Origin of the sequence: Marivivens marinus, assembly GCF_035969385.1 — a bacterium.
Classification (GTDB): domain Bacteria; phylum Pseudomonadota; class Alphaproteobacteria; order Rhodobacterales; family Rhodobacteraceae; genus SELP01.
On the sequence record NZ_JAYKKJ010000007.1, the window covers coordinates 112,143 to 194,529 of the forward strand.

82 protein-coding genes and 2 tRNA genes (1 of these 84 running past the window's edge) are annotated in these 82,387 nt (G+C 64.2%); 49 read left to right on the top strand and 35 right to left on the bottom strand.

Going from position 1 to position 82,387, the window contains the following annotated elements; all coding sequences use genetic code 11:
* The 6 genes from speB (U3648_RS12180) to U3648_RS12205 form a co-directional block, all read left to right on the top strand.
* Nucleotides 1–761 carry the 3' portion of an agmatinase gene (gene speB, locus U3648_RS12180; RefSeq protein ID WP_420859504.1) on the top strand. 205 nt of this gene lie to the left of the window's left edge, so 761 of the gene's 966 nt are visible here — the last part of the coding sequence; its start codon lies off the left edge, out of view; it ends in the stop codon at nt 759–761.
* A complete protein-coding gene (gene speB / locus U3648_RS12185) occupies nt 761–1,702 on the top strand; it encodes an agmatinase (protein ID WP_420859505.1) in 942 nt (313 codons plus the stop codon). Before speB (U3648_RS12180) ends, speB (U3648_RS12185) begins: the two co-directional genes overlap by 1 nt.
* 168 nt (nt 1,703–1,870) lie before the next feature.
* The gene (locus tag U3648_RS12190) at nt 1,871–2,281 is read left to right on the top strand and encodes a DUF1499 domain-containing protein (RefSeq protein ID WP_420859506.1); all 411 of its coding nucleotides are present in this window, start codon (nt 1,871–1,873) and stop codon (nt 2,279–2,281) included.
* Nucleotides 2,282–2,332: 51 nt separating this feature from the next.
* Entirely contained in the window at nt 2,333–3,388 is a 1,056-nt protein-coding gene (prfA, locus tag U3648_RS12195; RefSeq protein ID WP_420859507.1) for a peptide chain release factor 1, read from the top strand.
* A 2-nt stretch (nt 3,389–3,390) separates the two neighbouring features.
* Nucleotides 3,391–4,221, top strand: coding sequence for a peptide chain release factor N(5)-glutamine methyltransferase (gene prmC, locus U3648_RS12200; RefSeq protein ID WP_420859583.1), 831 nt, complete (start codon nt 3,391–3,393; stop codon nt 4,219–4,221).
* Between the two features lie 233 nt (nt 4,222–4,454).
* Nucleotides 4,455–4,985, top strand: coding sequence for a DUF4167 domain-containing protein (locus tag U3648_RS12205; RefSeq protein WP_420859508.1), 531 nt, complete (start codon nt 4,455–4,457; stop codon nt 4,983–4,985).
* 54 nt (nt 4,986–5,039) lie between these two features.
* Here the strand turns inward: U3648_RS12205 and U3648_RS12210 are convergent, their stop codons facing one another.
* The 4 genes from U3648_RS12210 to U3648_RS12225 are packed head-to-tail and all read right to left on the bottom strand — an operon-like array spanning nt 5,040 to nt 11,762.
* Complete coding sequence (locus U3648_RS12210) at nt 5,040–7,118, bottom strand: hypothetical protein (RefSeq protein ID WP_420859509.1); 2,079 nt, start codon at nt 7,116–7,118, stop codon at nt 5,040–5,042.
* Nucleotides 7,115–9,886, bottom strand: coding sequence for a DUF4159 domain-containing protein (locus U3648_RS12215; protein ID WP_420859584.1), 2,772 nt, complete (start codon nt 9,884–9,886; stop codon nt 7,115–7,117). Before U3648_RS12215 ends, U3648_RS12210 begins: the two co-directional genes overlap by 4 nt.
* Nucleotides 9,886–10,761 carry a DUF58 domain-containing protein gene (locus U3648_RS12220; RefSeq protein ID WP_420859510.1) on the bottom strand — a complete coding sequence of 292 codons (876 nt, stop codon included), beginning with the start codon at nt 10,759–10,761 and terminating at the stop codon, nt 9,886–9,888. Before U3648_RS12220 ends, U3648_RS12215 begins: the two co-directional genes overlap by 1 nt.
* Nucleotides 10,758–11,762, bottom strand: coding sequence for an AAA family ATPase (locus U3648_RS12225; RefSeq protein WP_420859511.1), 1,005 nt, complete (start codon nt 11,760–11,762; stop codon nt 10,758–10,760). The genes U3648_RS12220 and U3648_RS12225 overlap by 4 nt, the downstream gene beginning before the upstream one ends.
* Nucleotides 11,763–11,822: 60 nt before the next feature.
* Here U3648_RS12225 and U3648_RS12230 point away from each other — a divergent pair, with 60 nt between their 5' ends.
* The 10 genes from U3648_RS12230 (at nt 11,823) to U3648_RS12275 (ending at nt 21,222) form a co-directional block, all read left to right on the top strand.
* Nucleotides 11,823–12,410: a DUF1285 domain-containing protein gene (locus tag U3648_RS12230; protein WP_420859512.1), complete on the top strand. Its 588-nt coding sequence runs from the start codon at nt 11,823–11,825 to the stop codon at nt 12,408–12,410.
* 249 nt (nt 12,411–12,659) lie between these two features.
* Nucleotides 12,660–13,823: an isovaleryl-CoA dehydrogenase gene (locus tag U3648_RS12235; protein ID WP_420859513.1), complete on the top strand. Its 1,164-nt coding sequence runs from the start codon at nt 12,660–12,662 to the stop codon at nt 13,821–13,823.
* Complete coding sequence (locus U3648_RS12240) at nt 13,820–14,356, top strand: hypothetical protein (RefSeq protein WP_420859514.1); 537 nt, start codon at nt 13,820–13,822, stop codon at nt 14,354–14,356. The genes U3648_RS12235 and U3648_RS12240 overlap by 4 nt, the downstream gene beginning before the upstream one ends.
* A 69-nt stretch (nt 14,357–14,425) precedes the next feature.
* Entirely contained in the window at nt 14,426–16,003 is a 1,578-nt protein-coding gene (locus U3648_RS12245) for a carboxyl transferase domain-containing protein (protein ID WP_420859515.1), read from the top strand.
* A 7-nt stretch (nt 16,004–16,010) separates the two neighbouring features.
* Complete coding sequence (locus U3648_RS12250; protein ID WP_420859516.1) at nt 16,011–16,469, top strand: hypothetical protein; 459 nt, start codon at nt 16,011–16,013, stop codon at nt 16,467–16,469.
* The gene (locus tag U3648_RS12255) at nt 16,470–16,961 is read left to right on the top strand and encodes a thermonuclease family protein (RefSeq protein ID WP_420859517.1); all 492 of its coding nucleotides are present in this window, start codon (nt 16,470–16,472) and stop codon (nt 16,959–16,961) included. It begins immediately after the preceding gene.
* A complete protein-coding gene (locus U3648_RS12260; protein WP_420859518.1) occupies nt 16,961–18,895 on the top strand; it encodes an acetyl/propionyl/methylcrotonyl-CoA carboxylase subunit alpha in 1,935 nt (644 codons plus the stop codon). The genes U3648_RS12255 and U3648_RS12260 overlap by 1 nt, the downstream gene beginning before the upstream one ends.
* Entirely contained in the window at nt 18,892–19,569 is a 678-nt protein-coding gene (locus U3648_RS12265; protein ID WP_420859519.1) for a glutathione S-transferase family protein, read from the top strand. Before U3648_RS12260 ends, U3648_RS12265 begins: the two co-directional genes overlap by 4 nt.
* The gene (locus U3648_RS12270; RefSeq protein WP_420859520.1) at nt 19,562–20,437 is read left to right on the top strand and encodes a hydroxymethylglutaryl-CoA lyase; all 876 of its coding nucleotides are present in this window, start codon (nt 19,562–19,564) and stop codon (nt 20,435–20,437) included. The genes U3648_RS12265 and U3648_RS12270 overlap by 8 nt, the downstream gene beginning before the upstream one ends.
* Nucleotides 20,434–21,222: a crotonase/enoyl-CoA hydratase family protein gene (locus U3648_RS12275; protein ID WP_420859521.1), complete on the top strand. Its 789-nt coding sequence runs from the start codon at nt 20,434–20,436 to the stop codon at nt 21,220–21,222. Before U3648_RS12270 ends, U3648_RS12275 begins: the two co-directional genes overlap by 4 nt.
* 264 nt (nt 21,223–21,486) lie before the next feature.
* Here U3648_RS12275 and U3648_RS12280 read toward each other — a convergent pair whose 3' ends face one another.
* Nucleotides 21,487–22,224 (bottom strand): GGDEF domain-containing protein, encoded by a 738-nt coding sequence (locus U3648_RS12280; protein ID WP_420859522.1) that lies wholly within the window; start codon nt 22,222–22,224, stop codon nt 21,487–21,489.
* Nucleotides 22,225–22,489: 265 nt separating this feature from the next.
* Between U3648_RS12280 and U3648_RS12285 the strand changes: the two genes are divergently transcribed.
* The 10 genes from U3648_RS12285 (at nt 22,490) to U3648_RS12330 (ending at nt 31,110) form a co-directional block, all read left to right on the top strand.
* Nucleotides 22,490–22,855, top strand: coding sequence for an NADH-quinone oxidoreductase subunit A (locus tag U3648_RS12285; protein ID WP_129679853.1), 366 nt, complete (start codon nt 22,490–22,492; stop codon nt 22,853–22,855).
* Nucleotides 22,855–23,379, top strand: a complete 525-nt coding sequence (locus U3648_RS12290) for a NuoB/complex I 20 kDa subunit family protein (RefSeq protein WP_129679855.1) — start codon at nt 22,855–22,857, stop codon at nt 23,377–23,379. The genes U3648_RS12285 and U3648_RS12290 overlap by 1 nt, the downstream gene beginning before the upstream one ends.
* A gap of 10 nt (nt 23,380–23,389) precedes the next feature.
* On the top strand, nt 23,390–24,001 hold the full coding sequence (locus U3648_RS12295; RefSeq protein ID WP_420859523.1) for an NADH-quinone oxidoreductase subunit C: 612 nt from the start codon (nt 23,390–23,392) through the stop codon (nt 23,999–24,001).
* A gap of 2 nt (nt 24,002–24,003) precedes the next feature.
* Nucleotides 24,004–24,924 (top strand): sulfotransferase, encoded by a 921-nt coding sequence (locus U3648_RS12300; RefSeq protein ID WP_420859524.1) that lies wholly within the window; start codon nt 24,004–24,006, stop codon nt 24,922–24,924.
* 2 nt (nt 24,925–24,926) lie between these two features.
* Nucleotides 24,927–26,150, top strand: coding sequence for an NADH-quinone oxidoreductase subunit D (locus U3648_RS12305; protein ID WP_420859525.1), 1,224 nt, complete (start codon nt 24,927–24,929; stop codon nt 26,148–26,150).
* A complete protein-coding gene (locus tag U3648_RS12310) occupies nt 26,150–27,241 on the top strand; it encodes an NADH-quinone oxidoreductase subunit E (RefSeq protein WP_420859526.1) in 1,092 nt (363 codons plus the stop codon). Before U3648_RS12305 ends, U3648_RS12310 begins: the two co-directional genes overlap by 1 nt.
* A gap of 199 nt (nt 27,242–27,440) precedes the next feature.
* Nucleotides 27,441–28,244 (top strand): NADH-quinone oxidoreductase subunit E, encoded by an 804-nt coding sequence (locus U3648_RS12315; RefSeq protein WP_420859527.1) that lies wholly within the window; start codon nt 27,441–27,443, stop codon nt 28,242–28,244.
* Nucleotides 28,245–28,262: 18 nt separating this feature from the next.
* Nucleotides 28,263–28,487 carry a DUF5337 domain-containing protein gene (locus U3648_RS12320; protein ID WP_420859528.1) on the top strand — a complete coding sequence of 75 codons (225 nt, stop codon included), beginning with the start codon at nt 28,263–28,265 and terminating at the stop codon, nt 28,485–28,487.
* Between the two features lie 4 nt (nt 28,488–28,491).
* A complete protein-coding gene (gene nuoF / locus U3648_RS12325; RefSeq protein WP_420859529.1) occupies nt 28,492–29,772 on the top strand; it encodes an NADH-quinone oxidoreductase subunit NuoF in 1,281 nt (426 codons plus the stop codon).
* Between the two features lie 246 nt (nt 29,773–30,018).
* Nucleotides 30,019–31,110 (top strand): THUMP domain-containing class I SAM-dependent RNA methyltransferase, encoded by a 1,092-nt coding sequence (locus tag U3648_RS12330; RefSeq protein ID WP_420859530.1) that lies wholly within the window; start codon nt 30,019–30,021, stop codon nt 31,108–31,110.
* Here U3648_RS12330 and U3648_RS12335 read toward each other — a convergent pair.
* Nucleotides 31,079–31,906 carry an IclR family transcriptional regulator gene (locus tag U3648_RS12335; RefSeq protein WP_420859531.1) on the bottom strand — a complete coding sequence of 276 codons (828 nt, stop codon included), beginning with the start codon at nt 31,904–31,906 and terminating at the stop codon, nt 31,079–31,081. The genes U3648_RS12330 and U3648_RS12335 overlap by 32 nt on opposite strands.
* A gap of 201 nt (nt 31,907–32,107) precedes the next feature.
* Here U3648_RS12335 and bhcA point away from each other — a divergent pair, with 201 nt between their 5' ends.
* From bhcA to ade, 5 genes are all read left to right on the top strand, one after another.
* Entirely contained in the window at nt 32,108–33,295 is a 1,188-nt protein-coding gene (gene bhcA, locus U3648_RS12340) for an L-aspartate--glyoxylate aminotransferase BhcA (protein WP_420859532.1), read from the top strand.
* Between the two features lie 7 nt (nt 33,296–33,302).
* Entirely contained in the window at nt 33,303–34,253 is a 951-nt protein-coding gene (bhcB, locus tag U3648_RS12345; RefSeq protein ID WP_420859533.1) for a beta-hydroxyaspartate dehydratase BhcB, read from the top strand.
* Between the two features lie 11 nt (nt 34,254–34,264).
* Entirely contained in the window at nt 34,265–35,428 is a 1,164-nt protein-coding gene (gene bhcC / locus U3648_RS12350) for a 3-hydroxy-D-aspartate aldolase BhcC (RefSeq protein ID WP_420859534.1), read from the top strand.
* Nucleotides 35,428–36,405: an iminosuccinate reductase BhcD gene (gene bhcD / locus U3648_RS12355; RefSeq protein WP_420859535.1), complete on the top strand. Its 978-nt coding sequence runs from the start codon at nt 35,428–35,430 to the stop codon at nt 36,403–36,405. Before bhcC ends, bhcD begins: the two co-directional genes overlap by 1 nt.
* Before the next feature lie 183 nt (nt 36,406–36,588).
* Complete coding sequence (gene ade / locus U3648_RS12360; RefSeq protein ID WP_420859536.1) at nt 36,589–38,283, top strand: adenine deaminase; 1,695 nt, start codon at nt 36,589–36,591, stop codon at nt 38,281–38,283.
* A gap of 68 nt (nt 38,284–38,351) precedes the next feature.
* On the opposite strand, the gene U3648_RS12365 is transcribed toward ade, so the two are convergent.
* Nucleotides 38,352–39,899 carry an alanine/glycine:cation symporter family protein gene (locus U3648_RS12365; protein ID WP_420859537.1) on the bottom strand — a complete coding sequence of 516 codons (1,548 nt, stop codon included), beginning with the start codon at nt 39,897–39,899 and terminating at the stop codon, nt 38,352–38,354.
* A gap of 18 nt (nt 39,900–39,917) precedes the next feature.
* Nucleotides 39,918–40,352, bottom strand: a complete 435-nt coding sequence (locus U3648_RS12370; RefSeq protein WP_420859538.1) for a universal stress protein — start codon at nt 40,350–40,352, stop codon at nt 39,918–39,920.
* A gap of 146 nt (nt 40,353–40,498) precedes the next feature.
* Between U3648_RS12370 and U3648_RS12375 the strand changes: the two genes are divergently transcribed.
* Nucleotides 40,499–40,957 (top strand): Lrp/AsnC family transcriptional regulator, encoded by a 459-nt coding sequence (locus tag U3648_RS12375; RefSeq protein ID WP_420859539.1) that lies wholly within the window; start codon nt 40,499–40,501, stop codon nt 40,955–40,957.
* A 28-nt stretch (nt 40,958–40,985) separates the two neighbouring features.
* Here U3648_RS12375 and U3648_RS12380 read toward each other — a convergent pair whose 3' ends face one another.
* From U3648_RS12380 to U3648_RS12395, 4 genes are all read right to left on the bottom strand, one after another.
* Complete coding sequence (locus U3648_RS12380) at nt 40,986–42,719, bottom strand: SulP family inorganic anion transporter (protein ID WP_420859540.1); 1,734 nt, start codon at nt 42,717–42,719, stop codon at nt 40,986–40,988.
* A 93-nt stretch (nt 42,720–42,812) separates the two neighbouring features.
* Nucleotides 42,813–44,489, bottom strand: coding sequence for a bifunctional protein tyrosine phosphatase family protein/NAD(P)/FAD-dependent oxidoreductase (locus U3648_RS12385; RefSeq protein ID WP_420859541.1), 1,677 nt, complete (start codon nt 44,487–44,489; stop codon nt 42,813–42,815).
* A 73-nt stretch (nt 44,490–44,562) separates the two neighbouring features.
* Nucleotides 44,563–45,447: an MBL fold metallo-hydrolase gene (locus U3648_RS12390; RefSeq protein ID WP_420859542.1), complete on the bottom strand. Its 885-nt coding sequence runs from the start codon at nt 45,445–45,447 to the stop codon at nt 44,563–44,565.
* A gap of 102 nt (nt 45,448–45,549) precedes the next feature.
* Nucleotides 45,550–46,176, bottom strand: a complete 627-nt coding sequence (locus U3648_RS12395) for a Crp/Fnr family transcriptional regulator (RefSeq protein WP_420859543.1) — start codon at nt 46,174–46,176, stop codon at nt 45,550–45,552.
* Between the two features lie 111 nt (nt 46,177–46,287).
* On the opposite strand from U3648_RS12395, the gene U3648_RS12400 reads away from it, so the two are divergent.
* The 5 genes from U3648_RS12400 to U3648_RS12420 all read left to right on the top strand — a co-directional run bounded on the left by U3648_RS12400 (nt 46,288) and on the right by U3648_RS12420 (nt 51,622).
* Nucleotides 46,288–46,983: an HAD family hydrolase gene (locus U3648_RS12400; protein WP_420859544.1), complete on the top strand. Its 696-nt coding sequence runs from the start codon at nt 46,288–46,290 to the stop codon at nt 46,981–46,983.
* Nucleotides 46,984–47,068: 85 nt separating this feature from the next.
* Entirely contained in the window at nt 47,069–48,628 is a 1,560-nt protein-coding gene (locus tag U3648_RS12405; protein ID WP_420859545.1) for a trimethylamine methyltransferase family protein, read from the top strand.
* Between the two features lie 167 nt (nt 48,629–48,795).
* Entirely contained in the window at nt 48,796–49,836 is a 1,041-nt protein-coding gene (locus tag U3648_RS12410) for an LLM class flavin-dependent oxidoreductase (RefSeq protein ID WP_420859546.1), read from the top strand.
* 60 nt (nt 49,837–49,896) lie between these two features.
* On the top strand, nt 49,897–51,033 hold the full coding sequence (locus U3648_RS12415; RefSeq protein ID WP_420859547.1) for a hypothetical protein: 1,137 nt from the start codon (nt 49,897–49,899) through the stop codon (nt 51,031–51,033).
* Between the two features lie 100 nt (nt 51,034–51,133).
* Nucleotides 51,134–51,622, top strand: a complete 489-nt coding sequence (locus tag U3648_RS12420; RefSeq protein ID WP_420859548.1) for a CAP domain-containing protein — start codon at nt 51,134–51,136, stop codon at nt 51,620–51,622.
* 76 nt (nt 51,623–51,698) lie between these two features.
* Here the strand turns inward: U3648_RS12420 and dtd are convergent, their stop codons facing one another.
* The 9 genes from dtd to U3648_RS12465 form a co-directional block, all read right to left on the bottom strand.
* Nucleotides 51,699–52,136, bottom strand: a complete 438-nt coding sequence (gene dtd, locus U3648_RS12425; RefSeq protein ID WP_420859549.1) for a D-aminoacyl-tRNA deacylase — start codon at nt 52,134–52,136, stop codon at nt 51,699–51,701.
* A complete protein-coding gene (locus U3648_RS12430) occupies nt 52,133–53,038 on the bottom strand; it encodes a carbohydrate kinase family protein (protein WP_420859550.1) in 906 nt (301 codons plus the stop codon). The genes dtd and U3648_RS12430 overlap by 4 nt, the downstream gene beginning before the upstream one ends.
* Before the next feature lie 73 nt (nt 53,039–53,111).
* On the bottom strand, nt 53,112–54,233 hold the full coding sequence (locus tag U3648_RS12435; protein WP_420859551.1) for a TFIIB-type zinc ribbon-containing protein: 1,122 nt from the start codon (nt 54,231–54,233) through the stop codon (nt 53,112–53,114).
* Nucleotides 54,234–54,291: 58 nt separating this feature from the next.
* On the bottom strand, nt 54,292–55,410 hold the full coding sequence (locus U3648_RS12440) for an SPFH domain-containing protein (RefSeq protein ID WP_420859552.1): 1,119 nt from the start codon (nt 55,408–55,410) through the stop codon (nt 54,292–54,294).
* A gap of 19 nt (nt 55,411–55,429) precedes the next feature.
* Nucleotides 55,430–56,389 carry a DUF2927 domain-containing protein gene (locus U3648_RS12445; RefSeq protein WP_420859553.1) on the bottom strand — a complete coding sequence of 320 codons (960 nt, stop codon included), beginning with the start codon at nt 56,387–56,389 and terminating at the stop codon, nt 55,430–55,432.
* Nucleotides 56,390–56,396: 7 nt separating this feature from the next.
* A complete protein-coding gene (locus U3648_RS12450; protein WP_420859554.1) occupies nt 56,397–57,584 on the bottom strand; it encodes a toxic anion resistance protein in 1,188 nt (395 codons plus the stop codon).
* Nucleotides 57,585–57,602: 18 nt separating this feature from the next.
* Nucleotides 57,603–58,481 (bottom strand): 5-bromo-4-chloroindolyl phosphate hydrolysis family protein, encoded by an 879-nt coding sequence (locus U3648_RS12455; protein WP_420859555.1) that lies wholly within the window; start codon nt 58,479–58,481, stop codon nt 57,603–57,605.
* A complete protein-coding gene (locus tag U3648_RS12460) occupies nt 58,481–58,702 on the bottom strand; it encodes a hypothetical protein (RefSeq protein ID WP_420859556.1) in 222 nt (73 codons plus the stop codon). The genes U3648_RS12455 and U3648_RS12460 overlap by 1 nt, the downstream gene beginning before the upstream one ends.
* A gap of 172 nt (nt 58,703–58,874) precedes the next feature.
* A complete protein-coding gene (locus U3648_RS12465) occupies nt 58,875–59,687 on the bottom strand; it encodes a pseudouridine synthase (RefSeq protein ID WP_420859557.1) in 813 nt (270 codons plus the stop codon).
* A gap of 269 nt (nt 59,688–59,956) precedes the next feature.
* Here U3648_RS12465 and U3648_RS12470 point away from each other — a divergent pair, with 269 nt between their 5' ends.
* The 3 genes from U3648_RS12470 (at nt 59,957) to U3648_RS12480 (ending at nt 61,528) form a co-directional block, all read left to right on the top strand.
* Complete coding sequence (locus tag U3648_RS12470; RefSeq protein WP_420859558.1) at nt 59,957–60,409, top strand: nucleoside deaminase; 453 nt, start codon at nt 59,957–59,959, stop codon at nt 60,407–60,409.
* Nucleotides 60,410–60,497: 88 nt separating this feature from the next.
* Complete coding sequence (locus tag U3648_RS12475) at nt 60,498–61,124, top strand: DUF5671 domain-containing protein (RefSeq protein WP_420859559.1); 627 nt, start codon at nt 60,498–60,500, stop codon at nt 61,122–61,124.
* Nucleotides 61,121–61,528: a hypothetical protein gene (locus U3648_RS12480; protein ID WP_420859560.1), complete on the top strand. Its 408-nt coding sequence runs from the start codon at nt 61,121–61,123 to the stop codon at nt 61,526–61,528. The genes U3648_RS12475 and U3648_RS12480 overlap by 4 nt, the downstream gene beginning before the upstream one ends.
* 3 nt (nt 61,529–61,531) lie before the next feature.
* Here the strand turns inward: U3648_RS12480 and U3648_RS12485 are convergent, their stop codons facing one another.
* The gene (locus U3648_RS12485) at nt 61,532–62,227 is read right to left on the bottom strand and encodes a metal-dependent hydrolase (protein ID WP_420859561.1); all 696 of its coding nucleotides are present in this window, start codon (nt 62,225–62,227) and stop codon (nt 61,532–61,534) included.
* A 65-nt stretch (nt 62,228–62,292) separates the two neighbouring features.
* Here U3648_RS12485 and U3648_RS12490 point away from each other — a divergent pair, with 65 nt between their 5' ends.
* Entirely contained in the window at nt 62,293–62,919 is a 627-nt protein-coding gene (locus U3648_RS12490; RefSeq protein ID WP_420859562.1) for a ceramidase domain-containing protein, read from the top strand.
* Here the strand turns inward: U3648_RS12490 and U3648_RS12495 are convergent.
* Together U3648_RS12495 and ctaD are read right to left on the bottom strand one after the other, a co-directional pair.
* Nucleotides 62,912–63,406, bottom strand: coding sequence for a DUF2244 domain-containing protein (locus tag U3648_RS12495; RefSeq protein ID WP_420859563.1), 495 nt, complete (start codon nt 63,404–63,406; stop codon nt 62,912–62,914). The genes U3648_RS12490 and U3648_RS12495 overlap by 8 nt on opposite strands.
* Before the next feature lie 228 nt (nt 63,407–63,634).
* Nucleotides 63,635–65,308: a cytochrome c oxidase subunit I gene (gene ctaD / locus U3648_RS12500; RefSeq protein ID WP_420859564.1), complete on the bottom strand. Its 1,674-nt coding sequence runs from the start codon at nt 65,306–65,308 to the stop codon at nt 63,635–63,637.
* Nucleotides 65,309–65,695: 387 nt separating this feature from the next.
* On the opposite strand from ctaD, the gene U3648_RS12505 reads away from it, so the two are divergent.
* Entirely contained in the window at nt 65,696–66,913 is a 1,218-nt protein-coding gene (locus U3648_RS12505) for an aminotransferase-like domain-containing protein (RefSeq protein WP_420859565.1), read from the top strand.
* Here U3648_RS12505 and U3648_RS12510 read toward each other — a convergent pair.
* The 3 genes from U3648_RS12510 to U3648_RS12520 form a co-directional block, all read right to left on the bottom strand.
* The gene (locus tag U3648_RS12510; RefSeq protein ID WP_420859566.1) at nt 66,910–67,239 is read right to left on the bottom strand and encodes a hypothetical protein; all 330 of its coding nucleotides are present in this window, start codon (nt 67,237–67,239) and stop codon (nt 66,910–66,912) included. The two genes, U3648_RS12505 and U3648_RS12510, sit on opposite strands and share 4 nt — an antisense overlap.
* 124 nt (nt 67,240–67,363) lie before the next feature.
* Nucleotides 67,364–68,026, bottom strand: coding sequence for a lipoyl(octanoyl) transferase LipB (gene lipB, locus U3648_RS12515; RefSeq protein ID WP_420859567.1), 663 nt, complete (start codon nt 68,024–68,026; stop codon nt 67,364–67,366).
* A 4-nt stretch (nt 68,027–68,030) separates the two neighbouring features.
* Nucleotides 68,031–68,813 carry a LytTR family DNA-binding domain-containing protein gene (locus U3648_RS12520; protein ID WP_420859568.1) on the bottom strand — a complete coding sequence of 261 codons (783 nt, stop codon included), beginning with the start codon at nt 68,811–68,813 and terminating at the stop codon, nt 68,031–68,033.
* Nucleotides 68,814–68,913: 100 nt separating this feature from the next.
* Here U3648_RS12520 and U3648_RS12525 point away from each other — a divergent pair, with 100 nt between their 5' ends.
* From U3648_RS12525 to U3648_RS12550, 6 genes are all read left to right on the top strand, one after another.
* The gene (locus U3648_RS12525; protein WP_420859569.1) at nt 68,914–69,405 is read left to right on the top strand and encodes a DUF2306 domain-containing protein; all 492 of its coding nucleotides are present in this window, start codon (nt 68,914–68,916) and stop codon (nt 69,403–69,405) included.
* A 68-nt stretch (nt 69,406–69,473) separates the two neighbouring features.
* Nucleotides 69,474–69,560: transfer RNA gene (locus U3648_RS12530), tRNA-Leu, on the top strand.
* 328 nt (nt 69,561–69,888) lie between these two features.
* Complete coding sequence (locus U3648_RS12535; RefSeq protein WP_420859570.1) at nt 69,889–70,989, top strand: ABC transporter ATP-binding protein; 1,101 nt, start codon at nt 69,889–69,891, stop codon at nt 70,987–70,989.
* Nucleotides 70,990–71,083: 94 nt separating this feature from the next.
* On the top strand, nt 71,084–72,196 hold the full coding sequence (locus tag U3648_RS12540) for an extracellular solute-binding protein (protein ID WP_420859571.1): 1,113 nt from the start codon (nt 71,084–71,086) through the stop codon (nt 72,194–72,196).
* 105 nt (nt 72,197–72,301) lie between these two features.
* Nucleotides 72,302–73,969 (top strand): ABC transporter permease, encoded by a 1,668-nt coding sequence (locus tag U3648_RS12545; protein ID WP_420859572.1) that lies wholly within the window; start codon nt 72,302–72,304, stop codon nt 73,967–73,969.
* Between the two features lie 3 nt (nt 73,970–73,972).
* Nucleotides 73,973–75,358, top strand: a complete 1,386-nt coding sequence (locus U3648_RS12550) for an ABC transporter permease (protein ID WP_420859573.1) — start codon at nt 73,973–73,975, stop codon at nt 75,356–75,358.
* Between the two features lie 51 nt (nt 75,359–75,409).
* Here U3648_RS12550 and U3648_RS12555 read toward each other — a convergent pair whose 3' ends face one another.
* Genes U3648_RS12555 through U3648_RS12585 form a run of 7 tightly spaced genes read right to left on the bottom strand, consistent with a single transcriptional unit; the run spans nt 75,410 to nt 81,841 of the window.
* A complete protein-coding gene (locus U3648_RS12555; RefSeq protein ID WP_420859574.1) occupies nt 75,410–76,339 on the bottom strand; it encodes an AEC family transporter in 930 nt (309 codons plus the stop codon).
* Nucleotides 76,340–76,371: 32 nt separating this feature from the next.
* Nucleotides 76,372–77,169, bottom strand: a complete 798-nt coding sequence (locus U3648_RS12560) for an MBL fold metallo-hydrolase (RefSeq protein WP_420859575.1) — start codon at nt 77,167–77,169, stop codon at nt 76,372–76,374.
* Nucleotides 77,166–77,969, bottom strand: coding sequence for a TatD family hydrolase (locus tag U3648_RS12565; RefSeq protein WP_420859576.1), 804 nt, complete (start codon nt 77,967–77,969; stop codon nt 77,166–77,168). The genes U3648_RS12560 and U3648_RS12565 overlap by 4 nt, the downstream gene beginning before the upstream one ends.
* 9 nt (nt 77,970–77,978) lie before the next feature.
* Complete coding sequence (locus tag U3648_RS12570) at nt 77,979–79,112, bottom strand: DNA polymerase III subunit delta' (RefSeq protein ID WP_420859577.1); 1,134 nt, start codon at nt 79,110–79,112, stop codon at nt 77,979–77,981.
* A complete protein-coding gene (tmk, locus tag U3648_RS12575; RefSeq protein WP_420859578.1) occupies nt 79,109–79,744 on the bottom strand; it encodes a dTMP kinase in 636 nt (211 codons plus the stop codon). Before tmk ends, U3648_RS12570 begins: the two co-directional genes overlap by 4 nt.
* Complete coding sequence (locus U3648_RS12580; protein WP_420859579.1) at nt 79,741–80,934, bottom strand: D-alanyl-D-alanine carboxypeptidase family protein; 1,194 nt, start codon at nt 80,932–80,934, stop codon at nt 79,741–79,743. The genes tmk and U3648_RS12580 overlap by 4 nt, the downstream gene beginning before the upstream one ends.
* A 37-nt stretch (nt 80,935–80,971) precedes the next feature.
* The gene (locus U3648_RS12585) at nt 80,972–81,841 is read right to left on the bottom strand and encodes an SPOR domain-containing protein (RefSeq protein ID WP_420859580.1); all 870 of its coding nucleotides are present in this window, start codon (nt 81,839–81,841) and stop codon (nt 80,972–80,974) included.
* Between the two features lie 220 nt (nt 81,842–82,061).
* On the opposite strand from U3648_RS12585, the gene U3648_RS12590 reads away from it, so the two are divergent.
* Nucleotides 82,062–82,151 (top strand) — tRNA-Ser (locus tag U3648_RS12590).
* 9 nt (nt 82,152–82,160) lie between these two features.
* On the opposite strand, the gene U3648_RS12595 is transcribed toward U3648_RS12590, so the two are convergent.
* Nucleotides 82,161–82,387, bottom strand: a 227-nt coding sequence (locus U3648_RS12595; protein ID WP_420859581.1) for a hypothetical protein, incomplete at its 5' end; no start/stop codon positions are given.

The window sequence follows — 82,387 nt, forward strand, 5'->3', positions numbered from 1 at the left end:
CCCGCGCCATCCGCGAGGCATCGACCCTGCAACCCTATGATCCGCCTTTCGCGCTGGGCGCCAGCCCGCTGGAAGAGCTGAACATCGTGGACTACGGCGATGTGGCCTTTGACTACGCCCATACGCCCAGCTTTCCGGGGCTGGTCGAGGCGCATTTCAACACCATCCTTGCCGCCGGGGCGGGCAGCGTCACCCTTGGCGGCGACCATTTCATCACCCTGCCGATCCTGCGGGCCTATGCCGCCAAATACGGCCCGATGTCGGTGATCCAGTTCGACGCCCATTCGGACCTTTGGGCGGATGACAACATGGAACGGATCGACCACGGTACTTTCATGTACAAGGCGGTAAAGCTCGGGCTGGTGGATCCGGCCCGGTCGCTGCAAATCGGCATCCGCACGGAATGCGACGATTATCTGGGGATGGAATATGTCTCTGCCCGCGAGGTGCACGAAAAGGGCGTGGGATATGTGGTCGACAAGGCCAAGGCCAAGGTCGGCGCGCATCCCACCTATGTGACCTTCGACATCGACGCGCTGGACCCCGCCTTTGCCCCCGGCACCGGCACCCCGGTCTGGGGTGGGCTGCACAGCTGGCAGGCCGAGGCGATCCTGCGTGACCTCTCTGGCATCGCCCTTGTCGGCGGCGACGTGGTCGAGGTCTCGCCGCCCTACGACACCACCGGGGCCACGGCGATTGCCGGGGCGCATGTGGCGATGGAGCTGGTGAACCTTTTCGCGGCGACAAAACGGGGGGCATGATGCCGAACCAACCTCTTGGCGGCAACGAGATGCCCCGCTTTGGCGGCCCGAACACCTTCATGCGGCTGCCTGCCGCCGAAACGGCCCAGGGGCTGGACGTGGCCTTTGTCGGCGTGCCGATGGATATCGGCGCGTCCTGGCGGGCGGGCACACGGTTCGGGCCCAAATCCATCCGTGCCGAAAGCGCGATGATCCGCCCCTACAACATGGGCACCGGGGCCGCGCCCTTTGACAGCCTGAACTGCGCCGATATCGGCGACGTGCCAATCAACACGTTTGATCTGAAGGACAGCGTGCGCCGGATCGCGGATTTCTATCGCGGGGTTCTGGGGCAGGGCGCGATCCCGATGACCATGGGCGGCGACCACACGCTGACCTACCCGATCCTTCAGGCGATTGCGGAAAAGCACGGGCCGGTGGCCCTGATCCACGTCGATGCCCATGCCGATATCAACGACCATATGTTCGGCGAATCCATCGCCCATGGCACCCCGTTCCGCCGCGCCCATGAAGAGGGGCTGCTGATCGACAGCAAGGTCTGGCAGATCGGGCTGCGCGGCACGGGCTATGCGGCGGGTGATTTTGACGAGGCGCGGGGCTGGGGCTTCAACGTGCGGCAGGCGGAAACGCTCTGGCACAAGTCCCTCGCGCCCCTCGCGGAGGAAGTGAAGGCGCAGATCGGCGACGCGCCCGTTTATATCACCTATGACATCGACAGCCTTGATCCCGCCTATGCGCCCGGCACCGGCACGCCGGAAATCGGCGGGCTGACCACGCCGCAGGCGCTGGAGCTGATCTGGGGGCTGCGCGGGCTGAACATCGTCGGCTGCGATCTGGTCGAGGTCTCGCCGCCCTACGACCCCAGCGGCAACACCGCGCTGACCGGGGCGAACCTGCTCTATGAAATGCTCTGCATCCTGCCGGGTGTGGACTACCGGTAGACAGTTCACAGCACCAGCCAATCGCCAGATTGGCCACGCGCCGACCGCCCCCATGGGCGGCGCGTTTCGCGCCACCCGCGATCGGCTGAATGCATAATCCTGCCCGGCCAACATCTTGTCTGTCCCGAGGTAGGGCCTACCTAGTCCATACCAAACACCGGACCGCCCATGAAAACCCTCGCCCTTCTCCTCGTCCTGATCCTCGGCTTTGCCGCCTATGTCCGGCTGGCCCCGTCCGACCCGGCCCGCTGGCACCGGCCCGTGCCCGACCTCGCGCTTGGCGACCACCCGCGCGAGGGCAGCTTTGCCGCGGTCCGGGGCGGGGCGAACCCCGACACTTTGGCCCGGATCGACGCCATCGCCCGCGCCACGCCCCGCACGACCGTGTTGGCCGGGTCTGTGGCCGAGGGGCGGATCACGTATATCACCCGCTCGCGCCTCTGGGGGTTCCCCGACTACACCACCGTCGAACGTTCCGGCGACCGGATCACGCTTTTCGGGCGGCTGCGGTTCGGGCGCGGCGACATGGGGGTGAACAAGGCCCGGATCGAAGGCTGGCTGGCGCAGGTGGGGCTTTGATCCCCGCTCTGATCCCTTGACGGCTCGCGCGGGATAGGGGAATGCAGGCGCATGATACCTGCTGACCGTCTCCGCCAGATCACCGAACGCTTCGAATACCTCGAGGCCCGCATGTCCGCCGGGCTGTCGGGCGATGAGTTCGTCTCCGTGTCCCGCGAATATGCCGAACTGCGGCCCGTGGTCGACACCGTGCGCGGCTACCAATCCCTGATTGAGGAGATCGACGGGGCCGAGGCCATGCTCTCCGACCCCGAGATGAAAGAACTGGCCGAGGCTGAACTGCCCGACCTCCGCGCCCGCCTGCCCGAGGCAGAACAGGCGGTCAAACTGGCGCTGCTGCCCAAGGATTCCGCAGATGCCCGCCCCGCGATGATCGAGATCCGCCCCGGCACCGGCGGGGAAGAGGCGGCACTGTTCGCGGGTGACCTGCTGCGCATGTATCAGCGCTATGCCGATGCGCGCGGTTGGAAATTCGAAATCATCGAAGAAGCCCAGACCGAACTTGGCGGCATCAAAGAGGTCGTGGCCCGCGTCGCCGGGGACGGGGTCTTTGCCCGGCTGAAATACGAATCCGGCGTGCACCGGGTGCAGCGCGTCCCGGAAACCGAAAGCGGCGGGCGCATCCATACCTCTGCCGCCACCGTCGCCGTCTTGCCCGAGGCCGAGGACGTGGACATCAAGATCGACGCCAACGACATCCGCATCGACACCATGCGGTCCTCCGGCGCGGGCGGGCAGCACGTGAACACCACCGACTCCGCCGTGCGGATCACCCACCTGCCCACCGGAATCGTCGTGACCAGTTCGGAAAAGTCGCAGCACCGGAACCGCGAGATCGCGATGCAGGTTCTGAAAACCCGGCTCTATGACATGGAACGGCAGCGGGTGGACAGCGAACGCTCTGCCAACCGCAAAAGCCAGGTCGGTTCGGGCGACCGGTCCGAACGCATCCGCACCTACAACTTCCCGCAAGGAAGGATGACCGACCACCGGATCAACCTGACGCTCTATAAGCTGGATCAGGTGATGCAGGGCGATCTGGACGAGGTGATCGACGCGCTGATTCAGGACGCGCAGGCCACCCTTCTGGCCGAGATGGACGGATGAGCCTGACGGTTCAGGACGGGCTGACCGCGCTGACCGCAAGACTGTCCGAGGGGGGCATCGATGGCGCCGGACGCGAGGCGCGGCTGATCCTGTCCCATGTTCTGGACACCACGCCCGACCGCATGTCGCTCATCGCGCGTGACTCGCTGACCCCCGACCGTCTGGACCGGGCGCTTGGTCTGGCCGCGCGCCGGGCGGGCGGCACCCCGATGAGCCATATTCTGGGGCACCGCGACTTCTGGGGCCGCCGGTTCGAAGTGACGGCGGATGTGCTCGACCCACGGCCCGAAACCGAAACCCTGATCGCGGCCGCGCTGGAACGGCCTTTCGCCTCGGTGCTGGATCTTGGCACGGGGTCCGGGTGTATTCTGCTCACGTTGCTGGCTGAACGGCCCGCCGCGCGGGGCATAGGCGCTGACCTTTCTGACGCGGCCCTTGCCGTGGCCCGGCGCAATGCCGCCGCGCTGGGCGTCGCGGACAGGGCCACGCTGATCCGCTCCGACTGGTTCGCCGCGATCTCCGGCCGCTTCGACCTGATCGTATCGAACCCGCCCTACATCGCCGCCGATGAAATGCCTGATCTGGCCCCCGAACTTTCCTATGAACCCCGAATAGCCCTGACGGACGAAGGGGACGGGCTGACCGCCTACCGCGTCATCACGGCCGGGGCAGGGGCGCATCTGACCCCCGGCGGGCGGCTGATGGTCGAAATCGGCTGGCAGCAGGGGGCTGCGGTGGCCGATCTGTTCCAACGGGCGGGGCTGACCGGGGTGCAGATTCTCCCCGACCTCGACGGGCGAGACCGGGTCGTTTGCGGGCAACACCCGGGCTGATTCCCGCTGATTTTTGGGAAATGCAGCGCACACCCGCGTGAAAAACGCGATTTCGGGGCTGAATCCCCTTGCCGGGCCGGGGTTTAGGTGTTTAATCGGGGCTATCGGCAGGGACGCGGGCCTTTCGGCCTCCCCCCGATATTACGCCAGACAAAAGATGGGCACATCAGCGGCGCCACGGGGCGCCAGCGGCTCGAAGCGCAAATTTCACGCAGCTGAACGAAAGCACGTTCATGAGATCTTCCAAATCACGGTCGCGGAACAAGAACCGCAACAATCGGCCTTCGGGCGGCAATATCATCAACCGGGTCTTCGACAGCTCGGGCCCCGATGGCAAGGTGCGCGGCACGCCGCAGCAGATCATCGACAAGTACAACCAGCTGCACCGCGACGCCCAGCTTTCGGGCGACCGGGTCGCGGCGGAAAACTTCGCCCAGCACGCCGAACATTACACCCGGATGCTGGCCGAGGCGCAGCGCGAGGTCGACAAGGCCCGCGAGGAACAGGAAGAAGCCAACCGCCAGCGGCAGGCCGAACGGGACCGGGAACGGGCCGAACGGCTGAAGGCGCAGGAAGAGGCGGCGAACGGTCCCGCGTCGGACGATGCAGCCGCCCCGGCCGAGGCTGACAACGGTCTGGTCGAGACCCCGGAAAACCGCGCGGAAGAGGCCCCCAAGCCCAAGAAACCGCGCCGCCCCCGCAAGCCCAAGGCGGCAGAGGGCGATGGGTCTGCGGACAACACGCCCAGCGAAGCGGCAGAATAACGCGACTGGAAATGAAGCAAAGGCCCGGAGATGTCCGGGCCTTTTTCGTTGCCGCTACGACCGGCCGCGCCCACCTTCGCGCAGCCATGCCCCGACGATCAGCAGCCCGGCCAGACACAGGAACAGCCAGGCGGGGACCAGCGGCGTGATCCGTACCTCGGCGGTCTGATAGGCCCCGCGCGGGGTGATCCCGATCCAGCCGCGGCCAGCGGCCGGTCGGCCGGGGCGCACGCTGCGCAGGTCCGGTGCGCCGTCTTCCATGCGCAGAACGCCGCCATTCGTTGCCTCGACCATTGGGGTCAGCAGGGTCGCGTCGGCGATGGTTTCCTCGAATTCCCGCGGCGCGGCGGGGCCAAGGGCGATCACCGCCTCCCGGTCGCCCTCGCGCAGCCGATACAGGCCCACCTCGGGCGCCTCCCACAGGGTTTCGAACCGGCCCGGCGAAACCTGGTCCAGCGGCACGAGCGTTTCCGTCCCGTCGGGGTGGGTCACAGTGACATCGCCCGCCCTGTCGCCCAACGTGCGCCGGATGATCCGCATGGTCTGCCCGGCGGGTTCCGCCCACAGCGCCTCTTCCTCCAGCTCCGGTTCCTTCATCATCCAATGGGCCAGCCGCCGCAGCAGTTCCAATTGCGGGCCGCCGCCTTCGAACCCCCGGTCCCACAGCCACGAATGGTCCGAGGTTAGCAGCGCGACCCGGCCCTCACCCACCCTGTTCAAGAGCAACAGCGGGCGGCCATCGGGGCCCTGCATGACCACATCGGCCTCGGGCGCGGGGAAAACATCGATCAGGCGGAACCAGCGGCCCCAGCCGGGCAGCCCGTTCGCCCCGGGCGCAGGGCCGAAATCCTCCAGCCCTTCGGTCACCGGGTGGCGCTGGCCAAGGTCGGTCAGGTCGGGCGTGAACCCTTCCTCGAACAGCCGCGCCGTGGGCGCGCCGGGCAGCACCGCGCCAAGGGGCGAGCGATAGATGCTTTCCGCCCCGCCATATTCCGGCCCGGAGGAGATCAGCACCGCGCCGCCGGTCTCTACATAATTGCGGATGTTTTCCAGATAGCTGGACGGCAGGATGCCGCGCCGCCGGTAGCGGTCAAAGATGATCAGGTCGAACTCGTCGATCTTTTCCAGAAACAGCTCGCGCGTGGGGAAGGCGATCAGCGACAGCTCGTTCACCGGCACCCCGTCCTGTTTCTCGGGCGGGCGCAGGATGGTGAAATGCACCAGATCGACCGAGGCATCGGATTTCAGCAGATTGCGCCATGTGCGTTCGCCCGGATGCGGTTCGCCCGACACCAGAAGCACGCGCAGCCGGTCGCGCACCCCGTTGATCTGGACCACGGCGGCGTTGTTGCGGTCGGTCAATTCGCCCGCGACAACCGGCGTGTTGAATTGCAGCACGTTCATCCCGCCGTGGGGCAGGGTCAGGGGCAATTCCACATCCTGCCCGGTGGGGATCTCAAATTCCATCGGCAGGCCGCCGTCGATGGCGATAGTAAGGGGGGCCAGCGCAGCGCCCGGGGCCGCGCCCTGATCCTCGATCCGCAGGGTCAGGGTGATCTGTTCGCCCAGCACGGCAAAGGCCGGGGCGTTCTTGACGATCAGCCGCCGGTCCCAGTCGCCCGCCTGCCCGGACAGAAGCAGGTGCACCGGCGCGGGCACGCCCGGCGCCTGTTCGATGTCATGCACCCGCCCATCCGACAGGATCACCACGCCCGCGATCCGGCCCTGCGGTTCTTCGGTCAGGGCCTCGGTCAGGGCAGACAGCAGGCGGGTGCCTTCGTCGCCTTCACCATCGCCCAGCCGGATCACCCGCAGTTCGGTATTCTCGCGCGCGGCAACCTCGGCCCGCAGGGTCTCCAGCGCGGCGGCGGTCTGATCGGCGCGGGTGCCGATCCGCTGGCTCGCGCTTTCGTCGACCACGGCGATGACGATATCGGACAGGGGTTGCCGGTCTTCCTGTTGCAGCGACGGGTTGGCGATGGCGACCAGCAGCGCAATCGCCGCCAACCCGCGCAGCCACCAGCCCGGCAGCCGCCGCCAGATCGCCAGCGTGGTCCCGGCAAAGGACAGCCCGGCCGCCACGTAAAGCAGCCACAGGGGCAAAAGCGGATCAAGAACCACGGTCCCGGTCATTGGCCCAGCCTGTCCAGCAGGTCAGGCACATGCACCTGATCGGATTTATAGTTCCCGGTCAGCACATGCATGATCAGGTTCACCCCGAACCGCATGGCAAACTCCCGCTGCCGCTCGCCCGCACTGCCGCGCCCCACGGGGTAAAGTGGCACGCCGGTTTCATCCGTCGCCCAGGCCGAGGCCCAGTCGTTGCCGCCGATGACAACCGGCGTCACCCCATCGTTCAGATCGCGGAACGGCATGCCTTCGGCCGCTTCCGCGTCGGGCGGGGCGGCCTCGACCCACAATTCGCGGCCCGCGTAACGGCCGGGGAAATCCTGTAGCAGATAGAAGGTCCGGGTCAGCACATGGTCCGAGGGGATCGGCTCCAGCGCCGGCACATCCAGCCCCAGCGCAATGGCCTGCAGCTTGCGCCCCTCTGGCGTGCCGCTGCCAAAGCCAGCGCGGTCGGCATCGCGGGTGTCGAACAGGATCATCCCGCCGGACCGCAGATAACGGTTCAGCTTGTCATAGGCCGCGCGCGACGGCATCGGCTGGTCCGCCGTGACGGGCCAGTAGAGGAAGGGAAAGAAGGCCAGTTCGTCCCGTTCGATATCCACGCCGATCGGCATCGCCGGTTCGATCGAGGTGCGCTGGTACAGCGTGCTCGACAGCCCATAAAGACCCGCCGCGGCCCGGTCGTCCACCGACCTGTCGCCGGTCAGAACATGGGCCAGAACCACGTCGCGGGTGGCGGCGATGGCAAAGGCGTCCAACTCGGCGTCCTGCGCACGGGGCGCGTCCGGCTGGACCATCAGCAGCCCCGCCAGCAGGGCCGCCACCACATTGCCGCGCGGCCCGCGCAGTTTGCCCGACAGCCACAGCGCGGCAAGGACATCGGCCAGCAAGAGCGCCAGCGCCGCGCCCAACAGCCAGCCTTTCAGCGCCAATTCACGCGCCACGGTCAGCCCCTCGACCGGGATACGGGCGGGCCATGCGGCGGGCGACAGGGTGCTGTCGGCCCCCATGACATTCACCGCGATGCGCCGGTCCTCGCCCGCATAAAGGCCCGGCGGCAGGTCCGCCCCGGGGGTCGCTTCGGCCAGCCGCGTGCCGGGGACGCCGGGCAATGTGTCGACCTCCTCCAACCGGCCCTCGGCTGTCAGCAGCACCTCGGGCAACCATGTGGTTCCTTCCAGTTCCGCCGCGTCCGGCCGGGCCGGACGGGTCGAGACCGCCAGCCGTTCCAGCATCTGCACAAACAGGCCCGAGAGCGGCAGCGACGACCATTCGGCATTGGCGGTGACGTGATACAAAACGATCTGCCCTTCGCCCAATGCCTTGCGGGTCACCAGCGGCGTGCCATCGGCCAGCTGTGCGATCACCCGATCGGCAAGGGTCGGGTCGGGCTGAGCCATAACCTGCGTTGACACGGTAACGTCCGCCGGAACCGCCAGTCCGAAAAAGGGCGATGTCTCGGCAAAGGGGGCCAGCGCCTTGGGGTCGCCCCAACTCATCGCGCCGCCGATACTGCGGCCGCCGGCGCGCAGCCGCACCGGCATCAGCGGGTCTTCCTCGGCGCGGCTCACATCGCTGGCGGCAAGGCGCGGCCCGGCAAAGCGCAGCAGTAGCCCGCCATCGTCCACCCAATCCGACAGGTCCTCGGTCTCCGTCGGCGACAGGGCGGCCACATCGGCAAGGATGATCACATCCGGGTTCGCGGGCAGAATATCGGCCAAGGGCCCTTCCAGCAGGTCGGCAGTGGGGGCCAGCGCCTCGCGCAGGTAGTGCAGCGGCGACAGAAGGTCGAGCGTTTCATCCGCCCCGCCGCCCGCGATCATCGCCACCTCGCGGCGGCGCAGGCTGTCGTCGGTCAGGGTCACGGCCCCGGCCGACCGCAGGCCGGTCAGTTCAAAGCGGGTGACGCGGTTGCGCAATTCGGGCGGCAGCGACAGGGCCAGATCGGCCACCGGTTCGCCCGCCTCGAAGGTGAATGTCGCCGTGGCCAACTGCCGTTCGACACCCGCCGGGTCCAGCCCGACGGCGGCCACGCTGACCTCGCGGGCGTCGCCGACCGGGCTGCGGACGGCCTGCAAGGTCACCGCCCCGTCGGCATAGCTGGCAGGGCGCAGGGCGATGGTCTGGCGCGGGCTTTGGAACACGGTGACCGGCCCACGATCTTCCAGCGCCTGCAACAGCGGCGCGCGGCCCGCACGGTCCAGCCCGTCGGACAGCCAATAGGTTTCGAACCCGGCCGACAGGGTGCCCGCGAATGTGGCCAGATCGGCCTCGGACGGCTCCCAAGGGTGCGGCGACAGGTTCGGCAGCCGGGCAATGGCCGCATCGGCGGATTGGAACAGCGGGCCATCGGGCGGCAGATCGGTCAGCGTGGTCAGGGCCACCGCGCGGCCCGCCGCGCCCGCCTCGGTCAACAGCGCCTCTATTCGGTCCACCCGTGCGGTCCAGTCGCGGGCATCGGCCCATGTGCCGTCCGCCACGATCAGCAGCGGTCCGGACCCGGCCCGGTCCGCTTGCGGGTTCAGCACCGGCCCGGCAAAGCCAAGGATCACCGCCGCCACCGCCAGAATACGCAGCAACAACAACCACCACGGCGTCCGGTCGGTCTGCGCCTCGTCATCGGACAGTCCCAGCAACAGCGCGACACCGGGAAACCGGCGGCGGATCGGGGCCGGGGGCACGGCCCGCAGCAAAAGCCACAGGATCGGCAGCACGATCAGCCCCAGCAAAAGCCAGGGCGCGGAAAACGCTATCGGGCCAAGGGTCCACATCAGCCGCGCCGCTCCAGCCCGCGATAAAGCCATTGCAGCGCGCCCGCCGCCGGATCGCCCGTGTGATGGGTGGAATAGAGCCAGCCGGTGGTGCGGGCCAGCCCCGCCAGCCGGTCCTTGCGTTCCGCCAGCCGGTCAAGATAGCGGGCGCGCAACTCGCCCGCCTTCAGGGTCTCATGGGTCACGCCGCCGCCCATGCTTTCGAAAATCGTGCGCCCGTCGTAGGGAAACGCCTCTTCCGCCGGGTCGAGTACCTGCAGGATCACCCCGTGCACGTCCCGGTCGGCGGCCCGCAGCAGCGCCTCTTCGGCAGCATCCATATTGCCCATGAAATCGGACATGAACACCGCGCGGCTATGCGCCAGCATCCCGTCGGTTTCCGGTTGGCCATAATCGGCGGGGGCGTCTTCCGCCAGACGGTCGGCCATGCGGGCGATCTGCGCCGTGCCCCGGCGCGGCGGCAGGCGCAGCCCGGTCAGGCCGACGCGTTCACCGCCCCGGATCAGCAGGATCGTCGCCGCCAGCGCCAACAGGCGGGCGCGGTCGGCCTTGGTCGGGCCGCCCTTGACCGATCCGAAGGACATCGACGCCGCCAGATCGACCCAGAAGACGACGCTTTGCGCGACCTGCCATTCCTTGTCCTGCACGAAGGCCGCGTCGGACCGGGCCGACCGGCGCCAGTCGATGGACCTTGCATCGTCAAAGGGCATCGCCGGGCGATATTGCCAGAAATCATCGCCCAACCCCGCACGCCTGCGTCCGTGATCGCCAAGGATCACGGTCGTCGCCAGATGTTCAGCGGCGGCCAGAAGCGGCGGCAGCGGGGCAGCAAGCGCCTCGGCCCCGGCCCGCAGGGTGGCTGGGGCGTCGGTCACGCGGCGGCCTCGACCTTCGTGATCCGGGCCGCGACCTCGGCGATGACATCGGGCAGGGTGACGCCCCGGGCGCGGGCGGCAAAGGACAGGGCCATCCGGTGTGACAGGACCGGCGCGGCAAGGCGGTGAACATCCTCGGGCGAGGGGGCAAGGCGGCCATCCAGAAGCGCCTCGGCCCGGACGGTCAGCATCAGCGCCTGCGCCGCGCGGGGGCCGGGGCCCCAGCTGACATTCTGGCGGACAACCTCGGGCGCGTCGGCATCGGGGCGGCAGGCGCGGACCAGATCAAGGATCATCTCGACGATGCTGTCACCCACCGGCATCCGGCGCAGCAGGGTCTGCGCGGCGATCAGTTCGGCGGCGGTAAAGACAGGCTCGGCCGCGGCCTCCTCGACCCCTGTGGTGGCCAGCAGGATATCGCGTTCCGTGGCCCGGTCGGGGTAGGGCACGTCGATCTGGACAAGGAAACGGTCCAGCTGCGCCTCGGGCAGGGGATAGGTGCCTTCCTGTTCAATCGGGTTCTGGGTGGCCAGTACATGGAACGGCGCGCCAAGGGGGCGGTGTTCCCCGGCAATGGTCACCTCGCGTTCCTGCATCGCCTGCAACAGGGCCGACTGGGTGCGCGGGCTGGCGCGGTTGATCTCGTCGGCCATCAGAAGCTGGCAGAAGATCGGCCCTTCGATGAACCGAAACGCGCGGCTGCCATCCTTGCCGGTCTCCAGCACCTCGGACCCTAGGATATCGGCGGGCATCAGGTCCGGCGTGAACTGGATGCGGTTGCCGTCAAGGCCCATCACGGTCGACAGCGTGTCCACCAGTCGGGTTTTTCCCAGCCCCGGCAGGCCGATCAGCAGGGCATGACCCCCCGATACCAGCGCCGACAGGGTCAGGTCCACCACCCGGTCCTGCCCGATAAAACGCCGCCCGATCGAGGCCCGCGCCGCACCCAGTTTTTCGCCAAGCGCTTCGATCCCGGCCACCAGATCGTCGGTCCCTGCCATGACAACACCTCCTGCAAATACTATCTTCGGGTCAGACTACAGATATTGCAGCGGACCCCAATGGCAAAAACAACAGGAAGTGAACGAAACTCCGCTTCGGCGGAAAGCCTCGCATCGGCGGCGAAACGGGCGTCGAAAAAAGGGCCGCCGCCGGTGCACCTGTGGAACCCCGAGTTCTGCGGCGATCTGGACATGCGGATCGCGCGGGACGGGACGTGGTTCTACCTTGGAACGCCCATCGGGCGGCACGAGCTGGTCAAGCTGTTTTCGTCGATCATCCGCAAGGATGGCGAGGATTATTTCCTTGTCACCCCGGTTGAAAAGGTCGGAATCACCGTGGATGACGCCCCCTTTGTCGCGGTGGATTTCAACCGGGTCGGCAACGGGCTGGAGTTTGAAACCAACGTGCAGGACCGCGTCATTGCCGGGCCAGACCACCCGATCCGCGTGGCGCGCGACCCGGACACCGGGGAACCTTCGCCCTATGTGCTGATCCGCCGGAATCTTGAGGCGCTGATCGACCGCAAATCCTTCTACCGGCTGGTCGATCTGGGCGAGGTGGCCGAACAGGACGGCGAAGACTGGTTCGGGGTGCGGTCGCAGGGGGTGTTCTTTCCGATCATCCCGGCGGCAGAATTGCAGGGCTGAGGGAAACGAGGGCGCGGGAACAAGGCCGCAGGCCGCCCGCGCATCGCCTGCCCGTCCCGGCGGGCTGGCGATCTGGTGGAACCTCCGCCCAAGCCAGCCCTTTTACGGTATTGCACGATAGAGCGCCTGGGCCTGCCCGTTTCATCGCCATCCCACGGGCAGGCAATCCGCGATCGGAGGCAGGATTGACTGCATCTGCGACTCCGGCTATTTATTGAACAACTGTTCATTTAACGCCTGGAGGCCCCGATGTTCACCGCAACCATGCGATTTGACCTTGGCGAAGATGTGAACGCCCTGCGCGATATGGTGCACGGCTGGGCGCAAGAGCGGGTCAAGCCGCTGGCCGCCGAGATCGACCGGACCAACGACTTCCCCGCGCATCTGTGGACGGAAATGGGCGATCTTGGGCTTCTGGGGATCACCACGCCCGAGGAATACGGCGGGGCCGGAATGTCCTACCTTGCCCATGTGGTCGCGGTCGAGGAAATCGCCCGCGCCTCTGCCTCGGTCAGCCTGTCCTACGGGGCGCATTCCAATCTTTGCGTCAACCAGATCAAGCTGAACGGCACCGAAGATCAGAAACACAAATACCTGCCCGGCCTGATTTCCGGCCAGCATGTCGGCGCGCTGGCCATGTCCGAGGCCGGGGCCGGGTCCGACGTGGTGTCGATGAAGCTGCGGGCGGAAAAGAAGAACGACCGCTTCGTGCTGAACGGCACGAAATTCTGGATCACCAACGGGCCGGACGCCGACACGCTGGTGGTCTATGCCAAGACCGACCCCGACGCCGGGTCCAAGGGGATCACCGCCTTCATCGTGGAAAAGTCGATGAAGGGATTCTCGACCTCCAAGCATTTCGACAAGCTGGGGATGCGCGGATCGAACACTGCCGAACTGGTGTTCGAAGATGTCGAGGTGCCGTTCGAAAACATCCTTGGCGAAGAGGGCAAGGGCGTGCGCGTCCTGATGTCCGGGCTGGACTATGAACGGGTGGTTTTGTCGGGGATCGGCACCGGTATCATGGCCGCCTGTCTGGACGAGGTGATGCCCTACCTGGCGCAGCGCAAGCAGTTCGGCCAGCCGATCGGAAGCTTCCAGCTGATGCAGGGCAAGATCGCGGACATGTATACCAAGATGAATTCGGCCCGCGCCTATGTCTACGAAGTGGCCAAGGCCTGCGACCGGGGCGAGGTCACCCGTGCCGACGCGGCGGCCTGCGTGCTCTATGCCTCGGAAGAGGCGATGACCGTCGCGCATCAGGCCGTGCAGGCCATGGGCGGCATGGGCTTCATGAACGAAACCCCCGTCGCCCGCATCTTCCGCGACGCCAAGCTGATGGAAATCGGCGCGGGCACCTCCGAGATCCGGCGGATGCTGATCGGGCGCGAGATGATGGGGGCGATGGGATGACGCCGCGCGCCGCTCGACCCCGGCCTTGCCGGGATCATCGCCCCGCCCGCCGTCCCGTAGCGTGGCTGTTGACGTGGGTTGTTGGCGTGAGTTCGCCATTTTGGGCGCCATTCGAGGCCACGGCACAACAACCCAAAGCTATTGATGAGGTCTTTGAGTGCCTCGCGCGACCGATTGCCGACAACACTGGCTTTGTTGCCTGTCTGATGCCACTTGATTTGGAAGTCTTCGACGAAGCCGTCCAAAATGATGTTGAGTCTCTCAAGTCCCTTACCACAGAAACGAACGTTCATACGCGTGAATTACTGCACAGAGTTGGTGGCGCCCTTTCCACGTCGGATGCCGCAGGGATGACTGCCCGTTTGAATCGGGATGGTTTCGAGTTCTTCTCCAGTTGTCTTGAATATGAGCTGGCGGTGGAAGGCGTCCCGGAGGACCTTGCTCTTGCGCGATGCAACATGAACGCCGAGTTCTTTATCCTGCATTTCCTCTTTGACAATTATGCCGCCTACTGGGTGGTGCCTGCCCAATGAGTCCCTGTTCGGTTGAAGCCATGACCGCTGGATCGGCGCCGGGCACCAGCAATGAGTTCGGAGGAACCCATGACTGAAACGATCACATCGGATCGCGCTGGCCACGAGGCAGCCCTTACCCAAGTGGCCGAGGCCGCCCGTCTGGCCGCGCTGGGCGGCGGCGAGAAGTCCCGCGCCCGCCATGTGGCCCGGGGCAAGATGCTGCCCCGCGAAAGGGTCGCCAACCTGCTCGATCCCGGTTCGCCCTTCCTTGAGGTCGGGGCGACGGCGGCGCATGGCATGTATGGCGGCGCGGCCCCCTGCGCCGGGGTCATCGCCGGGATTGGTCTGGTCGAGGGGCGGCAGGTCATGGTCGTGGCCAATGATGCCACCGTGAAAGGCGGCACCTACTACCCGATGACCGTCAAGAAACATCTGCGGGCGCAGGAGATCGCCCAGCAGAACCGGCTGCCGTGCGTCTACCTTGTCGACAGCGGCGGTGCCAACCTGCCCAATCAGGACGAGGTCTTTCCCGACCGCGATCACTTTGGCCGCATCTTCTATAATCAGGCGCAGATGAGCGCCGCGGGCATCCCGCAAATCGCCGTGGTCATGGGGTCCTGCACCGCCGGGGGGGCCTATGTCCCGGCGATGGCCGATGTGTCGATCATCGTGAAGGAACAGGGGACGATCTTTCTTGCCGGTCCGCCCCTGGTGAAGGCCGCGACGGGCGAGGTCGTCAGCGCCGAAGATCTGGGCGGGGGCGACGTGCACACCCGGCTGTCGGGGGTCGCCGACTACCTGGCCGAAGACGACGCGCACGCGCTGGCGCTTGCCCGGCGGGCTGTACAAAACGCGCAACCCGCCCCGTCGGAATTGTATAAACCGGACAATTTCGACGCCCCGGCGGCCGGCATTGACGACCTGTTCGATGTGATCCCCTCGGACCTGCGAACCCCCTATGACATCCGGGAACTGATCACCCGGATCGTCGACGGATCGCGATTTGACGAGTTCAAGGCGCGGTTCGGGGAAACGCTTGTCACCGGCTTTGCCGAAATCGAGGGCATGGCCTGTGGCATCGTCGCCAACAATGGCGTGCTGTTTTCCGAGGCCGCCCAGAAGGGCGCGCATTTCGTAGAGCTGTGCAGTCAGCGCCGTATCCCTTTGATTTTCCTTCAGAACATCACCGGATTCATGGTCGGACGGAAGTATGAAAACGAAGGCATCGCCCGGCACGGGGCCAAGATGGTAACCGCCGTCGCAACCACCGCCGTCCCCAAGATCACCATGATCGTCGGCGGATCGTTCGGTGCCGGGAATTATGGAATGTCTGGAAGGGCTTACAGTCCGAATTTTATCTGGTCTTGGCCCACGTCGCGGACCGCCGTGATGGGTGGGGAACAGGCGGCAGGCGTGCTGGCAACCGTTCAGGCCGACGCGGCAGAGCGGGCTGGAACACCGCTTTCCCACGATCAGATCGACGCGATAAAATCACCGATTATCAAACAGTTCGAAGAACAATCTCATCCGCTCTATGCCTCGGCCCGGCTGTGGGATGACGGGGTGATCGACCCGCGCGACAGCCGCAAGGTGCTGGCCCTGTCCTTGCGAGCGGCACTGAATGCGCCGATCCCGGAAACCCGGTTCGGCGTGTTCCGGATGTGAGGGTAGAATGACCGAATTTCCCGAAGAAGGACGTTTCGAACGCGGCAAGATGGACCGGCTGACCGGTGCGCAATGGGTGCATGTCACGCCGGCTATGGCGCGGGCGCACCCGCAGGGACACCTGTCACTAATGCTTTGGTTTATAGTGATAATTTTCGTCGGTGCGGCAGGATTCCAGCTTTGGGAAACCCTTGGCGGCGCGGGTCAGCTCGGCTGGGTCGGCGTGCTGCTGAAACTCGCCACAGCAATCCTTCTCGTGCTCCGCGCGCCCTATGCGCTGGTGCTGGCGATGGTGCAGTTGATCTTTTCCGTCTTCACACTGGCGACTTTTCTTGCGGACGGGATCAGCCCCTTTGCAATCGTCGAGCTGATTTTTGTAATATTGGCAGTATCTTACCTGATGGAAGGCGACCGGCCGAACCTGATCTACCGGCACCGGTTCCGCAGCTACCCGAAGGGAGAGTGAATGCGCCCGTCGCCCATCCTGCGCCGCCCCCATGTGCGGGGTCGTGGCACGGTTCGCCGGTTTCGAATGGCGGCGCTGGCCCTTGTCGTGCTTGTCGGGGCCGGGCCGATGGTTCTGGACGCGGCGATCCTGGCGACAAAGGAGCAGTCCGGCTGCACCATTCGCGGGGTGGTGGATGGCGATACCGTGCGGCTGACCTGCCCGGATCAGGGCCGTGTGAATGGTCGCGTCACCGGGATCGACACGCCGGAACTGCGCGGGAGGTGCCTGTCGGAACGACTTCAGGCCCTGCATGCAAAGGCTTGGCTTCATTGGACATTCTGGTCCGCCCGCAACCTTGAGGCCGAACCGGGGGTACCCGATCTGTATAACCGCCCGCTGACGACAGTTACGGTCGATGGCCGCCCGCTGACAGAGATGATCATCGCCGCCGGTCTGGCTCGCCCCTATGACGGGGGCCGCCGGGCAAGCTGGTGTGAAGAGGAACGCTGATGTTTGACAAAATCCTGATCGCCAACCGGGGCGAGATTGCCTGCCGCGTCATCAGAACCGCCCGCGCGATGGGCGTTCGAACCGTGGCGGTCTATTCCGACGCGGACGCCACCGCGCTGCATGTCGAATTGGCGGATGAGGCGATCCACCTCGGCCCGTCGCCGGTGTCGGAAAGCTACCTGAAGGGCGATGCGATCATCGCCGCCGCGCTGGCGACGGGGGCAGAGGCGATCCACCCCGGCTATGGCTTCCTGTCGGAAAACCCGGATTTCGTCGAAGCGGTCGAGGCGGCGGGGCTGGTCTTTATCGGCCCGTCGGCCAAGGCAATCCGGGCGATGGGCCTGAAAGACGCCGCCAAGGCGCTGATGGAACAGGCCGGCGTGCCGGTCGTGCCCGGTTATCACGGCGCGGACCAGTCCGATGACCTGCTTGCGGCAGAGGCCGGGCGGATCGGCTATCCGGTGCTGATCAAGGCCGTGGCGGGCGGCGGCGGCAAGGGGATGCGGCTGGTCGAAGACCCCGCCGATTTCGTCGAGGCGCTGGCCAGCGCCCGGGCCGAGGCAAAGACCGCCTTTGGCAACCCCGATGTGCTGATCGAGAAATTCGTGACCCACCCCCGCCATATCGAGGTGCAGGTTTTCGGCGATGGCACCCGCGCGGTGCATCTGTTCGAGCGGGATTGTTCGCTGCAACGCCGCCACCAGAAGGTGATCGAGGAGGCCCCAGCGCCGGGCATGACCGAGAAGGTCCGCGCCGCAATGGGCGCCGCCGCCGTCCGCGCGGCAGAGGCGATCGGTTATTCCGGGGCCGGGACGGTGGAATTCATCGTGGACGGGTCCGGCCCGCTGCACGCCGATGGCTTCTGGTTCATGGAGATGAACACCCGCTTGCAGGTCGAACATCCGGTGACCGAGGCCATCACGGGCGTCGATCTGGTCGAGTGGCAGTTGCGCGTCGCCGCCGGAGAGCCGCTTCCCGCCCGTCAAGAAGATCTGGAAATCAACGGCCATGCGTTCGAGGCGCGGCTCTATGCCGAGGACGTGCCTGCCGGGTTCCTACCCGCGACGGGTCGGCTTGCGCATCTGGCTTTCCCCGCGCAGGTCCGGGCGGACAGCGGCGTGCGGGCAGGGGATGACATCTCTCCCTTCTACGATCCGATGATCGCCAAGGTCATCGTGCATGGCCCGGACCGGGACAGCGCCCTGCGCCGCCTGTCGCGCGGGTTGGCGGAGACGCAGGTGGCGGGCACCGTCACCAACCTGTCCTTCCTCAAGGCCCTGACCGATCATACGGGATTCGCGGCGGGGCAGGTGGATACCGGGCTGATCGCCCGCGACCTTGCCGACCTGACGCAGGTGCCGGAAGTCACCCCGCAGGTCGTGGCGCAGGCGGCGTTGATCCTGTCGGACCTGTGGGACGGCGGCGCGCCGACCCGTGGCTTTGCGCTTTGGGCACCCTTGGCCCGGACCGTCGAAACCACCGCAGGGCCGGTCGTTCTTCAGGTCCGGGGGCCAGACAGCGTGTTGGTCTCGGTCGATGGGCTGGTGGTCGAGGCCCTGCGCGACCGGCTGGGTTGGACCTTTGACGGGGACCGGGCGGTGCCCTTCGCCCGCCACCCGTGCGGTGTGACCCTGTTTGACGGGGTGGGCCGCGAGATCGGGTTGGTGGACCTATTGGACCGGGGCAGCGCCACAGGTGCGGGCGGCGATGCGGTTCTGGCCCCGATGCCGGGGCTGGTCACGGCCCTGTTCACCACCGTGGGCGCAGAGGTGAAGGAAGGCGACCGTCTGGCCACGCTGGAGGCGATGAAGATGGAACACACCCTGCGCGCGCCCCGCGACGGTACCGTGGCCCGCATCGGGGCCGAACCCGGCGGGCAGGTGGAAGCCGGGGCGCCGATCGTGGTATTGGACCCCGAAGGAGAGGTTACATGATCCGTCTGCACCATTGTCATCAGACCCGGTCGATGCGGGTTCTTTGGCTGCTGAATGAACTGGAGGCGGACTTTGAACTGATGGTCTATCCCTTCGACAAGACCTTGCGCTCTGACGCCTATCTGAGCCTCAGCCCGGCGGGCCGTGTCCCGGCGGTCGAGGTGGACGGCGAGGTGATGTTCGAAAGCCTTGCCATCCTTGAATACCTGACCGAACGGTTCCCCGATGCGGGCCTTGGTCGCGACACCGGCGACCTTGACCGCGCCGACTTCCTGAACTGGTTGCATTTCGCGGAAACCATCAGCCAGCATTGCGCCGCCCTGACCCAGCAGCACATCATGCTGTACGAGGATTACATGCGGTCTCCGCTGATCATGAAGCTGGAATCGAAACGCCTTGCCAACTGCCTGAAGGCGCTTGAGGGGCGGTTGTCGACCCCGGTCGAGAACCGGGACTACGTGTTGACCAGCGGGTTTTCGGTTGCGGATATTGCGCTGGGGCAGGCCGTTTATATGGCGCGGCACTTCGTCCGGCTGGACCCGTTCCCCGAGGTGGCGAAATGGTATGACCGGATCACCGACCGGCCTGCTTTCCGGGCCTCGATCCCCGATGGCAACGTGCCGCTGCTTTATGAGCAGGACTTTTACCCGCCATGGGAGGTGACAGGTGGCTGACCGTATCCGGATCTACGAGGTCGGGCCGCGTGATGGCTTGCAGAACGAACCGGGCGTGATCCCCCTGGCCCGGCGGCTGGAGTTGATCCGGGCGCTGGTCGCGGCGGGCCTGCGCGATATCGAGGTGGGCAGTTTCGTCTCGCCCCGCTGGGTGCCGCAGATGGCGGGTAGCGCCGAGATTCTGGCGGGGGTCGATTATGCCAACGAGGTCAACTTCGCGGCCCTGATTCCGAACATGAAGGGGTGGGAGTCCTATTCCGAGGCCATCGCACCCCTGCCACGGATTCCGGGCGAGGTGGCGGTGTTCATCTCGGCCTCGGAAGGGTTCAGCCGGGCCAATCTGAACTGTTCTGTCGCCGAAAGCCTTGACCGGATCGCGCCGGTTGTGGATGCGGCGCGCGCGGCGGGGGTCACGGTGCGGGGCTATGTATCTTGCGTGACGGACTGCCCCTTTGACGGGCCGACCGACCCGGCGCTGGTGGCCCGCGCGGTGGCGGGCCTGCGGGCGTTGGCACCGATGCAGGTCTCGCTGGGTGATACCATCGGCCGGGGCACGCCGGACAGCGTCAGCGCCATGCTGGACGCGGTTCTGGCGGTATGTGGGCCGGATGATCTGGCGGGGCATTTCCATGACACGACCGGGCTGGCGCTGGCCAATGTCGAGGTCGCGATCACGGCTGGCCTGCGCACCTTTGACAGTTCGGTGGCGGGGTTGGGCGGTTGCCCCTATGCGCCGGGCGCGCCGGGCAATCTGGACACCGGGGCACTGGTGGACCGCTGCGCGGCGCTGGGGTTTGAGACGGGCGTGGACCGGGCGGCACTGGACCGCGCCGCGGATATCGCACGGGGGCTAAGGGCGGCAGCATGACGGAACAAACGATTTCGGTGTCGGTGGACGATCGGGGGGTGGCCCGGCTGACCTTGACGCGGGCGGTCAAGCACAACGCCATGTCGGCGCAGATGATCGAAGAGCTGACGCAGGCCGCCAAACGGCTGGGCGCGGACCCGGCGGTGCGGGTGGTGGTTCTGGCCGCCGAGGGCGCCAGTTTTTGCGCCGGGGGCGATCTGGGCTGGATGCGCGACCAGATGCAGGCCGACGGGCCAACACGGGCGCGCGAGGCGACAAAGCTCGCGATGATGCTGAAGGCGATCAACGATTGCCCGAAACCTGTAATCGCACGGGTCCAGGGCAATGCCTTTGGCGGCGGGGTCGGCTTGATGTCGGTGGCCGATGTGGCGGTGACGGTCGAGGGGGCGAAATTCGGGCTGACGGAAACCCGTTTGGGGCTGATTCCCGCGACCATCGGCCCCTATGTCGTTGCCCGCATGGGCGAGGCGATGGCCCGGCGGGTGTTCATGTCCGCCCGGATTTTCAACGCGGCCGAAGCGGTGACGCTTGGGTTGGCGGCACGCGCGGTCCCGGCCGAGGCGCTGGATGACGCGGTCGAGGCAGAGGTCGCGCCCTATCTGTCCTGCGCCCCCGGTGCGGTGGCCGAAGCCAAGCGGCTGGCGCTGTCGCTTGGCGGCGCCCCGGACGAGGCCACCATCGCCCGCAGCATCGACGCGCTGGTGACCCGCTGGGAAAGCGCCGAGGCCGAGGCGGGAATCGCGGCGTTCTTCGCCAAGACACCGGCGCCTTGGGTGCAGGGCTAGGGCCTGTTGACATTCCCCACCTGCCGCCAGTTTCTGTCCAAAATTGCTCATCGCAAGGCATTTGAGTGCAGTCGTAGTGATCTACTTCAAGCTCAAATAACGCAGCGAGGGGCAATTTTGGCGAACCCCCGAAGGGGCGCGGCCCATTTTGCCCCTGCCATCGTTGATTTGCCCTGACGATCAACCAGATCGCTGCGGTCTAATCGCCTTGTCAGCGGCAAAATGGGTCTCGCGCTGGCGGCTCGTGGGGAGTGTCCACAGGCCCTAGAACACCGCCCGGCCTTCGATGCTGGCGAATTCGATCCGCGCCCGGCCCATTTCCTTGGCCCGGTATAGCGCGGCATCGGCAAGGGTCAGCATCTTTTCAATACTGTCGGCGGCCCGCACGGGCGTTGCCCCGACGGATAGGGTGATCTGCACCTCTGTCCCCTCCTTGGGAACCGCAATCCTGACCCCTTCGCAAATGCGTTCACCCACCGCGCGGGCCATGTCCGGGGTTGCCTTGGGCAGGAAGACGGCGAATTCCTCGCCGCCAAAGCGGCCCACGATATCGCCGGACCGGACCAGTTTGCGCATACGTTCGGCAATTGCCTGCAAGCACAGGTCGCCGACAGCGTGGCCGTAGGTATCGTTGATCCGCTTGAAATGATCCGCATCAACCAGAAGAAGCGCGCCACCCTGCCCGTTGACCGATGCCAGAGAAGCCTTTTCAAGAAAGTCGCCGCGGTTCGACAGTCCCGTCAAAATGTCCGTCGCGGCCATATCTGCGAGTCGGCGTTGCAACTGGTATTGGTGGGACATGACAGACAGGGCGAAAACCACGAATGGCGCCGACACGATCACAGTAACTAAAACCTGGCTGTAGGGGTCAAACCCTGCCTCGGGTCGGACCGTGCGTTCCACTGTGACATTGACGAGGTTGATCGCCACTTCGAACATCAGCCACTTCAAAAGGAAATCGCCCCGTGACTTGGGCGCGACGCGGGTGACAATTCGATGCATCAGGCCAGACGAAGACATTGGTTCGGCTCGTATACCCGGTGGTGATCAGTTGCTTCAGAGTTCGGCCAAAACCCTTCACGAATTCCAAATTTCGCGGCCATGATGGTTTGCATTGGATTCAAACTGGCACGAAGAACCGAAAAAGCGGGCGCCAGCCCATCGCCTTCGGTTGACCCTCTACCGCCCGAAGGGTAAAGCCTGACCAAGCCAACATGCGCCGGGCCGGTCTTGCGGCCCCGGGCGCGATGCGTGAAAGGACCCGGCCTTGGAAGATCTCCTGCGCGAATACCTTCCCATCATCATTTTTCTGGGACTTGCCATCGTTCTTGGCGTGATCCTGATCCTTGCCGCGGTCGTGCTGGCCGTGCGCAACCCGGACCCGGAAAAAGTGTCCGCCTATGAATGCGGGTTCAACGCCTTTGATGACGCCCGGATGAAGTTCGACGTGCGCTTCTACCTCGTGTCGATCCTGTTCATCATCTTCGACCTTGAAGTGGCCTTCCTGTTCCCATGGGCGGTGGCCTTCCAGGATATTTCGATGGTGGGCTTCTGGTCGATGATGGTGTTCCTGGCCGTGCTGACCATCGGCTTTGCCTATGAATGGAAGAAAGGGGCTCTCGAATGGGAGTGATGACCGGATCCAATACCGCGGGCGTCGACAAGGAAGTCGTCACCAGCGCGATCAATGCCGAGCTTCAGGACAAGGGGTTCATCGTCACCTCGACCGCCGACATCATCAACTGGGCGCGGACCGGGTCGCTGCACTGGATGACCTTCGGCCTTGCCTGCTGCGCGGTCGAGATGATGCATACCTCGATGCCGCGCTACGACCTTGAGCGTTACGGCACCGCGCCGCGTGCGTCCCCGCGCCAGTCGGACCTGATGATCGTTGCGGGCACCCTGACGAACAAGATGGCCCCGGCGCTGCGCAAGGTTTACGACCAGATGCCGGAACCGCGTTACGTGATCTCGATGGGGTCCTGCGCCAATGGCGGCGGCTATTATCACTACAGCTATTCCGTGGTGCGCGGCTGTGACCGGATCGTGCCGGTTGACGTCTACGTGCCCGGCTGCCCGCCGACGGCAGAGGCGCTGATGTATGGCATCCTGCAGCTGCAGCGGAAGATCCGCCGCACCGGCACCATCGTTCGCTAAGGGGGCGCATATGTCTGATGCACTGAATGAACTGGGCGCCCTGCTTGAGCTGAAGCGCAAGGATTGCGTGCTGGGCTGGGAGGTCGCCTTTGGCGAACTGACCGTCGATGTGGCCCCGTCCAACCTTGTGGCCTTTGTCGACTACATCAAGTCCGACAGCGCCTGCCAGTTTTCGTCGTTGGTGGATATCACGGCGGTGGACTACCCCGGCCGGGCCAAGCGGTTCGACGTGGTCTATCACTTCCTGTCGATGTACCAGAACCACCGGATCCGCCTGCGGGTGTCGATCGGGGAAGAGGAGATGGTCCCCTCGATCATCGAGGTGCACCCCAGCGCCAACTGGTTCGAACGTGAAGTCTTCGACATGTTCGGGATCATCTTCTCGGGCCACCCGGACCTGCGCCGCATCCTGACCGACTATGGCTTCCGTGGCCATCCGCTGCGCAAGGATTTCCCGACCACCGGCTATACCGAGGTCCGCTATGACGAGGTGCAAAAGCGCGTCGTCTATGAACCGGTGAAACTGGTGCAGGAATATCGCCAGTTTGATTTCATGAGCCCGTGGGAAGGGGCGGAATACATCCTTCCGGGCGACGAAAAGACGGAAAAGGCCGGGAGCTGAGGGTGAGCGACCGGGCGGCCATAAACGCGGGCCCCGAGGGTGGGGCAGGGCAGGCGACGCTCCTTTTCGGTGTGGGCGCGACCAAGGCCGGCACCAGCTGGCTTTACCGCTTTCTGGCGTCCCATCCCGAATGCCACCTGCGCACGATCAAGGAATTGCATTTCTACGATACGCTGGATCGCGATAACCTCGATTTCCAGTCCAGGCAGTTCCTGACCAAGCACGCGGCCCTTCTGGCCCGCCGCGAGCAGGTGCCCGCTGGCGATCCGCGCCGCCGCTACCTGCGCCGCCAGATTGCCGATCTTGAGGCCTATCTTCCGATTCTCGAAGCCGGGGATGAAGGCGGCTACCTGTCCTACCTGTCCGACGGGCGAGGGCAAAAGGGGCTGGTCGCGGATGTGACCCCCGCCTATTCGCTTCTGTCGGTCGAGCGTCTGAAATCCATGGCGTCGCTGGCACCGGTCACGCGCTTTGTCTACCTGATGCGCGATCCGGTTTCCCGGTTGTGGAGCCACGTGCGCATGATGGCCCACCGTGCCGCCAAGGCGGGGCAGAACCTGGCCAGTCACGCCGCGCGGATATTCGACAATGCGATGTCCGGAAAGGCGCAGCATGTGACGGACCGGGGCGACTACGCGGGCGCGCTGGACCGGCTGGATGCGGCGCTGGACCCCAGGGCGCTGTTCCTTGGGTTCTACGAAGAACTGTTTTCCGAACAGGCCATCGCGCGTCTTTGCGCCTTTCTTGGCCTTGCCCCGGTGGAGGCCCGTTTCGACAAGCGGGTCCACGAAGGGGTGAAGATTGAAATGACCGCTGACCAGCGGACCCGCGCAGCCGCCTATCTGCGGCCGCAATATGATTACGTCTTGGCCCGGATGGGCCGGCTTCCCGCCAAATGGGAAGCCAACTACGCAGGAGTATGACGATGATGGACGGCTCCAAGGGATTTGAAGACGCCGAAACCGGCGAACAGAAGATCCGCAACTTCAACATCAACTTCGGACCGCAGCACCCTGCGGCCCACGGGGTGTTGCGCCTTGTGCTGGAACTGGATGGCGAGATCGTGGAACGCTGCGACCCGCATATCGGGCTTCTGCATCGCGGCACCGAAAAGCTGATGGAAAGCCGGACCTACCTGCAGAACCTGCCCTATTTTGACCGGCTGGATTACGTGGCCCCGATGAACCAGGAGCACGCCTGGTGTCTGGCCATCGAAAAGCTGACCGGGACCGAGGTGCCGCGCCGCGCGTCGCTGATCCGGGTGCTCTATTCGGAAATCGGCCGGGTGCTGAACCACCTGCTGAACGTCACCACGCAGGCCATGGACGTCGGCGCGCTGACTCCGCCGCTGTGGGGCTTTGAAGAGCGTGAAAAGCTGATGATCTTCTACGAACGGGCCTGTGGCGCGCGCCTGCACGCGGCCTATTTCCGGCCCGGCGGCGTGCATCAGGACCTGCCCGATGCGCTGCTGAACGACATCGAGGAATGGGCCCACGCCTTCCCCGCCGTTCTGGACGATATCGACGGGCTGCTGACCGAGAACCGCATCTTCAAACAGCGCAACGTCGATATCGGCGTCGTCACCGAACAGGAGATCCTCGATTGGGGGTTCTCGGGCGTGATGGTGCGCGGTTCGGGCCTTGCCTGGGACCTGCGCCGCGCCCAGCCCTATGAATGCTACGACGAATTCGACTTCAAAGTGCCGGTGGGCAAGAACGGCGACTGCTATGACCGTTACCTCGTCCGTATGGAAGAGATGCGCCAGTCGACCAGCATAATCCTGCAAGCCATCGAAAAGCTGCGCGCCCCCGAAGGGCAGGGCGACGTCATGGCCCGCGGCAAGATCACCCCGCCGAAACGGGGCGACATGAAGACCTCGATGGAAGCGCTGATCCATCACTTCAAACTGTACACCGAAGGGTTCCACGTCCCCGCGGGCGAGGTCTATGCCGCTGTCGAGGCCCCCAAGGGCGAATTCGGCGTCTACCTTGTCGCCGACGGGACCAACAAACCCTACCGCGCCAAACTGCGTGCCCCCGGATACCTGCACCTTCAGGCCATGGACCACGTCGCCTCTGGCCACCAACTTGCCGACGTCGCCGCCATCATCGGCACAATGGACGTCGTTTTTGGAGAGATTGACCGCTAATGCTCCGCCGTCTTCATCCCGAACAGCCCGAAAGCTTTGCTTTCTCCCCCGCCAACCAGAAATGGGCCGAGGCGCAGATCACCAAGTATCCCGAGGGTCGTCAGGCCAGCGCGGTGATCCCGCTGTTGTGGCGCGCGCAGGAACAGGAAGGCTGGCTGACCCGGCCCGCGATCGAAGAGGTCGCCAAGATGCTGAACATGGCACCGATCCGGGTGATGGAGGTGGCCAGCTTCTACTTCATGTTCCAGTTGCAGCCGGTCGGCTCTGTCGCCCACATCCAGATTTGCGGCACCCTGTCCTGCATGATCTGCGGCGCCGAAGACCTGATCGCGGTCTGCCGCGAAAAGATCGCGGACAAGCCCCATGCGCTGTCGGCGGATGGCAAGTTTTCCTGGGAAGAGGTGGAATGCCTTGGCGCCTGCGCCAACGCCCCCATGGCCCAGATCGGCAAGGACTATTACGAAGACCTGACCGCCGACCGCCTGCGCGACATTCTGGACGAACTGGCCGCTGGCAAGGTGCCCACGCCGGGCCCGCAGAATGGCCGCTATGCGGCCGAGCCGCTGTCGGGGCTGACCTCGCTGACCGATCACGAAAGTGGCCGGACCCAGTATAACGCCAGCGCCCAGCTGGCCGTGGATATCGGCGATACCGTCAAACGGATCGACGGCACCGAAGTGCCGCTGCTGACGCCCTGGTTGGGCAAAGGTGGAGCAAAGCCCGCGAAACCGGCAGCCAAGCCCGCCGCGAAGCCCGCAGCCAAGAAGGCCGCCCCGAAAGCCGCCGCCAAGGTCGAAAAGCCCACTGCCCCCGTCGCGGCCCCGGCCGCCGTGACTGCCCCCGCACGGGAAAAGAAGCCGCGCACCATGGCCGCCCCGCGCAAGGCCGGTGCCGACGATCTGAAGCGGATTTCCGGGGTCGGCCCCAAGCTGGAAGGCGTGTTGAACGAATTGGGCTTCTGGCACTTCGACCAGATCGCCAAATGGACACCCGATGAGATCGCCTGGGTCGACAGCCGGCTGAAGTTCAAGGGCCGGATCGAACGGGATGACTGGATCGGGCAGGCCACGAAACTCGCGGCCGAGGGCTGACGGATCGCTTTGAAGTCACGCACATGATGCCGAAACCGCGCAATCTGTTGACTGAAGGCCGCAAGCGGGGCGGGAAACGCCCCGACCGGCCCGGTTTTCTTTGCCCGATCCACGCGGTTGGCTTTACAAATTCCCTGTCTGCCAAGCCGCACGCCATGACGCGGCGGGCCAAACAGGGAAGTTGAAGGAGTTAAGCGTCATGTCGCAATCAAACGAAGCCACCAGCTGCCGCAATCTGTCGTGGCTTGTCGCCCTGCTGGCCGGGCTGGTTGTCACCCTTTTGATGCGCGGTGCGGATCAGGGGTGGGTTCTGTCGATCATTGTCGGGCTGGTCGTCTTGTTCGCGCTTGGGTTTGTATTGACCCGGTTCTTCTGCGCCGATGCTGGGGTGACGACGACCGCGGCGACGCAGACCGTTGCACCGGTTGCTGCCGCCGCAACCCCCGCGCCACGCCCCGCCGCCGCGCCGGCCGCTGCCGCGACACCGGTCGCGACCTCGGCCTCGGTGGCCGCAGAGCCCGCGCCCGAACCGGTCCCGGTGGCCGAACCCAAGGCCGAACCGAAGCCCAAGGCAGCCGCCAAGCCGAAAGCGGCGGCAAAGCCCAAGGCCGCAGCAAAACCGAAGGCTGCCGCAAAGCCCAAAGCTGCCGCTGCCAAGGCAGAGGCCAAGCCTGCCGATTCAAAACCGGCCCGCCCGCCCGTGGCCAAAGATGGCACCCCCGCCGATCTGCTGACAAAACCGCGTGGCGGCAAGGCCGACGATCTGAAGATGATCAAGGGCGTCGGGCCGGGCATCGAAAAGACCCTCAACGAAATGGGGATCTGGCACTACGATCAGATCGCCGGTCTGCGGGGCAAGGAAATCACGTGGGTTGATGACCGGCTGAAGTTCAAGGGCCGGATCACGCGCGACGAATGGATCAAGCAGGCCCGGGTTCTGGCCCGGGGCGGCACGACCGAATTCGCGGCCCGCGCCAAGAAGGACGGCACCTACAAGAAGTAGGGCCATTGAAGGAACAGGATGGGAGACGATCCAGACCGCAAACGGGCCGAGGCCGGCAAACGCACCGCAAAGGTGATGGTTGCCACGGGGCTGTTCTGGATCGTCACCACCTATCTTGGGTCGCACCTGGGCTGGCCGCAACGCACGCGGGCCCTGTTCGACCTGATCGCCCTTGCCGGTTTCGGCTGGGCATTGTGGATGACTTATGGCATCTGGCGGTCACGCCAGAACGACAAGGGGTGAGCCGATGCTCAAAGACCAGGACCGGATCTTTACCAATATCTACGGCATGCATGACCGGACGCTGAAAGGCGCTCAGTCCCGTGGGCATTGGGATGGCACTGCCGCGATCATCAAGAAGGGCCGCGACTGGATCATCGACGAGATGAAGGCCAGCGGCCTGCGGGGCCGGGGCGGCGCAGGTTTCCCCACGGGCCTGAAGTGGTCGTTCATGCCCAAGGAATCGGATGGCCGCCCGTCCTACCTTGTGATCAACGCCGACGAATCCGAACCGGGCACCTGCAAGGACCGGGAAATCATGCGCCACGATCCGCATACGCTGATCGAAGGGGCGCTGATTGCCAGCTTCGCGATGCAGGCGCATACCTGCTACATCTACCTGCGCGGCGAATACATCCGCGAACGTGAAGCCCTGCAAAACGCCATCGACGAGGCCTATGCCGCCGGGCTTCTGGGCAAGAATGCCGCCAAGTCGGGCTGGGACTTCGACCTCTATCTGCACCACGGCGCGGGGGCCTATATCTGTGGCGAGGAAACAGCCCTTCTGGAAAGCCTTGAAGGCAAGAAGGGGATGCCGCGGATGAAGCCGCCGTTCCCGGCGGGCGCGGGCCTTTATGGCTGCCCGACCACGGTGAACAACGTCGAATCCATCGCCGTCGTGCCGACCATTCTGCGCCGGGGCGCATCGTGGTTCGCGGGCTTTGGCCGCCAAAACAACGCGGGCACCAAGCTGTTCGCGATCTCGGGCCATGTGAACAACCCCTGCGTCGTCGAAGAGGAAATGTCGATCACCTTTGAAGAGCTGATCGAAAAGCACTGCGGCGGTATCCGGGGCGGCTGGGAAAACCTCAAGGCCGTGATCCCCGGTGGGTCGTCCGTGCCCTGCGTCCGTGGCGAGAAGATGAAAGACGCCATCATGGACTTCGACTACCTGCGCGGAGAGCTGGGCTCGGGCCTTGGCACCGCTGCGGTGATCGTGATGGACAACTCTGTCGATATCATCAAGGCGATCTGGCGCCTGTCGAAGTTCTACAAGCACGAAAGCTGTGGCCAGTGCACTCCCTGCCGCGAAGGCACCGGCTGGATGATGCGGGTGATGGAACGGCTGGTGCAGGGCAATGCGAGCGTCGAGGAAATCGACATGCTGTTCGACGTGACCAAGCAGGTCGAAGGCCACACGATCTGCGCCCTTGGGGACGCGGCGGCCTGGCCGATCCAGGGTCTGATCCGCAACTTCCGCGACGAGATCGAGGATCGGATCAAGAGCAAGCGGATCGCGGCTGAATAACCGGAGCGATGCAATACAATCAGTTCCACCCCAACAGTTGCCCCAGTTGCGGAACGCGCCCCTATCCTTGGGGCAAGGCCTGCGAAACCTGCGGACTGGTTGGGGAGGAACGGGTTGGCCCGGCATGGATGCCGCGCCTTGCGCCTGTCGCGGCATCGCTGTTTGTCATTCTGGTGATCATGGCCGTGATCGGAGCGATTTTTTCGGCTGGGTAGCCATGGCATCCCGCCCCGATAGGCGAATTTGATGACGATGGAACTTTTCCTTGCCTGCCCGCCGGGCTTTGAACCGACCCTTGCCGCCGAGGCGCGCGAGGCCGGGTTAAAGAGCGTGGCGGAAACGCCGGGCGGCGTGACCTGCGCGGGCGACTGGGCCGAGGTCTGGCGCGCCAACCTTGTCTTGCGCGGCGCGACCCGCGTGTTGGCCCGGGTCGAAGAATTCCGCGCCTTCCACCTGGCCCAGCTCGACAAACGCGCGCGGAAGGTCGATTGGGCCACGATCCTGCCCAAGGCCGCGCCGGTCAAGGTCGAGGTGACAAGCCGCAAGTCCAAGATCTATCACGCGGGTGCGGCTGCCCAGCGGATCGAAAAGGCGCTGACCGACAGCATCGGCGCAGTGATCGACTCGGAGGCCGCGCTGAAACTGAAGGTGCGGATCGACGACAACCTTGTGACCTTTTCCATCGATACATCGGGCGAGAGCCTGCACAAACGCGGCCACAAGGTCGCGGTGAACAAGGCGCCGCTGCGCGAAACGCTGGCTGCGCTGTGCCTGCGGGCCTGCGGATTTGACGGGACCCAGACCGTGCTGGACCCGATGTGCGGGTCGGGCACCTTCCCGATCGAGGCGGCGGAATGGGCCGCCGGGCTGATGCCGGGGCGCGACCGCCGGTTCGCCTTTGAAGACCTGCCCAGCTTTGACGCGGCCAGTTGGGCGCGGATGAAAACGGGTGCTGAACGGCCAACCTCGGCCCGGTTCTACGGGTCCGACAGGGACGCAGGTGCGGTGCGCATGGCACAGGACAACGCGGGCCGGGCCGGGGTGGACGACATCTGCCTGTTCGAATGCAAACCCATCTCGGACATCGCGCCACCGGAAGGGCCGCCCGGATTGGTGATGATCAACCCGCCATATGGTGGGCGGATCGGCAACAAGAAGCTGTTGTTCGGCCTCTATGGCGCGATGGGCAAGGTCCTGTCGGAACGATTTGCCGGCTGGCGGGTCGGCTTTGTCACCTCGGACGGGGGGCTGGCCAAGGCGACGGGGCTGGACCTGTCCGCAGGTCCGCCCATTGATAACGGCGGGATCAAGATCCGGCTGTATCAGGCGCAGCTGTAGCGCCGATCGCCGCTGAAATTTCCGCCGCCGCGCGGGCCACTTCCGCCCCGAAGGCCGCAAGCCGCGCTTCGGTGAACCGGGCCGAGGGGCCCGAGATGGAAATCCCGCCCACAACCTCGCCCCGCGCATCGCGGATGGCCGCGCCCATGCAGGACATGCCGATGTGCCGTTCTTCGCGGTCGAACGACCAGCCGCGGGCGGCGGTCTTGTCCAGATCGGCCTCCAGAACCGGGCGATGTGACAGGGTGCTGCCGGTAAAGGCGGTCAATTGCATTGACCCGATCAGCCGGTCGCGCCGGTCGCGGGGCAGGGCGGCAAGGATCGCCTTGCCGGTGCCGGAAGCATGCATCGCGGTACGGGTGCCGGGGTGAAAGAAGGCCCGGATCGGGTTCCGGCTTTCGACCTGACCGACGAAGACCACCTCGGTCCCATCCTGAACCGCAAGGTTCGCGGTTTCCCCTGTCGCCTCCATCAGGTGCCGCATCACCGGGCGCGCAGCATCCAGAAGCGTCGTGCGCCGCAGATAGGCGGACCCGGTGCGATAGGCCTCGATCCCGACGGCCCATGTTTGGGCCGCGTTGTCAAAGGCGGCGAAGCCCCGGTTCTGCAGCGTGGTCAGAATGCGGTGGGTCGTGGGGGCGGGGATGTCCAGCGCCTCGGATATTCCGGTCAGGGTCCGGTCCTCGGCCCGGGCCAGATGTTCCAGCACCAGAAGCGCCCGGTCCAGCGCCTGAAGCGTGGGCGCGGTGGATTCGGTGAAGGCGGATCGGGGGCGGCCGCGGCTGCGTTTTTCCATGTCAGGTCTCCTGTCGAGGCCAGTCTAGGCGCGTGAAAATATTTTTCAATGTTCTGCGCGTATCTGCTTTGAAAAGCATTAAATCGCAGAAAAACAGCTACTTGGTTATTTTACCCCATAAGTGAAAAATAATTTTGAAAAAATTGCGAAACCGGGGCGGGGGTCGCATGATCTGCACATACAGCCCGAAAGGAGCCACCGATGTCAGATCAGAACCCGGTTTTCATTCCCGGCCCGACCAATATCCCTGACCGCCTGCGCCGTGCGATGATGGTGCAGACCCGCGACCACCGCGCTCCGGATTTCGTGGATACGCTGCTGCCAGTGCTGGACCGCTGCAAGACGGTTTTCGGCACGACCGAGGGCACCGTCATCACCTTCCCCTCCTCGGGCACCGGGGGCTGGGAAGCGGCGATCACCAACACCCTGTCGCCCGGCGACGCGGTTCTGATCGCGCGCTATGGCATGTTCTCGCACCGGTGGATCGACCTGTGCCAGCGGCACGGGCTGGACGTGCGGATCATCGAATGCGACTGGGGCAGCGGTGCCCCCGCCGACAAGTTCGCCGAGGCGTTGGCCGCCGATACCGCCCATGACATCAAAGCGGTTCTTGTCACCCATAACGAGACCGCGACCGGCGTCCTGTCCGATATCGGCGCGGTGCGGGCGGCGATGAACAGGGCCGGTCATCCGGCGCTGTTGATGGTCGATGCGGTGTCATCGCTCGCTTCCGTCCCGTTCCGGATGGACGACTGGGGCGTCGATATCTGCGTGTCGGGCAGCCAGAAGGGGTTCATGCTGGCCACCGGCATGGCGATCCTTGCGGTCAGCCCAAAGGCGCTGGCGGCGATGGAGGGGGCGACCCTGCCGCGCACCTTCTTTTCCTTCAAGGACATGATGGGGGCAAATGCCAATGGTGGCTTCCCCTACACCCCGCCGCTGCAACTGATCTATGGTCTGTCCGAGGCGCTGGACATGTTGGAAGAGGAGGGGTTGGACAATGTTTATGCCCGCCATCACCGGCTGGCCGAAGGGGTTCGCCGCGCGGTCGCGGCATGGGGGCTGAAGCTGGTTGCCCAGTCGCCCGACCTGTACAGCGATACGGTCAGTGCGATCTACGTCCCCGAAGGATTCAACAGCGATGCGCTGACCGATCACGCCTTCCATGCTTACGGCGTGTCCTTCGGGGTTGGCCTTGGCCAGATGAAGGGCCGCGCCTTCCGCATCGGCCATCTGGGTATGCTGACCGAAACCATGGTCCTGTCGGGCCTTGCCACAATTGAAATGGCGATGGCCGATCTGGATTACCCGATCACCCTGGGCAGCGGGGTTGCCGCCGCGCAGGACTATTTCCGCAAATCGCGCCCCGCGCTGTCCAAAGCCGCATGAGGACCGAATGACACACTGGCCCACCTTCGATGACGTCATCGCGGCCCATGACCGGATCGCGCCCTACATCCACCGGACCCCGGTCCTGACGTCCGAGTTCATCAACAGGCTTGCCGGGTGCGAGTTGTTCTTCAAATGCGAGAACCTGCAAAAGGCGGGCGCGTTCAAGGCGCGCGGCGCGTCCAATGCCGTCTTTGGCCTGACTGACGAGCAGGCCGCGCGGGGCGTTGCCACCCATTCCAGCGGCAACCACGGCACCTGCCTGTCCTATGCCGCCGGGCGCCGGGGCATTCCCTGCACCGTGGTCATGCCGCGCACCGCGCCGCAGGCCAAGAAGGACGCGGTCAAGGGCTATGGCGGCCGCGTGGTGGAATGCGAACCCTCGACCACCTCGCGCGAAGCGGTTTTTGCCGAGGTCGTGGCCGAGACCGGGGCCGAGTTCGTGCACCCCTACAACGACCTGCGGGTGATCACCGGGCAGGCCACCTGTAGCCGCGAGTTGCTGGAACAGGCGCCGGGGCTGGACGCGGTCATCGCGCCGATTGGCGGTGGCGGCATGGTGTCGGGCACCTGCCTGACCTTGTCGAACATCGCGACCGGCGTGAAGATCTATGCCGCCGAACCGGAGCAGGCCGATGACGCCGCCCGCAGTTTCCGCGCGGGACACATCATCGCCGATGACGCGCCGGTGACGGTGGCGGATGGGCTTAAGGTGCCGCTGAAGGAAAACACATGGCACTATGTGTCGAACCATGTGACCGACATCCTGACCGCATCCGAGCAAGAGATCATCGATGCGATGAAGCTGATTTGGAAGCGGATGAAGATCGTGATGGAACCGTCCAGCGCCGTGCCGCTGGCCACCATCCTGAAGAACCCTGACATTTTCGCGGGCCAGAAGGTCGGCGTCATCATCACCGGCGGCAACGTCGATCTGGACAAACTGCCCTGGCAGTGAAGGAGGATACCATGAACGCAGAAACCAAATTCGAAGGGCTTGAGGTCGGGTTCGACGTGCCCGCGCTGCCCGGGATGGACGAGGCCGATATCCAGACCCCCTGCATCGTGCTGGATCTGGACGCGCTGGAACGCAACATCGTCAAGATGGGCGACTATGCCAAGGCGCATGGGATGCGTCACCGGGTGCACGGCAAGATGCATAAATCCGTGGATGTGGCCAAGCTGCAGGAACGGATGGGGGGCGCCGTCGGCGTCTGCTGCCAGAAGGTGTCCGAGGCCGAGGTTTTCGCCCGCGGCGGCATCAAGGATATCCTTGTGTCCAATCAGGTGCGTGATCCGCTCAAAGTCGACCGTCTGGCCCGCCTGCCCAAGCTGGGCGCGCGGACCATTGTCTGCGTCGATGATGTCGCCAATGTCGCGGACCTGTCAGCGGCGGCGGTCAAGCATGGCACCGAACTAGAGGTTTTTGTCGAGATCGACTGCGGCGCGGGCCGCTGCGGCGTCACCACGACCCCGGCGGTGATCGAGATTGCCAAGGCGGTTGAGGCCGCGCCGAACCTGAAGTTCACCGGCATTCAGGCCTATCAGGGCGCGATGCAGCACATGGACAGCTATACCGACCGCAAGGCCAAGCTGGACGCCGCGATTGCGCAGGTGAAGGACGCCGTGGACGGGTTGAAGGCCGAAGGGATCGAATGCGAACTGGTCTCGGGCGGCGGCACGGGCAGCTATTATTTCGAAAGCAACTCGGGCGTTTACAACGAATTGCAGTGCGGGTCCTACGCTTTCATGGATGCCGACTATGGCCGCATCCTTGACGCGGACGGGAACCGCATTGACCGGGGGGAATGGGAAAACGCGATGTTCCTTTACACTCAGGTCATGTCCCACGCTAAGGCGGATAAGGCGATTGTCGATGCCGGGCTGAAGGCGCAATCGGTCGATAGCGGGTTGCCGGTGGTCTTTGGCCGCGACGATGTCGAATACATCAAATGTTCGGATGAACACGGCGTCGTTTCGGACCCGAAGGGCGTGCTGAAGGTCGGCGAAAAGCTGCGGCTTGTGCCTGGTCACTGCGACCCGACGGCGAATGTCCATGACTGGTATGTCGGTGTTCGGAACGGCAAGGTTGAAACCCTTTGGCCCGTGTCGGCCCGTGGAAAGGCCTACTGATGGCCGAGGGTTTGCTGATCGTGAACGAGGCCGCCTGCGAGGCGGTCGTGACCCGCGGCGCGGCCTTTGCCGCCGTGGAAAGTACATTTGCCGCCATGGCGACGGGGGAGGCGTGGAACTTTCCCGTGGTGCGCGAGGCGCTGGGCCATGCGGACGCGCTTTACGGTTTTAAGTCCGGGTTCGACCGGGCGGGCATGGCGTTGGGCGTGAAATCCGGGGGCTATTGGCCGGGAAACGCGGCCAAGGGGCTGACCAACCACCAGTCCACTGTGTTCCTGTTCGATCCGGACACCGGGCAGCTGGCCGCGCTGGTCGGCGGCAATTACCTGACCGCGATCCGCACGGCGGCGGCGTCTTCGGTGTCCATCGCGCATCTGGCGCGGCCGGACGCCAAGGTGATCGGCATGGTCGGGGCGGGGCACCAATCGGCGTTCCAGCTGCGCGCGGCGCTGGAACAGCGCGACTTTGAAAAGGTCGTCGCCTGGAACCCGCATCCGGACATGCTGCCCCGGCTACGGGCCGTGGCCGAAGAGGCCGGGCTGCCCTTTGAAGGGGTGGAGCGCGAGGAGTTGGGTGCGCAGGCGGATGTGATCATCACCATCACCTCGGCCTTCGAGCCGCTTCTGATGCGCGACTGGATCAAGCCGGGCACCCATCTGGCCTGCATGGGCACCGACACCAAGGGCAAGCAAGAGGTCGACCCGGCGATCCTGACCGCCGCGACCGTGTTCACCGATGAGGTCGCCCAATCGATCACCATCGGCGAGGCGCAGCATGCGGTGGGTCACGGGCTGATGGGCGAGGGGGATATCACCCCCATCGGGGCGGTGATCAACGGCACCCATCCAGGCCGGACGTCGGCGGAGGAGATCACCCTGTTCGGCGGAACCGGTGTCGGGCTTCAGGATCTGGCGGTGGCGCAGGTCGCCGCAAAGCTGGCGGAAGAGCAAGGCAAGGCGCAGCGGATCGCCCTGTGACGGGGCGGTGGGTTGAAACCCACCTTACGTTCAGGGGCTCTGCCCCTCTGGCCCGTTCCGGGCCATTCACCCCGGAGTATTTGGGGCAAAATGAGAGCAGGGCAGGCTGGTTTTGATCGGCCTGCCCTTGCTGCTATCGGGGGAATGCGGTTTCCTCGGTCCATTCAGCAAGACGAGGGTAACATGGCGGGTTTGGAAAAGCGGATTGCGCAGGGGCGCGGCGATGAAGTGGCCGATCTGGTTCTGCGGGGCGGCCGGGTGCTGGATGTTGTCACGGGCGAGTTGATCGCGGGCGATGTGGCGATCTGCGGCGATACGATTGTCGGGATCGGGGCCGATTATGACGGGGCCGAGATCGTCAATGTGTCCGGTCTGACGCTGGTTCCCGGCTTCATCGACACCCACCTGCATATCGAATCGAGCCTGATCACCCCTTTCGAGTTTGACCGCTGCGTCACCCCGCGCGGCGTCACCACTTGCATCTGCGACCCGCATGAGATCGCCAATGTTCTTGGCGTTCCGGGGATCGAATACTTCCTAGAGGCCGCGACCCGGACGGTTCTGGACATCCGCGTGAACCTGTCGTCCTGCGTGCCCTCGACCGAGATGGAGACCGCAGGCGCGCGGATCGAGGCGGCGGACCTTGCCCCGTTGATGGCCCACCCCAAGGTGATCGGGCTGGCCGAGTTCATGAACTATCCCGGCGTGATCCACCGCGACCCGGCAGCCATGGCCAAGCTTGCGCTGTTCGAGGGCCGCCATATCGACGGGCATGCGCCGCTTTTGTCGGGCAAGGATCTGAACGCCTATGTCGCGGCGGGCATCCGCACCGAACACGAGGCGACCACCGCCGCCGAGGCCCGCGAGAAGTTGCAAAAGGGCATGCGCGTGCTGATCCGCGAGGGGTCGGTGTCGAAGGATCTGGATGCGCTTCTGCCGCTGCTGACGCCGCTGACTTCGGCCTATATGTGCCTGTGCACGGATGACCGGAACCCACTGGATATCGGGGAACATGGGCATCTGGACTACATGATCCGTCATGCCATCGCCGAAGGGGTCGATCCCGTCGCCATCTACCGCGCGGCCAGCCTGTCGGCGGCAGAGGCCTTTGGCCTGAAGGATCGGGGACAGATCGCGCCGGGCAAACGGGCCGATATCGTGGCGCTGGGCAGTCTGGAGGGTTGCGACGCCCGCGCAGTCTGGGCCGGTGGGGTCCGGGTGGGCGAGGCCGCCTTTGCCGCCCGGTCCGAAATCCCCCCCATCGGGCGCGGGTCGGTCAAGGCCCCGGCGATTGTTGCCGCCCATTTCCGCACTGCGTCGAACCGCGACCAGACCGATGTGATCGGCATTCTGCCCGGCAAGATCATCACCGAACACCTGCACGAGGAGATCCCGGTGCAGGACGGTGACAAGCGGCCCGACATTGCCCGAGACCTGATCAAGATCGCGGTGATCGAACGGCACGGCAAGAACGGCAATGTCGCCACCGGCTTTGTGCACGGGTTCGAATTGAAGCGCGGGGCCATCGCCTCGACCGTCTGTCACGATCATCACAACATCGCCGTGGTGGGGGCCGATTATGACGACATGGCGCTGGCGGCCAACCGGCTGGCCGAGATCGAGGGCGGGTTTGTCGTCACCGAAGGGGGCAAGGTTCTGGCGGAACTGGCGCTGCCGGTTGCCGGGCTGATGTCTTTGCTGACCTTTGAAGAGGTCCGCGACCGGCTGGTCGCCCTGCGGGACGCAGCGAAATCGCTGGGGGTTATGTTGGAAGAGCCGTTTCTGCAACTGGCCTTCCTTGCCCTGCCGGTAATCCCGATGCTGAAAATCACCGACCGGGGTCTGGTCGATGTGGCCAAGTTCGAAATCATCGGCTGAAACGAAAGAAGCCGGGCGTTGCCGCCCGGCCAGTTTCACGAACAAGGGACGTTCGTGGGTGTTATGGCTCAGTTCTTGAACTTCCGGATCTGGCCCGACCGCAGGCGCGACAGGTAGCTGTCCAGCTCGCCCCTCACGATCGGCATCAGGAAGTAAAGCGCCACGATGTTGACAACGGCCATGGCGAAGATCGCCGCATCCGAGAAGTCGATCACCGGGCTAAGGCTGGCGGCGGCGCCGATCACCACGAAGAGGCAGAAGATGATCTTGAACACCAGTTCCGTGATTTTGCCTTCGCCGAACAGGTAGGTCCATGCCTTGAGCCCGTAGTAGGACCAGCTGATCATGGTCGAGAAGGCGAACAGGATCACCGCAAGCGCCAGCACATACTGGAACCAGCCAAAGGCCGAGGAGAAGGCGGCAGAGGTCAGGGCGACGCCCTTGTTGCCGTCCACGGTCTGGATGGTCGATGCGCCTTCGTCCAAGAGGTAAAGGCCGGTTGCCGGATCCTGGATCAACTGCCCGGTGATGATGATGACCAGCGCGGTCATGGTGCAGATCACCACGGTGTCGATGAAGGGTTCCAGAAGCGACACGAATCCTTCGGTGATCGGTTCCTTGGTCTTCACGGCAGAGTGCGCGATGGCGGCAGAGCCGACCCCGGCCTCGTTCGAGAAGGCGGCCCGCTTGAAGCCCTGGATCAGCGCGCCGACCATACCGCCCGCAACACCGGCCCCGGTAAAGGCGCCCGCAAAGATCTGGCCAAAGGCCCAACCGATCTTGTCGATATTCATCAACAGGATGATCAGCGCGGCGGCGACATACATCACCCCCATGAAGGGCACGACCTTTTCAGTGACGCTGGCGATGGATTTCAGCCCGCCGACGATCACAAGGAAGACGATCACGGCAAAGACCACCCCGGTGATCCAGCCCGGATAGTCACCGATCACATTGGTCAACTGGGCATGGGCCTGATTGGCCTGGAACATGTTGCCGCCGCCGAAGGCGCCAAGGATGCAGAAGATCGCGAAAAGCACCGCAAGGAACTTGCCCGCGGGCAGGCCACGTTCGGCAAAGCCCTTGGTCATGTAATACATCGGGCCACCGGAGACGGTGCCGTCGTCGTATTCATTGCGGTATTTGACGCCCAGCGTACATTCTGTGAATTTCGATGCCATGCCCAGAAGACCGGCAAGGATCATCCAGAAGGTCGCGCCCGGGCCGCCGATGCCCACGGCCACCGCCACACCGGCGATGTTGCCAAGGCCGACGGTGCCGGACAGGGCGGTTGCCAGCGCCTGAAAGTGGCTGACCTCGCCCGCGTCGTTCGGGTCCGAATAATCGCCCCGGACAAGCCGGATCGCGTGGCCGAAGGTGCGGAACTGCACGAAGCCGAAGTAGAGCGTGAAGACGGTCGCCGCAATCACCAGCCACATCACGATCCAGGGGAAGCTTGTCCCCGGAAACGGGCTGAAGATGAAGTTGACGAACCAGCCCGTCGAATTGGCGAAGACTTCGTTCACCTTTTCATCAAGGCTTTGGGCCATGGCCGGGGCGGCGCCCAAGGCAAGGCCGGTCGCGGCCAGCGCCGCGGATTTGAAAATGCGTGTCATGTATGTCCCCCTGAAGGCTTACGGCACGATGGTGACGGGCACGGGTGCGGCCTGTGCAAGGCTGCCCGCGACCGACCCGAAGATGCGGCTGGCCATGCCGGAATGCCCGGTGCGGCCGATGACGATCTGGTTGGCGCCCGCCTCTTTCGCGGATGCGGCCAGAACCTCGGCGATATGGCCGTATTTGACCGAAGCCTCGACCGGGACGCCCGCGTCGCCAAGGCGCGACAGGACCGGGTCGATCAACGCGCTTTGCGCGCGCGCCAGTTCCTCGCTGCGGCGCTTGTGGCGCTCTTCCAGCTCGGTCGGTGTCAGGAACGAATAGGGTGACCATTCCAGCACATGGACCAGCAGCACGCTGCCGCCCTGTGCCTTGGCGCGATCGACCGCGAACTCCAGCGCCCGGTTTGCGCTTTCGCTGCCGTCAAAGCCGACGACGATTTTTTGGGGCATCTTGTCCCTCCCTCTTTTGATTATGTCCCTTTGGACAGGGTCAGTATGCCATTGAAATCGGCGGAAATGATCGCCTCATTTTCCTTGATTTCGGAAAATTTCCGGAAATACTCGAGTGAAACGCGGCATGAGTGGGAAAATTTACAATGGATACATTGGATATCCGTATTCTTTCTGTTCTTCAGAAAGACGGGCAGATTTCGATGGCCCGCCTGTCGGAAGAGGTCGGGCTATCCCTGTCGGCCTGTCACCGGCGGGTAAAACTTTTGGAGCAGTCCGGCAAGATCGCGAATTACGCGGCGCGGTTGAACCGCCGCGCAATCGGGCTGGAAATTCAGGTTTTTATCGAGGTGCAGCTGACCAGCCAGCGGCGCGAGGATATCGCTGCCTTTGAAGAAGCCATCGCGCGGATGCCCGAGGTTCTGGAATGTCACCTGATCTCGGGCGAGTTCGATTACCTGATGCGGGTGGCGGCGCGGGATACAAGCGCCTACGAGGCGCTCTATCGCAACCGTCTGTCTGACATTCCGTCGGTGGCCAAGATGAAAACCCTGCTGAGCCTGTCGACCGTCAAGGAATTCCGGGGCTTCTATCTGGAAGGGTAGGGGCCGGGTGTCCCGGCCCCTATCGCTATCAGGCGGCCTTGGCGGTTTCCGGCGACAGGGCCGCCAGCGCATCGAACTGCGCAAGGAAGACCTCGCCGGTCAGATCGTCAAGGAAGTGCGTCTTCTTCAGCCGGTCCATGACCGGGCCTTTGACCTCGGACAGGTGGAACCGGACGCCCAGCTCCTTCAGGCGGGTGTTGATCGCCTCGAGGCTTTCGAGGGCGGACATGTCCACCTCGTTCACTGCCGGGCACATCAGCACCACGTCGCGGATCGGGCAATCCTGCACCACCCGGTCAAGGATGTAGTCCTCGAGGAAGCGGGCGTTGGCGAAATAGAGGCTTTCGTCGACCCGGATGGTCAGCAGGCTGGGCGAGGTCAGCACCGCGTGCCGCTTCACGTTGCGGAAGTGTTGGGTGCCGGGGACAAGGCCCACCTCGGCGATATGCGGCTTGGAGGTTTTGTAGAGGTGCAGGGCGATGGACAGGATCACGCCCGCCGACACGCCCGCCTCGACCCCCATGGCCAATGTCACGGTGATGGTGGCGGCCACGGCAAGGAAATCGGCAAAGGAATAGCCCCAGGCCTTTTTCAGGATCGACAGGTCCACAAGCGACAGGACCGCGACGATGATCGTGGCGGCCAGCGTCGCCTTCGGCAGGAAGAAGACCAGCGGCGTCAGGGCGACGGCGGCGATGGCAAGGCCCACGGCGGTAAAGGCCCCGGCGGCGGGGGTTTCGGCGCCCGCGTCAAAGTTCACGACCGAGCGGGCAAAGCCCCCGGTGACCGGATAACCGCCGGTGAAGGCCGCGCCGACGTTCGCCATGCCAAGGCCGATCAACTCCTGATCCGGCTTGATCCGCTGCCGCTTCTTGGCTGCCAAGGTCTGCGCGACCGAGATGGATTCGACGAAGCCGATGATGGAGATCAGGATCGCGGGGATCAGAAGCTGGCCCACAAGTTCCGACGACAGGTCGGGCAGGGTCAGGGGCGGCAGGCTTTGCGGCACCTCGCCCACGACGGCGACGCCCCGGTCGGCCAGTCCCAGACCCCATGTGGCGACGGTGGTCGCCACCACGGCGGCAACCGGCCCGGCCTTCGTGATCACATCGGCAAGGCGCGGGCCAAGCCCGTAGCTGCGCAACAGCGGCTTCAGCCCCTTGCGGACCCAGAACAGGAAGGCCGTGGCGGCAATGCCGATGATGGCGGTGATCAGGTTCATCTGTCCTAGGTTGTGCCACAGGCTTTCCAGCCGATGGATCAGCGTGTGTCCTTCGCTTTTGATGCCCAGGATATGGCCGACCTGACTGGTGGCGATCAGGATGCCCGAGGCGGTGATGAAGCCCGCGATGACCGGGTGCGACAGGAAGTTGGCGATGAAGCCTAGACGAAGGAAGCCAAGGATCAGCAGGAAGACCCCCGACAGAAACGCAAGCGTCAGCGCGGCGGCGGCGTATCCCATCGTCCCGCTTTCGGCGACTTGCCCCACGGCGGCGGCGGTCATCAGCGACACAACCGCGACCGGCCCGACCGCCAGCGCCCGGCTGGTTCCGAACATGGCATAGAAGATGATCGGCACGATCGAGGCATAGATACCCGCCTCGGGCGGCAGCCCGGCGAGCAGGGCATAGGCCAGTGATTGGGGGACCAGCATGATCGTCACGATCACGGCGGCGATCAGGTCGTTCGATAGGGCGCCCGTGTCGTAGGTCCGGCCCCAGTCAAGGATCGGCATGTAGCGGGCGAGGGTCTTGGGGATCATTGCAGTAATCCAAAGGCGAAAGAGAAAAGGGCCGACAGGGGGGCCTGCCGGGGTCCCGACCCGCCCCGTTCTTGGGGCGGTCCGGTGCGTTTGTTAGCTGGAAACCGTTACTTTTTCCGGTTTGACCATCCATTCGCGGCCACGCAGCATGGCCTTCCAATAGATCGGCGGCAGGGCGGTTTCCTTCAGCCACCAGGCCAGCCGCGTCGGCTTGGTCCCGTTCAGCAGCCATTTCGGGAAAGAAGGCAGCAGCGCACCGCCATAGCCAAACTCGGCCAGAACGATCTTGCCACGCTCAACGGTCAGCGGGCAGGAGCCATAGCCGTTGTATTGCACCTGCGGGCCCTTGCCGTCGATGTCGGCGGCCAGATTGGTGGCCACGATGGGGGCCTGCATCCGGGCGGCGGCGGCAGTTTTGGCGTTGGGGGCGTTCATCACGTCGCCAAGGCTCCAGATGTTGTCATAGGTCTTGTGGCGCAGGGTGGCCTGATCCACATCGACCCATCCAGCGGCATCGGCCAGCGGCGACACGCGGATGAAATCGGGCGCGGTCTGCGGCGGGGTGACATGTATCATGTCGAACTCGACCGTGACCCGTTCCTTCGGTGTGTCCGGTTTGGCCACTTCGAAGGTGGCCGTGCGGGCCGTGCCATCCACAGCCACAAGGTTGTGGAAGAAGTTCAGCGTCGCGTCGTATTTCTGGACATATTCTTCAAGCGCGGGGACGTAATCCTTGACCCCGAACAGCACGCCGCCCGCGTTCATGAACTGGATGTCGATGTCCTTCAGCACGCCGGTCCGGAACCAGTGGTCGCCGGACAGGTACATCGCCTTTTGCGGGGCACCCGCGCATTTGATCGGCATCGGTGGCTGGGTGAACAGGGCGCGGCCCTCTTTCAACTCTTTCACCAGCTTCCAAGTGTAGGGGGCCAGATCATAGCGGTAGTTGGAGGTGACGCCGTTCTTGCCCAGCGTTTCTACCAGTCCCTCGACCTTGTTCCAGTCGAGTTTCAGCCCCGGCGTGACGACCAGACGTTTGTAGCCGACAACCCGGCAGCCATCGAGGATAACGGCATTGTCCTTGGGCTCAAAGGCCGCGACGGCGGATTTGATCCAATGGACCCCTTTGGGGATCAGGCTGCCCATGGTCTTGGCGGTGTCCTGCGCGTCAAAGACGCCGCCGCCAACCAAGGTCCAGCCGGGTTGGTAGTAGTGGATGTCGGCGGGGTCGATGATGGCGATGTCCAGATCGGGCTTGCGCGCCTTCAGCGACGAGGCGACCGAGATGCCGCCCGCGCCCGCGCCGACGATCACCACGTCATAGCTGGCGTCGGTCTGGGTCGTCGGGGTCTTGCCGCCGTTGACAATGCGGCGCACCACACCGCCCATGTCATAGCCCGCCGCCTTGGTGGCCGACAGGATGTCCGCCGGGGCCATTGTCGCCGCCTGGCTGAGCGACCAGAGCGTCGCCGACCGGGTGCCGGTCCGGCAGTAGGCAAGCACCGGGCCGGGCAGGGTATCAAGCGCGGTCCCGAAATCGGCGGCGTCCTGATCGCTTACCTTGCCGGCGACGATCGGCAGATAGGCGATTTCCAGCCCCGCGGTTTTCGCGGCGGATTCGATCTCTTCATAGGTCGGCTGATCCGCGGCCTCGCCATCGGGGCGGTTGCAGATGATCGCGCGGAAGCCCGCGGCCTTGATCGCGTCGATGTCGGAGGCAGCGATTTGCGGCGAAACCGAGATCCGCGATGAAATTGTCTTGATGTCCATATGTCCCGTTCCTGTGCTGTGCCGCCCAAAGGTGGCAAGGCCCGGCGCTGTGGCCGGGCCTTTAAAAGTGTCTTCAGAGGCCGTTGACCGGCACCTTCAGCATCTTCTTGCCGTCCTTGTCGGTCGGAATTTCGCCCGCGCGCATGTTCACCTGCAGCGAGGGGATGATCAGCTTGGGCATATCAAGGGTCGCATCGCGTTCGGTGCGGAACTTGACGAAATCGTCTTTGGTCTTGCCGGTGCCGACGTGGATGTTGTGTTCCCGTTCTTCGCCCACGGTGGTTTCCCATTTGATGTCGCGACCGTTGGGGCCGTAGTCGTGGCACATGAACAGGCGGGTTTCATCGGGCAGCTCCAGCACCCGCATGATCGAATCGTAGAGGATGCCGGCATCGCCACCCGGGAAATCGGCGCGGGCCGATCCGCCGTCGGGCATGAACAGTGTGTCGCCAACAAAGGCCGCGTCGCCGATGACATGGGTCATGCAGGCGGGGGTATGGCCGGGGGTGTGGATCGCGAACCCGGTCATGGTACCGATCTGGTAGGTGTCGCCGTCCTTGAACAGCCGGTCGAACTGCGACCCGTCGCGCTGGAATTCGGTGCCTTCGTTGAAGACCTTGCCAAAAGTGTCCTGCACGATGGTGATGTTTTCACCGATGCCGATTTTGCCGCCCAGTTTGTCCTGAATGTAGGGCGCGGCGGACAGGTGGTCGGCGTGGACATGGGTTTCGATCTGCCATTCCAGCTTCAGCCCGTTGTCCTGCACGAACTTGATGATTTCGTCGGCGTTTTCATAGGTGATCCGCCCGGCGGCATAGTCGATGTCCATGACGCTGTCGACGATGGCACAGGCGTTCGAATTAGGATCCTTGACCACATAGGAAATCGTGTTTGTCGCCGGGTCGAAAAACGCGGTGACCTCGGGTTTGACCGAAAGATCGGTGGACGGAATGGCCATGATGAACTCCTCGTGTTCTGTCGTTCGGGGATATGTCGTCTTTACATATCGCAATATTGGAATGTGTATGTCTGTATACAAGGGGGGTGTCAAGAAATTCTGTCAGCGATTGGTACTGACAAAGGCGCGCAGGCGATCCGGGGCCAAAAGCATGATGCGGCCACGCCCCTGTTCGATCCAGCCACGCCGTTGAAATTCAAGCAATTGGCGCGATACGACCTCGCGCGCGGTGCCCAGTTCGGCGGCAAGCTGTTGGTGCGTTGCCTGCACCCCGGACCCATCCGACAGTTCCAGAAGCTTGTCGGCCAGCCGCATGTCGATTCGATGAAAGGCAATTTCCTCGATCGTCAGGAACAGGTCGGCCATGCGCTGCGAATAAGAGGCGAAGACGAATTTCCGAAATGTCGCGGAGGAGGCGATGAGCCGGTCGAATGCGGCCTTTGGCACGGCGATCGCCTCTGCCTCGGTCTCGGCGATGCCTTCGGCGGAATAGGGCTCTTCGCCGATCAGGCAGGCGGTTGTCAGAACGCAGCTTTCCCCAGCGTGCACCCGGTAGAGGACAATCTCGCGCCCGCCTTCGGTCGCTTGCTGCACCCGCACCACGCCCCGCGTCACCAGAAGCAGATGATCCGGGGTCTGGCCCACTCCAAAGACAGACGCGCCCTTGGGGACGGTCACCACATGACCCGCGGCACGGGCAAGGTCGAGGGGGGAAAGGGCGCTGTCCATGCCCCGACTATCGGTCAAAGCTGTCCGGAGGCAAAGACGTTTCAGGGGATCCTGCCTGCGGCGGATGATCCACAGTTGACAGGCGGCGCGCGCTGTCGTTCCACTGCGCCCATGATCAAAGGTATTCTTTTCGACAAGGACGGCACGCTGTTCGATTTCAACGCGACATGGGGGGCGTTTACCGAAACGCTGCTTTTGTCCGAAGTCGGTGGCGATCTGGACCGTGTTCAGCAACTGGCCGACCGGCTGGGCTATGACCTTGCCAACAAAGTCTTCTTTCCCGGGTCCATCGTCATTGCCGAAACGGTGGATGTGGTCGCGAGCCACATCCTGCCGCTGCTGCCCGAGACCGACAAAGCGTCGCTGATCAGCCGGATGAACGGGCTGGCGGCGCAGGTGCCGCAGATCGAAGCGGCCCCGCTTGTGCCCTTTGTCGAGGGCCTGAAGGCGAGGGGGCTGCTTATCGGGGTTTGCACCAATGATGCCGAGGCGCCCGCGCGGTCCCATCTGGGCCGGGCCGGGGTCGAGGAGGCGTTCGATTTCATCGCCGGTTACGACAGCGGGCATGGGGCGAAACCGGCCCCCGGTCCGCTTCTGGCTTTTGCCCGTGCGGTCGATCTGGACCCCGCGCACTGCATCATGGTGGGTGACAGCCTGCACGACCTGCACGCCGGGCGGGCGGCGGGGATGCGCCCGGTGGGTGTGTTGACCGGCCCGGCCGGGGCAGAGGAACTGGCCACCGCGGCCGAAGTCGTGCTGGACAGCATCGCCGACCTGACCGACTGGGTGGACAGGCAGAATACCTGAAAGAAATACGACAGGTTCTGTCGCTGATGCGCCAACCAAGCCGCCCGGACCGTGCGAGACTTTTCCCAACAACAGGAGAGTCTCCATGGCCGATACGCCAAACCGCCGCCGCCGTTCCGGTGGCCGCGCTGCCAACACCGCCAAACGCAGCGCCGAATTGTTCAAGCAAAGCCCCTGGCGCCTGCCGGTCAACACCGACCGGCCCACCGAACCGCTGGGCCCGGAGGGGGTCGAGGCGATTCATGATGGCGCCATGCGCATCCTGGAAGAGATCGGGATCGAGTTTCTGAATCAGGAAGCGATCGAGCTTTTCAAGGAAGCAGGCTGCAAGGTCGCGGGCACCAACGTGAAGATGGGCCGCGACTGGGTGATGGAGATGGTCGGCAAGGCCCCGGCCCAGTTCACGATCACCCCGCGCAACCCGGACAAGCAGATCACGGTCGGTGGCAAGCACATCCTGTTTGGCAACGTGTCGTCGCCGCCCAACTACTTCGACCTTGAGATCGGGCGCAAGGTGTCGGGCAACCGCGAACAGTGCGCCAACCTGCTGAAACTGACCCAGCATTTCAACTGCATCCATTTCGCGGGCGGCTACCCGGTCGAACCTGTGGATGTTCATGCCTCGGTCCGGCATCTGGACGTGGTCCATGACAAGCTGGTGCTGACCGACAAGGTGGCCCATGCCTACAGCCTTGGCCGGGAACGGGTCGAGGATGTGATGGAGATGGTGCGGATCGCCGGGGGGCTGACCCATGAGGAGTTTGAATCCCGCCCGCATATGTACACCAACATTAACTCTACCTCTCCGCTGAAGCATGACGAGCCGATGATCGACGGCTGCCTGCGGCTGGTGCGCAAGGGGCAGGCGGTTTATGTCACCCCCTTCACGCTGGCGGGCGCGATGGCGCCGGTGACCATGGCGGGGGCCGTGACCCTGTCGATCGCCGAGGCGCTGTCGGCAATTGCACTGTTCCAATATGTGCGCCCGGGCTGTCCCTGCGTCATCGGCACCTTTACGTCGAACGTGGACATGAAGTCGGGCGCGCCCGCCTTTGGCACACCTGAATACATGCGCGCCACCCAGATGACCGGCCAGATGGCCCGGTTCTACGGGCTGCCGATGCGGGCGTCAGGGTCTTGCGCGGCCAACGTGCCGGACGGGCAGGCGATGTGGGAAACGTCGAACGCGCTGTGGTCGGCGGTGCAATCGGGCACCAACGTGGTCTATCACGCGGCAGGCTGGCTGGAGGGCGGGCTGATCGCCAGCCCCGAGAAATTCGTCATGGATTGCGAGGTAATCCAGATGATCCAACGCTATCTGGAGCCGGAGATCTGCGACACCAGCCCCGAGGCCATTGCCGTCGAGGCCATCAAAGAGGTCGGCCCGAACGGCCATTTCTTTGGCATCCAGCACACGCAGGACCGCTATCAGACCGCCTTCTACGAACCCTTTGTCAGCGACTGGCGCAACTTCGAGGCCTGGGAAGTGGCGGGCAGCGTCTGGACGCCGGAACGGGCGCATCGGGTGTTCAAGGACATCATCGCCAATTTCGAGGCCCCGCCGATGGATGCGGGAATCGCCGAGGAACTGGCTGACTTCGTCGCACGCCGCAAGGCAGAGGGCGGCGCGCCGACAGATTTCTGAGGCGCGCCTTTTCGGCAGCAGAGCAATCACGGTTTGTCGATTGCACCCAAAGCCCGCCGGGTCGCGCAGCGGCCCGGCACCCGCCAAGCCGAACAAGTCCTGTGCGCAAATGAAGGAGGCGCGGGCGCGTCCTCCCTGCTAGGACTGGGAAAAAGGAGCCTTTGCCCATGTCCGATCTCGAATTCGCGCTTGATACCTTTGGCGATGTCACCGTCGGGCCCGATGGGCAGTTGATCCCGCAGGATCAGGTGATCCGCGACGTGGTCGAACAGGCGGTTCTGGCCGATGAACTGGGGGTCGACTATTTCGGCCTTGGCGAACATCACCGCGACGATTTCGCGGTCTCCTCGCCCGAGGTCTTGCTGGGTGTCATTGCTGGACGGACCAGCCGCATTCGCCTAGGCACCGCCGTCACGGTCCTGTCCACGGATGACCCCGTGCGCCTGTTCCAGCGGTTTTCGACCCTTCAGGCGGCCAGCGGCGGCCGGGCCGAGGTGATCCTTGGCCGCGGGTCGTTCACCGAAAGCTACGGGTTGTTCGGCCACGACCTGCACGACTATGACCTGCTGTTCGAAGAAAAGCTGAACCTGTTTCACCGGCTGTTGCAGGGCGGTCCGGTGGAATGGTCGGGCCAGACCCGGCCCGCCCTGACCGGGCAGGAGATTTTCCCGCCCCTTGGCCCCAAGGGCCTGCCGACATGGATCGGGGTCGGGGGCAGCCCGGAATCGGTGGTGCGGGCGGTCCGCTATGACCTGCCGATGATCCTTGCCATCATCGGCGGCAACCCGACGCGGTTCCGGCCCTTCGTCCAGCTGTATCACGATGCCTATGCCAAGCTGGGCAAGCCGCCCCGCCCGCTGGGGGTTCATTCGCCCGGCCATGTCGCCGAGACGGAAGAACAGGCACAGGAAGAGGCCTGGGCAGGCTACCGCGTGCTGCGTGACCGGATCGGGCGCGAGCGCGGCTGGCCCCCCGCCGACAAGGCGGAATTTCTGCGCGAGGTCAGCCACGGGTCAATGTATGTCGGCACGCCCGAGACCGTGGCCCAGAAGATCGCCCGGACCATCCGGGCGCTGGGCCTGACCCGGTTCGAGATGAAATATTCCCAAGGCACTCTGCCGCATCCGGCGCTGATGACATCGATCGAGCTGTATGCCACCCGCGTCATCCCCCGTGTCCGCGAGTTGCTGGCCGACGACGCGGGTTAGGATATCCCCACTGTCCCGGCCATGGGCCGCCTGCTAGGGTCTGCGAAAAGGGCAGGGACGATGACGCAGGCAGATATCCGGATCGAGGTAGAGAACTTCGGGGCCTTCTTCGAGGCGCCCTTTGCGGCCTATGGGCCGGACAGCGCCTATGTCTCGCCGCTCAAGGCCGACCTGCGCCGGTTTCTGGACAAGACACGCAACCCGCTGTTCAAGGATCCGGGTAGCGACCTGACCTATTTCACCGCCCATCGCGGGGGGCAGGTGTTGGGGCGGATCACCGCCCATGTGCATGGCGCGTCGAAACGGCTGCATGGGGTGAACCGCGCCTATTTCGGTTATTTCGATTGTGCCGATGATCCGGCTGCCGCCCGTGCCCTGCTGCTCGCGGCCGAGGCGTGGGCCCGGGACCGGGGTCATGACGAGATTGCGGGGAACTTCAACTTGACCGCGATGCAGCAGATCGGGGTTGTGACCGAGGGGTTTGAAGCGGCCCCCTTCCTCGACCAGATATGGTCGCCGCCGCAGATCGCCCGGCATCTGGAGGCCAATGGCTATGAACCGGTCTTTCCGATGACGACCTTCGCCGTCGATCTGACCCGGTCCGACCCGCCCGCGATCGGGCCGAAGCAGCAGGCGATCCTTGATGACCCGGATTTCACATTCGCCCCGATCACCCGCCGCACCATCCCGCAGCGGATGGAAGAGGCGCGCGCGGTCCTGAATGCCTCATTTGCTGAAAACCCGATGTTCGTGCCGGTCACCGAGGAAGAGTTCCATTTTCAGGCCAAGGACATGAAATGGGTCATGGACCCGCGCATTTCGGCGGTGCTGCACCACAAGGGGCGGCCGGCCGCCTGCATCATCTGCGTGCCCGACCTTAACCCCTTCCTGAAGAAGGTGCGGTCGCGGATGGGGCTGCTTGCGCCGTGGCATTTCCTTCGTCACCGGCTGACCAACCGACGCGCGGTCCTGATCTTTTCCGGTGTGATCCCGGAATTGCAGGGGCAGGGGGTCAACCCGGTGGTCCTGCACCGGGTGTTCATGGCGGCGAAACGGGCCGGGTATACCCATGTCGCCAATACCTGGATCGCGGATGAAAACGGGCCCAGCCTTGCCCAGAAGGAAAAGGCCAGCGCGGGGGCGATGCACCGGCTGCACCTGTTCCGAAAATCGCTCGATCCCGCGCCAATCGGATAAAAACGGGCGAATTGTCGCCAGATCGCCCCTCTGCTGCCGCGCGGTTGCCTTGGTTGCCTGCCAAGGACCATGCGGTGGGGCGAGATGAAGAGGATGCGACATGCGTCGAGCATTTACTGCGGTGGGCTTTGCCGTGGCTTTCCTCCTGTCCGCTGGGCAGGTGCAGGCCTCGAACGGCTGCCAGATCCCGACCAATCAGCAGGCCCTGTTTCAGGACATCGACCGGGGCTTGAACCAGATCCGGCGTCAGAACGGGCTGCGCGGCCTACGCTACAACGCGGAACTGAGCCAGGCGGCGACCAACCATGCCTGCGATATGGCCGTTCGGGGGTACTTCAGCCACACGGGTCGCAACGGGTCCACGGTGCAGCGGCGGGCCCGGAGTGCCGGCTATCGCGATTGCCTGATTGCCGAGAACATCGCCCACGGCACGCCCTATGCCGCGCCGAGTGCAGTGCTGAACGGCTGGATGAACTCGGAAGGGCATCGGTTCAACATGATGCTGGACCGGGTGCAGGATTATGGGATCGGCATCGCCGTCGATCACAACGGCCCCTATTGGGTGCTGGTGCTGGCCAAGGGCTGCTGAGGGGTAGGGTGGGTTGAAACCCACCCTACGACATCGGTGGGGTCTGGTGTAAGGTGGGTCTTGACCCACCGCCCGTCTAGATGTCCATCCAGATCGTCACCGGCCCGTCGTTGACAAGGCCGACCTGCATATCCGCGCCGAACCGCCCGGTTTCGACCGGAACGCCCTGTGCTCGCAGCGCATCTGCGAAGGCAAGGTAGAGCCGTTCGCCGGTGTCCGGCGCGGCGGCGGCGGAAAATCCGGGGCGGTTGCCGCTGCGGGTGTCGGCAGCAAGGGTGAACTGGCTGACCACAAGGGCCGACCCGCCAATGTCCACGACCGAGCGGTTCATCTTTCCCGCCTCGTCCTTGAAGATGCGCAGCTTGGCCACTTTGGCGGCCAGTTTCGCTGGGGCGTCCTCTGTGTCCCCGTCCATCGCGCAGACCAGAACCAGCAGACCCTGACCGCAGGCGCCGACCAGACCCCCGTCTACGTGAACGGTGGCCTGCGTGACCCGCTGGATCAGTGCCCTCACAGCTCTGACGCCCAGGGCGGGTTGGCCCCGGCGCGGCTGACGGTGACGGCTGCGGCCTTTGCGCCAAGTTCCACAGCGGCCCGCAGGGTTGCCTCGTCCGCGTCGTCCAGCCCGTCAAGGGTCAGCGCCTCGGCCTGATGCAGCCCGGCGAGGAAGCCCGCGTTGAACGTGTCGCCCGCGCCGACGGTGTCCACCACCTCGACCCGGCTGGCAGGCACGTCAAAGGTGCCATGGTCACAGATCACCGTCACCCCGTCCGCGCCGCGCGTGACCAGAACGACCGAGGCGGCACAGCTGTCGCGGAAAGCTTCCCCGTCCGTGCTGCCGGTGATCCATTCCAGATCTTCGTCGGACACTTTGATGATGTCGGCACAGGCGAACATGACGTTCAGCCGTTCGCGATAGGCGGACTCGTCCTTGATGAAACCGGGGCGGATGTTCGGGTCCACCATCACCGGCGCGGTTCCGGCGACCCGCCGCGCGAGCGCCTCGTAGGCCTGGCCGCAGGGTTCCACGACCAAAGAAATGCCCCCGAAGAAATAGGCCTCGGCAGCGGTTTCGGGCAGGTCATCGGGGGTGATCATCCGCCCGGCGGTGTTTTCATCGTAGAAGGCGTATTTGGCGTGGCCGTTGGTCAGGGTGACAAAGGCCAGCGTGGTCGGCCTGTCCGACCGGATCAGGTGGCCGGTGCCCACCTTGGAGGCTTCGAGCGAGGCCAGAAGCTGCTGTCCGAACAGGTCGGTCGAGACACCTGACAGAAACCCGGTCGGCGCCCCAAGCCGCCCCAGCGCGATGGCGGTGTTGAACACCGCGCCACCCGCATAGGGGGCAAAGGCGGGTTCACCGGCGGCGCTTTCACGCGGCAGCATGTCAATCAGGGCTTCGCCACAGGCAAGGATCATCGGGCCATTCCTTCTTCAGAGACGCGCGACTGATAGCGCAAACATTTCCGCGAGGCGAGCGGTTTCCGCCGGGTCAGCCCTGTTGCGTCGCCATGACATAGCCGACCGCCCCCGCCACGATCAGCCCGATCAGAACAGCAAAGGCGATCTTCCATGCCGACCAGGGTCGTTCGCCCTGCACCCGTCCGGTCTGGCCGTTCACGACGAACCGATAGGTTTCGCCCCGATATTTGTAGGCGGCCATCCAGACCGGCAGCAGGATATGCTTGAAGGTCACGGCGCTGACCGTCGTGTCGATGTTGTGGACCCGCTGATGGTCGCCACCGATGTCGAATTTCACGTCCCGCAGGATGATCCGGTCCATGATCGTCCGCGCCTCGGTAAACCCGTCGGCCAGTTCGACCTGATAGCCCTCAGCCCGGAACCCGGCAAGGTAGTCCGGCGCATAGGGTTCCACCCGCGACAGATCCCAGGGTTCCAGCGCGTCGGTGTAGCGTTTGGGCAGGCTGCGCGAGGCCAGCACCAACACATCGTCGAAGAACCGCGCAACCCGACCGGATTTCGGCCGCCAGCGGGTCTTGCGCACCCGCACGGTCTGTCGTTTGCCATCGCGCACGACGGTGCGAGTTTCGTAGTAATCGTCGCCCCGTTCGCCCCGGTAGCTGGACTTCGTATCGGCGTCGAAGGTCCAGTAGGGGACATAGATGCCGTTCATCCGGCGGCCCTTGCGAGCATAGTCGCGAAGGCCGTTCGGCGCGAACCACAGCCGACCCAGCCAATCGGTCATCGCCTTGCGGGCCTGGGTTTCGTCCAGAACGAAGGGGACCAGCCCCTTGGGCTTGATGTGCCGGTGCGTGCCCGTGTCAGTGACGACCGGGGTGGCGCAGAACGGGCATTCGGCGGCGTGGTCCTTTTCCCCCAGATCGGTCTGCGCCCCGCAGTTGGGGCAGGTCACGACGCGGGTTTCTTCGATCTCGGCCTCGGGCAGGTGGTTTTCGATGGCGGTCCGGAAATCCAACTCGCGGATGGCGCCGCCGGCCCAGGGCCCCCGGTCGATCGCCTGCTCGGCGCCGCAATGGTCACAGATCAGCCGGTCAGCGCCGGGGTCAAAGCGCATGTCCGCGCCGCATTGGTCGCAGGGAAAGCGGTGTTCGGTTTCGGGCGCGGTGGTGGCAGAGCCGTCAAAGTCGGACATGTCAGGGCGCTTTGGTCTGGAAGGGGTGGGGCAGGGCGGGCCTGCCCCCTTGCAAGGCTCAGATACCGGGGGGCGGGGGCGGCGGCATCACCGTGAACAACTGCGCCAGTTCGGCCACGTCGCCCGCGGGCATCCAGCCGTCCTGCCCCTGCGTCCAGACCATGCTGGCGCGGGTCAGGGCACCATCGGTGACCATCCGGCCCATGGAGGCCTTGGAATAGGGGCCTTTTACCTCGCCCCCTTCGGCGATGTGCCAGACGTGTTCGACGGGGGGCGGGGGCGGCGGGGCCATCGGCGCGGCCTGCGGCGCGGGGGCACGGCCCCACGGGCCCGATTGGGTCGCCATCTGCTGTGCCATGGCCATGCCCATCCCGGCGCCCATGCCCGCGCCCATCGCGCCCGAGGCATCGCCGCCTTTCATCAGGGCCTCGGCGGTGGCGTATTTCAGGTGATCGCCCAGATCGCCCGTCAACCCGCGCGAGGTGCGGGTATCCAGCGCCGCCTCGACCGCCGGGGGCAGGCTGATGTTTTCGATATAGAGCTCGGGGACGGACAGGCCGTATTGCTCCATCACCGGTTCAATGGCCGTGGCGATATGTTTGCCCAGATCGGCGGTATTGGCCGCCATATCCAGCACCGGGATGCCGGACCCGGCGATCACCCGGCTGAATTCCTGAACGATGATGTTGCGGATCTGGAAGCTGATCTCGTCCATGGTGAATTCACCATCGGTGCCGACGATTTCCGACATGAACCGGGCCGGGTCGGACACTTTGACCGTATAGGTGCCAAAAGCGCGGATGCGGGTCGGGCCGAATTCCGGATCACGCAGGATGATCGGGTTCTTGGTGCCCCACTTGAGGTTCGCAAACCGGGTGGTGTTGATGAAATAGACCTCTGACTTGAAGGGCGACTGGAACCCGTGGTCCCAGTGCTGCAACTTCGTCAGGATCGGCATGTTGTTGGTTTCCAGCATGTAGAGGCCGGGGGTGAAGACATCGGCCAGCTGCCCTTCATGAACGAATACGGCGGCCTGCCCTTCGCGCACGGTCAGCTTGGCCCCGTATTTGATCTCGTGGCCTTCGCGTTCGAACCGCCAGACCATCGTGTCGCGGGTGTCATCGACCCAATGGATCACGTCGATGAATTCGCCCTTCAGAAAATCGAGAATGCCCATGTGGTGGTTCCTTTCTTGGTCAGACGGGGCCTGTTTCCAGGTATTCACGCGCCAGTTGCCGCGCGATCGGCGCGGCTTCGGCGGCGCTCATGCCTGGGTATAGCCGGTCGTCATACAGCATTTTGAGGAGGAGTTCGTCGTGGCTGGTCAAGAGCCCGAATTCCTCGTCGTCGTTGAAAATGGAGGGGCGGGCGCGGGGGCTGTCGTTGGCCAGCCCCATGCCCTGCGCCAGTTCCTCGTGGATGCAGGACAGGCGCATCATGTCGGGATGTTCCGCCCGGATCAGGACGATTGCCTGCCGGTAAGTGGCGGTGCCTGGCACGAAGGTGCCGATGACAATGCAATACTGGTCGCGCGGCAGGGTCAGGAAGGCGTTGACCGAGGCCTGCGACAGGTTCGGCTCCAGCGCCAGCAGCTCTGGCCCAAAGGCGCGCCTTTCGGCCTCGCTTAGAAACAGGACGTGGAAATTCGGGTTGGCGGTGGTCTGGGTGATCGGCACGCCGGTCAGCCCCGACAGGCGCCGTGCAAAGCTGGCCACGGCGTTGCGGTCGGTCACCCGCTGTTCAAACCCGACGCTGTCGCCAAAGCGGATGTTCATCCGGATCGGGCTGTCCCAGCGGTGGATCGAATTGATCCGCTGTTGCGACCGAAGCACCCCGCCGTTGTCGGTATATTCCTCGAACAGGGCGATCCGGACGAAATTCTGCGCCAGTTGCACATCGGTAAAGGGCGTGTCGGGCCCGCCACCGTCTGTGCGCAACAACCCCTGCGCCAGAAGGTCGGCCTGCACCCGGCGATAATAAAGCGCTAGCGCCTCGCTTTGCGCATCCGGTACAGGATCGGGTGGCGGGGCGACCCGCGCTTCGGGCCGGGCCGAGGTATCGGGTGGGTTGGGGCCGCCAAAGGGCAGGTCGTCGCAGGCGGCAAGGGACAAGGTCCCTGCCACCAGCGCAAACCGGAAACCCCAGCGGCCCCGCATCCGGGCCTTATCCCGCGGCCGTGCCGATGGTGTCGCCGACCCCATCGTTGCGGGCCTTGGCGCTGGCCAGCGTGGCCTTCAACTCGGCTTCCATCTTCTGCAGCTCGACCTCGGCCTCGGCGCGCTTGCGTTTGCCTTCGTCGGCGATCTGCAGGCTTTCGTTGATGGTGGCGATCAGGTACTCGTTCGCCTCTTTCACCGCGTTGATGTCGAAGACGCCGCGTTCCATTTCCTCGCGGACGACCTTGTTGGCCTCGCGCAGGTTCTTGGCGTTTGCGGTCAGCAGTTCGTTGGTCAGATCGTTCGCCTCGCGCACGGCCTTTGCCGCCTCGGCGGACCGCTGGATGGTGACGGCCTGCGCCAGCTGGGTTTCCCACAGCGGCACGGTGTTCACGAGGGTCGAGTTGATCTTGGTGACCAGCGACTTGTCGTTTTCCTGAACCAGACGGATCGAGGGGAGCGACTGCATCGTGACCTGGCGGGTCAGTTTCAGGTCGTGCACCCGGCGCTCCAAATCGTCGCGGGCGGCGCGCAGGTCGCGCAGTTCCTGCGCCTTCATCACGCCCTGATCTTCGGGCGCGGCGGCAACCTCGGCCTCTTTCGCCGGGATGTCCTTTTCGTCCAGTTCCTTCAGCTTGGCCTCGCCCGCGGCGATGTAGATGGCCAGTTCGTCGTAGAAGGTCAGGGTCTTGTCATAAAGAACGTCGAGCGATTCAATGTCCTTCAGAAGCACATGTTCATGGCGCAGAAGGTCATCGGTGATCTTGTCGATCTGGCCCTGAACGCTTTCAAACCGGGCGACAAATTTGGCCATGGGCGCGGCGCGGCCCAACAGCTTTTCCCACCATGTCCGTTTGCGGCGCACGTCCAGTTCGGACACCGAAAAGCCCCGGATCGTGGTGACGATGTCGCGCAGGCTGTCGCCGGCGGGGCCGACGTCCTTGTTGCGGACACCCTGAAGCATCGACTGGCTGATTTCCTGCAGTTCGGCCTGCGCGCGGCTGCCGAAGCGGACGATGGAATTGGTGTCGCCCATGTCGATCTCGCCCATTGCGCGGCTGATCTCGGCGCTGGTCGGTTCGTCGGCGGCATCCAGCGTGATCAACTCCCCTTTCGGTTCGGGCAGGACCACGGCGGTGACCTTTTCAACCTCGGCAAGGGTCGCCTCGGCCTTCTGGCGGATGGTGTCGGACATATCTTCTGTTCCCTCTCGTTACTCGGGCCTGACGCCCTCGCGCTGCAAACGGTCGCGCAGCACCTTGATTTCTATTTCCATATCGCTGCGGTCATCCGTCAGCATTTTACGGGTCTTTGCGTCGAAACTTGTTTCCAGATCGGTCAGCAGCTGTTCGAAGTCGCCGCGTGCGGCCGGGTCTGCGCCCCTTCGGTAGAGATCGGCGAATTTGGCGGCGGCGTCGCGCGCGCCCATCAGGTAAACGCCCAGATATTTGCGGGCGCCGGTCAGGTCGCGAGGGTCTTCCTCGACGGTGCGGATCATCTCGCGGGCGGCGTTCTGGAACTGCACCACGCGCAGGTCCAGCTTGCGGTCCTTCAGGCTGGCCACATGGTCGGCCATGGCGGAAAGAAAGGCCTCTGCCTCGACCACGACCCGGGCAACGCGGTCTTGTTGGAAGGTGTCGATCCCTTCCATCCGCTTGTCCGACAAGGGGTCAATCCCGAAGGCGGCCACATGCAGGCCGGTGGCCGCGATGCCAAAGGCAATGGACCCGATCAGGCCTGCGTCGCCGGTCATGCCTGCCAGAAAGACCCCGATCCCGGTCAGGGCCGAGGCGAGCATCTTGCGGGGCAGGGCGGGGCGGCGGGCGATCTTGCGGGCGTCATAGGCGGCTTCGGCCCGCAAGCCTTCGTGCAGCAGCCATGCGGCAAGCGCAAGAATGCCCGCGCCGATCAGGCCCAGCATCAGCCCGGTCGGCCCTTCATTCAGCGATGTGAAGGCAAGGATGACCGGCGGCAGGAACAGAAGGTTGGCCTTGGTTCCGGCCGCATCGACCGTGACCTTGACCGATCCCTTGGGCGCAGTGCCCTTGCCCGCGCCATCGGGGCTGAATTCTCCGCCATAGCGTTTCGCCATCAAACCGCCCCCAGCCAGCCCGTGACCACGCCGAACATCAGCGCAAGCAACAGGAGATAGGCGATGGTGCTGAACGTCTTGCCCATGGGCACGTCCACTCCTCTGCCGGCCTTGGAAACCTCTGCCGCGCTTGTGGCCAGCACGCGCAACAAGATGATGACAGTGATCAGGGCGAGGCCCACAACCGCCACCAGAACAAAGAAAAGGATGATCCGTCCCATTGGTCGAATGCCCCCGCTTCAGAGGCAGGATAGGCAGCCGCGCCGCAGAAAGCGAGTGTGACCTGACGCCGACAAGAAAAAGTTGCACGACATCAGGCGGCCCGCGCGTGGCGTGTTTGCCAAGTGCCCCATCGCGAAAAACATGGGCGGGGGCGGTCCGATCCGCAAGGGGTCAATCGGTGCGGGATTTCCCCCTTGGTGGCTTGCGGGACCGGGTCGGGCGGGGGCGGGGTTTGTCGGCGGGTTTCAACTCTGCATCCAGCCCAAGCTGGTCACGCAGCACGCGGCGCTTGATCTCCTCCACCTCGCCTTCCTTCAGGTTGCCCAGTTGGAACGGGCCATAGGACACCCGGATCAGCCGGTTCACCACCGCGCCGACCGCCTCCATCGCGCGGCGAATTTCGCGGTTCTTGCCTTCGCGCAGGCTGATGGTCAGCCAGGAATTCGCGCCCTGTTGGCGGTCAAATGTCGCTTCCATCGGCTGGTAGCGCAGCCCCTCGACCTCGATCCCCTTGCGCAGCTGGTCCAGCTTTTCCTCGGATGGGGCCCCCTTGCAGCGGACCCGGTAACGGCGCAGCCAGCCGGTGGCGGGCAATTCAAGCCGCCGCTTCATCTCGCCGTCGTTGGTCAGCAACAGAAGCCCTTCGGAATTCAGGTCAAGCCGCCCGACGGACATGACCCGCGGCATATCGGCGGGCAGGTCGTCAAAGACCGTGGCCCGGCCCTTTTCGTCCCGCGCGCTGGTCACAAGGCCGGCGGGTTTGTGATACAGCCACAGACGCGGCGGTTCCGGTTCTGACACGGGTTTTCCGTCGACAAGAATACGGTCACGCGCGGTCACGTTCAGCGCGGGCGAGGTGATGGTCGTGCCGTTCACCTTGACCCGGCCGTCTTCGATCATGCGTTCCGCTTCGCGGCGCGAGGCGACGCCGGCGCGCGACAAAACCTTGGCGATCCGGTCGCCGCTTGGGGGTGTCTGTGTCATGCCTTTCCGGTTACGCGCAGGCCGCCATCTTGTCCAGCGGGCGGTGGGTTGAAACCCACCTTACGTTTAGGGGCGCTGCCCCTCTGGCCCTTTGGGCCATTCACCCCGAAGTATTTGGGGCAAAATGAGAGTCCATTCTTCTTTGGGTCAAAAATATCCTCTGGGGGCCATGAATGATCTGGTGGGGGGCGAAGCGCCCCCCGGGTAAGGTGGGTCTTGACCCACCATGCGCCCTTGCCCGCGCATCGTGGGCCTGCGTAGAAGGGGGCATGGCATTTCGCAGTCATATGCAGGCAGCACTGGAAGAGGCGCGCGCGGCGGCCGATCGGGGCGAGGTTCCCGTCGGGGCTGTTGTCGTATCGCCGGAGGGAGCAGTTGTCGCCCGCGCCGGAAACCGCACGCGCGAATTGAACGACCCGACCGCCCATGCGGAGGTTCTGGCGATCCGCGCGGCCTGCGCGGCGCGGGGGCGGGAACGGCTGCCGGGCCATGACCTTTACGTCACACTTGAACCCTGCCCGATGTGTGCCGCCGCGATCTCCTTTGCCCGTATCGGCAGGCTGTATTATGGCGCTGCCGATCCGAAATCCGGTGGCGTCGCACAGGGCGCCCGCGTCTATGCGCATCCGCAATGCCACCATGTGCCCGAGGTTTATGACGGGATTGGAGCGCGCGAAGCCGAGGCCCTTTTGAAACGGTTCTTCGAGGATCGCCGCGGCTAGTCCCACGCTGCCTTTGTGAAACAGCCTTGACAGGCGGGGTCCGTGAGATCATCATTTGAACAATGTTCATATTTATCGGGAGGCCACAATGGCCGTCAGAGAAGAGCTTGTCACCTTTACCCGTGACGCCCTTGTTGCGGGCAAATCGCGTGAGGATATCTCGGGTGCGATGGAGCAGGCCGGCTGGTCCGGACCGGAAGTGGCCGAGGCGCTGGCCGCCTTTGCAGATACGGATTTCACGCCCCCGGTTCCGCGTCCCCGCGCCGTGGTGTCAGCGCGGGATTTCTTTATCTACGTCCTGATTTTCGGGATGATGCTGACCTCGGCCATCGCACTCGTTGTCCTTTGCTTCAACCTGATCGAGCTGACGATTGGCGACACGAGCTACCCGCGCTATGTGCTCAACAGCATTCGGGACGGGATCGCGGTGTTGATCGTCAGCGTACCGCTCTTGATCTGGCTGCACCTGCGCGAGAACAAGCGCCTTGCGGCCTCGCCCGGGCGGCGGCGGTCGGCGATCCGCAAATGGGTCGCCTCCATTTCCCTTCTGATCGCGGCCGGTGCATTTCTGGGCGATGTGATCTTTGCCTTGCAGCAGCTGTTGCGTGGGGACATGACCCTTGAATTCCTGCTGCGGGTTCTGGTGGTTGCCATCGTGTCTGGCGGGGTGTTCCAGTTCTACCGCCACGATCTGTCGGATGAGGATGCGGCATGACCCGTTTCGCGCTTCTTGGCCTTGGGGCGCTTCTGGTCGCCGCATTGGGCTACGCCTTCTGGCTGGTTGGCGGGCCGGGGCAGGCGCGGGTCGACGCCCGCGACCAGCAGCGCCTGCAAAACCTCGAAACGGTCATCGGCCATCTGCGCTGCACCACCCCGTCGGTCGTTCTGCCAGAAAATCTGAGCGACATTGCGGATACCCGGTATTGTGACCGGTCGATGTGGGGCTTTGACCGGGCGGTCACTGACGAAGAATTGCCGATGGTCTATACCCGCCTGTCGGATACCGAATTCCGCCTGTGTCAGGAGTTCGAGGATATGGACCGCCTGTCCAGCCTGCTGCGTCTGCCTGAAGGGCTGGATCCGGCGACCGGATGCTATACCGGCCGCCTGCGTCCCTGACCGTCAGAGGCTGATCGGCTCCAGAACGCTGGGTTCGATCAGCCGCACATTGGCGGGCAGGCCGTTCTTCAGGTCCTCCGCGTCCTGCGCAAGGATCGGGAAGGTCTTGTAGTGGCAGGGGATCACCACGTCGAAGTCGAAGAACCGGCGCGCCGCGTAGGCTGCCCCCTCCATGTCCATCGTGTAGTGCCCACCGGCGCAGAGGATGCCGATATCGGGTTTATAGCGGTCGGCGATCACCTCCATATCCGCCATCACGTCCGTATCGCCCGAGACATAGATGGAATGGTCTTCGCCCCGGATAATGAACCCGGCCTCACCCCCCGCGTATTGCACGCCACCCCGGAAATCCACGCTGGAGGAATGCAGCGCATGAACCATGCTGACCCAGGCCTTGCCGAGGAAAATGGTGCCGCCCTTGCCAAAACCTATGGCTTGAACCCCGTCTTCGTCCCCCAGAAGTTCCGCCAGTTCGTGGATGCAGGCAATCGGGACCCCGTGGTCCCGTGCGATCCCGATCGCATTGGCCGCGTGGTCGCCGTGGCCGTGGGTCAGAAGGATCGCGGTGACGCCTGCCACGGCCTCTGCCTCGCGCCCTTCGGGGAAGGCGGGGTTGCCGGTCATCCACGGGTCGATCAGGAGCACCTGATCCTCGATCTCGATCCGGAAACCGGAATGTCCTAGCCAGGTGATTTTCATGGGGCCCTCCCTGTGATCTGATAGGGGCAGGATAGGGCAGGACAGGCAGGACGCAAATGGATTGGATGGCGCAGTCGATCGACTATTGCGAACGGGTGGGGTTCGGGTTCTGGGACGAACCGGTCAATGCGGTGACCAACATGTCCTTCGTTCTTGCGGGTCTTTTCATGTGGGGCCGCTGCCGGGGCCTGCCGATGGGGCGGGCCCTGTCGGTGCTGATCGTGGTGATCGGGGTGGGCAGTTTCCTGTGGCACACCTTCGCCACCCGCTGGGCCGAGATGGCCGATACCCTGCCCATCGGCATTTTCATCCTGACCTACCTGTTCGCGGTGAACCGGGACATGCTGCGCTGGCCCCTGTGGGCGGCGGCGCTGGGGACAGTGGCCTTTATCCCCTATGCGATAGTCGTGGTGCCCCTGGCCAATGCGCTGCCGTTCTTCCGGGTGTCGAACTTCTACTGGACCGTGCCGCTGCTTCTGGTGATCTATGCCCTGACCTTTCTGCGGGGCCGGGCCGAGGCGCGGGGGTTCTGGATTGGCGCGGGTCTTTTGGCGGTGTCGATCTCGATCCGGTCGGTGGACCGGACATGGTGCGACATGCTGCCCATCGGCACCCATTTCCTGTGGCACACGATCAACGGGGTGATGCTGGGCTGGATGGTGGAGGTCTATCGCCGGTCCCGGATCACCTGACCTGCCGCAGCGCATCGTGCAATTCGCCATAAAGGGCACGGCGTTCCTCGGGGGTCAGGAAGCTGCCGATCTCCACTTCCCGGTCGCCGCCCTTGAGGGTCAGGTAGTCCGGCACCGGGCCGTCGTGGGGATGAATGCGGACCTGCACCCAATAAGGGTTTGCCTCCCAGCTTTGCCGGGGGCCGCGCGGGTTTTGCCGGACCAGTTCGATCCGGTCTCGGGTCAGGGTCAGCGCCTCGACCAGCTCGCCATCCCGGTAGCTGCGGCCAAGGCCCCACCAGACCCCGGCAACCGCCAGAATCAGGAAGGGCAGTAGCCCCCACAGGACCAGCGACCCGACCACGGCCAGAAGCGGCAGCAGGAGAAAGCCGGCGGTCAGGCCGATGAAGATGACGAAGCCGCGCTTGGGCAGGGACCGGTAGGGCCAGAGATGCAGCTCGGCGCCCGCATCGCTGTCCACGCGGGCAGAGGTCCATTCGTAGGGCATGATCGTCCGGGGGCTGGTTCGCGTACCGCGTAACGGTAGCGGTGGGCGCGATCATGTAAAGGGGCCAGCCGGTCGCAGGGGGCGGCGGAGGGTGGGTCAAGACCCACCTTACGAAATATGCACTGGCCGTGGGGATGTCGAAGGGTGGGGTGCAACCCACCCTTGCTTGCCAAAAGATAACGGCCCCGGAGGTGTCTCCGGGGCCGTTTCTGTCAGATCGGGACGGGATCAGTGGGCGTGGCCCTTGTCCCAGTCCTCCTGCTTCGGCAGCTGCTCGAACGTGTGTTCGGGCGGCGGCGAGGGCAGGGTCCATTCCAGCGTATCGGCCCATTCGTTCCACGGGTTGTTTTCGGTCGCGTTACGGGGGCGCATCAGGACGACGGCCAGCATCACGATGAAGAACAGGAACGAGGCAAAGGCGATGAAGGCGCCGATCGACGAGACATAGTGCCAGTAGGCAAAGGCCTCGGGGTAGTCGATGTAGCGGCGCGGCATGCCCTGACGGCCCAGGAAGTGCTGCGGGAAGAAGGTCAGGTTGGCACCGATGAACATCGCCCAGAAGTGCAGCTTGCCGGCCCATTCCGGGAACTTCCGGCCCGAGAACTTGGGCATGTAGAAGTAGATCCCGGCGAAGATGCCGAACACGGCGCCAAGCGACATCACGTAGTGGAAGTGCGCAACCACATAGTAGGTGTCGTGATAGGCGCGGTCGACGCCAGCCTGGCTCAGGACGATCCCGGTCACGCCACCGACGGTGAAGAGGAACAGGAAGCCGAAGGCCCAGACCATCGGCGTCTTGAATTCAACCGACCCGCCCCACATGGTGGCGATCCAGCTGAAGATCTTCACACCGGTCGGCACCGCGATAACCATGGTGGCCAGCATGAAGTAGGACTGCTGGGTCAGGGACATGCCGACGGTGTACATATGGTGCGCCCAGACGACGAAGCCCAGCGCGCCAATGGCGACCATGGCGTAAACCATCGGAAGGTAGCCGAAGATCGGCTTCTTCGAGAAGGTCGCGATGACGTGGCTGATGATCCCGAAGGCCGGCACGATGATGATGTAGACCTCGGGGTGACCGAAGAACCACAGGATGTGCTGGTACAGGATCGGGTCGCCGCCACCTGCGGGGTCGAAGAAGGTGGTGTCGAAGTTGCGGTCCATCAGCAGCATGGTAATGGCGCCTGCCAGGACCGGCAGCGACAGAAGGATCAGCCATGCGGTGACGAAGATCGACCAGGCGAACAGCGGCACCTTATGCAGGGTCATCCCCGGGGCGCGCATGTTCAGGAAGGTGGTGATCATGTTGATCGCGCCGAGGATCGACGAGGCACCCGAAACGTGCACGGCGAAGATCGCGAGGTCCATGGAGATGCCGGCCTCGTTCGTCGACAGCGGCGGATAAAGAACCCAACCCACGCCCGACCCGGCCTGACCGTTGCCACCGGGCGCAAGAAGCGACGCAACGCCAAGCGACACACCGGCCACATACATCCAGAACGACAGGTTGTTCATCCGCGGGAACGCCATGTCCGGCGCGCCAATCTGCAGCGGCATCAGGTAGTTGCCGAAGCCGCCGAACAGGGCGGGAATAACCACGAAGAACATCATCAGCACACCGTGATAGGTGGTCATGACGTTCCAGAGGTGCCCGTTGGGCGTACATTCGGCGCTGGCGTCAGCGATGAACCGCGCGCCTTCGACGCACATGTACTGCACGCCGGGCTCCATCAGCTCCAGTCGCATGTAGACGGTGAAGGCGACCGAGATGAACCCGACAACCCCGGCAACCCAGAGGTAGAGGATCCCGATATCCTTGTGGTTGGTGGACATGAACCACCGGGTAAAGAACCCCCGGTCGTCGTGATGTTCATGGCCGTGAACGGCTGCGTCTGCCATTTGGCACTCCCGTATTGGCGTCAATTCCAGTGCGGGGCCGAGTCAGACTCCGCCCCACCATTGGCAGTGGTTCTAAGGCGAAGGGGCGGGCGGGGCAATATTCGAAACGCCCGATGTGTCGGGATAAATTGGCGCACCCCGTCCACTGCGGGGCGGGGGCGAAAGGAATCACGGCACCAATCTGGTCAAGACACCCGTGCGGCACCTTGATTTGGATCAGGTGGGGGGCATCCCGCGGCGTTTCAATGCCTGTTTGCCCCGGTGGCCAGCGTTCGATCACGATTTCAGGCTGTGGGAGCGGTTTTCTGAAACAATAGGTCAGGACTATTGACTAAATACGCGCGCCACGCATGGTCTGGCCTGTGGACAGTGCGAGGAGGGCACGGCATGGACTGGCATCATGTTCTAGCGGGGCGGACCGGGCGGATGAAAGCCTCGGAAATCCGCGAGTTGCTGAAGCTTCTGGACCAGCCGGACATCATTTCCTTTGCCGGGGGCATCCCCGACCCGAAACTCTTCCCGACCGCGGCCTTTTCTGACGCGATGGCGGATGTGCTGTCCGGGCCGGGGGCCGGAGCGGCCCTGCAGTATTCGGTGTCCGAAGGCTATCGCCCGCTGCGCGACTGGATCGCGGTCGAAATGGGCCGGATCGGCGTGCCTTGTGACGCGGACAACATCCTGATCACTTCCGGGTCGCAGCAGGCGCTGGACTATTTGGCCAAGCTGATGATCAACCCGGGCGATACCGTGCTGCTGGGCTGGCCGACCTATCTGGGCGCGCTGGGGGCCTTCAACGCCTATGAACCGCGCTTCGATCAGCTTGTGCCCGGTGGAAACAGGGGCGCCGCCGACTATGCCGCCGCGGCAGAGACGGCGGGCGGTCGGGTCAAGTTCGCCTATCTGTCTGTCGATTTTGCCAATCCCACCGGCGAAACCCTGTCACGGCGCCAGCGCGAGGCGGTCCTGGACCTGGCCGAGGCGCTGGACATCGCCATCGTCGAGGACGCGGCCTATCAAAGCCTGCGTTATGACGGAGAGGCGGTCCCGCCGATCCTTGCGCTGGAACTGGAGCGGACCGGTGATCTGGAAGCCTGCCGCACATTATATTGCGGGTCGTTTTCCAAATCCCTCTCGCCGGGGCTTCGGGTGGGCTGGGTTGTCGGGGCAAAATCGGTGATCTCGCGCCTTGTGTTGATGAAGCAGGCGGCGGACCTGCATTCCGCGACCCTGAACCAGATTGCGACCCAACGGGTTGCGCAGTCCTGTTTCAAAGACCACGTCGCCAACCTTCGGGCGGTCTATTCCGCGCGCCGCGACCACATGCTGGACGCGCTGGGCCGCCATATGCCCAACGGTGTCACCTGGACCCGGCCCGAAGGGGGCATGTTCATCTGGGTGACGCTGCCGGTGGGGCTGGACGGCGCGGACCTGTTGGCGCGGTCGCTGGAAACCGAACGGGTTGCCTTTGTCCCGGGGCGCGCGTTCTTTGCCGATGGGTCCAACGGCAACACCCTGCGGCTAAGCTTTTCCTGCGCGGATGAAGCAATGATCGAAGAGGGGATATCGCGCCTTGGTCGGCTGATCCGGGGCCAGTTGCGGACCTAGGCGACGCGACTGGCCGAATGGAACACTTCCATATCCCGCAAAAGCCGACCCAGTTCCGACCTTTCGACGGCACGGTTTTCGTTGGCCAGAACCCGGATCAGGTTGACGCAACACTCGCGGGCAAGGTCAAACGGACCAAGCGCCGAGATTTCAAGAACCTCGCGGCCATAGGGTTCGTCAAGCCAACGGCAGAGCGTCTGAATGCCGGTTCCATGCGCCGCTTGAAGACGCGCGGCACGGTTGATCGCCTCGGCCAGAATGCCAAGCTGGATCTGGCGTCTGCGAAAATGAAACGGGTTCGTCGTTCTGGACCGTCGTGCCGGCATGGTGTTTTCGCTCCTTGCGTCCTCTCTGTGCCGGTTGCGTTTACAGCGCCGACACTCGCAAGGGTTGTTAAACAATGTGGCAAAAATGTGGCGTACCTATCCAAAAGTTAGGTTCGGGTCGATTTTAGCCCGCGCAACGGGGGGTAAGCGCGGTTTCAAAGGTCTTTTTTAGTGCAACATCGACGTCGTCCATGCTGACCGGAAGGCCCAAGTCTACAAGGCTGGTGACCCCGTGTTCACGAATGCCGCAAGGCACGATCCCGTCGAAATGGCCAAGATCCGGCTCGACGTTGATGGAAATGCCGTGAAAGCTGACCCATTTGCGCAGGCGGATACCGATGGCGGCGATCTTGTCTTCCTTCACCGACCCATCCGGGTTCTGACCCTTTTCGGGGCGTTCAACCCAGACGCCGACCCGGCCGGGGCGGATGTGACCGGTTACATTGAATTCAGCCAGCGCCGCGATGACCCAATGTTCGAGGTCGCGCACGAAACAGCGCACGTCGCGGCCGCGTTCGCCGACGTTCAGCATGACATAGGCCACCCGCTGTCCGGGGCCGTGGTATGTATATTGTCCGCCGCGCTTGCTGTCGTAGACCGGAAACCGGTCCGGGTCGGTCAGGTCTTCACGTTTGGCCGAGGTGCCGGCCGTGTAAAGTGGGGGATGTTCGACCAGCCAGATCGCCTCATCTGCCGTGCCCTTCGCAATGGCATCGGCGCGCGCCTCCATAAAGGCAACCGCGGCATCGTAATCGGTCAATCCGGTCGAAGTGATCCATTCCACCATGTCGTCACCGGGGCAACAGCCCCGCCTCCTTGATTTCCGGCACATAACGCCGGCTTACCGGTATCTCGGCCTGATTGGCCAAGGTCAGGATCGCCCTGTCGCCTTCGCGCCGGGCCGCGACAACGGCGTCGATCGCAACCCAATGTGACCGATGCACCTGAAGGCCCGGAAGCTGTCCGGTTTCGCGGATGGCATCGCCAAGACGCATCAACACGACCTCCTGCCCGCGGTCGGTCTGAATGCGGACATAGTGGTCTTCGACCGATAGCGCCAGAATGCGGCCGCGTTTGTCCAACGGAAGCCGGTCGAGCAGAGGCGGGCGCGTGGAAATATCATGGGCGGGATGTTCACCGCCCGTAAGGTGGGTGGCAAGAACATCGAAGACAACCGCGATGACGACCGCAACCGGGAAAATCGTTCCGATCAGCGCAGGCAGTTCATCGGCGGACGGGATATAGGCAAAGGCTGCGTAGTTGATCGCGATAACGCAGATCGAGACCCCGGTCCCCGTCGCCAATCCCGTCAGCAGGATCAGCGACAGGTGGGAAAGCGTTCTGCCCCAGCGGTTGCGGATCAACTCTGACAGGATGAACCCGACGGAATAGGTCGTCGCGACAACCGTTGCCCAATAGACGGCCCTGGGCGCAAACCGCAGCCGTTCATCCGTGTCGTACGGTCCGACGAGTGTCAGGACCATCGCAGCCGCCAGCATGACGATGATCGTTACAGGCTGGCCGAAATGCCGTCGCCATTCACGAAGCGCGGAATGCGGTCGGGGGTTTGTCACGAAGTTACTGTTCCTTCCTGCGTATCGACTGTTGAGCGGCAAGAGCCTGTGGTGACAGGCCTATGCCATCAACGAAACCATGCCAAGACCAGAGGCCATCATGTCCCCAGAACCCTATCTGTCCGCGCCGACCGCAATCCAGATCCATGCTGCCGCCGCCTTTGTCGCGCTTGTCCTTGGTCCCTGGGTCATCTACCGCCCACGCAGGGACCGGCTGCACAAAACGACGGGATATGTCTGGATCGCCGGAATGGCGGTTGCGGCCATGAGTTCTTTTGCGATCCATTCATTTCCCTTGATCGGCCCATTTAGCCCGATTCACCTGCTTGCCTGCCTGGCGCTGTGGTCGATCTACCGGGGGATCGCTGCCGCCGTGCAAGGTGACATCCGCACACACCGAGAGGTCTTTCGCAGCCTCTACTGGTACGGTCTTGTCATTGCCGGGCTGGTCAATTTCCTGCCGGGCCGAACCACCAACCGCACCTTTTTTGGCGAAGATGACCACCTTGGGTGGGTCGTGATCGGCCTGGGCGGGACGCTGCTGGTTGCAGATTTCCTGCGTCGGCGCGGCCGGACGACCCGCATTGCCTGACCCGCAAATTTGCTCTTGTGGCGGGGCCGGGCTTCGGCTAGAGAGCCGCCACCATGCCAATGGCAAGTGCGGTCGTGGCGGAATTGGTAGACGCGCAGCGTTGAGGTCGCTGTTCCTTAACCGGAGTGGAAGTTCGAGTCTTCTCGACCGCACCAACCCTTCCCAAGCGGAAGGAGATTGAAAGGGCACCCAGAGCGGGTGCCTTTCGCATTTTCAGGCTGTGGCGGCTGCGATTTGACCGATTCTGGGCGGCCTACGGATGTTTGGGCTAACATCCCCAGCCGGTTGCGGGACATTTTCCCGTTTTCGCCCCTCTCAAAGTCGAATCGTCGCAAATCCGACCGAATACGCCGCAAATGCAGCCATTTTTTTGGAAATTAGGCCTGATAGCGGCAAGACGGTTGCATCACAAAACAGGGTTTGTTTTGCTGGTGGCCGACAAAAGCGCAGCGCAAAAGCTGCCGCAAGACAGGGAGAGTCGGTTTGACGACATCTGGAACGGACGCCGCGTTCGTTGAATTTGAACGCGTGCAGAAGAGCTACGACGGCGAAACACTCGTTGTAAAAGACCTCAACCTTTCGATGCCCAAAGGCGAGTTTCTGACGATGCTTGGGCCGTCAGGGTCGGGCAAGACCACCTGCCTGATGATGCTGGCCGGGTTCGAGACGGCAACGCACGGGGCGATCCGGTTGGATGGTGTATCGATCAACGACATTCCGCCGCACAAGCGCGGGATCGGCATGGTGTTCCAGAACTACGCCCTGTTCCCGCACATGACGATTGCCGAAAACCTGTCCTTCCCGCTCGAAGTTCGCAAGATGGGCAAGTCGGAGCGGGAAGAGAAGGTCAAGCGCGCGCTGGACATGGTGCAGATGGGTGCCTTTGGCGGCCGTCGTCCGGCCCAGCTTTCGGGTGGTCAGCAGCAGCGTGTCGCCCTTGCCCGCGCATTGGTGTTCGAACCGGAACTGGTTTTGATGGACGAACCGCTGGGTGCGCTGGACAAACAGCTGCGCGAACACATGCAGTTCGAGATTACCCGCCTTGCCCATGAACTGGGGATCACCACGGTCTACGTGACGCACGACCAGACCGAGGCGCTGACCATGTCGGACCGCGTTGCGGTGTTCAACGATGGCGTCATTCAGCAGCTGGCCCCGCCGGATCAGCTCTATGAAAGCCCGGACAACAGCTTCGTTGCCCAGTTCATTGGCGAAAACAACACGCTATCGGGCGTCGTGAAATCGATCAGCGGTGACCGCTGTGTCGTCGAGTTGGACGGCGGCGGCGAAATTGATGCCAAGCCTGTCAACGTCAGCAAGGTGGGCGAACGTACCACCCTGTCGATCCGCCCCGAACGGGTCGAGATCGACAAGAAGCGTCTGCACAAGGACGCCCATACGCTTCAGGCCGAGGTTCTGGAGTTCATCTACATGGGCGATATTTTCCGGACCCGCCTGCGGGTTGCCGGTTCGGAAGACTTCATCATCAAGACACGCAACGCGCCCGATCAGGTGCGTCTGCAGCCGGGCACCCAGATCGAAATCGGCTGGCTTCCGGAAGATTGCCGCGCGCTGGACGCCTGATCGGCGTTTCGCACGTGCGAACGGAGTGGCCGACCCCCGCCCGGAGGGCGGTCACCTGAAACGATGAAACCGGGTTATAACACGGGAGAATAGTATGAAACTCACCAAGACTCTGCTTGCTTCGACGGCCCTGACCGTTGCTGCCGGTGGCGCCATTGCCGATGGCCACATGGCCAGCGACATGACGCTGGTCAGCTGGGGCGGCGCCTATCAGCAGTCCCAGATCAACGCCTATGCGACCCCCTATTCGGCGGACACCGGCGTGACCATCACCTGGGACGAATCCTCGGCCGAGGCCGTGGCCAAGCTGCGCGCGATGAACGAAGCCGGCAACATCACCTGGGACGTGGTTGACGTGGTCGCCGCCGATGCTCTGCGTCTTTGCGACGAAGGCCTGGCCATGGAAATCGACGCCGACGAGCAGCTTGCCCCGGCGCCCGATGGCACCTCTGCTTCCGATGACTTCGGCGACCTTCTGGTCGGCGACTGCTTCATCCCGCAGATCGTCTATTCGACCACTTTCGGCTATCGCACCGACATGGTTCCGGCCGGCGTCGAGGCCCCGAACGACATCTGTGACGTCTTCGACCTTGAAACCTACCCGGGCATGCGGTCGCTGGAAAAGCGTCCGATCAACAACATGGAATGGGCGCTGCTGTGTGACGGTGTGGCCAAGGCCGATGTCTATGACGTTCTGGCCACCGAAGAAGGTCAGGAGCAGGCGCTTGCCAAGCTCGACACCATCAAGGACAGCGTGATCTGGTGGTCCGCCGGTGCCGACACCCCGCAGCTTCTGGCTGACGGCGAAGTCTTCATCGGGTCGACCTACAACGGCCGTCTGTTCTCGGCGATCGTCGAACAGAACCAGCCGATCGGCATGATGTGGGACGCGCAGGTGTTCGACCTTGACGGCTGGATCATCCCGACCGGTCTGTCGCCCGAGCGTGAAGCCCGCGCCCTGGACTTCGTCTACTTCGCCACCGACACCCAGCGTCTGGCGGATCAGGCCAAGTACATCTCCTACGGCCCGGCACGTCTGTCCTCGGCTCCGCTGGTTGGCCAGCACGAGACCCTCGGCATCGACATGGCTCCGCACATGCCGACTGATCCGAACAACGCCGCGAACACGTTCCTGTACAACTACGAGTTCTGGGCTGACTACCGTGACGACATCGACGCCAAGTTCCAGGCTTGGCTGGCCCAGTAAGGGCAACACTTCGGAAGGGGCCGCGCGTCGGCCCCTTCCACCCCTTTATTCGTTTGGACATTTTCAAAGATCCGATCGGCAAAAACAAAGACCAACGGGGACGCGATGACAGATACGACCAATTCAGGCCCGATGCTGGCAGCGGACGGACGGCCGCTGAAGCAAAGCCTTGCCCGCGCGCTGCGGCGTCAAAAGATCCGCGCCCTGATGCTGATCGCGCCGCTTTTGCTGTTCATCATGCTCACCTTCATCGTTCCGATCGGCAAGATGCTGCTCCGGTCGGTTCAAGACCACATCGTCGGCAATACGCTGCCGGGGACGGTCGAGGCGTTGGAGGATTGGGATGGCCAATCCGCCGAGTCCTTGGATGATGCGGTGTTCCAGAACCTCTTTATCGACCTGTTCAAAGCAGCCGAGGCCAAGGAGCACACCAAGCTCGGCACCCGCCTAAACTATGAACAAACCGGCATTTCGTCGCTGTTCCGCACAACTGGCCGGAACCTGGACGACATCGGCGAACCCTTCCAGGATTGGCTGGAAGATACGGATGCGCGGTTCAAGGAAGGCGCGTTCTGGTTCGAACTGATGTCTGGAACCGGTGGCGAAGCCGTTCTTGAGGAACGCCGCGACCTTTGGGCCGCGCTGGTTGGCGAGGGCATGGCCGGGGATATCGGGTTTAGCCTGTCGGGCGATGTGGCAGAACTGCTGCCCTGGACCGCGAAGGCCTATTCCGACTGGGCGATCTATACCGCCATCGCCGACGAAGACGTGGTTGCTGAAGAAGACCCGTGGGAGGCCGTCTATGGCGCGCTTGCCATCGACATGCGCAATCCGGAAACGCTTGCCGCGATTGCGAATTATTCCGGGCCCGGTGCGGATGCACTTCAGGCCGCTGTCGCCAATATCGACGCGATGCCCACCACTACGTTCCGCGAGGCCTTTGCGGCAGAGGACGAGGATTGGCTGAGCGTCGACAATTGGCGGACCATTTCGGTCTATAGCCCGAACTATACCATGGGTTATTTCCTCAACTCGATCGACATGGAACTGGGTTTTGACGGGGTTCAGGCCCGGCCAGAGAACCAGCAGATCTATATGAAGCTGTTCGTTCGGACGCTGAAGATGTCCGTTATCATCACGCTCAGCTGTATCTTGTTGGGTTATCCGGTGGCGTGGATCCTTGCCAACTTGCCTGCGCGCAGCGCCAACATCCTGATGATCCTTGTCCTCCTGCCATTCTGGACCTCGCTTCTGGTGCGGACCTCGGCCTGGAAGGTGCTGCTGCAGCAACAGGGGGTGATCAACGACCTGCTGGTCTGGCTGGGCTTCGTGGATGACGCGAACCGTCTGATCCTGATGAACAACTCGACGGGCACGATCATCGCGATGACGCATATCCTGCTTCCGTTCATGATCCTGCCGCTCTACTCGGTGATGAAAACCATCCCGCCCAGCTATCTGCGCGCCGCCAAATCGCTTGGCGCGACCAACTGGACGGCCTTCTGGCGGGTTTATTTCCCGCAGTCGGTGCCGGGCATCGGGGCCGGGTCGATCCTCGTGTTCATCCTCGCCATCGGCTACTACATCACGCCCGAAATCGTCGGCGGGACCGACGGTGTCTTCATCTCGAACCGGATTGCCTATCACATTTCCAGCTCGCTCAACTGGGGCCTTGCGGCCGCGCTGGGCACAATCCTGCTGGCGGTGGTTCTGATCCTCTACTGGCTCTACGACAAGATCGTGGGCATCGATAACGTGAAACTGGGGGGCTGAGGCATGTCTGACCTGATCGTTCAAAACCGTCGGCCGCAACTGGCCAGTTTCACAGGCCCCCTTTCGGCAGTCTTTGGTGCAATGTTCGGCTTTGTCGTCGGCAATGTCTTTGGCAACCCATGGACCGGGGCGCTGGCCGGTGCGGTGTTTGGCGCGGCCTTGGCGGCTGTGTTGCACATGGCCCCGCTGTCGCGTCGCAATGGCCGGCTGGGCACCATCGCGGCCTGCCTGATCGCCGGTCTTGTGATCGGTGGGACGGGCGGGGCTGTTGGGGGCGCAATCATCGGCGCCATTCTCAGCTGGTTCGTCTATTGGCTCGATAGCGGCGACTACCGCGCCGGCAGCCCGATCTATGCGACCTCGCTTCAGGTGCTGTGGGACAATACCTTTCTGCTGATCTGCGGGTTGATCTTCTTCTTCCTGATCGCGCCGCTGGTTCCGGTCATGTGGCTGAGCTTTAACGCGCAGGACTTCTTTACCTTCACGCCCGAGATGCTGAATTTCGACCCGGCTGGCTATTCGCTGAAGCACTATCGCAGCTTCTTTGGCACCGAAGGCAACCCGATGCTGGGCCTGATCCTTGGGTTCGGGGCTGGGGTCGCGCTGGCGGTAGTGTTGCGTGTCCTTTCCGGCCCGCGCGAGGTGCTGGGATGGGTCGCGCCGATCCTGAGCCTGACGGTGATCGGACTTGTCGTGGGCAAGCTGTGGGGTGTCGGCGGGGCCGAATGGATGACGCCGCTGAAGAACTCGCTGATCATCGCACCGATCGCGACATTCCTGTCGGTGTCCTTCGGAACGCTGGCCGCCATCGGCCTGTCGCAAAGCCACGTTCCCGGCCGCCGCGCGATCATGGCGATCCTGATCTCGCCGATGATCGTGCCGCTGATCATTTCGGCCACAGGCATGTTCTTCTTCTACGCGCCGCTGGGCAACTGGCTTGAGGCGACGCTGGGGCTGAACCAGTCGTTTGTCGGCTTCGTCAAGGTGATCCTGGCCCACGCCGCGCTTGGCATTCCCTTCGTGATCATCACCGTGACGGCGACGCTTGTCGGATTTGATCGGTCGCTGACCCGTGCGGCGGCGAACATGGGGGCCGATCCGGTGACGACCTTCTTCCGGGTGCAAATGCCGCTGATCCTTCCCGGTGTGATTTCGGGCGGGCTGTTCGCCTTCATCACCTCGTTCGACGAAGTGGTCGTGGTGCTGTTCGTCGGCTCTGCCCAGCAGCAGACCCTGCCGTGGCAGATGTTCACCGGCCTGCGCGAACAGATCAGCCCGACAATCCTTGCCGCGGCAACGATCCTCGTGACGATCTCGATCCTGCTGTTGGCGATGGTGGAACTGCTGCGCCGCCGGTCGGAACGGCTGCGGGGCATGTCGCCCAGCTGATCCCGTCAGGGGCAAGACAATGATCAGGCCCGCCTAACCGGCGGGCCTTTTTCATGGCAGGATCGACAGCCAGAAGGTGCCGGTCAGGATCGTCCCTGCCGTCCCGACAAGCACCGCCGATGCCGCGACCCGCTTGGCCCGGTCATACATGTTGGCAAAGAGATAGGCGTTGACCCCCGGTGCCATGGCCGCAGTGATTACTGCCGAGCGAACGGAACCGGTGTCCAGCCCGAACAGGTGCACCAATGCCCACGTCACCGCCGGGTGCAGCAGAAGCGAGACAGCGACGATGAACAGGATCGTCCGCATGTCCCCTTCGGGCCGGTAGCGGAACAGGATACCGCCCAGTCCGAACAGCGCGACAGGCAGGCCCGCCCGGACCACCAGGTCCACCGCTTCGGTGAAGACATGGGGCAGGGGGATGCCGCCAAGGTTCACGGCAAACCCCAGTGCGATCCCGATCACCAGCGCATTGCGGAACATCGCCCGCAGCACCTTGCCGGGCAGCGCCGACAGGCGGCCGCCGCGGTTGCGGATGATCTCCATCGCGGTGATCCCGACAAAGTAGCAAAACGGCGAGTGGATCGCGATGATGGCAAAGTTCGATTGCAGTGCGTCCGCCCCATAGGCCAGTTCGGTGATCGGCAGGCCCAGAAGGACAGAGTTGGAAAACAGCCCGACAAAGCCGATTGCCACCGCGTCCTCCCAGTCGCGCCCGAACAGGTAGCGCGCGCCCAGAAGGCCTGCGGCAAAACCCGACAGCGCACCGGCATAGAAGGCCCCCAATAGTGCAATGTCGAAGTTCTGCCCAAGGTCGAGGGTCGAAATGGCGCGGAACAAGAGGGCGGGGATCGCGAAGCCTTGGGCAAATTTCATCAGGCTGTCGATGGCCTGATCGGAAATATAGCCCCTCCAGACCGCAAGATAGCCAAAGCCGATCACGATGAAAACGGGAAGGATGACGTCAATCAGGGCGGCCATGATGGGCTCTCCTTGGCCCTTGGCGCTGACGGTCAATCAGCGTCGAAGGTGATTTCCATGCCATCGAAGGCCGGTTCGATATGGGCGGGCGTTTCGGCCCTGACGGTCTCGTAGTCCAGATCGACATGCATGTTTGTCAGGATGCCCCGTTCCGGCGCGGCGCGGGCGATCCACTCCAGCGTCTGGTCAAGGTGGGAATGGGTCGGGTGCGGCTGGCGGCGCAGCGCATCGACGATCCAGATCTGCGCGTCGGTGACCGCTTCCCAGGCCGCGTCGGTCATCTGGGCCACGTCGGGCAGATAGGCCAGCCGCCCAATCCGGAACCCCAGCGCGTCGATCGACCCGTGATTGACCCGGAACGGTGACAGGGTGATCGGCCCGCCCGCGCCAGTGATCGTCACCGGGCCGTCAAGGCTGTTGAGTTCAAGGATCGGCGGATAGGGCGACCCCTTGGGCTGAACGAAGGCATAGCCGAACCGCGACAGAAGCGCGTCCGAGGTATCGCCGTCGGCCCAGACCTGAAGCCGTTCCTTCATGTTGAAAACGACCATCCGCAGGTCGTCGATTCCATGCACGTGGTCGGCGTGGGAATGGGTATAGACCACCCCGTCGAGATGGCCGACCCCGGCCGCCAAAAGCTGCTGGCGTAGGTCGGGGGCGGTGTCGATCAGGACGCGGGTGATGCCCTCTGGCCCCTGTCGGGTGACAAGGGCGGAACAGCGGCTGCGGGCGTTCTTGGGGTTTGTCGGGTCGCAGTCGCCCCAGATGCCGCCCAGCCGGGGCACACCGCCAGACGACCCGCAGCCCAGAATGCGAAAGGTCAGCGTCATGCGGCGGCCTGCCATTCGGCGGCCTTCCAGAACAACCGGTCGAAATTGGCCTGTGTTTGGGTGGCGAAATCTTCGTAGGACATATGGAACACATCCGCCCCGATCCGCGCGGTCAGCGCCGAATAGGCGGGTTCATTGCGCCGACCCCGGTGCGGCGGCGGCGCAAGGTAGGGGCTGTCGGTTTCGACCAGAATCCGGTCCACCGGGGCGGCGGCGAAGATGTCGCGCAACTCCTGACTGCGGGGGAAGGCGGCGATGCCGGACATCGACAGGTAGAACCCAAGGTCGATGGCCGCGCGGGCCAGATCGGCCGAGGAGGAGAAGCAATGCATCACGCAGGAATAGGGTTGCCGATGGAACCCTTCGCGAAGGATCTGGGCCATGTCGTCGTCGGCGGCGCGGGCGTGGATGATCAGCGGCAGGCCGGTGGCTTGGGCAGCTTCGATATGGACCCGCAGGCTGTCTTTCTGAACCTCGGCGCTGTCGGCGGTGTAGTGGTAATCCAGCCCGCTTTCACCGATGCCCACGAATTTCGGGTGCCGGGCCAGCGCAACCAGCTCTTCCAGCGTCGCCATGGGCTCTTCGGCGGCGCTCATCGGGTGGGTTCCACCGGCCCAGAAGACCGGGTCATGGGCCTCGGCAATGGCCCGCACCTGCGGCGCGTTGCGCAGCCGGGTGCAGATGGTGACCATGCGGGTCACACCGGCGTCCTTTGCCCGCGCGATGATCTCGGGCAGTTCGCCGTTGAAATCGGGGAAATCAAGGTGACAGTGGCTGTCGGTAATCTCGGGGGTGTTCATGCGCCTGCCTCAGGCGGCGGCGGTGCCGCGCGCGGTCTCTTCGATCCTGAACAGCATATCTAGGATCAAAGAGGCAGGGTCAAGGTTGACGGCCCGTCCGTGCCGCGCCCGAGCGGATAGCTCTTGCTGCAATTCGGCCCAGCGGCGGGCCGCATGCGGGCCGGGGGACAGGCGGGCCAGCAGCCGGGCCTCGTGCGGGGCACCCTGACTGTGCGGTTCGCCCACGAGCCCGGTGCGGGCGGCGCGGGCAAGGAACAAGTCCATCAGGTCCAGAACCATGTCGAACCGCAACTCCGCCCCTTTCCCCGCGCAGCTGTTGGCAAGGGCCAGTGCGGCGGGGCGGTCCATGCGCGGCATCCCTTCCAGAAGCGAGATGATCGAGGCGTAAAGCTGTAGCCCATCATGCTGGGCAAGGCGGATCGCCTCGCCTACGGAGCCGGACGACAGGGTCGCCAATGCCTCGGTCTCGACCACCTCGACACCTGCCTGATGCAGCGCGGAGGCCATGTCATCCGACCCAAGCGCCGACAGGCGCAACTCGCGGCAGCGCGACCGGATCGTCGGCAGAAGGCGCGACGGCTGATGCGCGACCAGCAGAAGCGTCGTGCGGGCGGGCGGCTCTTCCAGTTCCTTCAGGATCGCGTTGGCGGCGTTGCGGTTCAGTTCGTCCGCGCTATCCACGATCACCACGCGGCGGCCCCCGTCGGCGGCTGACATGTGAAAGAAGTTCTTCAACCGGCGCACCGGGTCGATGGTGATCTCGGTCTTCAGCTTGCCGGTCTTGTCGTCCACCGGGCGGCGCACGATGAACAGGCGCGGATGGGCGCCCGACTGCACCAGCCGGGCATCGGGATGGTCCGGGGAAACGGTCAGCGAGGTCGGGGCAGGGGGCGCGTCGCCGAACAGGCCGCCGCCGGACCCCTCTACCGGTTCGGATAGAAGAAAGGTCGCGATTTTCCACGCCAGCGTTGCCTTGCCCACGCCGCGCGGCCCGGTGATCAGCCAGCCAGAGTGAAGCCGGCCAGAGGTATAGGCCTGAAGGAAATCTGCCTGCGCCCGGTCCTGCCCGAACAAGGTGGGGGTTTCGCGCGGATGCGGGGCACCGGGAATGCGGTCCGGTTCGGGGGCGGTGTCTTCGGTCATGCGCGGGCCTCGAACTGGGCGAGGACTTCTGCGGCGACGGCCTCGGGCGGGCGGTTGCCGTCGATCACGACGCAGCGGTCCGGGGCCGCATGGGCAAGCGCAAGAAAGCCGTGCCGCAGGTTTTCCTGAAACGACAGGCCGAAATCCTCGAACCGGTCTTCGCCCGATCCGCGGGCAAGCCCTCGGCTCAGCGCGGTCTCCGGGTCCATGTCGATGATAAAGGTCAGGTCGGGCTCGCGCCCGATCATCAGGCTGTGCAGCTTGTCGACCGTCGCCCGCAGGTCGCCCCGCGTCGCGCCCTGATAGACCCGGGTGCTGTCGGCGAAGCGGTCAGAGATGACGATCCGGTCGGCAGCCAGCGCCGGGCGGATCGTCTTTTCCAGATGGTCGCGGCGAGCAGCGGTGAACAGCAGAATCTCGGCCTCGGCCGACCAGCGGTCCGGGTCGCCAGTCAGAAGAAGCTGCCGGATCTCCTCGGCCCCCGGGCTGCCACCCGGTTCACGGGTAAGCAGCACGTCCTGCCCCTCGGCCCGCAGCCTTTCGGCCAGCATCCGGGCCTGAGTGGACTTGCCGGACCCGTCGATCCCTTCGAAGGTGATGAACCGTCCCGTGCCGCCCAGCCCCTGCCTCATACGGCGCCGTCTTCCAGAACCTGGGCGGCTTCGGGGGCGACTTTACGAAGCAAGACAATGGCGGCGGTGCGAAGCCGAACCCCGAATCCGCCACGGGCCACGTCCTGGGTCGCGACCAGTTTTACCCGTGTTTCCGGAAGGCCGGGCGGGCTGATGACCAGTTCGCCCATTTCCTGCCCGGCGGCAATCGGGGCCTCGACCGGGCCGCGAAATTCAAGGCTCGCCTCGACGCTGTCGTTGTTCAGGATCGGCAGCAGGATCGACACATCCTCGGCCACGGACAGGCCGACCGTCGGCGCATCGCCCATCCAGACATCGGCCTGTGCCAGTTCGGTGCCTGCCTCGACCACGTCATGCTGTGCGAATTGGCGGAATGCCCAGTTGACGATCTTTTCGGATTCCTGCGCCCGTGCCGCCGTACTTTCAAGCCCGGTCAAGACGAAGATGACCCGCCGATCCCCCTGCTTGGCAGAGCCGACGAGGCCATAGCCAGCCTCCTGGGTGTGGCCCGTCTTGAGGCCGTCTGCCCCGATCCCCAGCCCAAGGATCGGGTTGCGGTTCTGAGTATTGGCGGGCACCCGTCCGTCGAACAGGAATTCCTGTTCCGAAAACAGGGGGTAGAAGGTCGGGAAATCGGTGATCAGCCGGTCGGCAAGAATGCCAAGGTCGCGCACTGACATCCGGTGCCCGGCGGCGGGCCAGCCGTTGGAATTGGCGAAGGAGGAATTGGTCATGCCCATCAGGCGGGCCCGTTCGGTCATCATCCGGGCAAAGCCAGCCTCGGTTCCGTCCGGGGACAGGGCCTCGGCGATGACCGCGCTGGCGTCGTTGCCGGACAGGACGATGATACCGCGCAGCAGGTCTTCGACCCGAACCCGTTCGCCCGCCCGCAGGAACATGGATGACCCGGTGTAGTTCATCGCGTGCTGCGAAACGGTGAGTTCGTCGTCAACATGAAGCCGCCCGTCCGCGATCGCCTCGAACGCCATGTAGACCGTCATCAATTTGGACATGGAGGCTGGCGGCAGCGGTTCATCCGCGTTCTTTGCCAACAGGACCGTACCCGTCGTCTGGTCATAGACATAGGCCGCCCGGGCAGGGGTTTCGAAATCCTGCGCCTGGGCGGCGATGGCCAGAATGAAGGCAAAGATCGTTCCGAGGATCAGGCGGGCGGTCTGTCGGATCGGCATCGGGTCGGTTGGTCCTTTGGTCCTGGGTGTTCGGGGATCAGTTGGTCACAAAATAGGCGTCGGTGAACCCTTGGCCCTTCACCTGTTCCAGAAGGGCAGCGCGATCGGCGGTGGTGCCCGCCGGGCCGACGATGACCCGCCAGAAGGTGCGACCCTGGCTCGATTGCTCAAGCACGGTCGGGACGATCCCCGTGGCGCGCATCATATCCGCGGCGCGGTCGGCGTTGGCCTTGACCGAGAAGATTCCGATCTGAATGAAGGGCTTTTCAAGGCTGCTGGCCGGGGCGGTCGGACGCGGGGCAGGGGGCGTTGCCGCGACGGCGGTCTCAGTGGCACCCTCTGCTGCGTCGATGGCGGCAGCGGCATTGGCGATCGGGTCAAGTGTGGTCGCTTCGATCTCCGCCGGTTCGTCGAAATCGGCGATGGCGGCGGGCGGGGCCTCGGCCGGAACCTCTTCGCGGCGCAGGGCGGTCACGTTCAGGCTGGCGGGGGCGCCGGCCAGCATTTCAAGGGCGGCAGCGGCGTCCGAAGACACCTGAAGCGCCGGGCCGGGTTGTTCCCGTTCGCGGCGGAACAGGGCGCCGATCACGAATTTTCCATTCTCGGTGTTGCGGATGATCACGCGTTCGGGGTCGGACACGTCCGGATGCGCCACCCAGACACCACCCAGCGACGGACGACCGTCCCAAAGGCCGCTATCGGTCACCTGAAAGACATCGGGGGCTTCCACATCGCGTTCGACCAATTGAACGGCCTGCCCGGCCGCTGCGCTTTCACCGGCATCGCGGTTTGCGCCTGCGCCAAAGCTGAACTCACCGTTTTCGTCGCAAGCCGTAAGTCCAAGCGCCGCGATTGAAACCGCCGCAAGCAGTCCTGCCCGCGTCTTGCCAAAGGTCATGCCTGCCATCTGTCGCCCCTCTTGTGCCTGTGCGCCGCCGATTGCATTTTGTTCGGTCTGTCGCCCCGGATGCCCACTACCCCGGGTTTGCGCAAGAATAGCGATCCTGTGGGGCTATTGAAAGTGGTCTCCCCCCGGGTTCGGCGGATTTCCACAGAAATGCAGGCCCGGCCATTGTTTCAGCAGGTCTTTCAGAATCGTCCGGACCGCCTTAAGCCTGCCCACGACCGGAGGAGTGGCAGAGTGGTCGAATGCGGCGGTCTTGAAAACCGTTGGGCGTGAAAGCGTCCCGTGGGTTCGAATCCCACCTCCTCCGCCATTACTTCATTTAAGATACTGATTGGTTTCGGTTTTGCATGTCGTGACTGGGGCAGACCCAAATGTGGCCCCACATTTTCTGGTCGATGTTGAATTGGTCCTTGGCGTGACCGTTCGGGTTGTTTCTCCTTTGTTCAGGTTGGCGCGAGGTGTTTGTGAAGATGGAATAGCCCCCTGAAAGTGGTCCACCAACTGGGATAGTTTGTCCCGCAAATTGGAGGATCAGCGATGGCTGGG

Coding starts and splice junctions, on each gene's coding strand:
- U3648_RS12585 (WP_420859580.1), bottom strand. CDS start 81,841: ATGGCAGGCATGACCTTTGGCAAGACGCGGGCAGGACTGCTTGCGGCG.
- prfA (WP_420859507.1), top strand. CDS start 2,333: ATGATACCTGCTGACCGTCTCCGCCAGATCACCGAACGCTTCGAATAC.
- U3648_RS12380 (WP_420859540.1), bottom strand. CDS start 42,719: ATGATCCCCAAGACCCTCGCCCGCTACATGCCGATCCTTGACTGGGGC.
- U3648_RS12250 (WP_420859516.1), top strand. CDS start 16,011: ATGACCGAATTTCCCGAAGAAGGACGTTTCGAACGCGGCAAGATGGAC.
- U3648_RS12320 (WP_420859528.1), top strand. CDS start 28,263: ATGGGAGACGATCCAGACCGCAAACGGGCCGAGGCCGGCAAACGCACC.
- U3648_RS12260 (WP_420859518.1), top strand. CDS start 16,961: ATGTTTGACAAAATCCTGATCGCCAACCGGGGCGAGATTGCCTGCCGC.
- bhcB (WP_420859533.1), top strand. CDS start 33,303: ATGACACACTGGCCCACCTTCGATGACGTCATCGCGGCCCATGACCGG.
- U3648_RS12230 (WP_420859512.1), top strand. CDS start 11,823: ATGGCAAAAACAACAGGAAGTGAACGAAACTCCGCTTCGGCGGAAAGC.
- U3648_RS12410 (WP_420859546.1), top strand. CDS start 48,796: ATGTCCGATCTCGAATTCGCGCTTGATACCTTTGGCGATGTCACCGTC.
- nuoF (WP_420859529.1), top strand. CDS start 28,492: ATGCTCAAAGACCAGGACCGGATCTTTACCAATATCTACGGCATGCAT.
- U3648_RS12490 (WP_420859562.1), top strand. CDS start 62,293: ATGGCGCAGTCGATCGACTATTGCGAACGGGTGGGGTTCGGGTTCTGG.
- U3648_RS12310 (WP_420859526.1), top strand. CDS start 26,150: ATGCTCCGCCGTCTTCATCCCGAACAGCCCGAAAGCTTTGCTTTCTCC.
- U3648_RS12470 (WP_420859558.1), top strand. CDS start 59,957: ATGGCATTTCGCAGTCATATGCAGGCAGCACTGGAAGAGGCGCGCGCG.
- U3648_RS12505 (WP_420859565.1), top strand. CDS start 65,696: ATGGACTGGCATCATGTTCTAGCGGGGCGGACCGGGCGGATGAAAGCC.
- ade (WP_420859536.1), top strand. CDS start 36,589: ATGGCGGGTTTGGAAAAGCGGATTGCGCAGGGGCGCGGCGATGAAGTG.
- U3648_RS12265 (WP_420859519.1), top strand. CDS start 18,892: ATGATCCGTCTGCACCATTGTCATCAGACCCGGTCGATGCGGGTTCTT.
- U3648_RS12525 (WP_420859569.1), top strand. CDS start 68,914: ATGTCCCCAGAACCCTATCTGTCCGCGCCGACCGCAATCCAGATCCAT.
- U3648_RS12450 (WP_420859554.1), bottom strand. CDS start 57,584: ATGTCCGACACCATCCGCCAGAAGGCCGAGGCGACCCTTGCCGAGGTT.
- U3648_RS12215 (WP_420859584.1), bottom strand. CDS start 9,886: ATGTGGACCCTTGGCCCGATAGCGTTTTCCGCGCCCTGGCTTTTGCTG.
- tmk (WP_420859578.1), bottom strand. CDS start 79,744: ATGAGGCAGGGGCTGGGCGGCACGGGACGGTTCATCACCTTCGAAGGG.
- U3648_RS12510 (WP_420859566.1), bottom strand. CDS start 67,239: ATGCCGGCACGACGGTCCAGAACGACGAACCCGTTTCATTTTCGCAGA.
- U3648_RS12245 (WP_420859515.1), top strand. CDS start 14,426: ATGACTGAAACGATCACATCGGATCGCGCTGGCCACGAGGCAGCCCTT.
- U3648_RS12225 (WP_420859511.1), bottom strand. CDS start 11,762: ATGGCAGGGACCGACGATCTGGTGGCCGGGATCGAAGCGCTTGGCGAA.
- bhcA (WP_420859532.1), top strand. CDS start 32,108: ATGTCAGATCAGAACCCGGTTTTCATTCCCGGCCCGACCAATATCCCT.
- U3648_RS12565 (WP_420859576.1), bottom strand. CDS start 77,969: ATGAACACCCCCGAGATTACCGACAGCCACTGTCACCTTGATTTCCCC.
- U3648_RS12405 (WP_420859545.1), top strand. CDS start 47,069: ATGGCCGATACGCCAAACCGCCGCCGCCGTTCCGGTGGCCGCGCTGCC.
- U3648_RS12305 (WP_420859525.1), top strand. CDS start 24,927: ATGATGGACGGCTCCAAGGGATTTGAAGACGCCGAAACCGGCGAACAG.
- U3648_RS12205 (WP_420859508.1), top strand. CDS start 4,455: ATGAGATCTTCCAAATCACGGTCGCGGAACAAGAACCGCAACAATCGG.
- U3648_RS12390 (WP_420859542.1), bottom strand. CDS start 45,447: ATGGCCATTCCGTCCACCGATCTTTCGGTCAAACCCGAGGTCACCGCG.
- U3648_RS12550 (WP_420859573.1), top strand. CDS start 73,973: ATGTCTGACCTGATCGTTCAAAACCGTCGGCCGCAACTGGCCAGTTTC.
- U3648_RS12365 (WP_420859537.1), bottom strand. CDS start 39,899: ATGACACGCATTTTCAAATCCGCGGCGCTGGCCGCGACCGGCCTTGCC.
- U3648_RS12465 (WP_420859557.1), bottom strand. CDS start 59,687: ATGACACAGACACCCCCAAGCGGCGACCGGATCGCCAAGGTTTTGTCG.
- U3648_RS12315 (WP_420859527.1), top strand. CDS start 27,441: ATGTCGCAATCAAACGAAGCCACCAGCTGCCGCAATCTGTCGTGGCTT.
- U3648_RS12495 (WP_420859563.1), bottom strand. CDS start 63,406: ATGCCCTACGAATGGACCTCTGCCCGCGTGGACAGCGATGCGGGCGCC.
- U3648_RS12560 (WP_420859575.1), bottom strand. CDS start 77,169: ATGACGCTGACCTTTCGCATTCTGGGCTGCGGGTCGTCTGGCGGTGTG.
- U3648_RS12400 (WP_420859544.1), top strand. CDS start 46,288: ATGATCAAAGGTATTCTTTTCGACAAGGACGGCACGCTGTTCGATTTC.
- U3648_RS12375 (WP_420859539.1), top strand. CDS start 40,499: ATGGATACATTGGATATCCGTATTCTTTCTGTTCTTCAGAAAGACGGG.
- U3648_RS12440 (WP_420859552.1), bottom strand. CDS start 55,410: ATGGGCATTCTCGATTTTCTGAAGGGCGAATTCATCGACGTGATCCAT.
- U3648_RS12330 (WP_420859530.1), top strand. CDS start 30,019: ATGACGATGGAACTTTTCCTTGCCTGCCCGCCGGGCTTTGAACCGACC.
- U3648_RS12420 (WP_420859548.1), top strand. CDS start 51,134: ATGCGTCGAGCATTTACTGCGGTGGGCTTTGCCGTGGCTTTCCTCCTG.
- U3648_RS12295 (WP_420859523.1), top strand. CDS start 23,390: ATGTCTGATGCACTGAATGAACTGGGCGCCCTGCTTGAGCTGAAGCGC.
- speB (WP_420859505.1), top strand. CDS start 761: ATGCCGAACCAACCTCTTGGCGGCAACGAGATGCCCCGCTTTGGCGGC.
- U3648_RS12395 (WP_420859543.1), bottom strand. CDS start 46,176: ATGGACAGCGCCCTTTCCCCCCTCGACCTTGCCCGTGCCGCGGGTCAT.
- lipB (WP_420859567.1), bottom strand. CDS start 68,026: ATGGTGGAATGGATCACTTCGACCGGATTGACCGATTACGATGCCGCG.
- U3648_RS12580 (WP_420859579.1), bottom strand. CDS start 80,934: ATGCCGATCCGACAGACCGCCCGCCTGATCCTCGGAACGATCTTTGCC.
- ctaD (WP_420859564.1), bottom strand. CDS start 65,308: ATGGCAGACGCAGCCGTTCACGGCCATGAACATCACGACGACCGGGGG.
- U3648_RS12290 (WP_129679855.1), top strand. CDS start 22,855: ATGACCGGATCCAATACCGCGGGCGTCGACAAGGAAGTCGTCACCAGC.
- U3648_RS12275 (WP_420859521.1), top strand. CDS start 20,434: ATGACGGAACAAACGATTTCGGTGTCGGTGGACGATCGGGGGGTGGCC.
- U3648_RS12415 (WP_420859547.1), top strand. CDS start 49,897: ATGACGCAGGCAGATATCCGGATCGAGGTAGAGAACTTCGGGGCCTTC.
- bhcD (WP_420859535.1), top strand. CDS start 35,428: ATGGCCGAGGGTTTGCTGATCGTGAACGAGGCCGCCTGCGAGGCGGTC.
- U3648_RS12210 (WP_420859509.1), bottom strand. CDS start 7,118: ATGACCGGGACCGTGGTTCTTGATCCGCTTTTGCCCCTGTGGCTGCTT.
- U3648_RS12435 (WP_420859551.1), bottom strand. CDS start 54,233: ATGTCCGACTTTGACGGCTCTGCCACCACCGCGCCCGAAACCGAACAC.
- U3648_RS12385 (WP_420859541.1), bottom strand. CDS start 44,489: ATGGACATCAAGACAATTTCATCGCGGATCTCGGTTTCGCCGCAAATC.
- U3648_RS12570 (WP_420859577.1), bottom strand. CDS start 79,112: ATGACCGAAGACACCGCCCCCGAACCGGACCGCATTCCCGGTGCCCCG.
- U3648_RS12445 (WP_420859553.1), bottom strand. CDS start 56,389: ATGCGGGGCCGCTGGGGTTTCCGGTTTGCGCTGGTGGCAGGGACCTTG.
- U3648_RS12480 (WP_420859560.1), top strand. CDS start 61,121: ATGACCCGTTTCGCGCTTCTTGGCCTTGGGGCGCTTCTGGTCGCCGCA.
- U3648_RS12485 (WP_420859561.1), bottom strand. CDS start 62,227: ATGAAAATCACCTGGCTAGGACATTCCGGTTTCCGGATCGAGATCGAG.
- U3648_RS12475 (WP_420859559.1), top strand. CDS start 60,498: ATGGCCGTCAGAGAAGAGCTTGTCACCTTTACCCGTGACGCCCTTGTT.
- U3648_RS12460 (WP_420859556.1), bottom strand. CDS start 58,702: ATGGGACGGATCATCCTTTTCTTTGTTCTGGTGGCGGTTGTGGGCCTC.
- U3648_RS12190 (WP_420859506.1), top strand. CDS start 1,871: ATGAAAACCCTCGCCCTTCTCCTCGTCCTGATCCTCGGCTTTGCCGCC.
- U3648_RS12545 (WP_420859572.1), top strand. CDS start 72,302: ATGACAGATACGACCAATTCAGGCCCGATGCTGGCAGCGGACGGACGG.
- U3648_RS12455 (WP_420859555.1), bottom strand. CDS start 58,481: ATGGCGAAACGCTATGGCGGAGAATTCAGCCCCGATGGCGCGGGCAAG.
- U3648_RS12235 (WP_420859513.1), top strand. CDS start 12,660: ATGTTCACCGCAACCATGCGATTTGACCTTGGCGAAGATGTGAACGCC.
- U3648_RS12540 (WP_420859571.1), top strand. CDS start 71,084: ATGAAACTCACCAAGACTCTGCTTGCTTCGACGGCCCTGACCGTTGCT.
- U3648_RS12430 (WP_420859550.1), bottom strand. CDS start 53,038: ATGATCCTTGCCTGTGGCGAAGCCCTGATTGACATGCTGCCGCGTGAA.
- U3648_RS12280 (WP_420859522.1), bottom strand. CDS start 22,224: ATGCATCGAATTGTCACCCGCGTCGCGCCCAAGTCACGGGGCGATTTC.
- U3648_RS12240 (WP_420859514.1), top strand. CDS start 13,820: ATGACGCCGCGCGCCGCTCGACCCCGGCCTTGCCGGGATCATCGCCCC.
- U3648_RS12555 (WP_420859574.1), bottom strand. CDS start 76,339: ATGGCCGCCCTGATTGACGTCATCCTTCCCGTTTTCATCGTGATCGGC.
- U3648_RS12335 (WP_420859531.1), bottom strand. CDS start 31,906: ATGGAAAAACGCAGCCGCGGCCGCCCCCGATCCGCCTTCACCGAATCC.
- U3648_RS12370 (WP_420859538.1), bottom strand. CDS start 40,352: ATGCCCCAAAAAATCGTCGTCGGCTTTGACGGCAGCGAAAGCGCAAAC.
- U3648_RS12255 (WP_420859517.1), top strand. CDS start 16,470: ATGCGCCCGTCGCCCATCCTGCGCCGCCCCCATGTGCGGGGTCGTGGC.
- bhcC (WP_420859534.1), top strand. CDS start 34,265: ATGAACGCAGAAACCAAATTCGAAGGGCTTGAGGTCGGGTTCGACGTG.